This is a genomic window from Pseudomonas sp. WS 5078 (genome assembly GCF_012985745.1).
In the GTDB taxonomy this organism is placed as follows: domain Bacteria; phylum Pseudomonadota; class Gammaproteobacteria; order Pseudomonadales; family Pseudomonadaceae; genus Aquipseudomonas; species Aquipseudomonas lundensis_A.
On sequence record NZ_JAAQWX010000003.1, the window covers coordinates 1 to 115,343 of the forward strand.

101 protein-coding genes, 3 tRNA genes and 1 pseudogene (1 of these 105 running past the window's edge) are annotated in these 115,343 nt (G+C 57.2%); 60 read left to right on the forward strand and 45 right to left on the reverse strand.

Features of this window, described 5'->3' with window-relative positions:
* The 6 genes from HBN68_RS05405 to HBN68_RS05430 form a co-directional block, all read right to left on the reverse strand.
* Window positions 1-1,284: DUF6531 domain-containing protein (locus tag HBN68_RS05405; RefSeq protein ID WP_222932967.1), on the reverse strand; the 1,284-nt coding region annotated here is incomplete at its 3' end.
* Window positions 1,281-1,433: a hypothetical protein gene (locus HBN68_RS05410; RefSeq protein WP_169963335.1), complete on the reverse strand. Its 153-nt coding sequence runs from the start codon at window positions 1,431-1,433 to the stop codon at window positions 1,281-1,283. The genes HBN68_RS05410 and HBN68_RS05405, both read right to left, overlap by 4 nt.
* Window positions 1,434-1,558: 125 nt before the next feature.
* Window positions 1,559-2,077, reverse strand: coding sequence for an Hcp family type VI secretion system effector (locus HBN68_RS05415; RefSeq protein ID WP_169892590.1), 519 nt, complete (start codon window positions 2,075-2,077; stop codon window positions 1,559-1,561).
* A 779-nt stretch (window positions 2,078-2,856) separates the two neighbouring features.
* Window positions 2,857-4,191, reverse strand: coding sequence for a dicarboxylate/amino acid:cation symporter (locus tag HBN68_RS05420; protein ID WP_094994821.1), 1,335 nt, complete (start codon window positions 4,189-4,191; stop codon window positions 2,857-2,859).
* 286 nt (window positions 4,192-4,477) lie between these two features.
* The gene (locus HBN68_RS05425) at window positions 4,478-5,824 is read right to left on the reverse strand and encodes an ATP-binding protein (protein ID WP_094994822.1); all 1,347 of its coding nucleotides are present in this window, start codon (window positions 5,822-5,824) and stop codon (window positions 4,478-4,480) included.
* Entirely contained in the window at window positions 5,821-6,498 is a 678-nt protein-coding gene (locus HBN68_RS05430) for a response regulator (RefSeq protein ID WP_094994823.1), read from the reverse strand. The genes HBN68_RS05425 and HBN68_RS05430 overlap by 4 nt, the downstream gene beginning before the upstream one ends.
* Before the next feature lie 144 nt (window positions 6,499-6,642).
* Here HBN68_RS05430 and HBN68_RS05435 point away from each other — a divergent pair, with 144 nt between their 5' ends.
* Complete coding sequence (locus HBN68_RS05435; protein WP_094994853.1) at window positions 6,643-7,368, forward strand: 4'-phosphopantetheinyl transferase superfamily protein; 726 nt, start codon at window positions 6,643-6,645, stop codon at window positions 7,366-7,368.
* A gap of 75 nt (window positions 7,369-7,443) precedes the next feature.
* Here the strand turns inward: HBN68_RS05435 and HBN68_RS05440 are convergent, their stop codons facing one another.
* Window positions 7,444-14,004, reverse strand: coding sequence for an NEL-type E3 ubiquitin ligase domain-containing protein (locus tag HBN68_RS05440; RefSeq protein WP_169963333.1), 6,561 nt, complete (start codon window positions 14,002-14,004; stop codon window positions 7,444-7,446).
* A gap of 227 nt (window positions 14,005-14,231) precedes the next feature.
* Here HBN68_RS05440 and HBN68_RS05445 point away from each other — a divergent pair, with 227 nt between their 5' ends.
* The 3 genes from HBN68_RS05445 (at window position 14,232) to HBN68_RS05455 (ending at window position 18,863) form a co-directional block, all read left to right on the forward strand.
* Complete coding sequence (locus HBN68_RS05445; protein WP_094994825.1) at window positions 14,232-15,986, forward strand: ATP-binding protein; 1,755 nt, start codon at window positions 14,232-14,234, stop codon at window positions 15,984-15,986.
* Between the two features lie 3 nt (window positions 15,987-15,989).
* Entirely contained in the window at window positions 15,990-17,324 is a 1,335-nt protein-coding gene (locus tag HBN68_RS05450; protein ID WP_169963331.1) for a sigma-54 dependent transcriptional regulator, read from the forward strand.
* A gap of 216 nt (window positions 17,325-17,540) precedes the next feature.
* On the forward strand, window positions 17,541-18,863 hold the full coding sequence (locus tag HBN68_RS05455; protein WP_047274233.1) for an MFS transporter: 1,323 nt from the start codon (window positions 17,541-17,543) through the stop codon (window positions 18,861-18,863).
* Between the two features lie 51 nt (window positions 18,864-18,914).
* On the opposite strand, the gene HBN68_RS05460 is transcribed toward HBN68_RS05455, so the two are convergent.
* Complete coding sequence (locus HBN68_RS05460) at window positions 18,915-19,670, reverse strand: hypothetical protein (RefSeq protein ID WP_094994827.1); 756 nt, start codon at window positions 19,668-19,670, stop codon at window positions 18,915-18,917.
* 372 nt (window positions 19,671-20,042) lie between these two features.
* On the opposite strand from HBN68_RS05460, the gene HBN68_RS05465 reads away from it, so the two are divergent.
* On the forward strand, window positions 20,043-20,339 hold the full coding sequence (locus tag HBN68_RS05465) for a hypothetical protein (RefSeq protein WP_094994828.1): 297 nt from the start codon (window positions 20,043-20,045) through the stop codon (window positions 20,337-20,339).
* 136 nt (window positions 20,340-20,475) lie between these two features.
* The gene (locus HBN68_RS05470) at window positions 20,476-21,096 is read left to right on the forward strand and encodes a flavin reductase family protein (RefSeq protein ID WP_094994829.1); all 621 of its coding nucleotides are present in this window, start codon (window positions 20,476-20,478) and stop codon (window positions 21,094-21,096) included.
* Here the strand turns inward: HBN68_RS05470 and HBN68_RS05475 are convergent, their stop codons facing one another.
* Both HBN68_RS05475 and HBN68_RS05480 read right to left on the reverse strand, forming a co-directional pair.
* A complete protein-coding gene (locus tag HBN68_RS05475; protein WP_094994830.1) occupies window positions 21,097-21,330 on the reverse strand; it encodes a hypothetical protein in 234 nt (77 codons plus the stop codon).
* Window positions 21,331-21,371: 41 nt separating this feature from the next.
* Window positions 21,372-21,701: an antibiotic biosynthesis monooxygenase family protein gene (locus HBN68_RS05480; RefSeq protein WP_094994831.1), complete on the reverse strand. Its 330-nt coding sequence runs from the start codon at window positions 21,699-21,701 to the stop codon at window positions 21,372-21,374.
* A 319-nt stretch (window positions 21,702-22,020) separates the two neighbouring features.
* Between HBN68_RS05480 and HBN68_RS05485 the strand changes: the two genes are divergently transcribed.
* Window positions 22,021-22,950, forward strand: coding sequence for an AraC family transcriptional regulator (locus HBN68_RS05485; RefSeq protein WP_094994832.1), 930 nt, complete (start codon window positions 22,021-22,023; stop codon window positions 22,948-22,950).
* 64 nt (window positions 22,951-23,014) lie between these two features.
* Here HBN68_RS05485 and HBN68_RS05490 read toward each other — a convergent pair whose 3' ends face one another.
* The gene (locus tag HBN68_RS05490; RefSeq protein ID WP_169963329.1) at window positions 23,015-23,629 is read right to left on the reverse strand and encodes an NAD(P)-dependent oxidoreductase; all 615 of its coding nucleotides are present in this window, start codon (window positions 23,627-23,629) and stop codon (window positions 23,015-23,017) included.
* 43 nt (window positions 23,630-23,672) lie between these two features.
* Window positions 23,673-24,557 carry an MBL fold metallo-hydrolase gene (locus HBN68_RS05495; protein ID WP_169963327.1) on the reverse strand — a complete coding sequence of 295 codons (885 nt, stop codon included), beginning with the start codon at window positions 24,555-24,557 and terminating at the stop codon, window positions 23,673-23,675.
* 113 nt (window positions 24,558-24,670) lie between these two features.
* Here HBN68_RS05495 and HBN68_RS05500 point away from each other — a divergent pair, with 113 nt between their 5' ends.
* The 3 genes from HBN68_RS05500 to HBN68_RS05510 all read left to right on the forward strand — a co-directional run bounded on the left by HBN68_RS05500 (window position 24,671) and on the right by HBN68_RS05510 (window position 27,524).
* Complete coding sequence (locus HBN68_RS05500) at window positions 24,671-25,576, forward strand: LysR family transcriptional regulator (protein WP_169963325.1); 906 nt, start codon at window positions 24,671-24,673, stop codon at window positions 25,574-25,576.
* Window positions 25,577-25,694: 118 nt separating this feature from the next.
* Complete coding sequence (locus HBN68_RS05505; RefSeq protein WP_156425770.1) at window positions 25,695-25,871, forward strand: hypothetical protein; 177 nt, start codon at window positions 25,695-25,697, stop codon at window positions 25,869-25,871.
* Between the two features lie 135 nt (window positions 25,872-26,006).
* Window positions 26,007-27,524 (forward strand): MDR family MFS transporter, encoded by a 1,518-nt coding sequence (locus tag HBN68_RS05510; protein WP_169963323.1) that lies wholly within the window; start codon window positions 26,007-26,009, stop codon window positions 27,522-27,524.
* Between the two features lie 17 nt (window positions 27,525-27,541).
* On the opposite strand, the gene HBN68_RS05515 is transcribed toward HBN68_RS05510, so the two are convergent.
* The 3 genes from HBN68_RS05515 to HBN68_RS05525 all read right to left on the reverse strand — a co-directional run bounded on the left by HBN68_RS05515 (window position 27,542) and on the right by HBN68_RS05525 (window position 30,449).
* Complete coding sequence (locus HBN68_RS05515; RefSeq protein WP_094994837.1) at window positions 27,542-28,393, reverse strand: ATPase; 852 nt, start codon at window positions 28,391-28,393, stop codon at window positions 27,542-27,544.
* Between the two features lie 111 nt (window positions 28,394-28,504).
* Complete coding sequence (locus HBN68_RS05520) at window positions 28,505-29,503, reverse strand: NAD(P)-dependent oxidoreductase (RefSeq protein WP_169963321.1); 999 nt, start codon at window positions 29,501-29,503, stop codon at window positions 28,505-28,507.
* A 52-nt stretch (window positions 29,504-29,555) separates the two neighbouring features.
* The gene (locus HBN68_RS05525) at window positions 29,556-30,449 is read right to left on the reverse strand and encodes a LysR family transcriptional regulator ArgP (protein ID WP_094994839.1); all 894 of its coding nucleotides are present in this window, start codon (window positions 30,447-30,449) and stop codon (window positions 29,556-29,558) included.
* A 110-nt stretch (window positions 30,450-30,559) separates the two neighbouring features.
* Between HBN68_RS05525 and HBN68_RS05530 the strand changes: the two genes are divergently transcribed.
* From HBN68_RS05530 to HBN68_RS05560, 7 genes are all read left to right on the forward strand, one after another.
* Window positions 30,560-31,162, forward strand: coding sequence for a LysE/ArgO family amino acid transporter (locus tag HBN68_RS05530; RefSeq protein ID WP_169963319.1), 603 nt, complete (start codon window positions 30,560-30,562; stop codon window positions 31,160-31,162).
* 218 nt (window positions 31,163-31,380) lie between these two features.
* On the forward strand, window positions 31,381-31,977 hold the full coding sequence (locus tag HBN68_RS05535; protein ID WP_047274206.1) for a Fe-Mn family superoxide dismutase: 597 nt from the start codon (window positions 31,381-31,383) through the stop codon (window positions 31,975-31,977).
* 264 nt (window positions 31,978-32,241) lie between these two features.
* The gene (locus tag HBN68_RS05540; RefSeq protein WP_169963317.1) at window positions 32,242-34,293 is read left to right on the forward strand and encodes a bifunctional diguanylate cyclase/phosphodiesterase; all 2,052 of its coding nucleotides are present in this window, start codon (window positions 32,242-32,244) and stop codon (window positions 34,291-34,293) included.
* Window positions 34,294-34,454: 161 nt separating this feature from the next.
* Complete coding sequence (locus tag HBN68_RS05545; RefSeq protein ID WP_094994843.1) at window positions 34,455-35,801, forward strand: imelysin family protein; 1,347 nt, start codon at window positions 34,455-34,457, stop codon at window positions 35,799-35,801.
* Window positions 35,802-36,011: 210 nt separating this feature from the next.
* On the forward strand, window positions 36,012-37,433 hold the full coding sequence (locus HBN68_RS05550) for a di-heme oxidoredictase family protein (RefSeq protein ID WP_169963315.1): 1,422 nt from the start codon (window positions 36,012-36,014) through the stop codon (window positions 37,431-37,433).
* 26 nt (window positions 37,434-37,459) lie between these two features.
* Window positions 37,460-38,524 carry an imelysin family protein gene (locus tag HBN68_RS05555; RefSeq protein WP_094994845.1) on the forward strand — a complete coding sequence of 355 codons (1,065 nt, stop codon included), beginning with the start codon at window positions 37,460-37,462 and terminating at the stop codon, window positions 38,522-38,524.
* A 14-nt stretch (window positions 38,525-38,538) separates the two neighbouring features.
* Window positions 38,539-39,636, forward strand: a complete 1,098-nt coding sequence (locus tag HBN68_RS05560; RefSeq protein ID WP_169963313.1) for a DUF1513 domain-containing protein — start codon at window positions 38,539-38,541, stop codon at window positions 39,634-39,636.
* A gap of 82 nt (window positions 39,637-39,718) precedes the next feature.
* On the opposite strand, the gene HBN68_RS05565 is transcribed toward HBN68_RS05560, so the two are convergent.
* The 5 genes from HBN68_RS05565 to colR form a co-directional block, all read right to left on the reverse strand.
* Window positions 39,719-39,946 carry a hypothetical protein gene (locus HBN68_RS05565; protein ID WP_094994847.1) on the reverse strand — a complete coding sequence of 76 codons (228 nt, stop codon included), beginning with the start codon at window positions 39,944-39,946 and terminating at the stop codon, window positions 39,719-39,721.
* Entirely contained in the window at window positions 39,946-40,659 is a 714-nt protein-coding gene (locus tag HBN68_RS05570) for a lipopolysaccharide kinase InaA family protein (RefSeq protein ID WP_094994848.1), read from the reverse strand. Before HBN68_RS05570 ends, HBN68_RS05565 begins: the two co-directional genes overlap by 1 nt.
* Before the next feature lie 3 nt (window positions 40,660-40,662).
* A complete protein-coding gene (locus HBN68_RS05575; RefSeq protein WP_169963311.1) occupies window positions 40,663-41,343 on the reverse strand; it encodes a class I SAM-dependent methyltransferase in 681 nt (226 codons plus the stop codon).
* Window positions 41,344-41,546: 203 nt separating this feature from the next.
* Window positions 41,547-42,824 (reverse strand): HAMP domain-containing sensor histidine kinase, encoded by a 1,278-nt coding sequence (locus HBN68_RS05580; RefSeq protein ID WP_169963309.1) that lies wholly within the window; start codon window positions 42,822-42,824, stop codon window positions 41,547-41,549.
* The gene (gene colR, locus HBN68_RS05585) at window positions 42,814-43,497 is read right to left on the reverse strand and encodes a two-component system response regulator ColR (protein WP_048362807.1); all 684 of its coding nucleotides are present in this window, start codon (window positions 43,495-43,497) and stop codon (window positions 42,814-42,816) included. Before colR ends, HBN68_RS05580 begins: the two co-directional genes overlap by 11 nt.
* A 203-nt stretch (window positions 43,498-43,700) precedes the next feature.
* Between colR and HBN68_RS05590 the strand changes: the two genes are divergently transcribed.
* Window positions 43,701-45,650, forward strand: coding sequence for an LTA synthase family protein (locus HBN68_RS05590; RefSeq protein ID WP_169963307.1), 1,950 nt, complete (start codon window positions 43,701-43,703; stop codon window positions 45,648-45,650).
* A 177-nt stretch (window positions 45,651-45,827) separates the two neighbouring features.
* Here HBN68_RS05590 and groL read toward each other — a convergent pair whose 3' ends face one another.
* The 4 genes from groL to HBN68_RS05610 form a co-directional block, all read right to left on the reverse strand.
* Window positions 45,828-47,471 carry a chaperonin GroEL gene (gene groL / locus HBN68_RS05595; protein ID WP_047274181.1) on the reverse strand — a complete coding sequence of 548 codons (1,644 nt, stop codon included), beginning with the start codon at window positions 47,469-47,471 and terminating at the stop codon, window positions 45,828-45,830.
* A 49-nt stretch (window positions 47,472-47,520) separates the two neighbouring features.
* Window positions 47,521-47,814, reverse strand: coding sequence for a co-chaperone GroES (locus HBN68_RS05600; RefSeq protein ID WP_016779794.1), 294 nt, complete (start codon window positions 47,812-47,814; stop codon window positions 47,521-47,523).
* 243 nt (window positions 47,815-48,057) lie between these two features.
* On the reverse strand, window positions 48,058-48,531 hold the full coding sequence (locus HBN68_RS05605) for an FxsA family protein (protein ID WP_169963305.1): 474 nt from the start codon (window positions 48,529-48,531) through the stop codon (window positions 48,058-48,060).
* 71 nt (window positions 48,532-48,602) lie between these two features.
* Entirely contained in the window at window positions 48,603-49,328 is a 726-nt protein-coding gene (locus HBN68_RS05610; RefSeq protein ID WP_169963303.1) for a HugZ family protein, read from the reverse strand.
* A gap of 155 nt (window positions 49,329-49,483) precedes the next feature.
* Between HBN68_RS05610 and HBN68_RS05615 the strand changes: the two genes are divergently transcribed.
* Complete coding sequence (locus HBN68_RS05615) at window positions 49,484-50,242, forward strand: SDR family oxidoreductase (protein WP_094995275.1); 759 nt, start codon at window positions 49,484-49,486, stop codon at window positions 50,240-50,242.
* Between the two features lie 136 nt (window positions 50,243-50,378).
* On the opposite strand, the gene HBN68_RS05620 is transcribed toward HBN68_RS05615, so the two are convergent.
* Complete coding sequence (locus tag HBN68_RS05620) at window positions 50,379-51,392, reverse strand: DUF481 domain-containing protein (protein WP_169963301.1); 1,014 nt, start codon at window positions 51,390-51,392, stop codon at window positions 50,379-50,381.
* A 165-nt stretch (window positions 51,393-51,557) separates the two neighbouring features.
* On the opposite strand from HBN68_RS05620, the gene HBN68_RS05625 reads away from it, so the two are divergent.
* The 4 genes from HBN68_RS05625 to HBN68_RS05640 all read left to right on the forward strand — a co-directional run bounded on the left by HBN68_RS05625 (window position 51,558) and on the right by HBN68_RS05640 (window position 56,290).
* A complete protein-coding gene (locus HBN68_RS05625; RefSeq protein WP_169963299.1) occupies window positions 51,558-51,911 on the forward strand; it encodes an MGMT family protein in 354 nt (117 codons plus the stop codon).
* 42 nt (window positions 51,912-51,953) lie between these two features.
* The gene (locus HBN68_RS05630) at window positions 51,954-53,498 is read left to right on the forward strand and encodes an AmpG family muropeptide MFS transporter (protein ID WP_094995278.1); all 1,545 of its coding nucleotides are present in this window, start codon (window positions 51,954-51,956) and stop codon (window positions 53,496-53,498) included.
* Between the two features lie 103 nt (window positions 53,499-53,601).
* A complete protein-coding gene (locus HBN68_RS05635; RefSeq protein ID WP_169963297.1) occupies window positions 53,602-55,317 on the forward strand; it encodes a proline--tRNA ligase in 1,716 nt (571 codons plus the stop codon).
* A gap of 19 nt (window positions 55,318-55,336) precedes the next feature.
* Window positions 55,337-56,290 carry a hypothetical protein gene (locus tag HBN68_RS05640; RefSeq protein WP_094995280.1) on the forward strand — a complete coding sequence of 318 codons (954 nt, stop codon included), beginning with the start codon at window positions 55,337-55,339 and terminating at the stop codon, window positions 56,288-56,290.
* An 8-nt stretch (window positions 56,291-56,298) separates the two neighbouring features.
* Here the strand turns inward: HBN68_RS05640 and dinB are convergent, their stop codons facing one another.
* Entirely contained in the window at window positions 56,299-57,366 is a 1,068-nt protein-coding gene (dinB, locus tag HBN68_RS05645) for a DNA polymerase IV (protein WP_094995281.1), read from the reverse strand.
* Window positions 57,367-57,649: 283 nt separating this feature from the next.
* Between dinB and HBN68_RS05650 the strand changes: the two genes are divergently transcribed.
* From HBN68_RS05650 to HBN68_RS05670, 5 genes are all read left to right on the forward strand, one after another.
* Window positions 57,650-57,726: transfer RNA gene (locus HBN68_RS05650), tRNA-Met, on the forward strand.
* Between the two features lie 197 nt (window positions 57,727-57,923).
* Window positions 57,924-58,000 (forward strand) — tRNA-Met (locus HBN68_RS05655).
* A 147-nt stretch (window positions 58,001-58,147) separates the two neighbouring features.
* Window positions 58,148-58,224: transfer RNA gene (locus HBN68_RS05660), tRNA-Met, on the forward strand.
* A gap of 260 nt (window positions 58,225-58,484) precedes the next feature.
* On the forward strand, window positions 58,485-61,127 hold the full coding sequence (mprF, locus tag HBN68_RS05665; protein ID WP_169963295.1) for a bifunctional lysylphosphatidylglycerol flippase/synthetase MprF: 2,643 nt from the start codon (window positions 58,485-58,487) through the stop codon (window positions 61,125-61,127).
* Complete coding sequence (locus tag HBN68_RS05670; RefSeq protein ID WP_169963293.1) at window positions 61,127-62,407, forward strand: virulence factor family protein; 1,281 nt, start codon at window positions 61,127-61,129, stop codon at window positions 62,405-62,407. The genes mprF and HBN68_RS05670 overlap by 1 nt, the downstream gene beginning before the upstream one ends.
* A gap of 69 nt (window positions 62,408-62,476) precedes the next feature.
* On the opposite strand, the gene HBN68_RS05675 is transcribed toward HBN68_RS05670, so the two are convergent.
* Window positions 62,477-64,378, reverse strand: a complete 1,902-nt coding sequence (locus HBN68_RS05675; RefSeq protein WP_169963291.1) for a potassium transporter Kup — start codon at window positions 64,376-64,378, stop codon at window positions 62,477-62,479.
* A gap of 290 nt (window positions 64,379-64,668) precedes the next feature.
* Between HBN68_RS05675 and rimO the strand changes: the two genes are divergently transcribed.
* The 5 genes from rimO to tsaA all read left to right on the forward strand — a co-directional run bounded on the left by rimO (window position 64,669) and on the right by tsaA (window position 68,640).
* Window positions 64,669-66,006 (forward strand): 30S ribosomal protein S12 methylthiotransferase RimO, encoded by a 1,338-nt coding sequence (rimO, locus tag HBN68_RS05680; protein WP_169963289.1) that lies wholly within the window; start codon window positions 64,669-64,671, stop codon window positions 66,004-66,006.
* Window positions 66,007-66,109: 103 nt separating this feature from the next.
* Window positions 66,110-66,595, forward strand: a complete 486-nt coding sequence (locus HBN68_RS05685; protein WP_094995217.1) for a GNAT family N-acetyltransferase — start codon at window positions 66,110-66,112, stop codon at window positions 66,593-66,595.
* 50 nt (window positions 66,596-66,645) lie between these two features.
* Window positions 66,646-67,356 (forward strand): rRNA pseudouridine synthase, encoded by a 711-nt coding sequence (locus HBN68_RS05690; protein WP_047274154.1) that lies wholly within the window; start codon window positions 66,646-66,648, stop codon window positions 67,354-67,356.
* Window positions 67,357-67,430: 74 nt separating this feature from the next.
* Complete coding sequence (locus HBN68_RS05695) at window positions 67,431-67,892, forward strand: DUF1456 family protein (RefSeq protein ID WP_169963286.1); 462 nt, start codon at window positions 67,431-67,433, stop codon at window positions 67,890-67,892.
* Between the two features lie 52 nt (window positions 67,893-67,944).
* Window positions 67,945-68,640, forward strand: coding sequence for a tRNA (N6-threonylcarbamoyladenosine(37)-N6)-methyltransferase TrmO (tsaA, locus tag HBN68_RS05700; protein WP_094995215.1), 696 nt, complete (start codon window positions 67,945-67,947; stop codon window positions 68,638-68,640).
* Between the two features lie 66 nt (window positions 68,641-68,706).
* Here tsaA and fpr read toward each other — a convergent pair whose 3' ends face one another.
* A complete protein-coding gene (gene fpr, locus HBN68_RS05705) occupies window positions 68,707-69,486 on the reverse strand; it encodes a ferredoxin-NADP reductase (RefSeq protein WP_169963284.1) in 780 nt (259 codons plus the stop codon).
* A 117-nt stretch (window positions 69,487-69,603) separates the two neighbouring features.
* On the opposite strand from fpr, the gene HBN68_RS05710 reads away from it, so the two are divergent.
* Window positions 69,604-70,530, forward strand: a complete 927-nt coding sequence (locus HBN68_RS05710; protein WP_094995213.1) for a LysR family transcriptional regulator — start codon at window positions 69,604-69,606, stop codon at window positions 70,528-70,530.
* Here HBN68_RS05710 and HBN68_RS05715 read toward each other — a convergent pair.
* The 3 genes from HBN68_RS05715 to HBN68_RS05725 all read right to left on the reverse strand — a co-directional run bounded on the left by HBN68_RS05715 (window position 70,527) and on the right by HBN68_RS05725 (window position 72,663).
* Window positions 70,527-70,889: a diacylglycerol kinase gene (locus tag HBN68_RS05715; RefSeq protein WP_047274143.1), complete on the reverse strand. Its 363-nt coding sequence runs from the start codon at window positions 70,887-70,889 to the stop codon at window positions 70,527-70,529. The two genes, HBN68_RS05710 and HBN68_RS05715, sit on opposite strands and share 4 nt — an antisense overlap.
* 75 nt (window positions 70,890-70,964) lie before the next feature.
* Complete coding sequence (gene erdR, locus HBN68_RS05720; RefSeq protein WP_094995212.1) at window positions 70,965-71,615, reverse strand: response regulator transcription factor ErdR; 651 nt, start codon at window positions 71,613-71,615, stop codon at window positions 70,965-70,967.
* A 295-nt stretch (window positions 71,616-71,910) separates the two neighbouring features.
* The gene (locus tag HBN68_RS05725; protein WP_094995223.1) at window positions 71,911-72,663 is read right to left on the reverse strand and encodes a tRNA-uridine aminocarboxypropyltransferase; all 753 of its coding nucleotides are present in this window, start codon (window positions 72,661-72,663) and stop codon (window positions 71,911-71,913) included.
* A gap of 227 nt (window positions 72,664-72,890) precedes the next feature.
* Here HBN68_RS05725 and HBN68_RS05730 point away from each other — a divergent pair, with 227 nt between their 5' ends.
* Both HBN68_RS05730 and HBN68_RS05735 read left to right on the forward strand, forming a co-directional pair.
* Window positions 72,891-73,301 (forward strand): PA3611 family quorum-sensing-regulated virulence factor, encoded by a 411-nt coding sequence (locus HBN68_RS05730; protein ID WP_094995211.1) that lies wholly within the window; start codon window positions 72,891-72,893, stop codon window positions 73,299-73,301.
* A gap of 206 nt (window positions 73,302-73,507) precedes the next feature.
* Entirely contained in the window at window positions 73,508-74,608 is a 1,101-nt protein-coding gene (locus HBN68_RS05735) for a TIGR00730 family Rossman fold protein (RefSeq protein ID WP_094995210.1), read from the forward strand.
* Window positions 74,609-74,703: 95 nt separating this feature from the next.
* Here HBN68_RS05735 and recX read toward each other — a convergent pair whose 3' ends face one another.
* The 5 genes from recX to HBN68_RS05760 all read right to left on the reverse strand — a co-directional run bounded on the left by recX (window position 74,704) and on the right by HBN68_RS05760 (window position 78,307).
* A complete protein-coding gene (gene recX / locus HBN68_RS05740) occupies window positions 74,704-75,171 on the reverse strand; it encodes a recombination regulator RecX (protein ID WP_094995209.1) in 468 nt (155 codons plus the stop codon).
* A gap of 7 nt (window positions 75,172-75,178) precedes the next feature.
* Window positions 75,179-76,297, reverse strand: coding sequence for a recombinase RecA (gene recA / locus HBN68_RS05745; RefSeq protein WP_047292548.1), 1,119 nt, complete (start codon window positions 76,295-76,297; stop codon window positions 75,179-75,181).
* A gap of 83 nt (window positions 76,298-76,380) precedes the next feature.
* Window positions 76,381-76,881 carry a CinA family protein gene (locus HBN68_RS05750; RefSeq protein ID WP_094995208.1) on the reverse strand — a complete coding sequence of 167 codons (501 nt, stop codon included), beginning with the start codon at window positions 76,879-76,881 and terminating at the stop codon, window positions 76,381-76,383.
* Between the two features lie 111 nt (window positions 76,882-76,992).
* Window positions 76,993-77,307 (reverse strand): phage holin family protein, encoded by a 315-nt coding sequence (locus HBN68_RS05755; RefSeq protein ID WP_094995207.1) that lies wholly within the window; start codon window positions 77,305-77,307, stop codon window positions 76,993-76,995.
* A 268-nt stretch (window positions 77,308-77,575) separates the two neighbouring features.
* Complete coding sequence (locus tag HBN68_RS05760; protein WP_249275409.1) at window positions 77,576-78,307, reverse strand: XRE family transcriptional regulator; 732 nt, start codon at window positions 78,305-78,307, stop codon at window positions 77,576-77,578.
* A 182-nt stretch (window positions 78,308-78,489) separates the two neighbouring features.
* Between HBN68_RS05760 and mutS the strand changes: the two genes are divergently transcribed.
* Together mutS and fdxA are read left to right on the forward strand one after the other, a co-directional pair.
* Window positions 78,490-81,069: a DNA mismatch repair protein MutS gene (gene mutS / locus HBN68_RS05765; protein ID WP_169963282.1), complete on the forward strand. Its 2,580-nt coding sequence runs from the start codon at window positions 78,490-78,492 to the stop codon at window positions 81,067-81,069.
* Window positions 81,070-81,199: 130 nt separating this feature from the next.
* Entirely contained in the window at window positions 81,200-81,523 is a 324-nt protein-coding gene (gene fdxA / locus HBN68_RS05770; RefSeq protein WP_169963280.1) for a ferredoxin FdxA, read from the forward strand.
* Between the two features lie 156 nt (window positions 81,524-81,679).
* Here the strand turns inward: fdxA and HBN68_RS05775 are convergent, their stop codons facing one another.
* From HBN68_RS05775 to HBN68_RS05785, 3 genes are all read right to left on the reverse strand, one after another.
* Window positions 81,680-82,309: a CoA transferase subunit B gene (locus HBN68_RS05775; RefSeq protein ID WP_094993592.1), complete on the reverse strand. Its 630-nt coding sequence runs from the start codon at window positions 82,307-82,309 to the stop codon at window positions 81,680-81,682.
* A gap of 2 nt (window positions 82,310-82,311) precedes the next feature.
* Window positions 82,312-83,010 (reverse strand): CoA transferase subunit A, encoded by a 699-nt coding sequence (locus HBN68_RS05780; protein WP_094993593.1) that lies wholly within the window; start codon window positions 83,008-83,010, stop codon window positions 82,312-82,314.
* 380 nt (window positions 83,011-83,390) lie between these two features.
* The gene (locus HBN68_RS05785; protein ID WP_094993594.1) at window positions 83,391-84,062 is read right to left on the reverse strand and encodes a TetR family transcriptional regulator; all 672 of its coding nucleotides are present in this window, start codon (window positions 84,060-84,062) and stop codon (window positions 83,391-83,393) included.
* Window positions 84,063-84,329: 267 nt separating this feature from the next.
* Between HBN68_RS05785 and HBN68_RS05790 the strand changes: the two genes are divergently transcribed.
* From HBN68_RS05790 to HBN68_RS05825, 8 genes are all read left to right on the forward strand, one after another.
* Window positions 84,330-85,481, forward strand: a complete 1,152-nt coding sequence (locus tag HBN68_RS05790) for an efflux RND transporter periplasmic adaptor subunit (protein ID WP_169963278.1) — start codon at window positions 84,330-84,332, stop codon at window positions 85,479-85,481.
* Between the two features lie 3 nt (window positions 85,482-85,484).
* A complete protein-coding gene (locus tag HBN68_RS05795) occupies window positions 85,485-88,646 on the forward strand; it encodes an efflux RND transporter permease subunit (RefSeq protein ID WP_094993596.1) in 3,162 nt (1,053 codons plus the stop codon).
* The gene (adeC, locus tag HBN68_RS05800; RefSeq protein WP_169963276.1) at window positions 88,643-90,094 is read left to right on the forward strand and encodes an AdeC/AdeK/OprM family multidrug efflux complex outer membrane factor; all 1,452 of its coding nucleotides are present in this window, start codon (window positions 88,643-88,645) and stop codon (window positions 90,092-90,094) included. Before HBN68_RS05795 ends, adeC begins: the two co-directional genes overlap by 4 nt.
* 414 nt (window positions 90,095-90,508) lie before the next feature.
* Window positions 90,509-91,699: an FAD/NAD(P)-binding oxidoreductase gene (locus HBN68_RS05805; RefSeq protein WP_169963274.1), complete on the forward strand. Its 1,191-nt coding sequence runs from the start codon at window positions 90,509-90,511 to the stop codon at window positions 91,697-91,699.
* A gap of 24 nt (window positions 91,700-91,723) precedes the next feature.
* A complete protein-coding gene (locus tag HBN68_RS05810) occupies window positions 91,724-92,119 on the forward strand; it encodes a hypothetical protein (RefSeq protein WP_262373472.1) in 396 nt (131 codons plus the stop codon).
* A gap of 21 nt (window positions 92,120-92,140) precedes the next feature.
* Window positions 92,141-92,965 carry a methyltransferase domain-containing protein gene (locus tag HBN68_RS05815; protein ID WP_169963272.1) on the forward strand — a complete coding sequence of 275 codons (825 nt, stop codon included), beginning with the start codon at window positions 92,141-92,143 and terminating at the stop codon, window positions 92,963-92,965.
* Between the two features lie 493 nt (window positions 92,966-93,458).
* Entirely contained in the window at window positions 93,459-93,659 is a 201-nt protein-coding gene (locus tag HBN68_RS05820) for a hypothetical protein (RefSeq protein WP_047274113.1), read from the forward strand.
* 423 nt (window positions 93,660-94,082) lie between these two features.
* Entirely contained in the window at window positions 94,083-95,555 is a 1,473-nt protein-coding gene (locus HBN68_RS05825) for an inorganic phosphate transporter (protein ID WP_169963270.1), read from the forward strand.
* A gap of 193 nt (window positions 95,556-95,748) precedes the next feature.
* Here HBN68_RS05825 and ccoM read toward each other — a convergent pair whose 3' ends face one another.
* The 3 genes from ccoM to HBN68_RS05835 form a co-directional block, all read right to left on the reverse strand.
* Entirely contained in the window at window positions 95,749-95,862 is a 114-nt protein-coding gene (gene ccoM / locus HBN68_RS22380) for a cytochrome c oxidase subunit CcoM (RefSeq protein ID WP_019411060.1), read from the reverse strand.
* 142 nt (window positions 95,863-96,004) lie between these two features.
* A complete protein-coding gene (locus tag HBN68_RS05830; RefSeq protein WP_094993601.1) occupies window positions 96,005-96,166 on the reverse strand; it encodes a hypothetical protein in 162 nt (53 codons plus the stop codon).
* 75 nt (window positions 96,167-96,241) lie between these two features.
* Complete coding sequence (locus HBN68_RS05835) at window positions 96,242-96,577, reverse strand: aspartate-semialdehyde dehydrogenase (RefSeq protein WP_094993602.1); 336 nt, start codon at window positions 96,575-96,577, stop codon at window positions 96,242-96,244.
* Window positions 96,578-96,749: 172 nt separating this feature from the next.
* Between HBN68_RS05835 and rapA the strand changes: the two genes are divergently transcribed.
* The 3 genes from rapA (at window position 96,750) to HBN68_RS05850 (ending at window position 104,475) form a co-directional block, all read left to right on the forward strand.
* Window positions 96,750-99,596 carry an RNA polymerase-associated protein RapA gene (gene rapA / locus HBN68_RS05840; protein WP_094993603.1) on the forward strand — a complete coding sequence of 949 codons (2,847 nt, stop codon included), beginning with the start codon at window positions 96,750-96,752 and terminating at the stop codon, window positions 99,594-99,596.
* A gap of 277 nt (window positions 99,597-99,873) precedes the next feature.
* Window positions 99,874-102,078 (forward strand): EAL domain-containing protein, encoded by a 2,205-nt coding sequence (locus HBN68_RS05845; protein ID WP_169963268.1) that lies wholly within the window; start codon window positions 99,874-99,876, stop codon window positions 102,076-102,078.
* A 213-nt stretch (window positions 102,079-102,291) separates the two neighbouring features.
* Window positions 102,292-104,475 carry a hypothetical protein gene (locus tag HBN68_RS05850; protein WP_094993605.1) on the forward strand — a complete coding sequence of 728 codons (2,184 nt, stop codon included), beginning with the start codon at window positions 102,292-102,294 and terminating at the stop codon, window positions 104,473-104,475.
* Between the two features lie 145 nt (window positions 104,476-104,620).
* Here the strand turns inward: HBN68_RS05850 and HBN68_RS05855 are convergent, their stop codons facing one another.
* Window positions 104,621-104,926 carry a DUF2288 domain-containing protein gene (locus HBN68_RS05855; RefSeq protein WP_094993606.1) on the reverse strand — a complete coding sequence of 102 codons (306 nt, stop codon included), beginning with the start codon at window positions 104,924-104,926 and terminating at the stop codon, window positions 104,621-104,623.
* Between the two features lie 363 nt (window positions 104,927-105,289).
* On the opposite strand from HBN68_RS05855, the gene HBN68_RS05860 reads away from it, so the two are divergent.
* The 9 genes from HBN68_RS05860 (at window position 105,290) to HBN68_RS05900 (ending at window position 113,027) form a co-directional block, all read left to right on the forward strand.
* Window positions 105,290-106,411, forward strand: a complete 1,122-nt coding sequence (locus tag HBN68_RS05860) for a branched-chain amino acid ABC transporter substrate-binding protein (RefSeq protein ID WP_169963266.1) — start codon at window positions 105,290-105,292, stop codon at window positions 106,409-106,411.
* Window positions 106,412-106,659: 248 nt separating this feature from the next.
* Window positions 106,660-107,583 (forward strand): high-affinity branched-chain amino acid ABC transporter permease LivH, encoded by a 924-nt coding sequence (livH, locus tag HBN68_RS05865; RefSeq protein WP_047274097.1) that lies wholly within the window; start codon window positions 106,660-106,662, stop codon window positions 107,581-107,583.
* Complete coding sequence (locus HBN68_RS05870; RefSeq protein WP_094993608.1) at window positions 107,580-108,836, forward strand: high-affinity branched-chain amino acid ABC transporter permease LivM; 1,257 nt, start codon at window positions 107,580-107,582, stop codon at window positions 108,834-108,836. The genes livH and HBN68_RS05870 overlap by 4 nt, the downstream gene beginning before the upstream one ends.
* The gene (livG, locus tag HBN68_RS05875) at window positions 108,833-109,600 is read left to right on the forward strand and encodes a high-affinity branched-chain amino acid ABC transporter ATP-binding protein LivG (protein ID WP_169963264.1); all 768 of its coding nucleotides are present in this window, start codon (window positions 108,833-108,835) and stop codon (window positions 109,598-109,600) included. Before HBN68_RS05870 ends, livG begins: the two co-directional genes overlap by 4 nt.
* The gene (locus HBN68_RS05880) at window positions 109,601-110,302 is read left to right on the forward strand and encodes an ABC transporter ATP-binding protein (protein WP_169963262.1); all 702 of its coding nucleotides are present in this window, start codon (window positions 109,601-109,603) and stop codon (window positions 110,300-110,302) included. It abuts the gene before it with no gap.
* 236 nt (window positions 110,303-110,538) lie between these two features.
* On the forward strand, window positions 110,539-110,847 hold the full coding sequence (locus HBN68_RS05885) for a DUF2282 domain-containing protein (RefSeq protein WP_169963260.1): 309 nt from the start codon (window positions 110,539-110,541) through the stop codon (window positions 110,845-110,847).
* A gap of 22 nt (window positions 110,848-110,869) precedes the next feature.
* Window positions 110,870-111,748: a DUF692 domain-containing protein gene (locus tag HBN68_RS05890; RefSeq protein ID WP_169963258.1), complete on the forward strand. Its 879-nt coding sequence runs from the start codon at window positions 110,870-110,872 to the stop codon at window positions 111,746-111,748.
* Window positions 111,745-112,521, forward strand: coding sequence for a DNA-binding domain-containing protein (locus tag HBN68_RS05895; RefSeq protein WP_169963256.1), 777 nt, complete (start codon window positions 111,745-111,747; stop codon window positions 112,519-112,521). The genes HBN68_RS05890 and HBN68_RS05895 overlap by 4 nt, the downstream gene beginning before the upstream one ends.
* Window positions 112,518-113,027: a DoxX family protein gene (locus HBN68_RS05900; RefSeq protein WP_094993612.1), complete on the forward strand. Its 510-nt coding sequence runs from the start codon at window positions 112,518-112,520 to the stop codon at window positions 113,025-113,027. Before HBN68_RS05895 ends, HBN68_RS05900 begins: the two co-directional genes overlap by 4 nt.
* 574 nt (window positions 113,028-113,601) lie before the next feature.
* Here HBN68_RS05900 and HBN68_RS05905 read toward each other — a convergent pair.
* Window positions 113,602-114,324 carry a DUF4225 domain-containing protein gene (locus tag HBN68_RS05905; protein WP_169963254.1) on the reverse strand — a complete coding sequence of 241 codons (723 nt, stop codon included), beginning with the start codon at window positions 114,322-114,324 and terminating at the stop codon, window positions 113,602-113,604.
* Entirely contained in the window at window positions 114,325-114,807 is a 483-nt protein-coding gene (locus HBN68_RS05910) for an Hcp family type VI secretion system effector (protein WP_169963252.1), read from the reverse strand.
* 192 nt (window positions 114,808-114,999) lie between these two features.
* Between HBN68_RS05910 and HBN68_RS05915 the strand changes: the two are divergent.
* Both HBN68_RS05915 and HBN68_RS05920 read left to right on the forward strand, forming a co-directional pair.
* Window positions 115,000-115,158 (forward strand): annotated as a pseudogene (locus tag HBN68_RS05915) (short chain dehydrogenase); the annotation flags it as partial.
* A gap of 59 nt (window positions 115,159-115,217) precedes the next feature.
* Window positions 115,218-115,343: the start of a hypothetical protein gene (locus HBN68_RS05920; RefSeq protein WP_169963250.1), read on the forward strand. 546 nt of this gene lie beyond the right edge of the window; only the first 126 of its 672 coding nucleotides appear in the window; its start codon is at window positions 115,218-115,220; its stop codon lies beyond the right edge, outside the window.

The following is a 115,343-nucleotide window of genomic DNA, read 5'->3' on the forward strand; positions in this document are numbered from 1 at the left end:
GTAGCTGTGGTCACGGCCGTCCGCATCGTGGAACACCAGGCCCTTGCCGTGCAGGTCAAAGCGGGTGGTGAACTCGGTGATCCAGCGCGCACCCAGGGCGCCTTGGTCGTATGCGCTCAGGCGCGAGCAGTAGGTGCGTGTCCAGTCGATCGGGAACGGGCCGGGCAAGCTGAAGTCGGTGTGGCCGAGGGACTCAGTGCCCAGAGCAAAGTTGATGCTGTTACACGTGCCAACACACGGCCCATTTTTTTCCGGGTTGGCCGTCTTTTTGGCGGGCACCTCATTTTTCCGGACTTCCAGCTCACCTTGTCTGTGTATGTAGCGAGCTTTGTTAGTCGTACCGTTTTTGATGTTACTGCTCAGTGCGTGCGGGTTGCGCAAACCCCATAACTGAACAGCTTTATTGAGCACGACCACAAGCGATCCGATGGATCCCTTAAGGGCTGGATCGTTGAGTTTTCTGAGCTGGACGCGCAGCTCGGGCGCCATCGTTATCAAGTGCTCAGTCTGTTCGTACACCCGCTTTTTGGCCTGAGCGGGCATCAGAAGCTTGGCCGCCGAGTTGGCCATGCTGGTGCCCGCAGCGACCTGAACATCCCGCAAGGCGCTGTAGACATTCGTGAAGATGTGAAACGGGTTGCGCTTAAGCTGCTCAGTGTTGATGGACGTGATGTGTTGCTGCGCACTGGCAAGACGCCCCTTCACGTCCATGTCACCGTCTACCAGCGCCCTCATGCCTTTGGCAAGGTCCAGCACAAGCTCTTCGCCCAATGCACCCGCCTGCTCCAGCAAACCCGGTAGCTGGCTTTGGGCAATAGTCAAAAAGTGTTCAAGCTGGCCAACAATCGTTGCACTCAGGTGCCCAACCATGACTTCAATCAATGCATCGCCGAGCACTATCTTGCCGGTATGGGCAAGCTCACCACGGACCAAAGACAAGATTGAACGCAAGCTCACTCGCGCAGCGGTAGTGCCTGGAAAAGGGGCAATACATACCAGGTTTATGCCCAGACTGACCCAGTCGAGCGGGTCGCTGCCATCGTTTTTAATCAGACTCACAATGTCGCCAATGGCATCAGCAAGCGCCATGACATTGCCAACAACCGGAATCAAGCCTGCAACGTTTTGCAGTCGATCAAGGGTAACCGCCCCGCCGCTGACGTCTTGCAGCCAAGTATCAATCGCGCAAACGTCGCGCCCGACATCTTCGATCTGGATTTCATTTAGCGGAACAATGGCAACTTGGGGCTCACGGGTATGAGCAACGGCATTTCCAGTGGTCATGAAAGCCTCTCGTCCGCCAGCAGGCTGACCAGCCCCAGATCAAAAACGAATGGCCTGTTCAAGGCTGCGCGGCCCTTGAAGGCCAGTACGTGAACGTCCACCCCCGCAAGGGTTAGCGTGAAATGGGGCTGATGCGCCGGTGAAAACATCCCTGATTCCTCATGCAGTGCTGCTGATGTCGTCATCTACAAACAGGCGACGAGCACATAAAATTCTGGGGTCAATACTGCGTACCGACTTTCAAGGGTCGGTACGCAGAAACACTCAGCCAGCCTTAGCCAGCGATCGGCGTGCGCCAGTCATCGGAACCGGAAGTGCCCGACACTTCGTGAGTCCAGGTGATTTTGCGGTAGGTGAACTCCACGTCTTCCAGGTGCGTGAAGTGCGAATTCGACGGGTCCTGGCAGTTGTGCATGTAGTCTTTGATGTCGACGATGATTGCGTCTTCAAGTTTGGTGGTGAAGTAATGCTCTTGCGTACCGGCAGCCGAGGTGCGGAACCACTGGATTTCGATCTCCGTCAGGCGCTCGCCTGAAGTCAGTGCTGCCAACAGCAATGGCGACGATTTGTCGAAAACCTTGGTGATTTTTACCGGTTTGTGAACGCGCTGACCGGTCGGTTGGCCTGATTGCGGGTCACGAGGAATAATCACTTCGTGACTAAAACCCTGAACCATGACTTGGTCTTCATGACCTTCCTGGTAGGTATTACCTACCGAATCCGCGGTGAATGCACCGGCAGTAATCAGGCCCTGTTTGGTGCCGGTGATGGACATGTACGCTGGCGTCGCCATTGATGCTCTCCTTGCTGAAAAATAAGGACTTGAAAGGCCTAAATGCCGGTCAAGTGCTGAATGGAGTAACCAAAGTTCATGCCAACTTTTATCAAGCCATTTAAAAACAAGGAGTTACATCAAGTAAGGAATTTAGCTGGTTATTTTTTAAACAAAAACCCCTGAAAAGTGCGCAAGAAGTTGCGCAGTACTGTGCAACTTCTTGCGCACTCGTCTACAGATCACGGTTTATATGTCATATGGCAATGTATCCACACGGTTATCCACATTTGAGTGCGCAACTTCTTGCGCAGTTGGTGTTTTTCTTGAAGTTGGATTTGAGGCTATTTCGAACGTCAGTCAGGGCGCAAAATTGCCCTCTTTTAACAGGTTTTTACCCTCGCAAATTCTTACTACCCCGTTGCTAACTTAAGGCGCAAAAACGCGAGCAAAAATCAAGCAAATAGCACTGGACCTCAGCCTTCGCGCAATCATGGAACAACAACTTCAGATCAGCTGAGGTGAGGTGAGGCGAGGTAAATGCGTACGAACCTATTGCGAATGGCGAGCGTTCGGTCTTTCCGACATCTGCGTTTTGGCGGGCATGGCTGTACGAACAGCTAAGTTTCCCGCAGCAATACATCCAGGCGCTGATGGACCACGCGTACTTGAAGATGAACAAACACTATCAGGATGGACACGCTGAGAAAGGTAGCGAGTACCTTGAGGTGGGGGTTTAGCAAATCGCAGACAACCATAAAAAAACCCATCCGAAGATGGGTTTTTCAGTGCGTCGCGGATTACTTCATCAACGAGGGCGTTGGGCCTTCAGCCACACCCAGGTCGTCTTCCGGACGGGTTTCTTCCAGCGGACGACCGCCGGAAGCCAGTTCAACTTGCAGTTTGTCTTCGTCCAGCTCTTTGACCCACTTGGCAACCACCAGGGTCGCCACAGCGTTACCTACGAGGTTGGTCAAGGCCCGGGCTTCGGACATGAAGCGGTCAATACCCAGAATCAGCGCCAGACCGGCAACCGGCAGGTGGCCTACCGCCGACAAGGTCGCGGCCAGTACGATAAAACCACTACCGGTCACGCCCGCAGCGCCCTTGGACGACAGCAGCAGCACCAACAACAGGGTGATCTGGTGCGTGATGTCCATGTGCGTGTCGGTGGCTTGCGCGATGAACACGGCAGCCATGGTCAGGTAGATCGAGGTACCGTCGAGGTTAAACGAGTAACCGGTCGGGATCACCAGGCCAACCACTGACTTCTTGGCGCCCAGACGCTCCATTTTCACCAGCATGCGTGGCAGCGCGGACTCGGACGAAGACGTGCCCAGTACGATCAGCAGCTCTTCACGGATGTAGCGAATCAGCTTGATCACGCTGAAACCGTGAGCGCGCGCGATACCGCCCAGCACCACCAGCACGAACAGCACGCAGGTGATGTAGAAACAGATCATCAACTGGCCCAACTGCACCAGCGAACCCACGCCATAGGCGCCGATGGTGAAGGCCATGGCACCCAGTGCACCCAACGGGGCCAGCTTCATGATCATGTTGATGATGTTGAACATCACGTGGGCGAAACGGTCGATGAAGTCCAGCACCGGCTTGCCGTAGGCGCCCAGGCGATGCAGGGCGAATCCGAACAGCACCGAGAACATCAGCACTTGCAGGATGTCACCGTTGGCGAAGGCGCCGACGATGGTGGAAGGGATCACGTTGAGGATGAAGCCGACGATGCTTTGGTCTGCGCCTGCGGTCACATAAGCCGCGACTTTCGAGGCGTCCAGCGTAGACGCGTCGATGTGCATGCCAGCGCCCGGCTGCACCACGTTGACCACGACCAGGCCGATCAACAGGGCAATGGTCGATACGATTTCGAAGTAGAGCAGCGCATAACCGCCGGTCTTGCCGACCGACTTCATGCTCTGCATACCGGCGATACCGCTCACCACCGTACAGAAAATGATCGGCGCAATGACCATCTTGATCAGTTTGATAAAGCCGTCACCCAAAGGTTTGAGTGCTACACCGGTTTCCGGGTAGTAGTGGCCCAACAAGATACCGATAGCGATCGCTAAGATCACTTGCACATACAGGGATTTGTACAGTGGCTGACGAGTCGTCATTGCAAAGTTCCTCAAGTGCATCACTCGGCCATCATTCCATCTGAGACCGGCAACGCCTAAAGCGCGAACCCTCCTGTACTTGGAGGGATTTGTTGTGTCGAGCTGCTCTATCGGCAGACCTCTCGCACTTATTGCAAGCCACGGGCCAACGTTGTCAAAACACGCTCAAAGCCCGATAGCACATAGCCTTGTAGGAAATTAAAGTCAGTTTTTTGTAGGACAACTTTGGCGGGTTTCCGCCCATTTGCCGGGAACGATGGGAAGAGATGGCGGATTTCCGCCTGCTTCACGTGACTGGAAAACGTATACGGAATGCCGCGCCGCCCAAAGGCGAATCATCGAGGGTCAGCTGCGCGTCGTAGCTTTCGATGATGTCCTTGACCACCGCCAGGCCAATCCCCTGCCCCGGATGCTGGCGATCCAGGCGTTCGCCGCGTTGCAGGATGCGCGCCCGTTGATCGGCAGGCACGCCAGGGCCGTCGTCTTCCACGCACACGTCAATCCCGGCCGCCGTGCGGTGCAGGCTGATGCGTACTTGGCTCAAACACAGGCGGTAGGCGTTTTCGAGCAGGTTGCCGAGCAATTCCAGCAATGCGTTTTGCTCGATCGGTACATGGCTGAGGGGGGCAATGTCGAAACTGACTTTGACCCGTTTGTCGCGGTAGACCTTGTCCAGGGTGTTGCACAGGCTTTCAACCACCGGAATCAGTTCCACCTGATGGCGTACCAGGCCACTTTTGCGCAGGCTGGCACGCTGCAACTGGTAGCTGATTTGCTGGTTCATGCGTTCGATCTGGGTTTGTAGCACCCACGCCTGCTCGCGGTCTTGCGGGCGCTGGGCCATGCTTTCACTGACGCCCTGCAACACCGCCAGCGGGGTTTTCAGGCTGTGCGCCAGATCATCCAGCGAGTCGCGGTAGCGGGTGCGCTGTTCACGCTCACTTTGCAGCAAGCGGTTCAAGGAGCCGGTCAAGCGCAGCAACTCACGGGGGTGCTGCTCGCTGAGGCTGTCACGCTCGCCAGCTTCGATCTGGTCCAGTTCCTGACTTAAACGTCGCAAGGCACGCAACCCCCACGTCAATCCAATCCATAGCAGCGCCAGCAACACGACTAACGCCGCGCCAAATCCCAGGTAAAGATTTTCACGCAACCCGGCGAGGGTGATGTTGTATTCGCGCATGGGCTGCAACGCCACGAAGCTGAAGGCCGCGCTTTTGCCGCCGAGCAGCTTGACCTCCACGTCATAGACGAAGAATTCTTCGCCGCTGTCCTCACGAATACTTGCGAACTCGTTACCGCGCCCGTCGTAGCGCGGCTTGTAGTTGATGGATTCTTCTTGAGTGGCCCGCGAGCGCCACACCAGGCGGCCCTCTCTGTCATAGATGTAGCCGAGCAGGCGACTGTCCGGCAGGTTGAATTGTTCATCCGGCAGCAAGGCCGGCATTTTTAGGTGATTTTTTTCGACCCGTGCCGCCGAAATCAAGGTGTTTACATCCGATGCCAAACGCTGCTCGATGGCGCCCTTGAGCGCCAGACTGAATGCACCTTGCATGGCCGGTAACAGCGCCAGCATGAACAGCACGGCCAGCAAGGTGGCCGCGAGCATCAGTCGAACGCGCAGCGAACGAATCATCGGCAGCGCTCAGTAAACAGATACCCCATGCCGCGCACCGTATCGATTGGCTTAAAGCCGTTTGCCCCCTCCAACTTGCGTCGCAAGCGCCCGACCAGCACCTCGATCACATTCGGATCACGCTCCTCGTCATCCGGGTACAGCTGCTCCATCAGTCGGTCCTTGGCCACCACCTGCTGGTGATGGCGCATCAGGTATTCCAGAATCCGGTATTCATAGGCCGTGAGCGCCAGTGGTTCGCCCTCCAGCACCGCCTGCTTGCGATTGATGTCGAGCACCAGTTCGCCCGCCACGATGGTGGACTGGGTAAAACCGCTGGAACGGCGCAACAAGGCATTCAAGCGTGCTTCCAGCTCTTCGAACTGGAACGGCTTGACCACATAGTCGTCAGCGCCTGCGGCCAGCCCTTCGACCTTGTCTTGCCAATTGCCGCGGGCCGTCAGAATCAGGATCGGGAACGTCTTGCCACGCTGGCGCAACTCGCGAATCAGCTCAAGCCCGCCGAGCCCCGGCAGCCCCAGGTCAATCATCGCCAGGTCGTAGTTGAACTGCCCGGCCTGGTACAGCGCTTCCTCGGCGTTGGCCACTGCCTCGACCACATGCCCCCCTTCCCTGAGGCGGGTTTGCAAGTGATGACGCAACAGCGCCTCATCTTCAACCACCAGCAATTTCATCGCGCTCTCCCAAGCCTGATCGCGCCTCCAAAGGCGTTAAACACGTGGCCACTCTATCGTTGCGGCCCTGAACACACTCTGAACAATAGCCCAACCGTTTCAAGCGACTACCCAGCACGGCGCGGACCCGGCAAAATGCGCGGCATGACTCGACTCCCCGCCCTGCCCGCCTGCTGCACCCCGTTGCGTGCCGACTGGCCCTTGCCTCACGCGCTGCCCGGCAGTGCATGGTGCAGTACCGATTTCACGCCTGCTCAACTGTCGATTGACGACTTTGGGTGCAGTGCAATCGAAATGCCCGCCAGTATTCAACGCTCTGTTGCCAAACGCCAAACCGAATTTCTCGCCGGACGCCTGTGTGCGCGTGCGGCCGTGCTGCAGCTGGATGGCACCCTCGCTACGCCCGGCATCGGTGAAGACCGCGCCCCGGTGTGGCCCGACCACATCGCGGGGACCATCACCCACAGCAACGGCCGGGCCGCCGCGCTGGTGGCACTCAAAAGTGAATGGCAAGGGTTAGGCATCGACCTTGAGAACCTGCTCAGTGACGAGCGCGCCCGGCGTCTGGCCAAAGAAATCCTGACCCCGGATGAGCTGCAGCGCATGGCCGCAGGCTGCGCCGAGGATCTCGCGCTCCTCGTCACGTTGACGTTTTCACTCAAGGAAAGCCTGTTCAAGGCGCTGTTTCCGCTGGTGCAAAAACGCTTTTACTTTGAGCATGCCGAGCTCCTCAGTTGGAGCAAAGACGGCCATGCACGCCTGCGCCTGCTCACTGAACTGTCGGCGCAGTGGCACCACGGGAAAGAAATCGAAGGGCAATTTGCAGTGTGGGAAGGTCAGTTGTTGAGTGCAATTGCCATCAAGGCCTGATCGGCGGCTCTGCCACACCACCGTCCTGACAGGACGGCGCCAGGGCGGTGGTGATCATCACGTGCGCGGTAACGGTCAGAAGGTCGTGCTTTCCAGTTCGCGGTTGGCTGCCGCTTGCTCAAAGCGCGTCAACTCATCAAACAATGCTTCTCGGGCCTGTTTGTGCTCAGCCGCCGCCGCCTCCCCCAGCCTGATGTATTCCTGTTCGCCCAGGCGTTCGCTTTGGCTGGACAAGGCATCGCATTTTTTATCGTACTCGTCGCGAATGGCAGTAAAGCGCTGCGCATATTGCCGCTTGAGAAACCTGCGCCAAAATTTTTCACGGGTGATGGAATATTGCAGCGCAGGCGTGGCCTCCAGGCTCAAGATGTAGTGCTTGGCATCGTCCAGTTTGGACGGCGTGACCCCGGCAATTTGTTCATGGTGCATGCCACGGGTTTGTGTCGGCAGATCGAGCTCTTCGGCCAGGTGAACACGATAAAACAGCTGGATTTCTGCATCATCCGGGTGGCCACCTGCCTGGTAGCGTTCCCTGATGTCCTGGTTCGCAAGCTGGTCCACCTGACGCATCCGGAACATGCCTTTGGCCAGTTTTAACAAGTTCGCGGCAATGGTTTGCTCATTGCTGGTGCGCTCGACCTTGTGGACCCGGGTCAACACTTCGAGGTTGCCGAAGATGACCATGACGCCGTCGGCACAGGTCACTTCCATGTTTATTTCGTTAAAAACGTCCCGGCGCAGTGCCGTGGATTCGAGCATCAGGTCGATCATCTCCCATACCCGGTCTTGAATCTGCTGCCGGGTAGATGACGTCATATAGTCCTTGGACCCGGTCATGTCGCGGATCAGGCGGAAAAAGTCCTCCGCCACCCGGCCTTCGCGTTGAAGCAAGTTCCATTGCCGCGTTCGGCGGGTTCGTTCGCTGCGTGGCAGGTCACGCGATAACCAGGCTGCCACGTCCTGCACCGGGTCATCGCGCACCTCGACCGGCCTGCGACGCAGGAGCACGCCAAAATTCAAGCCTGAACGCCTCTGATACTCAGCCATGCGCTCACGGGTTTCGCCGTTTAACGGATTGCCGTGCAAGTGAGTATTGCGGTTGACCGGGCTGGCGTCCGGCACATCGAACACCGCTTGCGGGATGACGGTGATCATATTGAAGTCCAGGCGCACCGTTTCAATGTTTGTCAGGCCGAGCAACCCCGTTGGCCACACCATCATTTGATTGCCGCGCAGGTGCAATTGGCGCAGTTCTCTCATGTGCGTGACGTCGGGCACCGGCGCGAACCCCGGCAGCGGTAAAGCGCTTTGTCCGATGAGGTTGAAATTAAGATTCAACACCCTGAGCGAGGTCAGTGCGCTGAGTTTTTGCACACTCTCAGGCGTCAATTCGATGCGATTTCCACTCAGGTTAAGTTTCGTCAGCCCGGTCAGGTCCAATGCAGCGGCGGGAAGGGTTCGCAAGAGGTTGTTGGCCATCGAAAGCCAACGCAGCCCGGTAAAACGACTCAAAAACTCATTCGAGCCATTGAACAGCCGCATGCCGTCCATGGACAACGCCCCGATGTGACTGAAATCTCCGCTCAGCGCAGGCAAGTCACCGACGGGAAGGTTGGAAAGGTCCAGGCTGTAGCCCAGGAACTGGCCATCGTCTGAATACGCCCTGTCGGTTTCTTTGCGCCATGCACTTAAAATCCGCTGCATGATGTCGCGGCGTTCGGGGTTGGGCACAGCATGGTCGGCACCTTGGGCGACCACTGACTGGGCTGCCCAGGCCTCCAGCTGCTCACGGGTGGTCTGATACTCAACCCGCAAGCGCTCAAGTTCCCGGTGCCGAGCGGCCTCGTTTTCGCCCAATCCATTCAGAAATCCATTGATCTCTTCGCCACTTAGCCTGGGATAAAGAAGGACGGTCTTGCGGATCAAATCGTTGGAATGCGCCCCTTGCCCGGAAGGCGGGTACACGGGATAAGCCATAAACGAGGCATCGACCTTGATCGCGGGTTCCATCCACGGCTTGTCAGTGTCCAGCCCCAACAAGGTTTTGACACTTGCGCGGTGGGCAAAAGCCCGTTCGCTGATTTTTGCCGCCAGCGTCCGGTTGTCGTGAACCCCCTCAAGCCCGAGCGCACTGCGTTCCTCGTCGCTCAGCACATGCAGGATGGAAGACAACAGGTTATTGCCCGTTTCAGGCACGCTGTTTAAAGGCTGGCCCTCGGGCGAATATGCCCGGTAGCCGTGTTCCTCTTTAACCAGCAAGCGATAACGACCGGGCTCGGCCGTACCGATACTGTCCAGCCTCTCTCCGTCGACTGTCTGGCTGCGCACTTCGATTGCCACGTTCGCAGGCCAGCCAGGCAAAGCTTGCAGCATATGCAACGTGAGCTTTTCACTGTCCGGAGTGGCCGTGGCCTCCAGGTACAGGCCTTCATAGGCGCGGGTCAGGCGCACCTCACGTGCGGACGCGAGCATATGTTCCGAGAGTCGCGGGGCGATATCGCCTTTGTCCAGGTATTCGGTCTTCTCATGGCCGGTGGCGTGGCTGAGCAGGTGTTTGATAACACTGAGGGGCAGTTGATCGGCGCCTTTGTGCAACACGTGCACATGTGGGTCAGCGCTTTTCTCCTCTTTTTCGTAGAGCGACTTGAACAGTTCCGGCATACGCGCCTGGGCATGGGCGCCAATTTTTTTGGCCAGGGCCAGCATGCGCTGCTCAATGATCGGGTCGTACTCGCCGAGCAACTGTTGAGTCTGCGACCGGTCCAGTCGCATCAGCAACGCTCGCAGCAAGCTGCCATTACTGGCCTCTTCACGCGAAAGCCTGACCCGGGGAAGCTCGCTGCTCAGATCAGCCCCGTACTCGGCCAGGGTATTGCCCTGCGCATCCACCACTTGCAGGACTTTATCGCGAGGCCAGCCCGGCAGGCTTTGCAGCAATAACAGCTGAATGTCAGCACGGGCCGTGCGCAGGGAATAGTGCTCTTGCATGGAATTGACGAAGCGCTGAATCTCGGCCTCGATTTCAAAGCGTTTCCAGGTGTCCATCAACAACGGCGGAGCTACCCGATTATTCATGTGCACCTGACGCAATACCCCTTCGTCCGTATGACTGACCTGCAGGATCTGTTTGCCCACCGCGTCTTCAAACGACACAGGGGCGGCGCGCAAGCGGCGCAAAAGCGTCAGCCCCTGCCATTGCAAGGGATTTTCCGTGCTGGCCCGCCATGCCCCGTCATAGTTGTGCTCCAGAACCGGGGCATCGACCCCGACCTTGGAGGGGTGTTTCATTCGCCACTTAGGCCGCACCGGGTCGCGTTCGACGTGAAACACCGAGCCGTAAAGCGGCAGGTACTTTTTACCGTTCAGGTCGTACAGCCCCAAGCTGTCAGCCTTCAGGTCGCGGGGCAGCCGCACGTCCTGCACAAATTGACTGGCCGAGTTGTCCCACAGGCGGACTTCACCCGCCGGTTGTCGCATGGCAGACATCGCATCCCCCAGGGTCTTGCGCAGCCCCTCGGCATCTGTCGCATGGCTCATACCCAGAATCGTGCGCTCATGGGGCTGTAAAACCGACGCCAGCGCCAGGTAAAAGCTGTCACGGGTAGCAGGCACCGGGATGACACCGCCGTTACGAAAGTCATACGCCTCGTAGACACCGTTTCCGTAATGACGCAATTCCACCGCCGTATCGTCTGGCCCCAGAGGGATAAACGGTTTGATGTTCTGCGGGTCGCCATACTCGGTAATCGCCAGATGGCGGTCCAGTTTGTCGTTGAGCAAGCCTCTGGCAAATTCACGGGTCCATTGATCTATATCGGGGTTAAAGGCGCGGGCGTGATAAATCCCGTCGAGCGCCTGATCGATGCGCAGCTGTACTTTGAGGCGATCGGCTGCCTCGGAAAACGGAATGGGCTGAAGATTGCTCTGCAGCGCTTGAGCGGCCTGACTGGCAGTGAACGGGTGCTGCGTCAGCAATTGTTCAATGCACTCAACGGACAGCGCGGGATTGAGGCCATGTAATTTGGCCACCAGCGCCGAAGCCCTCGTCGTAAAGGGTGGGCACACGCGCGGCAGGAACTGATTGGCCGGGTTGCGGCTGGCCACCGGGTCTGAACGCTGATGGCCTTCAAGCACGGTTAACGCCTGAAATAACAAGGCGTGTTCCGTTTTGGCCAATTGGGCGATCTGTTCACGGATAGTGGCAATGCGGCTGATTTTGCCGGCTGCGGGGTTGTGCTCGCGGCCCAGCACGGAATCATCTGGCAACTGATCCACTATCAATGTGAACAGGTGCTCGGCACTGGCCGCCCCTTGCGTCACATCATCGCGGGCAACGTAACGGCCCGTGTCCAGCCGTTTGATTTCAATGGTGTGCACGTCCTGGCCGGGGCGCACGTCCGGCCCGTAAGACGTCATGTTTTCACCGTGCTGATCAAACACATTGAGCACGGTATCCGCGGGCCAGTGTGGCAGCCGGGTGAGCAGGGCGAACACGGCGGGTTCGGCATGGGCGGGCATTTCTGCGCGCAAGGGCAGCACCTCGATAATGTGGTTGATCTGCTGTTCAACCCGTAACCGGCGCACCCCGTCCGCCAAAGGCCCCGGCATGGGGTGCCCCTGCCAGACGGCTTCCAGTTGCAAACGCGTGGTGGCGGTAATGCGCAGCATCAGCTCGATTTCCGGGAGCGGGACGCGCGTCGCGTCAAAGGGCAGCATGCGTTGCACCATTTGCGCGTCACTGAGGGTATCGACATCGTCCAATACCAGCCGCCACATCTGCTTGGCCGGATCGAACTTCACCGCTGGCCGGTACGCGTGGGCATCCGCGGTATTGAGCACGTAATGCTTGCCAACCGGGTCGTAGACGATTTCGGCAGCGCGGTGCAGGTCGCCCTCGTAGACCTTGACGTACAGCCTGTCGTTGATCTCGTAAATCCCTTCAATTGTGGGCGTCAGGCTATCCAGCGTACTGGCTTGCACCTGCGTATAGGGCTCCAGACCGGGGCGCCACAGTTCAGTTTTGCCGTCAGCAAACGTGACTTTTCGCGGTTCCCCTAACTGTTGCCACAACGTATTCATGCGCTGGCGATGAAGGTTACCGCCCAGTCCGATCAGCCATCCGCTAAGTAACAGATCAGCCGTGTCGGCCAAAGCACTGGCGAATTCGCTGGACTCTCCTTGGCTCGCGTCGATCACACCTTTGACGACGCTGTAGCCAAGCGAGCCAAACACCACCCCTTGCATCACCCGATTCAGCCCTGTCACCCCGCCTGGCACCGGGGTCGTCAGCAAGCTCAATACTTCTTGGCCTATAGCCAGCATGGCCTCCTTCAGCGCCTGCCAATCGGCCTCGGAGCGAGTGGTAGCCAGCAGGTTGAGGTTGGTGGTGTAACGGTTGACCTGATACCGGCTCAACACCTCGACCAGCTTCTGGCGGGGATACGCCACCGGCTCAACGTCAAAGACCAGGGAGTCCAGCGTGGGCTCCGGGAACGCTAAATGGAAACCGTCATATAACGCCCCGGCTAACCAGCTCAAGTCCGCAGGACGAGGTTCATCACTCAACAGCTTCTGAAAGCTGCCCAAGGCAGGCAACGGCAGTTGACCGGCGAACCACCCGAGGTTCTTTGCCTTATGGCTTTGTTTGAGTTGCTGCCGAAAATGCGCTTTGAAATCGGTCCCTGACGGATGGTAGAGCAGCGCCCCGCCCGGCCGGTTCGGGAAATAGCTGTACACGCCGGTTTCGCCTTCGAAATGCAACACCAGCAGGGGCATGGTCATGCGATGTTCAAACAGCCCTCGTGCCGAGCGCGCCATGGAAACCGGGTGAATTTCACACGCTATTTCATCATTGAACACGTTGAGCAACCGGTGGTAAGCCACGCGTGTGACCCCACTGACCGCCATATTTCGATAGGCCTCGAGCACCTCAAACTCAAAACGGGCCCTGACACTTTGAACCAACAACGTATTCAATACGCCTTCAGGCCCCGCAGCGTCTAAAAGGCTGTGGGCTAACGCCGAGCCCATGTCGAGGTTACGCACAATGGCGATAAAGCCCCTGACATCCATGGCCTTGCGGGCGGGTCCATAACGGATAAAGCTGGCCTCGACGAAGCTGAACGGCTTGAGAAAGATCGAGTCGGTAGTGAAACCGAAATTGGCACAAGCGGCTTCCCACAACGTCATTGAACGCACGTGTTCAACGAACTTGGACTCGTCCAGGGCACGGCGCCACCTGCGCGGGTTCTCCTGCTGTTTCGGCGCGGGTTCAAGCCACTCACTCAGCAGGTCCAGGGGGGTGCGGCCTTCTTTGGTTTCCAGGTAGCGGGTGTAGATTCTGGCCTGTTCCGGGTCGACATCATCACCGGTCAGGGTTTTCAGTGCGTCTTTCAACCGGGCCATCTGAGCGGATTTGAACGCCTCCCTGAAGCGGGCATTTTCGGTTTCGGCTGCCTTGATCGATGCTTGGGCCTCACGCTGCAAGGCGATGTAGTGTTTGATCTGCGCCTTGTCGAACCCGGCGAAGTGGGTCTGCATGTTAGCCGCCATAAAGGCCAGCGCTTGCTGCTGCGCCCATTGCTTGCCCGACAGCAATGTGGGTGCGCGCTCAGGCACTTTCGATAAAAAACGCATGTCTGGTATTTCCGTGAATGAAAAGCGCACCCTAAACAGGATCAAAGCGTGGCATGCGGTAGTTATTTAATGCCGCGCAGGCGCTGACGAATGCAACCACGCGTGGGTATTACCCCGGCCGGACATAGACCTGCGTCATGCTTTGTGCGCCTTTGCACAAACGCCATTACTGACCCGACAGCCCCGCATGCTATGGTTTGCGCCCCATAATCGAGCGTATTGCCACTATGCCCGTGACGTCCCGTTATCTGCGTTTGGCGCTGTATACCGTATTGATTCTGGCCGGGGCGGTGGTTGCCGGCGGCTGGGCCATGCAGCAGGCCAGGCAACATGCATTGGAAGAAAGCGCCCGGCGCGGGCCCGAGCAACTGAGCTTGTATGCCAATTCGCTGCACACCCTGATCGAACGTTACCGCGCCCTGCCCGCCGTGCTGGCGCAAGACCCGGAGCTGATTGCTGCGCTGGCAGGGCACGTCACCCCAGACGTGCAAGACCTGCTCAATCGCAAGCTGGAACGCATCAACGGTGCCGCGCAATCGTCCACGCTGGAACTGCTCGACAGCACCGGGCTGGCGGTGGCTGCCAGCAACTGGAACACATCCAACAGTTACGTGGGCCATAACTACGGATTCCGCCCCTATTTCAGCCAGACCCGCAGTCAGGGTACCGGCCGGTTTTATGCCGTGGGCGTGACCAGCGGAATCCCGGGCTACTTTTTGTCCAGCGCCGTCACGGATGCCGACGGACGCTTTCTGGGCGCCATTGTGGTCAAACTTGAGTTTCCCGAACTGGAGCGCGAATGGAGCCAGGGCAACGACACCCTGCTGGTCAGCGATGCACGCGGCATCGTGTTTATCGCCAATCAACCCGGCTGGCGTTATCGCCACCTGCGCACGCTCAATGACAGTGACCGTGACAGCATCACCGTGACCCGACAGTACGATAAACAGCCCCTGACCCTGATGCCGACCCGCACCCTGCGCAGCTTTGAAGACAACAGCTTCTTGACCCGCGTGGAAGGTCCCGACGGCCCGGCTGATTATCTGTGGGGGACATTGCCTCTGAAAGCCGAAGGCTGGACCCTGCATTTGTTACGCAAACCACCCACCGCCACTGACGACGAACGCAATGCAGCACTGGCGGCCGTCGGCTTATGGCTGACGCTGGTGTTTCTGGGGTTGTTCCTGTTCCAGCGCTGGCGCATTGGCCGTTTGCGCCAACGCAATCGTGAAGAACTTGAGCAACTGGTCGAAGCCCGCACGCGGGACTTGCGCACCGCCCAAGATGGCCTGGTGCAGTCGGCCAAACTCGCGGCGCTGGGGCAAATGTCGGCGGCGCTGGCCCATGAGATCAATCAACCGCTTACTGCCCAGCGCATGCAGTTGGCGACCTTGCGTCTTTTGCTCGACCATGGCCGCATCGAAGACGCGTATAAAGCCCTTACGCCTCTGGAGCACATGCTGACACGCATGGCTGCGCTCACCGGGCACCTTAAAACCTACGCCCGACAAAGCCCCAGCGGCCTGCGCGAGCGCCTGGATCTGGCCAGCGTGGTGGATCAGGCTTTGCAGTTGGTGGAGCCGCGTCTGAAAGACGAAGGGGTTGAGCTGCAGACCCGGCTGAGTCGTCCGGCCTGGGTGCGCGGCGATGCAATTCGTCTGGAGCAGGTCATGATCAACCTGCTGCGCAATGCGCTGGACGCCATGCGCGACAAACCGCGCAAGCACCTGGAGATCCGTATCGAAGCCGATCAGCAGTTATGGCATTTAACCGTCAGCGACAGCGGTGGCGGGATCGACGACGAACATCTGGGTAAAATTTTCGACCCTTTTTTCACCACTAAACCCGTGGGCGACGGTTTGGGGTTGGGGCTGGCAGTGTCATACGCAATCGTTCACGAACTCGGCGGTCGACTGACAGCGTGTAACCACGCCGATGGCGCACTGTTCACACTGACGTTGCCCATCGCACAGGACACTTGAGACATGCTTGATTCGGTCATCGTGGTCGATGATGAGGCCAGTATTCGAACCGCAGTTGAGCAATGGCTGAGCCTCAGCGGCTTTGACGTGCAACTCTACAGTTGTGCCGAAGATTGCCTGCATCACTTGCCCGCGCAGTTTGCCGGGGTAATTGTGAGCGACGTGCGCATGCCCGGCATGGGAGGGCTGGCCCTGCTCAAACGCTTGCAACAACTGGATGCCGACTTGCCGGTGATCCTGCTGACCGGGCATGGCGATGTGCCCATGGCGGTCGAGGCCATGCGTGAAGGCGCGTATGACTTCCTCGAAAAACCATTTAGCCCCGAAGCCCTGCTCAGCAGCTTGCGCCGCGCGCTGGAGAAACGTCGTCTGGTACTGGAAAACCGCCGCCTGCATGAACAGGTCGATGTGCGCGAACAGCTCGACCGCCGTTTGCTGGGCGTGTCCCGCAGCCTGCAGACCTTGCGCAGGCAGGTGATGGAGTTGGCCCCGTTGCCGGTCAACGTCCTGATCCGCGGCGAAACCGGCAGCGGTAAAGAGCTAGTGGCCCGCTGCCTGCACGATTGCGGGCCGCGTGCCGCCCAGCCCTTTGTGGCACTCAACTGTGCAGCCATCCCCGAGCAACTGTTCGAAGCCGAACTGTTTGGCCACGAAAGCGGCGCTTTTACCGGCGCCCAGGGCAAACGCATCGGCAAGCTGGAATACGCCGACGGCGGCACGTTGTTCCTCGATGAAATCGAAAGCATGCCACTGGCCCAACAAGCGAAACTGCTGCGGGTGTTGCAAGAGCAAAAACTTGAACGCCTGGGCTCCAACCAAAGCATTGAGGTGGATTTACGGATCATCGCTGCCACCAAACCCGACCTGCTCGAAGAAGCTCGGGCCGGACGCTTTCGCGAAGATTTGGCTTACCGCCTGACCGTGGCCGAGTTGCGGCTGCCGCCCTTGCGCGAACGCCGCGAAGACATTCCCTTGTTGTATGCGTTTTTCTCCCACAGTGCAGGCGAGCGCCTGGGCCGCAGCGTGCAACCCCTCAGTGGCGCGCAGTTAACCCGCTTGCTCAGCCACGACTGGCCGGGGAACGTGCGCGAGCTGGCCAACGTAGCGGAACGGCGGGTATTGGGGCTGGGCGAACCGCAATGGGATGCCCCCGATATCGGCCACTCGTTAGTGGCCCAACAGGAAGCCTTTGAAGCGCAATGCCTGCGCGCCGCGCTGAGTCGACACAAAGGCGATATCAAAGCGGTGATGGCCGAGTTGCAACTGCCGCGCCGCACCCTAAACGAAAAAATGCAGCGTCATGGGCTGGTGCGCGAAGCATTCTTAAACACCGACTAACCCGCTGCACATGCTTCGAACAGCGCGGCGCCAAGGCGTCCACCGATAGGCAGATTTCCGCTTATCGCGTTTGGGTTTTGAGCGAGATTCCGCTCACCCGCTTGGGTTTCGCCCTTGTAAACCGGGTCTTTACATCTTGGCACAACTCCTGCTACGTCCCGGTAAGCACGCGTTTTGACGCGCTATAACAAAACCAAAAAAAGAAGGATCCAGTTAATGGATAACTCCAGCACCTTGCCTGCCGGGTCGGTTCCTGCGACCCCGAAAGAAAAGACCACTTCCAGCCGTATCAAATCCATTTTCAGCGGTTCCGTCGGCAACATGGTCGAGTGGTACGACTGGTACGTGTACGCCGCCTTTTCGCTGTACTTCGCCAAGGCGTTTTTCCCGAAAGGTGACACCACCGCTCAATTGCTCAACACCGCCGCGATTTTTGCCGTGGGCTTCCTGATGCGCCCGATCGGCGGCTGGCTGATGGGCCTGTACGCGGACCGCAAAGGCCGTAAAGCCGCGTTGATGGCCTCGGTGCTGCTGATGTGTTTCGGCTCGCTGATCATCGCCCTGTCCCCGGGTTATGAAACCATTGGCGTCGGCGCGCCGATCCTGCTGGTGTTCGCCCGCTTGCTGCAAGGGTTGTCGGTGGGTGGTGAATACGGCACCTCGGCCACTTACCTCAGCGAGATGGCCACCAAGGAACGTCGCGGCTTCTTCTCCAGCTTCCAGTACGTGACCCTGATCTCGGGCCAGCTCATCGCGCTGGGCGTTTTGATCGTGCTGCAACAAACCCTGACTGAAGAGCAACTGTACAGCTGGGGCTGGCGCATCCCGTTCGTGATCGGCGCTCTGTGTGCGGTGGTTGCGTTGTTCTTGCGTCGCGGCATGGAAGAGACCGAGTCGTTCAACAAGGTCAAGGTCAAGCCCAAAGAAAGCGCCATGCGCACCTTACTGCGTCACCCAAAAGAGCTGATGACCGTGGTTGGCCTGACCATGGGCGGCACACTGGCGTTCTACACCTACACCACGTACATGCAGAAATACCTGGTGAACACGGTGGGCATGAGCATCTCCGACTCCACCACTATTTCAGCCGCTACGCTGTTCCTGTTCATGTGCCTGCAACCACTGGTAGGCGGGCTCTCGGATAAAGTCGGGCGCCGTCCGATCCTGATCGCATTCGGTGTATTGGGCACCCTGTTTACTGTGCCGATCCTGACCACGCTGCACACCATCACCACCTGGTGGGGCGCGTTCTTCCTGATCATGGCCGCGCTGATCATCGTCAGTGGCTACACCTCGATCAACGCCGTGGTGAAAGCGGAACTGTTCCCGACTGAAATTCGCGCATTAGGCGTCGGCCTGCCGTACGCACTGACCGTGTCGATCTTCGGCGGCACCGCTGAATACATCGCGCTGTGGTTCAAAAGCGCGGGCATGGAGACCGGCTATTACTGGTACGTCACCGCCTGTATCGCTTGCTCGCTGTTCGTTTACGCCACCATGAAAGACACGCGTAAACACTCGCGGATCGAGACCGACTAAAAGCTGTTCCCCCTTGCAGGCGCACGTGCGCGCCTGCAAGGGGAGTTCAGGTCAAGACAACTCGGCCACCGCAGGCCGGGTTTGTCGGTTTTTCGCGTAGGCAGCACCGGCAATCATTGCCACCAAAATCCCCGCCAACACCAACGATGATCCGACTGTACCGAAATCGAGACCGCCCTTTTCATGGGGTTTGGTCAGGAAGTCGCCCAACGTCGCGCCGAACGGCCGCGTCAACACGAACGCCACCCAAAACAGCACCACCGAAGAGATACGGGTGAAGTAGCGTGCCAGTACCACCAGCCCGATGGTTGCACCGATAAACAGCGCTCCGCCCGCAAATCCCAGCCCGGAATCGTCTGCCAAGTAATCGCCCAATGCAGTGCCCAACGTGTTGGAGAGCAAAATCGCCATCCAGTAGAACAACTCACCCCGTGGCGTCTGCACGTTGTTGACGTTGAGGGACTCACCACTCCATTTCCACAACGCAAAAATCGCCACCAGGATCGACACCAGGATCAATGACCCCGAGGCGTAGCCCAGGCCCAATGTGCGGTCCATGAAGTCGGACAGGGTGGTGCCTGCCGTGCTGGTGGACAGAATCACCAGCCAATACAGCACAGGGTTGTAGGTTTTGGAGAACAACTGAGTCAGCAAGGTCAGGACAAACACACTGAGCAACAGCATTGAACTGACGGCATACCCCACATTCAAGGTCATCGACAGCAAGTCACCGGCGGTTTCGCCCAACGTGGTGGCGCAGATTTTCATCACCCAGAACGCGAGGGTGATCTGTGGAAGTTTATTCATTCGGGTCAACGCTCCAGGGGGACAAAGCAATTATTGAGTCTGCTTTTTATGCCCGGAGAAGCCTGAGCGGCAGCACGTGAAAAATAGGTAATGCGCAAATGAAAAAGGCATCCACAAATAAGAATTAAACGTATTAATTGTCAGTTAATTCCCACGCGACACACTCCTTCCTACATTCAGCTCTGCTCCGATGATTGAGGCGCCTTGGGTTAATCGACCCTGAAGCCGCGCTCGACATTCTCGAGGAACGCCCAAATACATCTAACAAATAGATATTTAAGCGCTATTTTTTGCGCTTTTTAATCTATTTGATGGGAGTAATCTGAACCTATCGAAACACAACAACCCAGACACGCAACAAGGAGCACAACCATGAAAACCCGAATGATCCTCGCCACCACCCTCTCTGTACTGGCTTTGAATGCGTTTGCAGCAGACGGTTACGACCGTACCCACTCTTCGAGCTTTGCTGAAGACGGCTACAGCCGCACCGGCTCGGCCGCTGTTGCAGCAGATGGCTACGACCGCACCCACTCCTCAAGCTTTGCTGAGGACGGTTACAGCCGCACCGGTTCGGCCACGTTTGCCGCAGATGGCTATGACCGTACCCACTCCGCCAGCTTTGCCGAAGATGGTTATGACCGCACTCAAGGCGCGCGCTTTAGTTGATCAGCGCTCGCCGATGACGAGCGCACGAGGCGCGTCCCTGAAAAGGGACGCCCGAGAATGGATTCAAGCTTTGTCATTGAGGCCAATGCCTAGCACTATAGGGGCTCTCTAACTCAGCCGTTTGCGGATGCTTGTGATGCCTGACGATATCCATTTCTACGAACCCTCCAAAGGCCACGGCCTGCCCCACGATCCGTTCAATGCCATTGTCGGGCCGCGTCCGATTGGCTGGATTTCATCGCAGGACGCCGAAGGTCGTCTCAATCTGGCGCCCTACAGCTTCTTCAACGCCTTTAATTACATTCCTCCGATCATCGGGTTTTGCAGCGTGGGGCGCAAAGACAGCCTCAACAACATTGAGCAAACCGGTGAATTCGTCTGGAACCTGGCCACGCGCCCACTGGCCGAAGCCATGAACCAGAGCTGTGCGATGGTCGGGCCCGACGTCAATGAGTTTGAATTGGCAGGCCTGAGCACCGCTGCTTCACGGGTGGTGAGCGTGCCGCGCGTGGCGCAAACGCCGGTGTCGTTTGAATGCAAAGTGACGCAGATCGTGCAACTGCAACGCGCCGACCAGCAATTGGTCCCGAGCTGGCTGATTCTCGGCGAGGTGGTGGCGGTGCATATCGCCAAACACCTGCTCAAAGACGGGATCTATGACACCGCCGCCGCCGAACCGATTTTGCGTGGTGGCGGCCCGGCAGATTACTTCCAGTTAGGCGCCGAAGCCCTGTTCAAAATGCACCGCCCAACCTGATTACCAAACCAGCTCGGCGTCTTCATTGACGCCCTGCAGGGCTGCAAGTTGTTGCTCGGCGGCGGCATCGGCCGCGGTCGCGGTGGTAAAGGTCTGCTCGAGCAAGATTTTGTGAAAGCGAGGGGCTCCACCTTCATACAAGGCTTTGACCGCAATCGCTGCGTGGTAAACCCCCGGTTCTACAGGCACCACCGCCGATACCGCCTCAAATTTTTCAAATGCTTTACGCGCCATGTGTGTAATTCCGGCCTGTGAAAAGGCGGCATTCTACCCGCTTACCCGGCGCGTTTCTGCACACGGCTCCAGACCTCGTCACAGCCGCTCTGGAAATCGAGACGGTCGATCACCCGGGTGTGCACCAGCACGCTGTAGACCTCCATCAGCGGGGACTTAAAGTACGCCAACATCGACGCCTCATCCTGCCAATACCCTGCGACATGCCAAAGCAACGGTTCGCTGCGCGATTGCTGCAACGCAACGTGCAGGCAGCCAGGCATCTGCAGCGTGGGCTCAATCAGTTGGCTCAGGCAGGCCTCGACGCGGGCCGAACAACCCGCGTGGGCACGAACCCAGGTCGTGTGACTGGCAACAGTGGACTGGGGCATGGTGACCTCCAAAAATCTGAGGGGCGTGAGGGGAGGCTCAAAGCTTACGGTGGGTCTGTGCCGCACGGTTAGTCGATTCCTGCCCCGGCCTTGCACGATTCTGCATAACCTTTGCGTTCCAACCGCCTCACGCCATCCTGCGCAACCGCGTCAGGTATACCGGTTTCAAGCAAACCCGCGCCTTGTTTACAACGCTTTCGTCGCCCGCCGTGAAGGCTGCGACAGGATCAGGCAAGGCTGCGGCAGAAATCAGCTACCCCTTGGGCTTGCACAAATCTAAGCTATGGCCCCATCGCCGCCGCCACGAGGACACGCCCCCATGTCAACGCTGCAACCGCCCATGGCCGCACTCGATGCCGCGCTGGAAGAAAAACGCGTAGAACTGGCTGACCTCATTTATCGCCACACCCGCGAAGACGGCACCTGCGCCACGGGGGTCGACGCGCTGTTCATGTCGCGTTACAGCGAGTCCAGCGACTTCTCCCCGAGCTTGCCGCAACCGGCCCTGTGCATCCTCGCCCAAGGGCGCAAGGAGGTGCGCCTGGCAGATGAATATTTCGCCTACGATCCGCTTCATTATCTGGTGGTGTCGGTGTCAATGCCGATCAGTGGCCGTGTGGTGGAAATATCCCCGGAACGTCCGGTGCTGGCGTTGCGCCTGGATATTGATCCGATGGAAATCTCCACCCTGATCAGCGAGGCCGGGCCGATTGGCGTGCCGTCGCGGCCTGCCGGGCGCGGGGTGTATGTCGAACCCATCGATCAAGTCATGCTCGATGCCCTGCTGCGCCTGACCCGATTACTGGACTCGCCCCGCGATATCGCCATGCTCGCGCCGCTGATTCGACGCGAGATCTTGTACCGCTTGCTGCGCAGTCCTTTGGGCTACCGACTGTACGAAATTGCTACCGAAAACAGTCAAACCCACCGGGTGAGCCGTGCGATCTCATGGCTCAACGGCAATTTCCAGCAACCGTTGCGCATTGACGACCTGGCCCGTGAAGCCAACCTGAGCGTGTCGACCCTGCACCACCGTTTCAAAGCCATGACCGCCATGAGCCCGCTGCAATACCAGAAGCAGCTGCGCCTCAACGAGGCCCGGCGCCTGATGCTCTGCGAAGGGCTCGACGCGTCGGCGGCAGGATATCGCGTGGGGTATGAAAGCCCGTCGCAGTTCAGTCGCGAGTACAGCCGTCAATTTGGCGCGCCGCCGGTGCGGGATCTGGCGCGCTTGCGCATGAGCCTATAGGGCCATCGTTCGCTGCCACTGATTCGCGTCGATGCCGATCACCGTCGGCCCAGTACCCTCGGCTTCAATAGCCGACGGTGAAACGTTGACGGGAATGGGCGGGATGCTCGACTTCATCGAGCATGGCGATGGCGAAGTCCGCGAAACTAATCCAGCTTTTGCCGTCATCGCCGATCAGCAGGTGGTCGTTGCCCAAGCGGAATGTTCCGGTGCGCGGACCCTCTACAAATTCGGCCGATGGCGACAGGAAGGTCCAGTCCAGGTCCTGTTCCTTGCGCAAGGTTTCCAGATACACACCCCCCGCACTGGCCTCTGGCTTGTAGGCCTCCGGGAAGTCCTTGCTGTCGATGACCCGGGTGTTATCCGGCAGTAACAGCGAACCCGCGCCCCCCACAAACAACAAGCGCTTCACGCCTGCCTTTTTCACCGGTTCGATGATGGCCTGAGCGGGCAAGGTCGAAAAATGCGCGGCGCTTAACACCCCATCACTGCCTGCAACCGCTTCTTGCAGGGCATGGGCATCATTGACATCCACATCCAGGGTGACCACGTTTGCACGGTGGCCGATTTTTGAGGCGTGACGCGCAATGGCGATCACGCTATGACCACGGCGCAGGGCTTCTTCCAGCAGTTGGCTGCCTGCACGTCCGGTGGCACCGATAATTGCAATTTTGCTCATGAGGTTCTCCTGTGGAATGGACAGATTTCACTAAAGGCTTCAATCACCACTTCATTTCGCCTTTGGCCACTTTGGCGCTCAGTTCCAGCGAAGACTCTTCAGCCAGATCCGGGTAACGCTTTTTCATTGCTGCGATCAGTTCAGCCGAGTCCTTGGCTTTGAGGGTCTCTTCATCAAACGCCTTGATGTAATCGCGGGTGAAGTGCACGGCATCGATCGAACGATCGTTCTCGCCCAGGTAATGGCCAGGCACCACAACGCCGGGTTGCAGGCTGTCGATGCGCTTGAGGGTGGACAACCACTGTTTGTGGGACTGAGGCGTTTGCGTGTCAGCCATCCACACGTGAATGTTGTCAGCCACTACCACCCCGCCCACCACGGCCTTGAGCGACGGAATCCACACAAAGCTGCGGTCCGGCTGCTTGCCGTTCAGCCCGATCACCTCCAGATCGCGGCCTTCCAGTTGCAAGCTATTGCCGTTGAGCACCTGCGGCACAATCAATTTTACGGGGGCATCAACGCCCATTTGCGGGCCCCAGAATGCCAGTTTGGCATCCTTGGTTTTGTTGATGTGTTCCACCGTAGGGGCGGAGGCCAGCACGGTGGCGTCGGGGAAGGCATCTGTCAGTGTTTGCAGACCGAAGTAGTAGTCCGGGTCGCCGTGGCTGATGTAGATGGTGGTCAGGTGCTTGCCGCTGGCGCGGATCTTGTCCACCACGTGCTGCGCCTGAGCTTTGCCGAATTGCGCATCGATCAGAATGGCGTCTTTGTCGCCGCTCACCAGCACCGACGACACCGGGAAAATCGCCGCGGCGCCCGGGTTGTACACGTCCAGCGTGAGGGGTGCAGGCGCTGCAGCGGCTTGCGCAGCAAAGCCCAGCGCAACGACGCCAAGGAACAGGCGACGCAAGGTTGAAAATCCATTCATAGGCTGTTTCCTGAATAAGAGGCCGTTATAGGCGATGAACACAGCTTAGTAGCCCGATCAGCGTTAAAAAATGCGATGCTGCGACATAGTTTGTTTCAGAAACCGGGCAGATCATGGACCGTCTTAATGCAATGCGCGTGTTTGTCACCGTGGTCGACCTCGGCAGTCAGTCAGCCGCCGCTGATCACCTGGACCTGTCGCGGCCGGTGGTGTCGCGCTATTTGGCCGAGCTTGAAGCGTGGGTGGGCGCACGTCTGCTGCATCGCACCACGCGCAAACTGAGCCTCACTGCCGCCGGTAATGAAACGCTGCCGCGCTGTCGACAGATGCTGACACTGTCCGAGGATTTGCAGGCCGCCGTGACCACGGCCGGGGATGCGCCTCGGGGCCTGTTGCGCATCAGCGTCAGTACGTCATTCGGGCAAGCGCAACTGGCAGCCGCCGTGACCGACTATGTGCGCCTCAACCCCGGCGTGACCATTGACCTGCAAATGCTTGACCGCACGGTAAACTTGGTGGACGAGCGCATTGACCTCGCCATTCGCACCAGCAGGGAGCTGGACCCCAGCCTGATTGCCCGCAAGTTGACCGTTTGTCGCTCGCTGCTGTGTGCTTCGCCCGCGTATCTGCGCGAGCATCCAGCGCCCGTACAGGTGGATGACTTGAGCCAGCACAATTGCCTGACCCATACCTATTTCGGCAAAAGCCTGTGGCATTTCACCTGTGATGGCGATGAGGTGTCGGTGCCGGTGCAAGGCAACATCAGCGCCAACGAAGCCAGCACCCTGCTCAGCGCCACACTGTCTGGCGCAGGGGTTTCACTGCTGCCCAGCTATCAGGCCGGGGAGCACGTGCTTCGCGGGGATCTGGTGCGCTTGTTGCCCGACGCCGAACCCCGGGTGATGACTATTTACGCGGTCTACGCCTCGCGCAAACACATGCCCAGCGCGTTGCGCAGCATGCTGGACTTTCTGGCGGCGCGCTTTACCCCCGAGCCATCGTGGGACAAAGGACTGTAAGAAGTAGTCCGTTTGAGGGATGAAGGCTTACAGGTGCAGTCGTACAACTGGTGTGGCAAGTCCGAGGGTCTGAACTAGCCTGAAAAGTGTGACGTCTAGGTATCAGGAGATGACTGCCATGACCACGAAAACAAAAACCAGATGCATGACCGCGTTTGTTGTATTTGCTGCCGCTGTACTGTTTGCCAGTGCTTGTTACCGCGCTGAGCAAACCCGCCTCTCCCCTCGATTTACCGCCAGTTGCCAGGGCGAGCATTGCAATTCGTTGAATGCAGCATTCAGCGCGTTGAGATAAAAAATCGGTGCAGCCGTTCATGAACTGACGACTGCGCCTTTTTTTGCGCCTGTTCGTTAGCGAGCTATCCAGTACACTGGGCGGCATTCCGCCACAGGCCGCTGCGCCTGTGCCTTTGCGCCCACAGGTGTATTGATGACCAGCCTCAACCAACCCGCCACGTCCAAACCCGCCATTCGCAGCATCCTTGTGGCCTTGATGCTGGCCATTTTCCTTGGCGCGTTGGATCAAACCATCGTTGCCGTGTCCATGCCTGCCATCTCGGCCCAGTTCAAGGATGTCAGCCAACTGGCGTGGGTGATTTCCGGCTATATGGTGGCCATGACCGTGGCCGTGCCGATTTACGGCAAGCTCGGGGACTTGTACGGCAGACGCCGCCTGATGCTGTTCGGCATGGGGCTCTTCACCCTGGCGTCGTTGTTTTGCGCAGTGGCGCAGAACATGGAGCAACTGGTACTGGCGCGGATCATTCAGGGCATTGGTGCGGGCGGCATGATCTCGGTGAGTCAGGCAATCATCGGTGACATCGTGCCACCGCGCGAACGCGGCCGTTATCAGGGTTACTTCAGCGGCATGTACGCCTTAGCCAGTGTCGCCGGGCCCGTGCTGGGCGGCTTCATGACGCAATACCTGTCGTGGCGCTGGGTGTTTTGGATCAACCTGCCGCTGGGGCTGGTGTCGTGGTGGATTGCCTATCGCACCCTCGTGGGCCTACCCATTGGGCAGCGCAAGCCAATTATTGATTACCTGGGCACGGTGTTGATGATTGTCGGCCTGACCTCACTGCTGCTGGGCATTACGTTTATCGGTCAGGGGCACAGCTGGCGCGGCGACCACGTGTTGATGTTGCTGGGCGTGGCCGTGTTTGCCCTGCTGTTGTTTGTCTGGCACGAACGCCGTGCGCGCGAGCCGTTGCTACCGATGCATTTGTTTGCCAATCGCACTGCCGTGTTGTGCTGGTGCACGGTGTTTTTCACGAGCTTTCAGGCCATCTCGCTGGTGGTGTTGATGCCGTTGCGTTACCAAAGCATCACCGGCGCCGGGGCAGACAGTGCGGCACTGCACTTGTTGCCGCTGGCAATGGGTTTGCCCATTGGCGCGTATGTTGCCGGGCGCATGACCTCCGTGACCGGGTATTACAAACCGATGATTCTCGGCGGCGCAGCGCTGATGCCGCTCGCCATTTTGGGCATGGCTTACAGCCCGCCGGGCGCAGAAACCGTGAGCGGGGTGTTCATGCTATTGAGCGGGATCGCTTCAGGCATGCAATTTCCTACCTCATTGGTGGGCGCGCAAAATTCCGTGACGCAACAGGATATCGGCGTGGCCACCAGTACCACCAACCTGTTTCGTTCGCTGGGGGGCGCCGTGGGAGTGGCCTTGATGTCAGCACTGCTGCTGGCGTTGCTGCATGGCTCGCTAAGCACCCCGATCATGGGACGCCCGCTACTGGGGGAAGGCAGTTCGGGGAATGTGCTGCTCGATGGCCTGAACGCGGTGCAAGGCCCGGCGCTGGACAACCTGCGTGCCGAGCTGCAAATCACTTTTCGCCATCTGCTAAGCATCAGCGCCGCGTTTTCGCTGCTGGGCCTGGGCGCGGCGCTGGCAATGCCCAATCAGGTGCTGCGCGGGCGCGAAGACAAAGCAACGTAGCACCCGCAGCCCTTGCGTTATTTAGCGCTGATTTGCTTTTGCAGGTTCTGGATCTGGCTTTGCAACGTGTTGATGTTGCGCGTCACTTGCCCGCGGAACAGGTCAAACTCGGCAGTGCTGCCTTGAGCCGGGGCGGCGGCCGGGCGGGTTTCCAACTCACTTTTAAGGACTAGCAAATCCTGCTCCAGGCGCTGGATGGCAGCAGCCGGATTGCCCTGCTTTTTCAGTGTGGCCACGTCGGCGCTCACGCTTTTGAGCTGCGCGTCCAGCTTGCCCTGCTCGGCCACGGTGGCTTTAAGGGTCGCCAGTTCCGTGCCCAGTGCCTTCACCTCGGTACTTAACTGGGTGTTGCTCGCCTGCTGGGCCGAGACCTGCGCCAACAGGGCCGCATTGATCTGTTCAAAGCGTTTGTCCAGTTCCCCTTGCTGACCGGCCACCGCGCCTTGCTGTTGCTGGTGCTGTTCAAGGAGTTTGTCTTCGAGTTGCTTGATCTGCAATTTCAGGGCTTCGCTGCCGCTGTTGATCGTGGACTCACTGGCCACCACTTTGCCCGATATGTCCTGCAAACGGCCTGCGGCTTCTTCGCTGATGCGGGCAAAACTCTCCTGAGTCGCCACCAGCTGTTGCTCCATCATCGACAACTGCTGAAAGCTCCACCACGCCAGCCCGGCGAACGCCAGCAGAACGGCTCCGAGCAGTGCCCATAGCGGGGCGGTTGTGGGGGCTTTGACTTGGATCACGGGCGTGTCGCGCGAATACACCGTGGTGCGTTCACGGGCGGCTGCGGTCGGGGGCAGTTGATCGTGGTCGTCGACCGTGGCTCGCAGGGTCGGGACATCATCGAAGTCGTCGCGGGCATCGTTACGCATGGCAAACCTTATTTAAAACCTGAGTGAAAGCTGAATGGCGCGAGTATAAACCTCAGACTCGCGCCCTGATCGTCCTTGAACCTTCGTCAGGTTCATCGGTATTACGGGTAGTTAACGGTAAGGCGATTCCTGGGCCTTCCACCAGCCACAGAATTCATCGAGTGCCGCCCACAGCGAGACTTTGGGGTCGTAGTCCAGGTAATGCCGGGCGCGGCTGATATCGAGGGTGAAATCTTTGTTCATTTCCTGGGTGCGCAGGCGCGTGCGCGTTGGCTCGGGCTGGCCGGGCCACAGTTTACAGGCGACTTCACTGAGCGCACTCATGCTGTAGGCCGCCGCGTAGCCCCGATACCGCGTCACCTGAGCCACGTTCATTTGCCGCATCACGTAATTGACCACGTCCCAGAAGGGAATCGGCGCGCCATTACTGATGTTGTACGCCTTGCCCAAGGCAGATCCGGCGGCCAGCAGGCTGCTGAGCAACGCTTCATTGAGATTTTGCACGCTGGTGAAATCCACTTTGTTCAGGCCGTTGCCAATGATCGCCAGACGCCCTTTGCGCTGCTGTTGCAGCAAACGCGGGAACAGGCTCATGTCGCCAGCACCCGTGACCATGCGCGCGCGCAAGGCAATCACTTCCAGTCCGAACTCCTGGGCGCCAAAGACTTTTTGCTCGGCCAGGTGTTTGGTCGCGGCATAGGTATGACTGAAGCGCTTGGGCACCTGCTCTTCCGTCAGGCCCACATGCGAGCGACCGTCGAAATACAGCGACCCCGAAGACAAGTGCACCAGCCGCCGCACACGTTGTTTCAAACAGGCTTCGACCACGTTTTCGGTGACCAGCACATTGTCACGCTGCAAGTCTTGCGTGCGCCCCCAGGCACTGACGGCGCCCGCGCAGTGCACCACGGCGTCAATGTCGACGCACAGGTCACGCACCAGCAAGCCATCGGTCAAATCACCCGGGATAAATTCAGCCCCACGCCGCACCAGGTGTTCAACACCGTCGGCACGACGCCCGCTGACCCGTACGTCAAAGCCCTGCTCCAGGGCAAAACGCGCAAAGCGTCCGCCAATGAAGCCGCTTGCGCCGGTGACCAGAATCTTCATGAATCGCTCCAAATGCTCTAATGCGTGCTGCCTGCTGTTTGAACGCCTGGTGTCAGGCCAAAGGCACTAACCAGCGTGACGCCGACCGCGATAAATGTTCGGTCAGTTGCCCCAGCAGTTGTCCACCATTACGCCAATGATGCCAGTACAGTGGCACGTCGATCGGTTTATCTGGCAAAAGCTCTACCAGTGTTCCGCTTTCAAGTTGTTCACGCACCTGTAATTCAGGCACCAATCCCCACCCGAGCCCAGCTTCGGCCAGGCGGATAAAGCCTTCGGAGGACGGGCACAAGTGGTGTTCGAAACCGCCGTCTACGCCCAATAAAGCCAGATAACGGTGTTGCAGGAAATCGTCCGGGCCAAACACCAAGGCCGGGGTCTTGGGCAGCAATGCGGCACGTACGCCATCGACAAAATGCCGGGCAATGAATGCAGGGCTGGCCAGCGCGCGGTAACGCATGGCCCCCAATAACACACTTCGGGCCCCTGCCACTGGCCGTTCGCTGGCACACAAACAGGCGGCCACTTCACCTGCGCGCATGCGTTTGAGGCCCACGGTCTGATCCTCGACCACCAAATCCAGCAGCAGATGGTGCTCCGCGCAAAAATCCCCCACCGCCGGCGCCCACCAGGTCGCCAGGCTGTCAGCATTCAAGGCGATGCGTAGACGCTCCGGCAGCCCTTCGTCGTCCAGCGCCGGCACACTGCTTTGCAGGTCGCGCTCCAGCAAGCGCACTTGCTGGACATGGTTAAGCAAACGGCGGCCGATTTCAGTCGGACTGGGCGGTGTGGCACGCACTAGTACGGGCTGACCAATACGCGCCTCAAGCAGTTTGATGCGCTGGGAGATGGCCGATTGTGACAGCCCCAACACCTGTGCAGCCCGTTCAAATCCCGCCTGCTCCACCACCGCTGCCAGGGCGGAGAGTAATTTATAGTCGAACATCAGTTTTCCTAATGAGCGATCAGCAATATTGGTTTTTCTTATACAGCTAACACCCCGAGAATAGCCAGCAGCACACCTCTTCTCCCGCTGTAGTTCGATGAGTAATTCTTATGTGGCAAAGCTACCTCAACGGCCTGCTGGTCGCGTTCGGCCTGATTATGGCCATCGGCACTCAAAATGCATTTGTACTGGCGCAAAGCCTGCGCCGTGAACACCACTTGCCCGTCGCCGCCTTCTGTGTGATCTGCGACGCCCTGCTCGTCGCCGCCGGGGTGTTTGGGCTGGCCACGATTCTGGCGCAAAACCCGCTGCTGCTCAGCGTCGCCCGCTGGGGGGGCGCGGTGTTCCTATTGTGGTACGGCAACCAGGCATTGCGTCGCGCTTTTTCGAGTTCCAGCCTTGAACACTCGGCCAACCAGACCGCCCGTTCGCTCAAAGCCGTGATGCTCAGTGCTTTGGCGGTCACATTGCTCAACCCGCACGTGTACCTCGACACCGTGCTGCTGATCGGCTCGCTTGGCGCACAACAAAGCGTGCCCGGTGCCTATGTGATTGGCGCCGCCAGTGCCTCGTTGTTGTGGTTTTTCACCCTGGCCCTTGGCGCGGCCTGGCTGGCACCGTGGCTGGCACGTCCCGGAACCTGGCGTCTTCTCGACCTGCTGGTGGCGGTAATGATGTACGCCGTGGCCGTGCAATTGATCGTGGTCGGGTGATCAAATGCCCGGCAAACAAGGCCGGGCAAGAACCATCGAGTTTTTTCATCAATCGCGCCGGAACCTCTATTCCACACAGTTGTTGCGTGGTTAAGCCGCCACCCCGGTGCTATGATCCTGCCCCTGCGCCGCAAAGAGTAAAAAACTCATCGGCGCGTGTTTGGCCGCCCGTGATCGGCCTTGCGCTCATCGCAACTGACCTGATTAGGAGAATCACCATGGCTTTCGAATTGCCGCCACTGCCGTACGCACACGATGCCCTGCAGCCGCACATCTCCAAAGAAACCCTGGAATATCACCACGACAAGCACCACAACACCTACGTCGTGAACCTGAACAACCTGGTACCAGGTACAGAATTCGAAGGTAAAACCCTGGAAGAGATCGTCAAGACCTCTTCGGGCGGCATCTTCAACAACGCAGCTCAAGTGTGGAACCACACGTTCTACTGGAACTGCATGACGCCAAACGGTGGCGGCCAGCCAACCGGCGCACTGGCTGACGCGATCAACGCTTCGTTTGGCTCGTTCGACAAGTTCAAAGAAGAGTTCAGCAAAACCTCCATCGGCACCTTCGGTTCCGGCTGGGGCTGGCTGGTGAAAAAAGCTGACGGTTCCCTGGCCCTGGCCAGCACCATCGGCGCCGGCAACCCGCTGACCAGCGGCGACACCCCGCTGCTGACCTGCGACGTTTGGGAACACGCTTACTACATCGACTACCGCAACGTACGTCCTAAGTATGTTGAAGCGTTCTGGAACCTCGTTAACTGGACGTTCGTGGCCGAGCAGTTCGAAGGCAAAACCTTCACTGCGTAACCACGTCGCCAGACAAAAAAACCCGGCATTGCCGGGTTTTTTTTCGCCACGCGAAAGTTGCGACGTCGCTGGCCCCAAAGCGCACGCCAGCTAGACTCACACCACAGAAATTATCTTCGCTCCGTGCTCAAGTTCCGCACCGGCAAGACCGACACAGTGTGCACAGCGTTACCGATTAACGTTTTAAAGGCGAAGAGTGTCCGCGAGGGATTACCCACAGTCATGGCTACTTGATATCATCCGCCAGAAACAAGGAAGCGCTCTTTGAAGCTGGAACTCAAAAACAGCTTGTCAGTCAAGTTGCTCCGGATCGTGTTGCTCTCGGCACTGATCGTCGGGGTGGTATTGAGCTGCGCGCAAATTGTGTTCGACGCCTACAAGACCCGGCAGTCGATCAACAACGACGCCGAGCGCATCCTCGACATGTTTCGCGCCCCCTCCACCCAGGCCGTCTACAGCCTGGACCGGGAGATGGCGATGCAGGTCATCGAAGGTTTGTTTCAGGACGACGCGGTACGGCAGGCCTCCATCGGCCACCCCAAAGAAACCACGCTGGCCGAGAAAACCCGGCCCTTGCGAGAAGCAACCAGTCGTTGGCTGACGGACGTGTTCCTGGACAAGGAGCGCACATTTGTCACACCACTGGTGGGTCGCGGGCAGTACAGCGAGTACTACGGCGACCTGACCATCACCCTCGACACCGCCAACTATGGCGACGGGTTTCTGATCAATTCGGGCATTATTTTCATTTCGGGCGTCCTGCGCGCCTTGTTGATGGGGCTGGTGCTGTACCTGATCTATCACTGGCTGCTGACCAAGCCCTTGTCTCGCATGATCGAGCACCTGAGTACCATCAACCCGGACCGCCCCAGCCAGCATTTGCTGCCGTTGCTCAAAGGCCATGAGAAAAACGAATTGGGCATCTGGATCAACACTGCCAACCAGTTACTGACGTCGATAGAACGCAATACCCACCTGCGCCACGAAGCCGAAAACACGTTGCTGCGCATGTCGCAGTACGACTTTCTCACCGGGCTGCCCAATCGCCAGCAATTGCAAACCCAGCTCGCCAAGATCCTGTTCGATGCCGGTCGCCTGCAACGCCGGGTGGCGGTGTTGTGCGTGGGGCTGGATGACTTCAAAAGCATCAACGAACAACACGGGTATCAAACCGGCGACCAACTGCTGATGGCTGTGGCTGACCGGCTGCGTGCACACAGCGGTCGGCTGGGCGCGCTCGCCCGCCTTGGCGGTGACCAATTTGCCCTGGTGCAGGCCGATATCGATCAGCCCTATCAGGTCGCGGAGCTGGCGCAGAGTATTCTCGACGACCTCGAAACCCCGTTCCTGCTGGCAGAGCAATCGATCCGGCTGAGGGCAACCATCGGTATCACGCTCTTCCCTGAAGACGGCGACTCCAGCGAAAAACTGCTGCAAAAAGCCGAACAAACCATGACCCTGGCCAAGTCGCGTTCGCGCAGCCGCTATCAGTTCTACATCGCCAGTGTCGACACTGAGATGCGCCGTCGACGCGAGCTGGAAAAAGACCTGCGTGACGCCTTGCAAAGTAACCAGTTGTACCTGGTTTACCAGCCGCAGATCCGCTACAGCGACCATGAGGTCGTGGGTGTTGAAGCGCTCTTGCGCTGGCAGCACCCCATTCACGGCATGGTGCCGCCGGATTTGTTTATCCCGCTGGCCGAGCAAAACGGCAGCATTATCGCTATTGGTGAATGGGTACTGGATCAAGCCTGTCGCCAATTGCGCGAATGGCACGATCAGGGGTTCACCGAGCTGCGCATGGCGGTCAATCTGTCGACCGTGCAGCTGCACCACGCTGACCTGCCGCGAATGGTCAACAACCTGCTGCAAATCTATCGTTTGCCACCCCGCAGCCTTGAACTGGAAGTCACTGAAACCGGCCTGATGGAAGACATCAGCACGGCCGCGCAACACCTGCTCAGCCTGCGTCGCTCCGGCGCCCTGATCGCCATTGATGACTTCGGTACCGGGTATTCATCGCTCAGTTACCTCAAAAGCTTGCCACTGGACAAAATCAAGATCGACAAGAGTTTCGTGCAGGACCTGATTGACGACGACGACGATGCCACCATCGTGCGGGCCATCATCCAGCTCGGCAGAAGCCTGGGCATGCAGGTAATTGCCGAAGGTGTCGAAACCGTTGAGCAGGAAATGTATGTCATCAACGAAGGCTGTCACGAGGGCCAGGGCTACCTGTACAGCAAACCTCTGCCAGCGCGGGAGTTGAGCATTTTTCTGAAGCAGGGCCAGCGCAACAATGCCGCCATTATGTAAATCCATATTTCAGGATTCGCGGTGTAACCGGGTTAGATAGACGTAAATAGGAAATATTTACAACGCTAACCCTTTACACAAAATGCAAATCTTTCGCATCATGTCGCCATTGTTTTGTGCACTCGCACACGTGTCCCACCTCTCGAAGCAGGATGTTCGCCATGATTCGTTTGCCTCTGGCCTCCGCCAGTTTGCTGGCCATTGCTATTTCACTCGCCGGTTGTGGCGACAAAGACCAAGAAAAAAACACAGCAGCCCCAGCCCCTGCCGCGGCGACGACTCAGGCAACTCCCGCGGCTGACATCAGCGCTGTGAAAATCGACGAAGCGGCCGCCAAGGCCGTGGTTGCCCATTACGCCGACATGGTTCACGCCGTGTACAGCGACGCTCAAAGCACCGCAAAAAAACTGCAAACCGCCATTGATGCCTTCCTCGCCAACCCTAACGACGACACCCTGAAAGCCGCCAAGGCCGCGTGGGTAGAATCGCGCGTGCCTTACTTGCAGAGTGAAGTCTTCCGTTTCGGTAATACCATCATTGACGACTGGGAAGGTCAGGTGAACGCCTGGCCGTTGGACGAAGGCCTGATCGACTACGTTGACGCCAGCTACGCACACGCACTGGGCAACCCGGGCGCCAACGCCAACATCATCGCCAACACCCAAATTCAGGTTGGCGAAGACAAGGTCGACGTCACCGAAATCACCCCTGAAGTATTGGCCAGCCTGAATGAACTGGGCGGCTCGGAAGCCAACGTGGCCACCGGCTACCACGCCATTGAGTTCCTGCTGTGGGGCCAGGACCTGAACGGCACCGGCCCTGGTGCTGGCAACCGTCCTGCCTCTGACTACCTGGAAGGCGAAGGCGCCACCGGCGGCCACAACGACCGTCGTCGCGCTTACCTCAAAGCCGTGACCCAACTGCTGGTTAACGACCTGGACGAAATGGTCGGCAACTGGGCACCCAACGTGCCCGACAACTACCGCGCCTCGCTGGAAGCCGAGCCAGTACAGAACGGCTTGCGCAAGATGCTGTTCGGTATGGGCAGCCTGTCGTTGGGCGAATTGGCGGGCGAGCGCATGAAAGTGTCGCTGGAAGCCAACTCCCCTGAAGACGAGCAAGACTGCTTCAGCGACAACACCCACAACTCGCACTTCTACGATGCCAAAGGCATTCGTAACGTCTACTTGGGTGAGTACGTGCGCGCCGACGGCACTAAAATGACCGGCCCAAGCCTGTCGTCACTGGTGGTCGTGGTTGACCCTGCGGCTGACGCGACACTGAAATCAGACCTGGCTGACACTGAAGCCAAAATTCAGGTCATGGTGGATCGTGCTGCCAAGGGCGAGCACTACGACCAGTTGATCGCGGCAGGCAATGAGTCCGGCAATCAGGTGGTGCGTGATGCCATCGCCGCTCTGGTCAAGCAGACCGGTGCCATCGAACAGGCAGCAGGCAAACTGGGCATCAGCGACCTGAACCCGGACAACGCCGATCACGACTTCTGATCCGAAGGCTTTGCGCGCAAGACATAAGGCGACCTTCGGGTCGCCTTTTTACTGTCCGCCAGACCTTTGAAACGCTTTATGCCGCTCCCTTTTCCAGCTAGAAGACGCATTGACTGCCGCACGTCAAACCAAACGCTAATTCCTCTTATTTCAATTCTCCTTCCCTGCTAAACTTTGCGCCCTCGATTTTGCTCGTAGAACTGGACGCTGATGCCTTCGTTGCCTCTTCGCCTGTCACTGCTGCTCGTGGCCCTGAGCCTGGGCGGTTGTGATGATGCCCCGCGCTTTACCAAACCCGAGCCTGGCGAAGCCCGCTCCGGCGGGACCACGACAGTGCGCAAAACCGACCACAACGCCTTCTCCATGCCATCCGCCAATCTGGCGCCCAGTCGGCGTCTGGATTTTAGTGTCGGCAACAGCTTCTTCCGCAGCCCGTGGGTAATCGCCCCGTCTACCACCACGGCGCGCGACGGGCTTGGGCCGCTGTTCAACACCAATGCCTGCCAAAACTGCCACATCAAGGACGGTCGCGGCCATCCGCCAGCTCCCGGCGCCAAAAACTCAGTGTCGATGCTGGTTCGCCTGTCGATCCCGAATGAGCCGACGTTTGCCACGATGATCGAGCAAGCCGGGATCGTGCCCGAGCCCACTTACGGCGGCCAGTTGCAAGACATGTCGGTTCCGGGCGTCGTACCGGAAGGCAAAGTACGGGTCGAATACACGACAGTACCCGTCCGGTTCAAGGACGGCACCCACGTCGAGCTGCGCAAGCCCACCCTGCAGATCACCCAGTTGGGTTATGGCCCGATGCACCCCGACACACGCTTTTCTGCACGGATTGCCCCGCCCATGATCGGCCTCGGACTGCTCGAGGCCATTCCCGAAGCGGCGATCCTGGCCAATGTCAAAGACGACACGGCGGGCGGAGTGTCCGGGCGTCCCAATTGGGTCTGGGATGACGCGCAACAAAAAACGGTGTTGGGCCGATTCGGCTGGAAAGCCGGCCAACCGAACCTCAATCAACAAAATGTTCACGCCTTTTCGGGTGATATGGGGCTCACCACCTCGTTGAGACCCTTCGATGATTGCACCCGGTCGCAAACGGCATGCCTTGAAGCGCCCAACGGCAACGGCCCGGATGGCGAGCCCGAAGTCAGCGACAACATACTGCGTCTGGTCGAGTTCTATACCCGCAACCTCGCCGTGCCTGCGCGGCGCGATGTCGGTGCGCCCCAGGTGCTGGCCGGGAAGAACCTGTTCTACAAAGCTGGCTGTGTGGCGTGCCATACCCCAACATTCACCACCGCACACGACGCCGCCGAGCCTGAACTGGCCAATCAGGTCATTCACCCCTACAGCGACCTGCTGCTTCACGACATGGGCGAAGGCCTGGCCGACCACCGGACCGAGTTCACAGCCAGTGGTCGCGAGTGGCGCACACCGCCCCTGTGGGGGATTGGTTTGACGCAAAAAGTCAGTGGCCATACACAGTTTTTGCATGACGGTCGTGCCCGCAATCTGCTCGAGGCCGTGCTGTGGCATGGCGGCGAGGCCGAACCGGCGCGCCAGCAGGTTTTACAGTTCAATGCCGAGCAGCGCGCTGCGTTGCTGGCGTTCCTGAATTCTCTTTAAACGCCTACACGATCGGGGACCCCGACATGTTTCGACCCAAGTTGTTGTTCACCAGCCTTGCCGCCCTTGCCTTGGGTGCGTGTGCGCCCCAAGACCCGCAGGCTGTCACCTCGGCTGCGATCGCCAAACAGGTGATCCTGCCCACGTATAGCCGTTGGGTAGACGCTGACCGTCAACTGGCCGTCAGTGCTCTGGCTTATTGCCAAGGCAAGGAAAGCCTGGACACCGCGCGTGCCGACTTCCTGCACGCTCAGAAAGCCTGGGCCGAACTGCAACCCTTGCTGATCGGGCCGCTGGCTGAAGGCAACCGCTCGTGGCAAGTGCAGTTCTGGCCCGATAAAAAGAACCTGGTTGGCCGTCAGGTCGAGCAGTTGGTGATCGCCCAGCCGCAGATCGATGCGGCTGCGCTGGCCAAGTCGAGCGTTGTGGTGCAAGGGTTGTCCGCTTATGAGTACATCCTGTTCGACAGCAAGATCGACCTCGCAGACGAGACCACCAAAGCCCGTTACTGCCCCCTGTTGACCGCCATTGGCGAACGTCAGAAGCAACTGGCCGAAGAGATTCTCGCGAGCTGGAACAGCACCGACGGCATGCTGGCGCAAATGAGCAAGTTCCCGAACCAGCGCTATGCCGACTCCCACGAGGCCATCGCTGACCTGTTGCGGGTTCAGGTCACGGCACTCGACACCTTGAAGAAAAAACTCGGCACCCCGATGGGCCGTCAGAGCAAAGGCATCCCGCAGCCCTTCCAGGCAGACGCATGGCGCAGCGAGTCGTCGCTCAAGAGCCTGGCCGCCAGCCTCGCTGCGGCGCAGACGGTGTGGGTCGGTGTCGATAACAAGGGCCTGCGCGGCCTGCTGCCTGCCGATCAAAAGCCGCTGGCTGACAAGATCGACGCCGCCTACGCCGCCTCGCTCAAACTGTTCAATGACAACACCCGGTCGCTCAATGAGCTGCTCGCTGACGACGCCGGTCGCGCTCAACTGGATGCGATCTACGACAGCTTGAACGTGGTTCACCGCTTGCATGAAGGTGAGCTGGCCAAAGCACTGGGCATCCAATTGGGCTTTAACGCCAACGACGGCGATTAATGAAGGAAGGTTCGATGATGCGCAGGCAAGCTCTGAAACTTGGCGGGTTACTGCTCAGCGCCGTCACGCTGGGCGGTTGGTCGCTGTTCAAACAGAAAGGCCAAAGCCCGCTGTTGCTCAGCGCCCGGGACGATGTGGACGGCAATCACTTCGCTGTCGGCTACATGCTCGACGGCACGCAGGTGTTCAATACCCAGGTCAAGCAACGCTGTCACGACATCATCAACCACCCGACGTTACCCATTGCGCTGTTCGTCGCCCGTCGGCCCGGCACCGAAAGCTACCTGATCAGCCTCAAGGACGGGGCACTGCTGCAAACCGTCACGTCGCTGCCCAACCGCCACTTTTATGGCCACGCCGTGATTCACAAGGACGGTGAATGGCTCTACGCCACTGAAAACGACACAACCGATCCGGGCCGCGGGTTGCTGGGGGTTTACCGCTTTGCAGGCGACCGCCTGATTCACAGCGGCGAGATCCCGACCCATGGCGTCGGCCCGCATCAAGTGTCGTGGATGCCTGACGGCGAAACCCTGGTAGTGGCCAACGGCGGAATTCGTACCGAAGCCGAAAGCCGTGTCGAAATGAACCTCAACGCCATGGAACCCAGCCTGGTGCTGATGCACCGCGACGGCACCCTCCTAAGCAAAGAGACTTTGAGCCAGCAGATGAACAGTGTGCGGCACTTGGGTATTGCCAGCGATGGCACCGTGGTGGCCTGCCAGCAGTTCATGGGTGATGCCCACGAGTTGTCGGAGTTACTGGCAATCAAGCGCCCGGGCCAGCCATTTGAGCCTTTCCCTGTGGCTGAGCAACAGCTACGCGCGATGGGCCATTACACGGCCAGTGTGGCGGTGCACAGTGATCTGCGGCTGGTGGCATTGACGGCGCCGAGGGGCAATAGATTCTTTGTCTGGGATCTGGACAGTGGCACGGTGCGGCTGGATGCACCGTTAGCGGATTGCGCGGGTGTAGCGGCTGTGAAGGACGGGTTTGTAGTGACCTCGGGGCAAGGACGGTGCCGGTTCTATGATTGCCGACAACCCCAATTGACTGCCAAACCGCTGGATCTACCGGCCGGGCTTTGGGACAACCACCTGCACGTGATGTAACGCAGGCCCGGTGTAGCAACTGTCGGAGAGAGCGTCGCCGAAGGCCGGTCCGGCGACTGCTATCAAGCCCTCTGACATGTTTTCAACCCTGTGGACGTAAACCCTGGGACATACCAAACATGAACAACAGCAGGTCATGATCGGGCGTGGCCACGTTTTGAACCTTGGCCACCCTCGGCAACGGGCAATGATTGCCACTGAGGGTAGCGCTCAATACCTGTGGCCTGGGCTGCTCCCAGGCGGCCAGCGCCACTGACGCAATGGCCAGTGCCGCCAGCAAAAACAAACCTCGTGCAATTTCTCGCTTCATCACCGTAACCCTTTGATGGCGCTGCCAAACACCGTTTCGTAAAAGTAGATGAGTTTGCGCCAGTCGGTATCGCTCCACGACGAATGGCGTCGTAACTGTTTCAGATCGTGTGAGGCAGCTTTATAAGGTGTCAGACGTTGCCTGCATTTCTCCAGATCAAGCAGAGCGACATCTACCTGTGCAGCCTGGGCGGTGCCAGTGACCCGCACAAAAACGTGTTTGATATACAGACAGCCATGCTGCCAGCGCCCCAGGTGCATACGCGCAAGGTTCTGTGCGACTGCTTCCAGTACACGCTCATGTACGGCTTCACCGAACCGTTCACGACCGCCCGCGGCGTACCATTTTTCAATTTCGATATAGCCGTCCAATGACGCCGTGACCAACAAGGCACGCCATTGTTTGTCGCCCGCCTGTTTCGCGCCGCAAAACACCAACTCGGGCACGTTTACATTAAGTTCGCGCAGCCCGAGCAATGCATCACGTTCTCGCAGCACTGTCGGCCGTCCCTGCGGGTACCGCCAGCTGCGGTAAATATGACCCACTTGACGCTTGGCATAGAGCAACTTGCCGCCTTCATAAATCCTTTGTACGCCACTTTCCCCGCCCCGCCGCTGGTTGGGCTCTTCAACCCATTCACCTTCCTGGCGCCAGTAATGTTCAAAACAATCTTCAGTGGACATCGGGGGTTGCTGTACAAAATCAACAGTCATGAGTTATCTCTTGCGTAGTACGTAAACCCGCCACATCGCGTACAGCGGAATAAAATCCAGATGTTTCTGAATGGTGAAACCAGCCTTTTTAAACTCTTGCTCAACCGTAACAACGGGTAACACAAACCGATTTTGGTAACCCTCCTGCACAGTTGAAGCGCCGCGCCGATGCTCAAGGCGCTTACGTTTCCACGCCTTGAAATTGCCATCGACCCACAGGGAAATAATCACACTGTCGCGGCTGACACGATGAAACTCCCGCAATAGAGCCATCCGGTGACTTGCGTCATCGATATGGTGGAGCAGGCGCATGCAAAAAATGCTGTCGACTGCGTTATCGGGCAGGTCGATATCAAAAGCAGAGGTCTGCAAACGGCGTACCCGTTTTACCACCGAGGCGGGCTGCGCATTTGAAGCCACATCAAGCATAGACGCCGAATTGTCCGCGCCAATGATTTCGCGATTATGTCTTTGTGCCAGCAGCGGCCAGAAACGCCCCGCACCGCACGGCAAATCCAGCACCACAGCAGGCTCACCGGCCAACGCCAGCGCATGGCGAGCCAGTTGCTCATCCCGGGCATGGGACAAGCGGCGTGCCAAACCGTTCTGGTGCTTTAACAGATAATCCGAGGCGTGCTGCTGGTCGTACTTTTCAGAAAACTTGAGTTTGATCGCGGGGCTCATGATGGCTCTCCTGAAGCGTGTAGCCATCACCTTAATCAGGCAGCTGTGAGCTTCAGGTCATCAACGAGTGAAAAAAATGTGGTGTAAACCCGGCAATGTTTGCGAGGTTTTACAGGCTAGAAATGGTGGCGCAGGGCCACTTCACGACTAAAAACGCTCGTTTTACGACAACCTGCCGGGCGCAGGCTGTCGTAAAAGAAGGATTAGTCTGAAGGATTAAGTTCTACGCGGAAGCGGCATCCATTGGGCTCCATGGTCGTCAGCGTCACGCGCCAGCCCTGGCTGTCACAGATTCGCTGCACCAGGGATAGCCCCAGGCCGAGCCCTTCTCCGCGTTTTTCACTGCCGCGCACGAAAGGCTGGAACATCGCCTGACGTTTCTCTTCCGGGATGCCTACGCCACTGTCTTCCACCACAAACCCGGCGGGTTCCAGGGTGAGGCGAATGAAACCCGTGTCGGTGTAGTGCAAGGCATTGCGCAGCAGGTTGCCCATCACCGCATGCAGAAAAGTCGCGTTGTAGAGCGTATCGAGTGGTTCGCCCGGCTGATAGATCAATTCCAGCCCTTTGGCTTCGATTGGCCCGCGCCACAGACTGATCAAGCCTTCAGCCACCGTCGAGAGGTTGACCTTTGGCGACATGCTGGCGTCCTCATGCTGCGCACGCGCCAGCATCAGGAAGGTTTGCACCAGTTCACGCATTTCTTCACAGGCACGGGAAATTCGCTCAACCTGCGAGCGGCTGCGCTGATCCAGGCCCGGACTTTCGAGCAACAGCTCGCAGGAACTGGCCAGCACCATCAATGGCGTACGCAACTCATGGCTGACGTCACTGGTAAACAACCGCTCACGCGTCAGGGTGGCACGCAGTCGGCCCAACGTGGCGTCAAAGGCCACGGCCAGCTCACCCACTTCGTCAGCCGCGTAATCGGGCGCCAGCGGCGGCGCCAGCCCAAGGAGCTGGTCGCGATGACGCACCTGCCGCGCCAGCCTCACCACGGGAGCCATCACCCGCCGAGCCAGCACCCACCCCAGAAACACTGCCAGCGCCAGTGCCAGCACAAAGCCCACCAGCACCACGGCAAACAGCACCCGTTCGCGCTCTTCAAAGTCACTCTGGTCTTGCAGCAACACGTAGCGACGACCGTCCACCACTTCCACCATGGCGTGATACGACAGCTGATCGCGGAATACCTCGTGGAAGCCGGGTTCCAGATGGCGCAAGTCCTTGGGCAAGGCAAAGTCGCCGCGACCGCCACTGTAATAAAACAGCTGATCGGGTTCGGGGCGGTGGTTCCAGTCCGCGACGTTGTCCATCAGCAACAGGCGCTGCAAGTCGCCGCCAAGGCCGGCCGAGATGAGCTTCTCTTCCACCAAATGCACAGTGGCCACGATGCCCATGGCGAAGGTACCCGCCACCAGCGCGCTCATCAGCGCAAAAGCAATGATGATTCGCTGGGCGAGGCTTTGCTTAAACTCCATCGCGCGCCTCGGCGAGGCGGTAGCCCACGCCATGCACGGTTTGCAGCAGCGGCTTGTCGAACGGTTTGTCGATCACTTGGCGCAATTGATGAACATGGCTGCGCAAGCTGTCGCTGTCCGGGCAATCATCGCCCCACAACGCTTCTTCCAGCACTTCACGGCGCAACACATGGGGGCTTTTCTGCATCAGCACGGCCAACAACTTCAGGCCCACAGGGTTGAGCTTAAGCAAACGCCCGTCACGGGTGACTTCCAGGGTGTCGAGGTCGTATTTCAAATCCGCTACTTGCAACTCGCGGCGCCCTCCGCCCTGCGCACGGCGCAGCACCGCTTCAATGCGGGCCGCCAACTCAGACAGTGCGAACGGCTTGAGCAGGTAATCGTCGGCTCCCGACTTGAAACCTTGCAAACGGTCGTCCAGTTGATCGCGCGCGGTAAGCATGATCACCGGCGTATCACGACGGGCATCTTCACGTAGGCGTTTGCACAAAGTGTAGCCGTCGATACCGGGCAACATGATGTCGAGCACGATCAGGTCGTAATGCTCGGTGGCCGCCAGGTGCAACCCCGACAAGCCGTCTTGCGCACAATCGACGGTATAGCCCTTAAGGCCCAGATAATCGGCCAGATTGGCGAGGATATCGCGGTTGTCTTCAACCAATAGAATTCGCATGGGCACTATCTCCGTACGCAGTTACGGCCGTCTTGGCCCGCGCAGCTTAGTGCGAACAACGCCGCAGGGCTAGCGCCACAAGGCGTTCGAAGGATTTAGTTGGACGGCTGACGCCCTTAACATTTTTTTCACTTACGGTTCACAAGTGGCCGACAGCCCTCTGAGCAGACTTGCGCACCCCACGGGTTTAAGGAAAACCGACCATGCGTCTGCTGCACACTGCGCCAATGCGCTATCTCCTTCTGTTGACTGGCTGTTGGCTGGCGACCTTTCTCATCACTCGTGGCGTTTTACTGGCCACTCACGTGGGTGAGGCGGGCAATCACTGGCTGCCCGTATTCGGCATCGGACTGCTCTACGACCTGGGCTTTTTAGCTTATGCCGCGTTGCCGCTGGGCCTTTACCTGTTGCTCTGCCCGCCTGCGCTGTGGCGCCGACGCGGACATCGCTGGTTCCTGCAAGGGCTGTTGAGTGTCAGTTTATTCGCCATGCTGTTCACCGCCGTGGCGGAGTGGTTGTTCTGGGATGAGTTCGGCGTGCGCTTCAATTTCATCGCCGTCGACTATCTGGTTTATTCGGACGAAGTGCTTAATAACGTGCTGGAGTCCTACCCGATTGGCGCCCTGCTCAGCACCATCGCAGCCGTGGCCATCGCCCTGAGCGTTGCCCTGCGCAAGCCCTTCAAGGCAGCCATGAATGCGCCATTACCTGCTTTACGCGATCGCGCGGTTAGCCTGGCCGGTTTGTTGTTAATCGCAGGGCTAAGCCTGCAACTGCTCAATCAGGACAGCCCCCGCGGCCAAGGTGGCAATGCTTACCAGCATGAACTGGCAAGCAACGGGCCGTATCAATTCTTCGCGGCATTTCGCAACAACGAACTCGATTACCAGCAGTTCTATGCCAGCCTGCCTACCGAGGTCGTGGCCAAACAGATACGCGCCGAGTTGACGGAGCCCAACGCAACTTTCGTGGGCCAGGACCCGTTGGATATCCGCCGCACTATCGACAACCCCGGTTCGCCCATCCAGCCCAATATCGTGCTGGTGACCATTGAAAGCTTGAGTGCCAAATACCTGGGCAGCAACGGTGATGATCGCAATCTCACGCCGAACCTTGATCAATTGCGCAAAGAGAGCCTGTACTTCAACAACTTTTACGCCACCGGCACCCGCACCGATCGCGGCCTGGAAGCCATTACCTTGGCCATTCCCCCTACCCCAGGACGTTCCATCGTCAAGCGCATAGGACGGGAAAGCGGCTTCGCCAGCCTGGGCCGGCAACTCAACGCCGTCGGTTATGACAGTGTGTTTGTGTATGGCGGCCGTGGTTACTTTGACAACATGAACGCGTTTTTCAGCGGTAACGGCTACCGCGTGGTGGACCAAAGCAGTGTGAACGAAGCTGACATTCACTTCAAAAATGCTTGGGGCATGGCCGATGAAGATCTGTACCGTGAAACCCTGAAACTGGCAGACGCCGACTTCGCCAAGAACAAGCCGTTCTTGCTGCAATTGATGACGACGTCAAACCATCGTCCCTACACCTACCCTGACAACCGCATCGATATCAAGTCAGGCAATGGCCGTGACGGTGCGGTGAAATACACCGACTACGCTATCGGCCAATTCCTGAACGATGCTCGGAAGAAACCATGGTTCGACAACACGATCTTTGTCTTTGTGGCCGATCACACTGCCGGCAGCGCAGGTAAAGAAGATCTGCCAATCAGCAATTACCAGATTCCCTTGTTCATCTATGCCCCAAAGCTGATCCAGGCACGGGAAAGCGCACAATTGGCCAGCCAGATTGACTTGGCTCCGACGTTGCTGGGCCTGTTGAACCTGGATTATCAGTCCACCTTTTTTGGCCGCAACTTGCTGCAAGACAACCCGCTGCCGCCACGGGTGGTGGTGGGCAACTACCAGCATTTAGGTTTATTCGATGGCAAAGATCTGGCCATTCTGAGCCCGCGTCAGGGCCTGCGTCGCCACGATCAGGCGCTGACCGACAGTATTGAATCCCGCGCTCCGGCAACCGATGCGTTAATTGAGCGGGCGATCACCTACTACCAAACTGCCAGTTATGGCTACAAACAGCAGTTATTGAGCTGGAAACCCGTGCAGGCAGTGCCTGAGCAGATCACGAAACGCTGAACTCGACGGATAACTGCGGTCTTGGTGAAGGACCGCAGCGGTGGGCTTGAGTGGCACGACATCGTTTGCCACTCACCCGCTTGGCCAACGTGGTGTGCCACATGCCCAAACGCGAGGCAATAAAAAGCCCCGCCTGATTACTCAGGCGGGGCTTTTGCGTATCGGGGTAAGGCTGGCTTACATCATGCCGCCCATACCACCCATGCCGCCCATGTCTGGCATGCCGCCGCCAGCTGGTTTGTCTTCCTGGATCTCGGCGATCATCGCTTCAGTGGTGATCATCAGGCTGGCAATCGACGAAGCCGCTTGCAGAGCCGAACGAGTCACTTTAGCCGGGTCAAGGATACCCATTTCGATCATGTCGCCGTATTCGCCAGTGGCAGCGTTGTAACCGTAGTTACCCGAACCCTGCTTCACTTTGTCGACCACTACGCTTGGCTCGTCACCGGAGTTGGCAACGATCTGACGCAGAGGCGCTTCAACTGCACGACGCAGCAGCGCGATACCGACGTTTTGATCAGCGTTGTCGCCTTTCAATTCAGAGATAGCTTGCAGAGCGCGAACCAGTGCCACGCCACCGCCAGGTACCACGCCTTCTTCAACGGCTGCACGGGTAGCGTGCAGGGCGTCTTCAACGCGGGCTTTCTTCTCTTTCATTTCAACTTCAGAACCGGCGCCAACCTTGATCACAGCAACACCGCCGGACAGTTTGGCCAGACGCTCTTGCAGTTTTTCACGGTCGTAATCAGAGGTGGTATCAGCCACTTGTGCACGGATCTGAGTCACACGTGCCTGGATGTCCGCATCGTTGCCAGCACCATCGATGATGGTGGTGTTTTCTTTGGACAGGATCACGCGCTTGGCGTTACCCAGGTGCTCCAGGGTTGTGCTTTCCAGGCTCAGGCCGATCTCTTCGGAGATCACAGTACCGCCAGTCAGAACAGCGATGTCCTGCAGCATGGCTTTGCGACGGTCGCCGAAGCCAGGTGCTTTAACAGCAGCCACTTTCACGATACCGCGCATGTTGTTCACAACCAGCGTCGCCAAGGCTTCGCCTTCAACGTCTTCGGCCACGATCAGCAGTGGACGGCCGGCTTTGGCTACGGCTTCCAGTACTGGCAGCATTTCGCGGATGTTGGAGATCTTTTTGTCAACCAACAGGATCAGCGGACCGTCCAGCTCAGCCACCATGGTGTCTGGCTTGTTCACGAAGTAAGGGGACAGGTAGCCGCGGTCAAACTGCATGCCTTCAACCACAGACAGTTCGTTTTCCAGGCCCGAGCCTTCTTCAACGGTGATCACGCCTTCTTTACCGACTTTTTCCATGGCTTCGGCAATGATGTCGCCGATGGAGTTGTCGGAGTTGGCAGAGATAGTACCTACCTGAGCGATCGCCTTGCTGTCAGCGCATGGCTTGGCCAGTTCACGCAGCTCTTTGACGATAGCGATGGTCGCTTTGTCGATACCGCGCTTGAGGTCCATCGGGTTCATGCCGGCAGCGACGGCTTTCAGGCCTTCGTTGACGATCGATTGAGCCAGTACGGTTGCAGTCGTAGTACCGTCACCGGCGTCATCGTTGGCACGGGAAGCAACGTCTTTAACCAGTTGCGCGCCCATGTTTTCGAAGCGGTCTTTCAGCTCGATTTCTTTGGCAACGGACACGCCGTCCTTGGTGATGGTCGGAGCGCCGAAGCTCTTCTCGATGATCACGTTACGGCCTTTAGGGCCCAGGGTCGCTTTTACTGCGTCAGCCAGGACGTTTACACCGGCGAGCATTTTTTTACGGGCGGAATCGCCGAATTTAACTTCTTTAGCAGCCATGATCGTTCTTCCTTAAATACTGTGTAGTAACGGGAAAATGAGCGGGAAATCAGCCTTCGATAACAGCGAGAATCTCGTTCTCAGCCATTACCAACAGGTCTTCGCCGTCTACCTTCACGGTGTTGCTGCCGGAGTAAGGGCCGAACACAACTTTGTCACCCACTTTCACGGCCAGCGCACGCACTTCACCGTTGTCCAGAACGCGACCCGTGCCCACAGCGATCACTTCACCGCTGTTGGCTTTTTCAGCAGCCGAACCAGGCAGAACGATACCGCCAGCGGTTTTCTTTTCTTCTTCGCTGCGACGGATTACGACGCGGTCATGCAGAGGACGAAGCTTCATTGTCGATCTCTCCTAATTGTGGTGTTCATCGGCCGGTTTCATACCGGCTGGGTTTACAAGTCCGGAATTGCCGGGGGTGTTTCGCGGATAAGTGCTTGCTGTTGCCAGCAAAACCCTGCGGTGTCCGTTACATGAGGGCGGCCGTAGTGATTACAAGGGCCGACCCATGATTTTTTTTGCGAAGATCAGCCACTCAAAAACGAACACGGCACCGAAGTGCCGTGCTTTAAACGCTGAATCGCTTTACTTGTCGCGGTGCTCAAACTCACCCTCGATCACGTTCGGTTCGCGGCCCAGGGGCTGATGAGTGCCCGGACGCACAGGCGCATCGAATTCATCGGCAAAGGCACGCTGGCGCATGGCCTGTTCTTCAGCGCGTTTGCGCAGGCGCTTGACCAGCAGCCCCCGCACGGGAGGCAATAGCAACAGCAAACCTGCGATGTCGCTGATGAAACCGGGAAGCACCAGCAAGCCACCGCCCAACGCCATCATCAAACCGTGGAGCATTTGCTCGGCAGGCAACTCGCCGCGATTCAAGCTTTCGCGCGCGCTGAGTGCCGTCGCCAACCCGGCGACCCGCACCACAAGAATCCCCAGCATGGAGCCGGCAATGATCAGCAGCAACGCGGGGAAAAAACCGATCGCGGTGCTGACCTTGAAAAAGACGTACAGCTCTAGCACGGGAAACAACAGAAAGAGCAATAGAAAAGCGCGCATCAAATGATTCCTCTCCGGAAGAATATCTTCCAACCCAGCTTAGATGACGGCGCTTGGCGCTGAATTCAAGGTCAGGCTGGCTGTTTTTTCGGCCACTCACTGGCGCGGGCCAGAAAAACCAAGGCTTCGCGCGCTTGTATCGGAGTGTTACAAACCTGCGGAAAGCCTAGCCAATAAAGGCCCGCTCCGATGCGTAAATGCATACCTTCACTGTCTATTGCGACCAGCACGGCAGGTGCGGTTTGTGACAATCGCGCTAATTGCACGTAATGCTGTATCGCATTGGCGTGATCATCATTCATGTGTTCGACCATGCGCCGCTCGGCTTGCCCGGCAAACGGGTTAGCCAAGGTCACCTGATCCAGCCAGTGAATGGCGCCAAACCCGCCGATATAACGATGCCGCACAGGTTTAAGCACCCAAAAGTCAAAATCGTGAGCCGTGTGGTAGCTCCGAGACTCGGGGAAGTAGCGGTAATAACGCTCGGCAGCCGCTTCAATGGCCGTGGCATCGCTCAATTGTTCGGCTTCAGCCATCACCGTTAAACGCCCTACAGCCTGTACATCCTCCGCCCCGCGCTCGCCGACCATCAAAGAGCATTTGGGATCTTGACGCAGGTTATGGGTGTGTTGGGCAATGCGACTGATGAGAATCAAGGGGCGGCCTTGATCATCCAGGCAATAGGGTACAACCGACCCGAACGGGAAACCCGGCATCGCTTTGGACTGCGTCGCCAGTGCTCCACGGTATTCCTTGAGCAGTAATTCTCGGGCATGCTTGGCAGCTTCAACGCTCAACGTGTGACTCCTTATAAAAAATCCGTCGAAAACGGACGAGTTCAGGGCATGCAGTACACCCGCACTCAGGGCTGTATTTGATAGACGACCGCTCCCCCGGCGTAGATCAAGGCTGTGTAAGGAATCACTCCGATAAATTGCTGCCGAGGGCTGTCATGCAACTTAAAGACAAAGTAATCATTATCACTGGCGGTTGCCAAGGACTAGGGCGTGCCATGGCCGAGTATCTGGCTGCCAAGGGCGCCAAACTGGCGCTGGTTGACCTCAATCCGGAAAAACTCGAGCTGGCTGTGACAGCCTGTCAGGCACACGGCGTCGAGGCACGCGCGTATTTATGCAATGTGGCGGATGAAGAGCAGGTCACACAAACGGTGTCACAGATTGCCGATGACTTTGGAGCGATCCACGGCCTGATCAATAACGCCGGTATTCTGCGCGATGGCATGTTGCTCAAGGTTAAAGACGGCGAGATCACCAAGATGAGCCTGGCGCAGTGGCAGGCAGTGATTGATGTGAACCTGACCGGCGTGTTCCTGTGCACCCGTGAAGTGGCAGCCAAAATGGTTGAGCTGAACAATCAGGGCGCGATTATTAATATCTCGTCTATTTCGCGGGCCGGTAACGTGGGCCAGACCAACTACTCGGCGGCCAAGGCGGGCGTAGCCGCTGCGACCGTAACCTGGGCCAAGGAGCTGGCACGCTATGGTATTCGGGTCGCGGGGATTGCGCCGGGCTTCATCGAAACTGAAATGACCCTGGGCATGAAACCTGAAGCGCTGGAGAAAATGACCTCGTTTATCCCGCTTAAGCGCATGGGCAAAGTCGAAGAAATTGCTCATTCGGCGGCTTATATCCTTGAGAACGACTACTACAGCGGACGAATCCTGGAGCTCGATGGCGGGCTGCGGATCTAACCCGGCGTAGCGCAACCAACACTGGGGCAGTCGTTTCAGGCAATGCCTTTTAAGCGGCAATCATTAGCCCTGAAACCACTGCCATTGGCGCCGAGACTGCATGCATATGCGGCTTTCGGCAGCCGATTCGCATCGGTTACCAGGTCACACCAAACCCTGCGGTGTAGCGGGTTTTGTTGAGGGTGTTGTCAGTACCGCTGCCACTGCCTACCAAGTCTTTCTCCGCCTTAAGATTGAGCGAAGCCCACTCAGTGACTTTGTAACGCAGGCCAATTTCGGCCTCAAGGCTGTAATCCGAGGCACTGGCCAACGGCTTGCCGACTTCGCCATTGGTGAAAAGCGACACCGTCTTGCCCAGCAAATAACGGTTGTAGTCCCAACGCATGGCCAAGGAGTAGAAGTTGTCCTTCTTGCCGTCCGAGTATTCGTAATCCGTGCGGTTCACCAGTGAACCGAGCGAGAACGCGCCAAGTTCGTCATCCCAAAACTGATAACCAGGCCCCGTACCCACGGTGCGCTGACGGGAGATGTCTTCGACCCTGTCACGCTTGTAAGTCAGGCGACCTTGCCAGTACCACTTTTCATCAAGGAAGTGGTCGAGGGCATATTCAGCACTCCAGTTGTCAGTGGTGACCACATCGTTCTGGAACTCGCGGTTGTACTCGCCTTCGGCATGATGACGCCACGCACCGTGACGGGCAGTGGTTTTAAAGTCGATGTCGTAATCGTCGGTGTCTTTGTCGGCGCGTTTGTAGTCGAGCGCTACATCTATATTGCCCTTCCAGACCAGATCTTCAATCACAGGCTTGGGTTTGATGATCTGTTGAATACTTGCCAGATCGACCGTCTTGGGTTCGTCGCCATTGGCCAGCGTGACCTTCCCGTCCTCGGCTGCTTTTAGCGATTTGGCTTTTTCGCCAGCATACGCATCCTGTTTGACCAATAATTCCTGATCGCTCTCAAGGGTTTTGACCTCTTTCCAATCAATTGGAATGGCCCCCGCGTACTTGGTTTGAATGAGTAACTTGCCGCCATCGAACACTTTAATTTTGCCGCTCAGGCGGTCGCCGTTTTTTAACCAGACCGTATCAGCAAGCAAAGGCGTGGACACATTCAACACAGCGAGGCATAACAGGGTTCTGGACAACATAAGCAGATGCGAAACTCAGGTTTGCGAAAGAATGCCGGCATTATCCAGATGGACACGCCCCAGGCAAAGAAAGACCGGCTGAAAAGGATGTAGTTCCTTCATTAGTCCAATTGACAGAAACGCCTTCAGCCCTCCACCCAAGCCATCTACCTGTAGAAACGTGCCGTGAATTGCGACCCATCTCCTGTTCAAACGCCCGCCGATATTCGCCGCGAAGCGCTCTATTCAACGCTGATGCAGGTGCCCGCCGGGTATGTGGTCACTTATGGCCAGCTCGCCGAGCTGGCGGGCCTGGGCCGGGCGGCACGGTGGGTCGGGCGCACGCTCAGCCAGCTACCGGAAGGCTCACGCTTGCCGTGGCATCGCGTGATTGCAGCGGGCGGGCGTATCAGTTTGCCAGCAGGGTCGCCATCGGGAGATGAGCAGCGCGCGCGACTTCGCAGCGAAGGGCTGAGTATTTTGAATAATCGCGTGGATATACAACGCCATAGCTGGCGCCCGATAGAGCACTGCGGTTAGAGTGCGGCCTTTGTTTCCGTAACCTGAGGCAGACTCCAGCCCATGCCCCGTAAAACCTGGCGCGCCGCGCTCGCTGCCTATGCCAGCCCCTCGACTCTAGTGCTGTTGCTGCTCGGTTTTGCCGCCGGCTTGCCGTACATGCTGATGGTCTCAACGCTTTCCGTCTGGTTGCGCGAGGCCGGTGTGGCCCTCCAAACCATTGGCTACGCCAGCCTGATCGGTCTGGCCTACGCGTTTAAATGGGTGTGGTCACCACTGCTCGACCAATGGCGCCTGCCTTTGCTGGGTAGACTCGGCCGCCGTCGCTCCTGGCTGGTGCTCGCGCAGTCCCTGGTCATTCTGGGCCTGATCGGCATGGGGTTCTGTGACCCGCAAAAGCATCTTTCCTGGCTGATTGCCATTGCCGTCATCGTGTCTTTTGCCTCGGCCACCCAAGACATTGCTGTCGACGCTTACCGCTTGGAGATTGCAGAAGACAGCCGTCAGGCCGCACTCGCCGCCAGCTACATGTCCGGTTATCGGGTAGCCGCTTTGCTGGCCACGGCCGGAGCCCTGTTTTTCGCGGAAGGTTTCGGCTCCACCGGATTCAACTACAAACACTCGGCCTGGACCGGTACCTTCGTGCTGTTCGGGTTACTGATGGTTCCGGCCCTGCTGACCACCTTTTTCATGCGCGAACCGCCCGTGCCCCTGCGCACTCAGTTGTCAGCCGGGCGATACACCTTCGGCCATCAACTGGCATCGGTGTTTGTGCTGATTGTGCTGCTGGTCTCTGTCCCCGCGATGTTTACCCAGCTCTACGACACCGATTTCGCAAGTGTGCTCTTTGGTGACCAGACACTTCTGAATTTGCTGCTGGAAGACCGGGCGTTCCTGCGTGCGATCTTGTACACCTTGCTCACCGTACTGTGCCTGTCTTCAATTGGACGACGCGGGCTGGCGCCCGTTCTCACACCCGTGAACGACTTTATCGTGCGCTACCGGTGGCAAGCCCTGTTGCTGCTCGGCCTGATCGCCACCTACCGGATGTCTGACACTGTCATGGGCGTCATGGCCAATGTGTTCTACATCGACCAAGGCTTCACCAAAGACCAGATTGCCGGTGTCAGCAAGATTTTCGGCCTGATCATGACCTTGGTCGGTGCAGGCATGGGCGGCCTGCTGATCGTGCGCTTCGGCATCCTGCCGATCCTGCTCATTGGCGGTGCTGCTTCGGCCGGGACCAACCTGCTGTTCATGCTGCTGGCCGACATGGGCCCGAACGTGCAGATGCTGATTGTCACGATTTCACTCGACAACTTCAGCTCCGGCCTCGCCACGTCGGCCTTCGTGGCCTACCTGTCGAGCCTGACCAACCTCAAGTTTTCCGCCACTCAATACGCCCTGCTCAGTTCCATCATGCTGCTGCTGCCGCGCCTGATGGGTGGGTACTCCGGCGTACTGGTCGAGAAGTTCGGCTATCACAACTTCTTCATCATTACAGCGGTGATGGGTATTCCCACGCTGCTGTTGATCAGCCTGCACTGGTATCAAGAGAGCCGCCGCGCACGACAAAAGCCCCCTGTCGATCTCGAAAAAGCGCCGTAAACACACGGGGGACCCAACCTCCCCCGCCTGGCCTGTACGCAAGCACATCTCGCCCGTACAATGCCCAGTCATTTCTAGTCATCAGCAACGGCACCGGCTAACCATGCGCACCAGTCAATATTTGCTCGCCACACAAAAAGAAACGCCATCGGACGCGGTCGTTATCAGCCATCAGCTGATGCTGCGCGCAGGCATGATTCGCAAACTTGCTTCCGGCCTGTACACCTGGCTGCCCATGGGCCTGCGCATCATGCGCAAGGCCGAAGCCATTGTTCGTGAAGAAATGAACGCTGCAGGCGCTCTGGAAGTGCTGATGCCGAGCATCCAGCCGGCCGAGCTGTGGCAGGAATCCGGGCGCTGGGAAGAATACGGCCCTGAACTGCTGCGCCTTAAAGACCGTCATGGTCGTGAATTCTGCGTGGGCCCGACCCATGAAGAAGTGATCACCGACCTGTGCCGCAACGAGTTGAACAGCTACAAGCAGCTGCCTATCAACCTGTATCAGATCCAGACCAAGTTCCGTGACGAGATCCGTCCCCGTTTCGGTTTGATGCGCGGCCGTGAATTCATCATGAAGGACGCGTATTCCTTCCACGCCGACGAAGCCTCGCTGCAGGTCACTTACGACCGCATGCACCAGGCATACTGCAACGTGTTCACCCGTCTTGGCCTGAACTTCCGCCCGGTCGAAGCCGACAACGGCTCAATTGGCGGCGCTGGCTCCCACGAATTCCACGTGCTGGCAGAATCGGGCGAAGACGACATCGTTTTCAGCAACGGTTCCGACTACGCGGCCAACATTGAAAAAGCCGAAGCCGTACCGACTGAAACCTCACGTCCTGCGGCCACCGAAGCGCTACGCCTGGTCGACACCCCGGACGCCAAAACCATTCAGCAGTTGGTAGAAGGTCACAGCCTGCCAATCGAAAAAACCGTCAAGACCCTGATCGTTCACGCCGCCGAAGAAGGCAAGCTGATCGCGCTGGTGATTCGTGGTGACCACGAGCTGAACGAAATCAAAGCCGCCAACCACCCGTTGGTCGCCAGCCCGCTGGTCATGGCCGGCGATGCCGAGCTGCGCGATGCCATCGGTGCCGGCGCAGGCTCGCTGGGCCCGTTGAACCTGCCATTGCCTTGCATCATTGATCGCTCGGTCGAGATGATGAGCGACTTCGCCGTGGGTGCGAACATCGACGACAAGCATTACTTCGGTGTGAACTGGGAGCGTGACCTGCCCGTACCAACCGTTGCCGATCTACGTAATGTCGTCGCTGGCGACCCTAGCCCGGACGGCAAAGGCACACTGGAAATCAAGCGCGGCATCGAAGTGGGCCACATTTTCCAACTGGGCACCAAGTACAGCGAAGCCATGAAGTGCCAGGTACTGGGCGAGAACGGCAAGCCGGTCACGTTGAGCATGGGCTGCTACGGCATTGGTGTTTCCCGCGTGGTTGCTGCTGCCATCGAACAGAACAACGACGAGCGCGGCATTATCTGGAGCGATGCGTTGGCGCCGTTCCAGGTGGCACTGGTGCCACTGCGTTATGAAACCGAAGCAGTGCGCGAAGCCACGGACGCCTTGTACGCCCAGCTGACAGCCGCAGGCTTTGAAGTACTGCTGGACGATCGCGATAAGAAAACCAGCCCCGGCATCAAGTTCGCTGACATGGAGCTGATCGGCATCCCGCACCGCATCGTGGTCAGTGACCGAGGCCTGGCCGAAGGTAACCTGGAGTACAAGAGTCGCACCGAAGCAGAGCCGCAAGCACTGCCCGTGGCTGACGTCCTGGCATTCCTTCAGGCACGCATCCGTCGCTGAACCCGAATATAGAGACGCCATGTTCAATCGACGTACCTTAACCCTCGGGGGCGCCGCCATGTGCGGCGCCCTGCTGTTGAGTGGCTGTGCCAACCACATGTCGCAACGCAGCGAGCACGAGGAGCGCATCGAGCGCAAACTGCTTTCCCACAGCCTGCTAATCGATGTGGGGTCGCCAGCTGTGCTGGAGTTACCGCAACGCCGTGTGCGCATCAATGAGCAAAAGACTTTCGAAGTCACCGAGTTCGATGTCACCCGTCGTTACGACCGCTACACCCCCTATCAACCCTGGAGAGAAATCTACGAGGTGCCATTGGGGGCCGTGGCAGTGGTTGCCGGGGTTGGCGCCAATGTGCTGAACATCTTCATGTTCGGGCAATTACCGGACAGCGTGACCCGAGATTGGCTGAGCTATGGCGTTGACGGGCTGAATCCGGCCATGAACGTGCAATCCAATGGCCGTGCCCAACAGAGCCTGGCCGGGATTGAAGACGTCCAGCGCGATTCGCGCCTGGAGTATTCGAGCCTGCCGTGGGCTGAACGCCCCGTGGCGGTGACGGCTGGTAAACAGACCCATGAATTGACCACGGACCGCAACGGCGTGTTACGCCTCAACCTGCTGGACGGCCCTTTTGCCGGACAGGATCTCAACCATGTCGGCAAGTTGACGATCACGGTCGAGGACGCACAGGACGAGACCCACTCCGACTCGACCCTCTCAATCAGCAGCAACTTGCGCGGCAAATTGCTGGAAGCGCATAACCTGATCTTCGACGACCTTGAGGGTGACGACGTCAACCAATGGGTTCATCGGGTTAAACGCTTGTCTGAACTGGGCCTTGAAGAGGAAGCCAGCGAACTCGAACAGAGCCTGATCGAACTCACCCGCAACGATCCCGAGTTGCAACGTGAATTCCTTCAGTCCCTGACCAAAAATGCGGGCCGACTGGTCGCAGACCCCGGCGTAAGTTGAGGGGCGCGCTACGAGCGCCCGCCAAACAGCTCCAACTGCTCAAACCCGGTACTCAAATCCTGCAAGCGCACGCCAAGCCCGAGCAATCGAACGGGCTTGGCGCCGCGTGCAAAGGCCTGACTCAACAGGCCCTGATAACTTTCCAGATCCCTCCCGGCCCCTGACTGCTCCAATGTGGTTTGGGTGAAATCGTGAAACTTCACTTTGACGAACGGCTTGCCGGGACGGTAACTCGCATCCAGCCGCCCGATACGCCCATTCAGGGTGTCGAGAAGTTCGGGGAGTTTTTCAAGACAGGTCGCCAGATCCGGCAAGTCGACGTCGTAGGTATTTTCAACACTCACGGACTGACGGCGACTGTCGCTGTGTACCAAACGCTCATCAATGCCCCGCGCCAGCCCCCACAACCGCTCACCAAAGCTGCCGAACTCACGAACCAGCGCCAGCTTGCTCCAGTCGCGCAATTGCAGGCAGGTCTCGATCCCCAGCCGTGCCAGCTTGTCGGCGGTCACCTTACCCACACCATGCAGTTTGTTGACCGTAAGCGCAGAAACAAAATCGTCTACTTGGTCCGGCGTAATCACGAACAGCCCGTTGGGCTTGCGCCAGTCACTGGCGATTTTTGCCAGAAATTTGTTGGGCGCTACCCCAGCCGATACCGTGATGTGCAACTGATTGGATACCCGACGCCGAATGTCCTGGGCAATGCGCGTGGCGCTGCCGGCAAAGTGCGGGCTGTCCGAAACATCCAGATAAGCCTCGTCCAGCGATAACGGCTCAATCAACTCGGTGTAATCGCGCAGAATGCCGTGAATCTCACGGGAGGCTTCTTTATAAGCGTCCATCCGCCCATGCACGATTACCAGGTCCGGGCACAACTTCAGCGCATGCCGCGATGACATGGCCGATCGCACCCCATACGCCCGCGCTTCATAGTTGCACGTAGAGATCACTCCCCGCCGATCCGCTGAGCCTCCGACCGCCATGGGCTTGTTTGCCAGGCTCGGATCATCACGCATCTCAATGGCGGCGTAGAAGCAGTCACAGTCGACATGAATGATTTTTCGCTGCGTCATGTAGGGCGGCGTTCTATCTAAGGTTGAAAGCGGGTCGCCAGTATGTCATCCGCAACTGTATATAGCACCAGTAGTCTTCTGCATCCCCGACCAGCGTGGCTAGAGAGCCCTGCCTATTTGTTTTTCCAATCGAACCACCCTCTTTAATAGCGCATCGCCCATTCCACGCGGCCTACACTGCCTCGCACCACCTCCCTACCAGGCTAACCAATTGAACCAGAACACTTTTTTCTAAATTAACATTTGACACACTCGCGTATCACTGTAGAATCCGCCACACAGACGCGGGATGGAGCAGTCTGGTAGCTCGTCGGGCTCATAACCCGAAGGTCGTCGGTTCAAATCCGGCTCCCGCAACCAAACATCGAAGAAGGCCACTTGAAAAAGTGGCCTTTTTTGTGCGCGTCAGTTTTGTGTACGCTGCCGCGCTCTGGCACCGCACGTTTCATTGCCGCCTTTCATTCACGCAGAAAACCTGCCGCATTTCAGCTAATTGCCTGCATTTATGCATTAAAGGTTGACTCCTCAGCTCATCACTGTAGAGTGCGCCCCACAGACGCGGGATGGAGCAGTCTGGTAGCTCGTCGGGCTCATAACCCGAAGGTCGTCGGTTCAAATCCGGCTCCCGCAACCAAATATCGAAGAAGGCCACTTGGAAAAGTGGCCTTTTTTGTGCGCGTATGTTTTTACCCCTTTTTTCACGCAAACCCGGCTATTTCGACCGCCGAGTCAATTAGGCGTTGACACATTTGAGTTCCTCTGTAGAATGCGCCCACACAGACGCGGGATGGAGCAGTCTGGTAGCTCGTCGGGCTCATAACCCGAAGGTCGTCGGTTCAAATCCGGCTCCCGCAACCAAACATCGAAGAAGGCCACTTGAAAGAGTGGCCTTTTTTGTGTGCGCTCAAAAAGTGAGCAACAGACGTTCATTGACATGAAACGACATATTTCTGAAAGTTCGGCCGCCTATACTCGGCACCAACAACTCCTCCTCTTTTCAACCTCTCAACCTGAACCTCAGGCAAACGGCTGAAAGTATTTCAAAATATTTTAACCAAAAGGATTGGTAACTTGAGTCGATGCATCCATCCTGTCGCGCACGATCCACGAGGTGATTGATGCTCGATAACTCGCCACTCCCAAAAGACTCCGTTACTGCAGCCCAGCCCATTGCTGCGGCACGTTTGCGCTGGCTGGATTTGCTGAGCAAATACCGCCAGCCCATTGGACTTGCGCTCACCCTGCTGTTATTCGCAATCGCCCTGATCGCGTGTCGACACTTGCTCAGTGAGCTTGACCTGAACGCATTGCACGACTCGATTCTGGAAGTCCCCAAACCCGCCCTGTTTGGCGCCGTGACCGCGACAGCCGTCGGCTTTTTTATCCTGCTGGGGTACGAGTGGTCAGCCAGCCGCTACGCAGGTGTCAAACTGCCACCCAAGACCTTGGCGCTAGGCGGGTTCACGGCCTTTGCAATCGGCAATGCCATCGGGCTGTCGCTACTCTCCGGCGGATCGGTTCGCTACCGTTTATATGCCCGCGAAGGCGTGGGCGCTTCAGAAGTCGCGCACATGACACTGTTCGCCAGCTTGTCACTGGGGTGCGCGTTGCCGCCGCTGGCAGCGTTGGCAACATTGAGCAACTTGCCCGCCGCCTCTGCCGCCTTGCACCTTCCTGCCTCTGTGCTAGGGGCGATTGCCGCAGCAGTGCTGGCGTTGTTCGGCTTGCTGGCGCTGGGTATTTATCGCCGGCGCCTGCCCGAGCAACCAATCCCGGACAATCTGCTGGTCAAAGCCGGCCGACGCACCCTGCGCCTGCCCAGCCCGCGCCTGACGCTGCTTCAACTGGTGATCACCGCACTGGACGTAGTTACCGCCGCCACGGTGCTTTATCTGTTATTGCCAGAAGCACCGCCCTTCGGCGCCTTCCTGCTGGTTTACCTGCTGGCCCTCGCGGCAGGCGTGCTCAGCCACGTGCCGGGCGGTGTCGGCGTATTCGAAGCGATTCTGCTCGCTGCCTTTGCCAATCAACTCGGTGCTGCCCCACTGGCGGCGGCCTTGCTGCTGTATCGCATGATCTATGTGATTTTGCCGCTGTTGATTGCCTGCTTGCTGCTGTTGATCAATGAAGCCCAACGCCTGATCCAGACCCGTCAAAGCCTGCGTGTAGCCTCTGGACTTGCAGCACCCATTCTGGCGATTCTGGTGTTTATGTCCGGCGTGGTGCTGCTCTTCTCTGGCGCCACACCTGAAATCGACACGCGTCTGGAGCATATCGGTTTTCTGATTCCCCATCGCCTGATTGACGCCTCGCACTTTGGTGCCAGCCTGATTGGCGTGCTTTGTTTATTGCTGGCTCAGGGCCTGCGCCGACGCCTGTCGGCGGCCTGGATGCTGACCACCATTTTGCTGCTGGTCGGTGCCGTGCTGTCACTGCTTAAAGGCTTCGACTGGGAAGAAGCCTGCATCCTGACCCTGACTGCCAGTTTGCTGGCCCTGTTTCGCCGCTCGTTCTACCGCCCGAGCCGTTTGACCGAATTGCCCTTCTCACCGCTTTATCTGGTCGCCAGCGTCTGCGTATTGGCGGCTTCGATCTGGTTGCTGCTGTTTGCTTATCAAGACGTGCCCTATAGCCATCAACTGTGGTGGCAGTTCACGCTGGACGCCGATGCGCCTCGCGGGTTGCGCTCGCTGTTGGGCGCCGCTGTGGTGCTGGTCATTGTGTCGCTGACCTGGTTGTTGCGCACGGCCCGGCCGGTGATCCACCTGCCGGATGCCAGCGAGCTGGAACGCGCAGAGAAAATCCTCCTCGCCTCCGACCAGCCAGACGGCGGCCTGGCCCTGACCGGCGATAAAGCGCTGCTGTTCCACCCGGACAACAATGCTTTCCTGATGTATGCCCGACGCGGTCGCAGCCTTGTTGCCCTGTATGACCCTATCGGTCCCAATCAGCAACGCGCCGAGTTGATCTGGCAGTTCCGCGACCTGTGCGACACCTTCCACGCCCGACCGGTGTTTTATCAGGTGCGCGCTGAAAACCTGCCCTTCTACATGGACATCGGCCTGACGGCGATCAAGCTCGGCGAAGAAGCCCGGGTCGACCTGCATCGCTTCGATCTCGAGGCTAAAGGCAAAGAGATGAAGGACCTGCGCTACACCTGGAACCGCGGCACCCGCGACGGGCTGTCACTGGAGATCCACGAGCCAGGAGAGGCGCCAATGGCCGAGCTGAAGGTGATTTCTGATGCTTGGCTCACCGGCAAAAATGTGCGCGAGAAAGGCTTCTCGCTGGGGCGTTTCAGCGAGGACTACATCCGCCACTTTCGGGTGGCGATCATTCGTTTCGAAGGCAAACCGGTGGCCTTCGCCAACCTGCTCGAAACCCACAGCCATGAGCTGTCGAGCCTTGACCTGATGCGCGCGCACCCGGACGCACCGAAGCTGACCATGGAATTCATGATGGTCGGCCTGATTCAGCACTATAAGAAGCACGGATACGCCCGCTTCAGCCTGGGCATGGTGCCGTTGTCCGGCCTGCAGCCCCGGCGCGGCGCGCCCTTGACCCAACGCCTGGGCTCAATGCTGTTTCAGCGCGGCGAGCACCTGTACAACTTCCAGGGATTGCGCCGCTTTAAAGACAAATTCCAGCCCGACTGGGAACCTCGATATATGGCCGTGCCTGCCGGGCTTGATCCGCTGGTGGCACTGGCTGATACCGCCGCCCTGATTGCGGGCGGCTTGACTGGATTGGTGAAACGTTAATGAAACATCGTTCCTGGCGGTTTTTGCTGGTAACTCTAGTGGTCGTTGTAGCACTGGCTGCAAGCGGTTATGCGTGGTGGAACCGCCCTGCGCCTGAACCGACAATCGAGCACGTCAGTCAAACGGATGGATCCACACTAACGAACGTCATGCCGGGCGAAAAGGCCAAGGCGCACGTCGTTATCGCCACGCCCGCTGACGAAGCACTGAATGACAAACAACTGCTGGCATTGAGCCGTGGTGGTGCCGCACAGCTGGTTCAGGTGATCCTGCCCAAGGATGACTGCACACTGCAACAGCAAGCCCTGCAACGCGCGCTGAGCCAACTCAAAGGGCCTGCCACGCTGGTCAGCGGCATTGGTCCCGGTGCCAGCCTGGCGTGGCGTTGGTTGGCCGGGCAAACCAGTGACAATGCCCGGGCGGTGTCAGTGGACTTCAAATTGGAGCAGCCGGGATGCCCTCAGCCATTACCCACCTCAGCGGCCCATGGCAACTGGCTGGTCGCCTGGAACGATAATCCCGATGACCCGAGCGCTGCGTTTGTACGCGATCAACCGAACGCCCAGACCAGCATCAGCGATTACGACATCCACTTCCCGCAGGTATTGAGCAACGAACTGCGCAAGCTTCTCGTCGGCAACCAAAATGGCGGCCTGAACATGCCCGTGGTTGAGGTGCCTGCAGGTCAACAAAACAACACCGTGACCCTGTTTCTGTCCGGTGACGGCGGTTGGCGTGACCTGGACCGCGACGTGGCGGGCGAAATGGCCAAAATCGGTTACCCGGTGGTGGGCATCGACATGCTGCGCTACTACTGGCAGCACAAAACTCCGGAGCAAAGCGCCACCGATCTGACAGAACTGATGCAGCACTATCGTCAGAAATGGGGCACACAACGCTTTGTATTGGTCGGCTACTCCTTCGGCGCTGACGTACTGCCCGCCACTTACAACCGTTTACCGCAAGCCGAGCAGAATCGTGTCGATGCCATTATGTTGCTGGCTTTCGCGCGCAGCGGCAGTTTCGAAATCCATGTCGATGGCTGGCTAGGTAAAGCAGGCGCAGAAGCCGATACCGGCCCGGAGATGGCCAAACTGCCCGCGGCCAAAGTGGTGTGCATCTATGGCGAAGAGGAAGTAGACGAAAGCGGCTGTACGGCCAAAACGACCGTGGGCGAGGGCCTGAAGCTGCCCGGCGGGCATCACTTTGATGAAAACTACCCGGCTCTGGCCCAACGCCTGGTGAACCTGATCAAGAAACATCAGACCGCCGCGCAATAACGTTAATAACGCCGACAGCCGCACACAAAAAAGCCCGACCGCTTACGAGGTCGGGCTTTTTTTGTCAGGCTAGATCTCGACCTGGGTGCCCAGTTCGATCACCCGGTTAACCGGCAGCTTGAAAAACCTCAGATTTCCGTTGGCGTTTTTCAACATGAACGCAAACAACCCTTCGCGCCAGCGCGCCATGCCCACCAGTTTGGAGGGAATAACGGTCTCGCGACTGAGGAAGTAAGTGGTGCGCATCGGGCTGAAATCCAGCTCATCGAGATGACACAGCTTCAATGCTTGCGGCACATCGGGCTCGTCCATGAACCCAAAATGCAGGATCACCCGAAAAAAACCATCGCCATACGCGTCCACTTCAAAACGCCGTTCTGCTGGCACTCGCGGCGAGTCTTCGTTGACCACCGTCAGCAGCACCACTTGCTCATGCAATACCTGGTTATGCAGCAGGTTGTGCAGTAGCGCGTGGGGCACTGCGTCCGGCCGGGCAGTCAGGAACACTGCCGTGCCTTGCACGCGGTGCGGCGGCTGCACGCGAATGCTGCTGATGAACAGCGGCAACGGCAACGCGTTTTCGTCCAGCCGGTCCACCAGCAATTGTTTGCCGCGCCGCCACGTGGTCATGAGCACGAACAATACGATACCGGCCAACACCGGAAAGGCCCCGCCCTGTACGATTTTCGGCACGTTGGCAGCGAAAAACAGGCCGTCCACCAACAGAAAACCGACCAGAATCGGCACCGTGAGGATCGGTGACCACTTCCACAGCAACAGCATCACTGCCGACACCAGAATGCTGGTAATCAGCATGGTGCCGGTCACCGCCACGCCATAAGCTGACGCCAGCGCGCCCGAGGACTCAAAGCCCAGCACCAGCAGAATCACACCGACCATCAACGACCAGTTCACGGCGCCAATGTAAATTTGGCCCTGTTCGTCACTCGACGTGTGCTGGATATGCATGCGCGGGATGTAACCCAACTGAATGGCCTGCCGGGTCAAGGAGAACGCCCCGGAAATCACCGCTTGCGACGCGATCACCGTGGCCAGCGTGGACAGCACCACCAAAGGAATCAGCGCCCAACTCGGGGCCAGCAGATAAAACGGGTTACGCGCAGCTTCCGGGTTTTCCAACAGTAGCGCTCCCTGACCGAAGTAGTTCAGCGCCAGCGCGGGCAACACCAGAATGAACCAGGCCCGGGCAATCGGCTTGCGCCCGAAGTGCCCCATGTCGGCATACAGTGCTTCGGCACCGGTCAAGGCCAGTACCACCGCGCCCAGAATGGCCACGCCCATGCCCGGGTGCGACACAAAGAAACGCACGCCCCATATCGGGTTAAGCGCGTGGAGTACTTCAGGGTGTTGCGCGATTCCGTGGATGCCCAGCCCGCCCAGCACCACAAACCACACCACCATCACCGGACCAAACAGCTTGCCGATACTGGCCGTGCCATGGCGCTGAATCAAAAACAGTAACACCAGCACAATCAAGGCCAGCGGCACCACCCAGTGCTCCAGCCCGTCAAATGCCAATTCAAGGCCCTCGACCGCCGACAATACGGAAATGGCCGGGGTGATCATGCTGTCGCCGTAAAACAGCGACGCACCGATCAGCCCAAGGATCACCAGCATCGTGCGCAGTTTCGGATAGGGCGATGCGGCCCGACGCGCCAGTGCTGTCAGGGCCATGATGCCGCCCTCGCCCTGGTTGTCGGCGCGCAAAATGAACAGCACGTACTTGATCGACACCACCCAGATCAGCGACCAGAGGATCAGCGCCAAAATTCCGAATACGCCGTCGTGGTTGACTTGAACCCCGTAAGCACCCGAAAACACCTCTTTGAGGGTATACAACGGGCTGGTACCGATGTCGCCGTACACCACCCCGACTGCCGCAACCAGCATCCCAATCGGCCGGGCAGCTGAGTGCCCGCCTTCTGCCGCCTGACTACTTGCCTGCCCCATCAACCACTCCTACAACTCTGGTCTACGTTTCTTAATGGCGAGCGCTACGCTTGATCGGCAGCATGCGCTGATTGTCTGACTGTTATCTACGAAAAATCGCAGGTTAAAAACCCTACTTTCGCAACGGCGCGCAGCATAGCGCAGCACTCGTCGTAAATCCCCGTATAACGCTGGTCAACTGCGTAGACCATAGCTAAAATTGCGCACTTTTTTCACTAGAGGCGCATCAAGCGTCCGTTCGTCGTGCAGCCTTTACGGGCATGTAACGTCACTACATACCGAGGTTCGCCATGTCCACCGTTACCACGCCAGCCAACCCCAAGGTTGGCTTCGTCTCTCTGGGTTGCCCGAAAGCGCTGGTCGACTCCGAGCGCATCCTGACGCAGCTGCGTATGGAAGGCTACGATGTCGTTTCAACTTACCAAGACGCCGACGTCGTGGTGGTCAACACCTGCGGCTTCATCGACAGCGCGAAGGCTGAATCGCTGGAAGTCATCGGCGAAGCCATCAAGGAAAACGGCAAGGTCATCGTGACCGGCTGCATGGGCGTCGAAGAAGGCAACATCCGTAACGTGCACCCAAGCGTGCTGGCCGTAACGGGCCCTCAACAGTACGAGCAAGTGGTCAACGCCGTGCACGAAGTCGTGCCACCGCGTCAGGATCACAACCCGCTGATCGATCTGGTGCCGCCACAAGGCATCAAGCTGACCCCGCGTCATTATGCGTACCTGAAGATTTCCGAAGGCTGCAACCATAGCTGCAGCTTCTGCATCATTCCCTCGATGCGCGGCAAACTGGTCAGCCGTCCGGTCGGCGACGTACTGGACGAAGCTCAGCGCCTGGTCAAGTCCGGGGTTAAAGAGTTGCTGGTCATCTCCCAAGACACCAGCGCATACGGCGTGGACGTGAAATACCGCACCGGCTTCTGGAATGGCGCTCCCGTCAAAACCCGCATGACCGAGCTGTGCGAGGCCTTGAGCACGCTGGGTGTCTGGGTGCGCTTGCACTACGTCTACCCGTACCCGCACGTGGACGAGCTGATTCCTTTAATGGCGGCGGGCAAAATCCTGCCGTATCTGGACATTCCGTTTCAGCACGCCAGCCCTAAAGTGCTCAAGTCGATGAAGCGCCCGGCGTTCGAAGACAAGACCCTGGCACGCATCAAGAACTGGCGCGAAATCTGCCCGGACCTCATTATCCGCTCTACCTTTATTGTCGGCTTCCCAGGCGAGACCGAAGAAGACTTCCAGTACTTGCTGAACTGGCTGACTGAAGCACAACTGGACCGCGTAGGTTGCTTCCAGTACTCGCCGGTAGAAGGCGCACCGGCCAATGATCTGGACCTGGACGTCGTGCCGGACGAGATCAAGCAGGATCGATGGGATCGTTTCATGGCGCACCAGCAAGCCATTAGCGCTGCACGCCTGCAGATGAAAATCGGCAAGGACATTGAAGTCCTGATCGACGAAGTGGATGAGCAAGGCGCGGTTGGCCGCTGCTTCTTCGATGCACCGGAAATCGACGGCAATGTGTTTATTGCCACCGAAAAAGACATCAAGCCGGGTGACAAGATCATGTGCCGCGTCACGGATGCGGACGAATATGACTTGTGGGCTGAAGCGCTGTAACACGCAATCAGCCCTCAAAAAGCCCTGCCGCGCTCGCGTCAGGGCTTTTTTTACGACTATTGTTTAGTGATCAACTTCATCATGGATGGGAGACACGCGCAGAATGAAGCCGACTTGGGTCGTTCAAACACCGGGGCTTAAAGATTTCAACGAACTTGCCACTGTATGGGAAGCATCCGTTCGCGCTACCCATGACTTTTTGCCCCGCAGCTACATTCAAGAACTCAGAGAACTGGTGGAGCATCGTTACCTGGATGCGGTGATGCTCATTTGCTGCCGCGACCCAGTGCATAAACGCATTGCGGGGTTTGCCGGGGTAGCTGCACGCAAGGTCGAAATGCTGTTTATTCACCCGGATTATCGGGGGCTCGGCGTGGGAAAAAGCCTGTTGATGTATGCCATCAATGAACTGAACGCGTCCGAACTCGACGTGAATGAGCAAAATCCGCAGGCCCTCGGTTTTTACCTGAATCAGGGCTTTGAAATCATCGGCCGCAGTGAAACGGACGGTCTGGGCGAACCTTATCCACTGCTGCACCTGCGATATAAGCGCGCAACCCGGACCCAGAACAAATGTTGCCGGGCTTAACCGGCCCGAGGCGGGTACAATAGTCGCCCAATTACATTACGGCCCTTGTCATGTCTGAACCGATACGTCTCTCCAAACGCCTCATCGAACTCGTCGGCTGCTCCCGCCGTGAGGCCGAACTGTTCATTGAAGGTGGCTGGGTCACGGTAGATGGCGAAGTCATCGACGAACCGCAGTTCAAAGTCGACAACCAAAAAGTCGAGCTGGATCCGCAAGCCAAGGCGACCGCGCCGGAGCCCGTAACCATCCTGCTGAATGCCCCCGCCGGTCTCGACACTGACAGTGCCATGGCCCTGATTGGCCCGGACTCACTGAGCGAAGAACACCGGTATGGCAAGCGCCCGCTCAAGGGGCACTTCCTGCGCCTGAGCGTTGGCAATGAGCTACAGGCCAATGCCAGTGGTCTTCTGGTGTTCACTCAGGACTGGAAAATCGTCCGCAAACTGACTGCCGACGCGAGCAAGATCGAGCAGGAATACGTGGTCGAAGTCTCGGGTGAAATGGCGCCTCATGGCTTGAATCGTCTCAACCATGGCATGACCTACAAGGGTCGCGAGCTGCCTGCCGTCAAAGCCAGCTGGCAAAGTGAAAACCGCCTGCGCTTTGCGATGAAAAACCCGCAGCCGGGGGTGATCGCCCTGTTTTGCCAGGCCGTGGGCCTGACCGTGATTTCAATGCGGCGCATCCGTATTGGTGGAGTGTCCATGGGCAAGCTGCCCGTCGGGCAATGGCGCTACATGACAGCCAAAGAAAAGTTTTAAATACTGCTAAAGCCCCACATTTCGACACCGCAGCACGCCTGCGGTGCTCACTGCTGAATATCAGGATTGCCCACATGATTCATAACGACGTACTGCGCAGCGTGCGCTACATGCTCGACATCAGCGACAACAAGGTGGTCGACATCATCAAGTTGGGTGGTCTGGACGTCACCAAAGAAGACGTGCTGACTTACCTGAAGAAAGACGAAGAAGAAGGTTTTGTGCGTTGCCCGGACAACGTCATGGCGCATTTTCTGGATGGCTTGGTGATCTTCAAGCGCGGTAAGGATGAAAGCCGCCCGCCAGTACCGGTGGAACTGCCCGTGACCAACAACACGATTTTGAAAAAGCTGCGCGTGGCCTTCGAACTGAAAGAAGACGACATGCACGCTATCTTGAAGTCAGCCGGTTTCCCGGTGTCCAAACCAGAACTGAGCGCGCTGTTCCGCAAGTTTGGTCACACCAATTACCGCACCTGTGGCGATCAGTTGCTGCGCAACTTCCTCAAGGGCCTGACCTTGCGTGTGCGCGGCTAAACACTGACGTGTTGAAACAGCCCATGTCATCGTTGCCCAGGGTTTCAACTTCATGACCTACAGCGTTTCCCCCATCGGCTATGTGCGCTCCTGCTTCAAGGAGAAATTCGCCATCCCGCGCCAGCCGCAACTGGCGCCTGCTGCGCGCGGCGTACTGGAGCTGGTCGCCCCGTTCAATCAGGGTGAGGCTGTACAAGGTCTCGAACAGGTCAGCCACGTCTGGTTACTGTTCGTGTTCCATCAGGCCCTGGAGGATAAGCCACGACTCAAGGTGCGCCCGCCGCGCCTGGGGGGCAACACCTCGATGGGGGTCTTCGCGACCCGCGCTACGCATCGTCCGAATGGTATTGGCCAGTCCGTGGTCAAGCTGGACAAGGTCGAGGCTGACCGGCTGCATATCTCGGGCATCGACCTGCTTGATGGCACACCGATTCTCGATATCAAACCCTATGTCCCATACGCAGACATCATCGCCAGCGCCAGTAACTGCATGGCCAGTGCTGCGCCGGTGCTGATTCCTGTGATCTGGACCGACACCGCGCTGCAGCAGGCGCATACCCATGGTCTACGTCTTCAGGAACCGCTGGTGGAACTGATTGAACAGTGCCTGGCCCAAGACCCGCGTCCGGCTTACCAGACGCCAACAGCGCAACGTGAATACGGTGCACAGTTTTGGGACCTGGATGTGCGCTGGCACTATCCCGAGCCCGGCAAAATATGTGTGCTAGAGGTCATTGCCGCCGGTTAAGCGCCAGACAGCAAAAAGCCCGCGCAGTCTTTTGGACCCCGCGGGCTTTTTGTTGAACGAAACGGGTTACTTCTCGACGAAGGCACGCTCGATCAGGTAATCACCCGGCTCGCGCATGCGCGGCGAGACTGTCAGGCCGAAGCTGTTCAGCACTTCACTGGTTTCGTCCAGCATGCTCGGGCTGCCGCACAGCATGGCGCGGTCGTCCTGCGGATTGATTGGCGGCAGGCCGATGTCACTGAACAGTTTGCCACTGCGCATTAGGTCAGTCAGACGGCCCTGGTTTTCAAACGGCTCGCGAGTAACCGTCGGGTAGTAGATCAACTTTTCGCGTACTGCCTCACCGAAAAACTCGTTCTGTGGCAAGTGCTCGGTGATGAATTCGCGGTAAGCGACTTCGTTCACATAGCGCACACCGTGGCACAGAATGACCTTTTCAAAACGCTCGTAGGTTTCCGGGTCTTGAATCACACTCATGAAGGGCGCAAGGCCGGTGCCGGTGCTCAGCAGGTAAAGATGCTTGCCCGGCTTCAAATCGTCCAGCACCAGCGTACCGGTAGGCTTTTTGCTGATGATGATCTCATCGCCTTCCTTCAAGTGCTGCAACTGGGAGGTCAGCGGGCCATCCGGCACCTTGATGCTGAAGAATTCCAGATGCTCTTCCCAATTGGGGCTGGCGATCGAATAGGCGCGCATCAGCGGACGGCCGTTGGGTTGCATCAGGCCGATCATCACGAACTGACCGTTCTCAAAGCGCAGGCCCGGGTCGCGGGTGCACTTAAAGCTGAACAGGGTGTCGTTCCAGTGGTGAACACTGAGGACACGTTCGTGGTTCATGTTGCTCATCTACGGGGCTCCTAATTTCGCCTGCGCTGATTATGGGCGCGATTGCATAGCATTCTAATGGCGAGGACAATATCTGTTAACTGAATTATCAAGATAAGGGTTATCGGTTATATCGATATGCGATTTACTCTCAGACAACTCCAAGTGTTCGTCACAGTCGCCCAACAAGAGAGCGTGTCGCGCGCTGCTGGCTTGTTGGCCCTTTCACAATCGGCTGCCAGTACCTCGATTACCGAACTGGAGCGCCAGACCAGTTGCCAACTGTTCGACCGCGCCGGCAAGCGCTTGAGCCTCAACGCATTGGGGCGCCAGTTGCTGCCCCAAGCGGTCGCGCTGCTGGATCAGGCCAAAGAAATCGAAGACTTGCTCAACGGCAAATCCGGTTTTGGCTCACTGACTGTGGGCGCAACCCTGACCATTGGTAACTATTTGGCCACGTTGCTGATCGGCAGCTTCATGCAGGCCCATCCCGAGAGCCAAGTGAAACTGATCGTACAAAACACGGCGCATATCGTGCAGCAAGTAACCCACTATGAAATTGATCTGGGTCTAATTGAAGGCGACTGTAGCCATCCGGACATCGAAGTACAGAGCTGGGTGGAAGATGAACTGGTGGTGTTTTGTGCACCGCAGCATCCGTTGGCTACCCGGGGTCATGCCACCCTGCAGGAGCTGACCCGCGAAGCATGGATCCTGCGTGAGCAAGGGTCCGGCACGCGCCTCACCTTCGATCAGGCGATGCGCCATCACCAAAGTGCGCTCAACATTCGCCTTGAGCTGGAGCACACCGAAGCGATCAAGCGCGCCGTCGAATCGGGGCTAGGCATTGGTTGCATCTCCCGCCTGGCACTGCGCGACGCCTTTCGACGTGGCAGTTTGGTTGCGGTTGAAACCCCCGAACTGGACCTTGCGCGGCAGTTTTACTTCATCTGGCATAAAAAGAAGTACCAGACCTCTGCCATGCGCGAGTTTTTGGACCTGTGCCGCGCATTCACCGCCGGCGTACACCGCAGCGACGAGATCGTACTGCCTAATATTGCTTAAAGCAGGATCACCGCCCACACCACTGCAATCAGGGTCAGCACCACAAACTGCGCGGCGCTGCCCATGTCTTTGGCGTTTTTCGACAGCGGGTGCAAGTCGAGGGAGATACGGTCGATCGCCGCTTCGATGGCCGAGTTAATCAACTCAACAATCAGGGCCAACAAGCAAACCGCAATTAATAACGCGCGCTCTACCCGACTGACACTTAGGAAAAACGTCAACGGGATCAGCACCACGTTGAGCAACACCAACTGACGAAACGCTGCTTCGCCGGTAAAGGCCGCACGCAGGCCGTCCAACGAATAGCCGCCAGCGTTCAAAATCCGTTTAAAACCGGTTTTCCCTTTAAAAGGCGACATAGATAAGTAACTGCGTAAGAAATGAGAAAAGGACGCTAGATCACGCATCGTCAAAAAAGCGTGAAGAGCGGCCGATTAATGGCTCGAAATTGACTCCAGTTGTTGCAAAAGCAACGCCGCCTGGGTGCGAGTTCGTACCCCCAGTTTGCGGAAAATCGCCGTCACGTGAGCCTTGATGGTCGCTTCCGACACGCTCAGCTCATAAGCAATCTGCTTGTTCAACAAACCTTCACAGACCATGGTCAGCACTCGAAACTGCTGCGGTGTCAAACTGGCTAACCCTTCGCTGGCCGCTTTGGCTTCAGCAGACACTTGAACCTCTTCAAATGCCTGGGGCGGCCACGACACATCGCCATCCAGCACCACGCGCACGGCTTGTTGAATCTGTTCCAGAGAGCTGGACTTCGGAATAAATCCGCTGGCACCGAACTCTCGGGAGCGTACCATCACCGACGCATCTTCCTGGGCAGAAACCATGACCACAGGGATTTGCGGGTATTGCCCGCGCAACAGTACCAACCCGGAAAACCCGTAGGCACCCGGCATGTTCAAATCGAGTAGCACCAGATCCCAATCCGCCTTGATGGCCAGCTGTTTTTCCAGCTCGGCAATACTGGCGACCTCTACCAGACGAACATCCGGTCCCAGCCCCAATGTCACCGCCTGATGCAAGGCGCTGCGGAACAAGGGATGGTCGTCGGCAATCAGGATTTCGTATGTGGCCATTTTTTAAATGATCCCGTTTCAGGCGAGTACTGAGTCATTCCAGTATCCGCTAAGGCAACTTGAGCAACAGTGTCAACACAGTGCGTCAAAGGGCGCGTTTTACGCTAAACGTCGCGAAATATAAGGGTTTGAACAGCAACAGCGCCCGAATCGGCGCCAAGCATGCCCAGCGAATGCAAGAGGGTCAAGGATAAAACCGATGTCGTCTTTGAGCCCTGTCAGACATTCAGCACACCTGCAAGGCCGCGACTCTTTGACACACCCTGTCATTGCCGAAAATTGTAGCGCTACTTCTTTAGTCTATTGAGAGCGATTCTGACGAAGGTCTTTTACAGAAAACGTCCAGCTCACGATGCGCTGCGCTGCTTTCGTTGATCGGCAACTGATTGCGGGCATCGAGATAGTGCTGACTGAACACATCGAAGTAAGCGTCAAGCGCAGTGGAGGCCTGGGTGTCGCCGGCCAGATCAAGGCACAGACTCGCGACTTCGGCGGTGCATAAATGCTCGCTGCGGGTAGAGCGGCGCAGCCGATAGCGCGACAAACGTTCGGGCAACAGGCTCAGGATCGGCAACCGATCAAAGTAAGGGCTTTTGCGAAAGATCTTGCGCGCTTCCGTCCAGGTAGCATCCAGCAGGATAAACAACGGACGCTTGGCAGTGTCGAGTTTAACGCTGTGGGTCACGCGTTCAGGCTCTACATATTCCCCAGGAAACACCAGATAAGGTTGCCATTGCGGGTCGGACAGTAATGCCAGCAAGCCTGGATCGGTGTCAGTGCGCGACCAAATGAAGGCATAGTTATCGCTCACCACATCCGCAATCAACCACCCGGTATTACTCGGCTTGAACACTTCCTTTTTGGTCATGATCAGGCACACGCCCGCCCGCGTGCTGACCTGCGGTCGCCAACGGCACAAGCAATGACTCGCGATCACGCGGCAGGTAGGGCAACGGGGCGCGCGAGAGCCGCGTGACAAGTAGGGTTTGGTGCTTTCCTCTTCTCGCTCGTCTCGTAAACGGGCGACTGCATTCGGGGAAAAAGTCATCAGGGTCATGTTTTTTACTTAGGGGGGCAGATCGTCCGTCGCCTCGGGTGAGCGCAGGAACCGATTCGCTGAACAAAGGCGCGCAGTCTAACAGAGGCCATGCCCTGACGGAGCCGCCCATGACGTGAGGCATTTCCTGACAGCGCAGGCTGACCTATACTCCCGCGCCACTGAACGCATAGACCTGTGGCGGGTCAAAGCCTGCGTCACTGAATCAGGAGAGTTTCATGCTGCGCTATATCATTCCGACCGTTGCTCTATTGCTCGCACTGCCTTTAGGCGCACAAGCGGCCTCTCTTGCAGAATTCAACCTGAACAAAAACCTGCTCAAAGTTGCCGAAAAAAATAACGAAGGCAAACCACGGGCGATCAACGCCGACTTGCTGGACAAAGGTTTCACCGTTGAAGGCAAGGTACTGATCAACAACCTTGAAGCAAGTCCGAACCTCGCAGCCCAGATGCGCTCCGCACCTGAAGCGGCCATCCCCCAACTGGGCCGCAGTGTTTGCAGCAATCCAGGCTTCCGCAAGCTGATGGCCAAGGGGGCAATCATGCGTTTCAACATCAGGGAATATAAAACCAACAAGCCCGTGTTGGTTCAGGACATCGGCGCCGACAACTGTCAGCGCAAGAAATAACGGTTTAGCACTGTATCCCCGCACGCCGTACTCCGATACGGCGTGATCACTCCCTGCGTTTTTAACGATTCTTCATGCGCTTCAAGTAATTAGCGGTTGCCAGCCTCAGCGGTGCAAGACCATCATCAGGCCATCACTTTTGACACTGTGTGTCTGCGCTGTCTCATTCGCAGCGCCCAAAGGATGTTGTGCTGAAGGAGTCGTACATGCCTGATCAATCCCATGAGCCCCTGCCTTTCGAATCTGAGCACTTGAGCCTTGAAATTGCGGCGCAAGTAGACGCTCAACTGCAGTTGATAGCCCCTGAGAGCCCAAACCGCGCGCTCTATCGCGAAATGCTGATGACCGTGTTGCGCATGGCACACGACGACCTTGATCGCTGGAATGCCAAAATCACACTGCAAGCCATACGCGAACTGGAAAAGACTTTCCGGGTACTGGAGCAGTTCCGGGGCCGACGCAAAGTGACAGTCTTTGGTTCTGCGCGAACCCCCATTGAAGATCCGCTGTATGCATTAGCCCGAGAAGTAGGGGCCACGCTTGCCCGATCAGACTTCATGGTCATCACCGGCGGCGGTGCTGGCATCATGGCAGCCGCCCATGAAGGCGCAGGCGCTGATCACAGCCTGGGCTTCAACATCACCCTGCCCTTCGAACAGCGCGCCAACCCCACCATTCTCGGCACGCCCAATCTGCTGGCGTTTCACTTCTTCTTCACGCGCAAACTGTTCTTCATCAAAGAGGCAGACGGGCTGGTAATGTGCCCCGGAGGTTTCGGCACGCTGGATGAAGTGCTGGAAGTGCTGACGCTGATTCAAACGGGAAAGACGCCGCTTGTACCTGTGGTGCTGCTGGACATACCAGGCGGAACCTTCTGGCAAAGCGCGCTGGACTTCGTTCGCGACCATCTCGAAGCCAATCATTACATCTTGCCCAACGATCTCAAACTGATGCGACTGGTTCACACCCCTGAAGAAGCCGTGGCGGAGATCAATCAGTTCTATAACAACTTCCACTCCACCCGCTGGCTGAACAAAATATTTGCCGTGCGCATGAAACGTCCGCTTACAGAAGAGGCGTTGCATGAAGTTCAACAAGCGTTTGCAGACATTTGCCTGAGCGATGGTTTCCACCAGCAGATTGACGATGAGCCGGACTTCAACCATTTGACTCGTTTAAGTTTTGCGTTCAGTGGCCGCAATCAAGGCCGCCTGCGTGAATTGGTTGATTTTATAAACCTGTCACGCAACTGGGCTGAACAACGGAATGCTGACTGTAGCCAAGGGATGGGAACAACCTGCATTTAACGCAATGCAGTGGAACCGGGGGACTTACCGCTCAACACTGCCTTTGCCAGCGACAGCAGCTGTTATCTGTCGCTGGCAAGGGGGGGGGACGCGTGCTAATCATCACACTCCCGACCGCTAAGCAGTCGGCTAATCATTTCAAGCGAATAGCCGCGATAGCTCAAGAAACGCCCCTGACGAGCGCGCTCCTTGAGGTCTTCGGGCATGCACCCTGAAAACTTTCGCTGCCACGTATCCTTTAGCTGCTCCTGCCAGTTGATTTCAGACTCACGTAATGCTTCTTCCACATCCCCACGCGATAACCCCCGCTGGTTAAGCTCTTCACGAATACGTAAAGGGCCGTAACCGGAACGGGCGCGATAGCGGATATAGCTTTCGAGGTAACGCGACTCTGACAACAGCCCCTCTTCCGTTAAACGGTCGAGGGCGATGTCGATCATCTCAGGACAAGCGCCGCGCTGACGCAACTTGCGCGTCAGCTCAACTCGACCGTGCTCGCGGCGGGCGAGCAGGTCCATTGCGGATCGCCGAATGGCGGTGAGGTCTTCCAGAACAGCTGTCATGGCTCAATCAGTTGCTGTCGTCGTCCGAACCGGTGTTTTCAAGCTCCATCTCGGCCGCTTCCTGCTCCGCAGCCGCTTGCTTGGCCGCCTTGCTCATTTTTGGCATGACTTTCATTTCAGCCAGTTCGCTTTCAGTCTTAGGGCCAAGCAGCTTGTCCCGCAGTTGTTTCTCAAGAGTGGCCTTGATGTCCGGGTTCTCATCGAGGAACTTGGCCGAGTTGGCCTTGCCCTGACCGATTTTGCTGCCCTGGTAGCTGTACCAGGCACCGGCTTTTTCAACGAAACCGTGCAATACGCCCAGCTCGATCATCTCGCCATTGAGGTAGATACCCTTGCCATACAGAATCTGGAATTCTGCCTGGCGGAAGGGTGGCGCCACTTTGTTCTTGACCACTTTGACCCGGGTTTCGCTACCGACTACCACGTCGCCTTCTTTCACCGCACCAGTACGACGGATGTCCAGTCGAACCGAAGCGTAGAACTTCAGGGCGTTACCACCGGTAGTGGTTTCCGGGCTACCAAACATCACACCGATTTTCATACGGATCTGGTTGATGAAGATCACCAGGCAGTTGGCGTTTTTGATGTTGCCGGTAATTTTGCGCAGGGCTTGCGACATCAAGCGGGCTTGCAGACCCACGTGGGTATCGCCCATGTCGCCTTCAATTTCTGCTTTAGGTGTCAGTGCCGCCACGGAGTCGATAATGATCACGTCAACCGCATTGGAGCGCACCAGCATGTCGGTGATTTCCAGTGCCTGTTCGCCGGTATCAGGCTGCGAAACCAGCAGATCGTCAACGTTCACACCAAGCTTGGCGGCATACTCAGGGTCCAGTGCATGCTCGGCATCGACGAATGCGCAGGTGGCGCCCGCTTTTTGAGCTTGTGCGATAACGGACAGGGTCAAGGTCGTTTTACCGGAAGACTCCGGACCGTAGATCTCAACAATACGGCCCTTTGGCAGACCGCCAATGCCCAGCGCGATGTCTAGACCCAGCGAACCGGTAGAGATAGCCGGAATGGCCTGGCGGTCCTGATCGCCCATCAGCATCACGGCGCCTTTGCCGAATTGACGTTCGATCTGACCCAAGGCCGCAGCCAAGGCTTTCTTCTTGTTGTCGTCCATTAAAGTCCTCTCGTAATCAATAAGGCCTAGCGGCCGATAACTGTATAAGTAGCCAGTATTATTCCACAGGGTTTCAGGATCGCCTACCCCTGATTTTTTATTTCGCTTACCGTTCGGCGTATTAACCCTTCCAGAGCCGCTTTAACAGTTTGTCGGCGGACGTCGTCGCGATCTCCCGGGAAGTGCCTGCACTCGGCAGAAACTTCACTGCCAACCCCCCACGCCAACCAGACGGTGCCTACCGGTTTGTCCGGAGAACCGCCGCCCGGCCCGGCAACACCGCTGACCGCAACGGAAAAACGCGCGCCACTCTGCGCTTGTGCGCCACGTGCCATGGCCTCTACCACTTCACGGCTGACAGCGCCGACTTGGCCGAATAATGGCTCGGGCACTTGCAATTGCCTGGTTTTCTGCTGATTGGAATAGGTCACAAACCCGGCTTCAAACCAGGCCGAACTGCCTGCGATACGGGTAATGGCTTCTGCAATTGCACCACCGGTGCATGATTCGGCCGTCGTGACCTGCGCATTAAGAACCTGCAACTGACGCCCAAGTTCAGCCGCAAGCTGAGTTAATTCGTCCACGATCGCCTCCTTTTAAGCGCTCACTCGGGCCACTAAGCTACACGACCCACATTCGGCTCGCCACGGGCCGGGCATGACCTCAGGAAGTGAATGTCACACAGCTCGCCAAGGCTAGCCGTCAACCCCCAAACGCTTTGCGGCCCAACGCTGATACAGGCTGATGGCAGCATCTGCACCCGCCAACGCGGTCAAACATCCCAAGGCGCCTGCCGCCCACACCGACATGCCTGCCGAATAAAGCAGCATGAACGTCGAGACACCGCACACCATGCAAGCTCCAGAGCGCAACGCCAGGCGGCGCACCAGCGGCCAACCGCTGGCGCCTTCTTTGTCTGCGCGCCACATTTCTCCAAAAATACCGCCTACCAGTGCCAGAAGAATGACCAGCAACACCGGCATATCCAACAAAACTTGCGGATCATTCATCGCTTCATCACTCCTGAGTCCTTATCGAAAAGCGTCAATGTCTGACTTTTAGGCTGAACACTTGACGCTCCTCTCGCACCACATCCTTGCGTAAGGTCGACCTCTGCAGCCAGAAACCAAGACTATGCCTGTATGAATATACAGTCAATGCACTGATGCATATTTCTTGTTTTCACTTATCTGAGTCAGCACGAATCGCTGGACGGGCAGGAAATATCCTTAGGATAGAAAAGGCCTATTGACAGTAGGCCTTGGCGGGGAAACAGGTCTAACGGGCGTACATGCCCCACCAAAACACATGACCGAGAATCACCAGTTGCTCGTCCTCAAGGTCGGCATAGTGATAATCCTCATCCGGATACTCGTCGCGGTTAAAGCTGCGCAAACGCAGACCTGATGCCAGGCGGTACAGCTGTTTTACTCGAAGCTCGCCATTGTGGTTGATTGCATAAAGATCGCCATCCACGACATCGTCCATTGAACGTTTCCCGGCGTTGACCCCAACTGTTGCGCCGTCACGCAGGACCGGCAGCATACTGTCGCCGCGAACCGTTACACATTTCGCTTGATCGAACTGCACGCCATTGTGGCGCAGGCTGCGCTTCCCAAAACGCAATTTGGCCCGCTCACTTTCCTCGATGGCAAAACGCCCCGAGCCTGCCGCGAGCTCAACTTGGCGCAAGAACGGAATCGACACCTCATCGTCAGCCACGGGGGTATCGTCATCCCACAGGCAAATATCACGCAGCTCCGGATGCAGCGGCTCGGCGTAAGGCGCAGGGTCCTCACGACCGCGCAGACGGTCGGTGCTGATATTGAAATAAGCGGCTATTTTTGAAAGATGACGGTCAGACGGTTCGGCAATCTTGCCACTCAAAATTCTGGACAACGTGGATTGCGGGACACCCGTGATGCGGTGCAACGCCATGGCACTGATGTGGTGCCGCGCGAGCAACTCTTTAAGGACGATTGAAACAGTACGTTTAGGCATGCGCGGAATATTGCTGGGCAAGCACCCGGTTGGCAAATCCTAATTCTTCTCTTTATAGCAACACGCCGGACTGACCCCAGCATGCCTGTAGATGCAAGGCGCTGGCATGTTAACCTTGCGCCCATTGCCATAAAGCTGTGCCTGGCACCCGCTTTTCACTCCTCTCTATAAATGAATCCGCCTAAGCCCTGATGAGTAAAAATACTTCCGACCTGTCCTCTCACACACCGATGATGCAGCAGTACTGGCGCCTGAAAAACCAGCACCCTGATCAGCTGATGTTCTATCGCATGGGCGACTTTTACGAGATCTTCTACGAAGATGCGAAGAAGGCCGCCAAGCTACTGGACATCACCCTCACGGCACGTGGGCAGTCGGCGGGGCAGGCGATTCCGATGTGCGGCATTCCTTACCACGCGGCTGAAGGTTATCTGGCCAAACTGGTCAAGCTTGGCGAGTCAGTGGTGATTTGCGAACAGGTTGGCGACCCAGCCACCAGCAAAGGGCCGGTCGAGCGTCAAGTGGTGCGGATCATCACGCCGGGAACTGTCAGCGATGAGGCGCTGCTAGACGAGCGCCGTGACAATTTGATTGCCGCAGTGCTAGGCGATGAACGTTTGTTTGGACTGGCCGTCCTGGATATCACCAGCGGCAATTTTTCGGTGGTGGAAATCAAGGGCTGGGAAAACCTGCTGGCTGAGCTGGAGCGCATCAATCCGGTGGAGCTGATGATCCCGGATGACTGGCCTCAAGGCCTGCCTGCCGAGAAGCGCCGCGGTGTTCGTCGTCGTGCACCGTGGGATTTTGAACGCGATTCGGCACTCAAAAGCCTGTGTCAGCAGTTCTCCACCCAAGATCTCAAGGGTTTTGGCTGCGAAAACCTGACCTTGGCCATCGGCGCGGCCGGTTGCTTGCTCAGCTACGCCAAGGAGACCCAACGCACTGCCCTGCCCCATTTACGCAGTCTGCGTCATGAGCGCCTGGACGACACCGTGGTGCTGGATGGCGCCAGCCGCCGTAATCTTGAGCTGGACACCAACCTTGCGGGCGGCCGCGACAATACACTGCAATCGGTAGTCGATCGTTGTCAGACGTCCATGGGCAGCCGCTTGCTGACGCGCTGGCTGAATCGTCCATTGCGCGATTTGCCGGTGTTGCTGGCACGCCAGACCTCGATTACTTGCCTGCTGGACGGCTATCGCTTCGAGCGCCTGCAGCCTCAGCTCAAGGAGATAGGCGATCTGGAGCGCATTCTGGCGCGTATCGGCCTGCGTAACGCTAGGCCCCGCGATTTGGCGCGTCTGCGTGACGCGCTGGCCGCACTGCCTGAACTGCAAGACGCCTTGCTCGATCTGCACGCGCCGCACTTGCAGCAACTGGCTGTTACCACCAGCACGTACCCCGAATTGGCAGCGCTGCTCGACAAAGCGATTATTGATAATCCGCCTGCGGTCATTCGCGACGGCGGCGTGCTGAAAACCGGCTACGATGCCGAGCTGGATGAACTCCAAGCCCTCAGTGAAAACGCCGGTCAATTCCTGATTGATCTGGAAGCCCGTGAAAAAGCCCGCACCGGGTTGGCCAACCTCAAGGTCGGCTACAACCGCGTGCACGGTTATTTCATCGAACTACCTAGCAAACAGGCGGAACAGGCGCCTGCGGATTACATCCGCCGTCAGACCCTCAAAGGTGCCGAGCGGTTTATCACCCCCGAACTGAAAGCCTTCGAAGACAAGGCCCTGTCAGCCAAAAGCCGGGCGCTGGCTCGCGAAAAAATGCTCTACGAAGCACTTCTCGAGACTTTGATCGGGGAGCTGCCGCCGCTGCAAGACACCGCCGCCGCACTGGCCGAACTGGACGTGCTGAGCAACTTGGCCGAGCGAGCACTGAACCTCGACCTCAATTGCCCGCGGTTTGTTGAAGAACCGTGCATGCGTATTCAACAAGGCCGTCATCCGGTGGTGGAGCAAGTATTGACCACCCCTTTTGTGGCCAACGACTTGGCGCTGGATGACATCACACGCATGCTGGTCATTACCGGGCCGAACATGGGTGGTAAATCCACTTACATGCGGCAAACCGCATTGATCGTGCTGCTGGCGCACATTGGCAGTTTTGTGCCCGCCGCCAGCTGCGAACTGTCGCTGGTCGACAGGATTTTCACGCGCATTGGTTCCAGCGACGACCTGGCCGGTGGCCGTTCTACCTTTATGGTGGAAATGAGCGAAACTGCCAATATTCTGCACAACGCCACTGAGCGCAGTTTGGTGCTGATGGATGAAGTGGGACGAGGCACAAGCACCTTCGACGGTTTGTCGCTGGCTTGGGCTGCGGCAGAACGTCTCGCTCAATTACGCGCCTATACGCTATTCGCCACGCACTATTTCGAACTGACAGTACTGCCAGAAAGCGAGCCGCTGGTGGCCAACGTGCATTTGAGTGCCACCGAGCACAACGAACGCATTGTTTTCTTGCACCACGTATTACCCGGCCCCGCGAGTCAAAGCTACGGCCTGGCGGTCGCCCAGCTGGCGGGGGTTCCGGCGAATGTCATCACCCGCGCCCGCGAGCATTTGAGCCGCCTGGAGACCACCAGCCTGCCCCATGAAGTGCCTGCCCCGACTCCTGGCAAACAATCAGCGCCCCAGCAAAGCGATATGTTTGCTAGCCTTGCGCATCCGGTGCTGGACGACCTTGCCAAGCTTGATCTTGACGAGATGACGCCACGCAAAGCCCTTGATTTGCTCTACACATTAAAGACACGCATCTAACCATGCGATAGAATCGCGCGCGGTTTGGGTTGCTACTGGCCTTTTAGCCTGGTCAATAGATACCACTCCCGAACCTGGCGAACCCGACCTGGAAGGGCTTCGCTGCCGCCGCCTGAGGAGAAAATTAGAAATGACCTTCGTCGTCACCGACAACTGCATCAAGTGCAAGTACACCGACTGCGTAGAAGTCTGTCCGGTGGACTGCTTTTACGAAGGCCCGAACTTCCTGGTGATTCACCCGGACGAGTGCATTGACTGCGCGCTTTGTGAGCCTGAATGCCCGGCGCAAGCCATCTTCTCGGAAGATGAAGTGCCAGCGGGTATGGAAAATTTCATTCAGTTGAATGTCGAGCTGGCGGAAATCTGGCCAAACATCACTGAGCGTAAAGACCCTCTGCCTGACGCTGCCGAGTGGGATGGCAAAAAAGGCAAGATCGCTGATCTAGAGCGCTGATTCACGCTGCACTAAAAAGCCCCGACTCATATGAGCCGGGGCTTTTTACGTTTCAGCGTTTCTTGCAGTTTTCTCGCTATCCCAGGTTGCAGCTTCGTGTCTCATCAGCGACTGCAGCGCATGCCTGGCTTGTCGCTGACGAACAGGCCAAAGGGTTTAGCCTGCGATGTCGCACCCCGTGGCTTCTTGCAATTGCTCACGGGTAACGCCCGACGCAAGCTCTACCAGCTTAAGACCTTGGTCGGTGACATCCAGAACCCCCAAATCGGTGATGATACGATCCACTACACCCACACCGGTCAGCGGTAAATCGCACTGTTTGAGCAATTTATGGGCCCCGCCTTTGGCAGTGTGCTCCATCAGCACCACCACGCGCTTTACCCCAGCCACCAGATCCATGGCACCTCCCATGCCCTTGACCATCTTGCCGGGAATCATCCAGTTGGCCAGATCACCGTTCTCGGACACTTGCATCGCACCCAGGATCGACAGATTGATGTGGCCACCGCGAATCATCGCGAAAGAGTCGGCACTGTTAAAGAAGCTGCTACCGGGTAGCGTAGTGATGGTTTGCTTGCCGGCGTTGATCAAGTCGGCATCGACTTCATCTTCAGTGGGAAACGGGCCGATACCTAACAAACCGTTCTCACTTTGTAGCCACACATCCATGCCTTGCGGAATATAGTTGGCAACCAGTGTCGGCAAACCGATTCCCAGGTTGACGTAAAAACCATCCTGCAATTCTTGGGCGGCGCGGTGCGCCATTTCTTCACGAGTCCAGGCCATGATCAGGCGCTCCGCACAGTGCGTTGTTCGATGCGTTTCTCCGGGGCGGCATTGAGAATCAACCGCTGCACGTAGATCCCGGGCAAATGAACCTGATCGGGGTCGATTTCGCCAATTTCAACGATTTCTTCCACCTCGACCACGCACACTTTGGCCGCCATCGCGGCCAGCGGATTGAAATTGCGCGCGGTCTTATTGAACAGCAGATTGCCTGATTTATCGGCTTTCCAGGCTTTAACCAGCGCAACGTCTGCCCGCAATGAGCGTTCCATAACGTACCACTCGCCATCGAACTCGCGGGTTTCCTTGCCTTCGGCCACCAGGGTTCCGTAGCCGGTTTTAGTGAAGAACGCCGGAATGCCTGCACCACCGGCACGGAGTTTTTCAGCCAGCGTGCCTTGCGGGGTGAACTCAAGTTCCAATTCGCCCGCCAGGTACTGACGCTCGAACTCCTTGTTTTCGCCTACGTAAGAAGAAATCATTTTGCGGATTTGCCGCGTGGTCAACAGCTGGCCCAAGCCAAACCCGTCAACACCGGCGTTGTTGCTGATGACAGTCAGTTCGCGCTTGCCGGTGTCACGCAATGCAGCGATCAACGCCTCTGGAATCCCGCACAGTCCAAACCCCCCCACGGCCAGGGTCATGCCGTCTTCGACGAGCCCCTGCAAGGCGGATTCAGCACTCGAGTAAATCTTATTCACTTGTTATTCCTCGAATTCACCACGGCGCGCCTGGCGCCGATGGCCTGCTTGCTTTAGTCGAGGGCGGGCACCGCTGAAAACGGCTGTTGCCGACCCTCCGATCTTGGCTGCTCCGGCCTTTGGCCAGAGCGTTGCCCGAGTGTAGGGGAAGGCGACGCGGGAACTCTAGCCATGAGTGACCATGGCATCGAAATAAATGCAGGGCGTGTCGCGCTGGTACAACTCTTTGACGGACTAATCCGCTCAGGACTACAGCCGTTAACCAACTGGTAACAATTGACCTACAAAATACGTAGCTCGCTAACTTTAAACCCACGGCCTAGACGTATATAAAGACCGCCGCGGTTCTAAAAGTCTTACAGACAAAATCTTCTCTCACCTTATGGCTGTAGAGAACTAGACTCAGATTCGGTTTTGTCTGATGTTCGCAAGCCAGGGTTCAGACGCAACATATCCAGACCCACGTCGACCCAGGACTCTGCCTCTTTATGAAGCTCAAAACTGTCGGGAACCAGCAGCCATTGCCCGAGAAGACCGTCGATATAGGCGTGAAAACAAATGGCAGCACGGCGCACGTCGAGTGTTTTGGGGAGTTGCTGTCGATGAATCGCATTGCTCAAGGTCAGCTCGATCCGAGTATTGCAGTCGATCATCGCCACTTGGCGCTGACGGCGCAAATCGCACATTTCGTCAGTGAATTCGCACTTATGAAACAAAATCTCATTAATCCGCCGAGTTTTTGGATCAATTGCCACTTGGTGAAACAAATGGATCAACAGCTTGCGCATGCAGCCAAGCGGGTCGACTTCGTCCTGATTCTCACAGGCCTCGGCCAGCGCATCCAAAGGCTCGTGCAAGCTGTCCAGCATGGCTTGAACCACATCAGCCTTATTGCTGAAGTGCCAGTAAATCGCGCCTCGGGTCACCCCGGCCAACGTTGCGATATCCGCCAGCGTGGTGCGCGCAACGCCTCGCTCATAAAAAGCCCTTTCGGCCGCTTCGAGGATCGCACTGCGGGTTTCCTGAGCTTCTTCTTTGGTACGACGCACCATGGCAATAAAAACCTCAATCAGGGTGGTCTTGACGACTCTGAAAAGCCCTCAAAACCTATATCGGGTGGCGTTTGTTGTGCCTTATCCCGGCCTACACTTCACGCATTGAAAGGGGTTGCGGCATGCCTTTAACGACACAACCCCGCTATTTACAAACAGACACGAATGTAAGTATATTCCTTAGCAAGCTACTTATCCACCCGGAACAGCTTTCTTTACCCTTCCACTATTCTTGTGCGCTTTCGCGTGCCTGACCCGAGGATTTTCATGCAATTCAAGCCAGCTGTTACCGCTCTGGTTGCCGCCGTCGCCCTTGCATCGCTGCTCAGCGGATGCAAAAAGGAAGAAGCGGCACCTGCCCCACAAATCCCTCAGGTCGGTGTTGTCACGCTGAAAGCTCAGCCCTTTACCTTGACCACCGATCTTCCAGGCCGAACGACGTCTTACCGTTCTGCGGAGGTTCGCCCACAGGTAAACGGGATTATTCTCAAGCGTTTGTTCAAGGAAGGCTCTGACGTCAAAGTCGGTCAACAGCTGTATCAAATTGACCCGGCCATCTATGAAAGTGCCGTTTTGAGCGCACGCGCGACGTTACAATCGGCCAAATCCCTGGCTGACCGCTACAAGCAATTGGTCGCAGAACAAGCCGTCAGCCGTCAGGAATACGACAACGCTGAAGCTGCGCGCCTTGAAGCGGAGGCCACGCTGAACACAGCCCAGGTCAACCTGCGTTACACCAAGGTATTGGCACCTCTGACGGGGCGCATCGGCCGCTCGCTGTATACCGAAGGTGCATTGGTCACCAGCGGTCAGGCGAATGCGCTGGCAGTGATCACCCAACTTGACCCGATCTATGTCGACGTGACTCAGTCTTCGGTTGAAATGCTGGAGCTGCGCAAAGATTTGGCCGATGGCCGCCTCAAGAAAGCCGGCGAAAACGCCGCCAAGGTCAAGCTGACACTGCCGGACGGCAGTGAATATGGTCGTGAAGGTCGCCTTGAATTCAGCGAAGTCTCGGTCGATGAAACCACTGGTTCCGTGACCTTGCGCGCGGTGTTCCCGAACCCTGATGAAATCCTGTTGCCGGGCATGTTCGTGCACGCACAATTGGAAGCCGGTATCGACAGCAATGCGATCCTGGCGCCTCAAGTGGGCGTGACCCATAACCTTAAAGGCCAACCGACAGCATTGATCGTCGGCCCGGACAACAAGGTTGAGTTGCGCGTGCTTGAAGCATCCCGCACCGTGGGCAGCGACTGGTTGGTCGAGAAAGGCCTGAACCCGGGCGACCGCCTGATTACTGACGGCCTGCAATTCATCAAGCCTGGCGTTGAAGTCAAAATCTTGGAAAAACCACAAGGCACAACCCCGGCATCTGCCCCGGCAACAGAAAAAGCTGCAGGCAGTAAAGGGGAGTAAACCATGTCGAAATTTTTTATCGACCGTCCGATTTTCGCTTGGGTAATCGCCCTGGTGATCATGTTGGTCGGGGCACTTTCGATACTGAAACTGCCAATTAACCAGTACCCGAGCATTGCGCCACCGGCCATCTCGATCTCCGTGACCTATCCGGGTGCTTCGGCACAAACCGTACAGGACACCGTGGTTCAGGTGATTGAGCAGCAGCTCAACGGTATTGACCACCTGCGTTATGTGTCGTCTGAAAGCAACTCCGACGGCAGCATGACCATCACCGCGACCTTCGAGCAAGGCACTGACCCTGACACCGCTCAGGTGCAGGTGCAGAACAAGCTCAACCTGGCGACCCCGCTGCTGCCTCAAGAAGTTCAGCAGCAAGGTATCCGTGTGACCAAGGCAGTGAAAAACTTCCTGATGGTTATCGGTGTGGTGTCTGAAGACGGCAGCATGAACAAGGATGACTTGTCCAACTACATTGTCTCCAACATGCAGGACCCGATCTCCCGTACCGAAGGTGTGGGTGACTTTCAGGTGTTTGGTGCCCAGTACGCCATGCGTATCTGGCTCGACCCGGCCAAGCTGAATAAGTACAACCTGACCCCGGTGGATGTTAAGTCCGCCATTTCCTCGCAGAACGTACAGGTGTCTTCCGGACAACTGGGCGGCCTGCCAGCGGTCAAAGGTCAGGAGCTGAACGCCACCATCATCGGCAAAACGCGCCTGCAAACAGCCGAAGAGTTCAAAAAGATCCTGCTCAAGGTCAACACCGACGGCTCGCAAGTGCGCCTGCACGATGTTGCCGAAGTCGGTCTGGGCGGCGAAAACTACAGCATCAGCGCACAGTACAACGGCAAGCCATCTTCTGGCCTTGCAATTAAGCTGGCGACCGGTGCCAACGCCCTGGACACCGCCAAGGCACTGCACAAAACCATCGACGACCTGGCTCCGTTTTTCCCGCCTGGCATGAAAGTGGTTTACCCGTACGACACTACACCCGTGGTATCGGCCTCGATCAAAGGTGTGGTTGAAACGCTGGTTGAAGCAGTTGCGCTGGTGTTCCTGGTAATGTTCCTGTTCCTGCAAAACTTCCGCGCCACCATCATCACCACGATGACAGTGCCGGTGGTATTGCTCGGTACATTCGGGATCCTGGCTGCGGCCGGCTTCAGTATCAACACATTGACCATGTTCGGCATGGTACTGGCCATCGGCTTGCTGGTGGACGACGCCATCGTGGTGGTGGAAAACGTCGAACGGGTCATGAGCGAAGAAGGGCTGCCGCCCAAAGAAGCCACCAAAAAGTCCATGGAGCAAATCCAGGGTGCACTGGTCGGTATTGCGTTGGTGCTGTCGGCGGTACTGCTGCCTATGGCGTTCTTCAGCGGCTCTACCGGTGTGATTTACAAACAGTTCTCGATCACTATTGTTTCGGCGATGGCGCTGTCGGTACTGGTTGCCCTGATCTTCACCCCGGCCTTGTGCGCCACCATGCTCAAGCCGGTCAAGAAAGGCGATCATGGCGAAAACAAGCGCGGCTTCTTCGGCTGGTTCAACCGCACTTTCGACAGCGGCGTAAAACGCTACGAGAAAGGCGTGGGCAGCATCTTGCGTCACAAGGCGCCGTATTTGCTGGCGTACGTGTTGATCGTCGTAGGCATGGTGTTCCTGTTTACGCGCATTCCGACTTCGTTCCTGCCGGAAGAAGACCAGGGCGTGCTCTTCGCCCAGGTGCAAACCCCGGCCGGCACGACTGCAGAACGCACTCAACTGGTCATTGACCGTATGCGTGAGTACTTACTGACCGATGAATCGGCGGCGGTATCCTCTGTCTTTACCGTAAACGGCTTTAACTTTGCGGGCCGCGGTCAAAGCTCCGGTCTGGCGTTCATCATGCTCAAACCGTGGGGCGAGCGTGATGCCGACAACAGCGTGTTTGCCCTGGCTGCACGTGCTCAGGCGCACTTCTCCACCTTCCGCGATGCGATGGTGTTCGCTTTTGCCCCGCCCGCGGTGATGGAGCTGGGTAACGCCACCGGTTTTGACGTTTACCTGCAAGACCGCGCCGGTATCGGCCACGAAAAACTGATGCAAGCCCGTAACCAGTTTTTGGGTATGGCTTCGCAGAGCAAAATCCTGGCAGGCGTGCGCCCTAACGGCTTGAACGATGAGCCTCAGTACCAACTGGAAATCGATGATGAAGCGGCCCGCGCCCTGGGTGTAGGCCTGAGCGACATCAACAACACCTTGTCCATCGGTCTGGGTGCCAGCTACGTCAACGACTTCATCGACCGTGGTCGTGTGAAGAAGGTCTATCTGCAAGGCGAAGCTGACTCGCGGATGAACCCGGAAGACTTGAAAAAATGGTACGTGCGCAACGATGAAGGGACCATGGTGCCGTTCTCGGCATTCGCCAAGGGCAAGTGGATCTACGGTGCGCCGAAACTCTCGCGTTACAACGGCGTAGAGGCGATGGAAATTCTCGGTGCTCCGGCACCCGGCTACAGCAGTGGTGAAGCCATGGCTGAAGTCGAAGCGCTGGCCAAGAAGTTGCCAGCTGGCGTGGGCATCTCCTGGACCGGCTTGTCTTACGAGGAACGTCTGTCAGGTTCGCAAGCACCTGCCTTGTACGCCATTTCCTTGTTGATGGTCTTCCTGTGCCTTGCGGCGCTGTACGAAAGTTGGTCGATTCCGATTGCCGTGATGCTGGTTGTGCCTCTGGGGATCATCGGTGCATTGCTGGCCACCAGCCTGCGGGGCCTGTCCAACGACGTGTACTTCCAAGTGGGCTTGCTGACGACCATCGGTCTGGCTTCAAAAAACGCCATTCTGATCGTCGAGTTCGCCAAAGAGCTTCACGAACAAGGGCGAACACTGACTGAAGCCGCCATTGAAGCCTGCCGTATGCGTCTGCGTCCGATCATCATGACGTCGCTGGCATTCGTACTGGGTGTTATCCCGCTGGCCATTTCCTCCGGCGCAGGGTCGGGCAGCCAGCACGCCATTGGTACAGGCGTGATCGGCGGCATGATCACTGCAACTGTGCTGGCTGTGTTCTGGGTGCCGCTCTTCTTCGTAGCCGTTTCGTCTTTCGGCAGCGGTAAGGACAAAGACGCGAAACAGAAAGTGGACCTGACTAAAACTCCAAATCAAGAGGCTGGCCAATGAGCAAGTCGCTTCTCGCAGTCGCCGTAGCAGCGTTTACGCTGGGCGGCTGCTCGCTGATCCCTGACTACCAGCGCCCTGACGCGCCGGTAGCAGCGCAGTACCCGCAAGGCCCGGCCTACAAGCCTAATGAAGCACCTGCTCAGGCCGCCGCGGAACAAGGCTGGCGTCAGTTCTTCCATGACCCGGCCCTGCAGCAGTTGATCCAGACAGCGCTGGTGAACAACCGCGACCTGCGTGTCGCGGCCCTGAACATCGATGCGTATGCCGCGCAGTACCGCATCCAGCGTGCGGATCTGTTTCCGGCAGTCACGGCAAATGCCAGTGGCAGCCGTCAGCGGACACCAGCGCGCCTGTCGCAAACCGGCGAGTCCGGCATCACCAGCCAATACTCGGCGACCCTTGCGGTCAGCGCATATGAGCTGGATCTGTTCGGCCGCATCCGCAGCCTGAGCGATCAGGCACTGCAAAATTACTTTGCAACCGAAGAAGCCCGTCGCACTACGCAGATCAGCCTGGTTGCCAGTGTCGCGAATGCCTACTTGACCTGGCAGGCCGACAACGAGCTGCTCAAGCTGACCGAAGACACACTCAGAGCGTTCGACGAGAGCTACAAGCTCACCCTGCGCAGCAATGAAGTCGGTGTGGCTTCAGCGCTGGAAGTCAGCCAGTCGCGCACCTCGGTGGAAAACGCCAAGGTGCAACTGGCGCGCTACACGCGTCAGGTGGCTCAGGATCAGAACAGCCTGGCACTGCTGCTCGGCACGAGCATTCCGCAGGACCTGCCAGCGAGCAAACCACTCGCGGCAGATCTGCTGACAGAAGTACCCGCTGGCCTGCCTTCTGACTTGCTGCAACGCCGTCCGGACATTCTGGAGGCCGAGCACAAGTTGTTGGCCGCCAATGCCAACATCGGCGCTGCCCGTGCAGCGTTCTTCCCAAGCATCAGCCTTACCGCCAATGCCGGGACCTTGAGCCCAGATCTGTCGGGGCTGTTTAAAGGAGGCTCGGGCACCTGGCTGTTCTCGCCGCAAATCAACCTGCCGATCTTCAACGCAGGGGCCTTGCGTGCCAGCCTGGACTACTCGAAAATCCAGAAGGACATTACCGTCTCGCAGTATGAGAAGGCGATCCAGACCGCTTTTCAGGAAGTGTCTGACGGTTTGGCAGCACGCCAGACCTACAGCCAGCAGCTGCAAGCTCAAACGGACTTCGTGAATGCCAACCAGGATTACTACCGGTTAGCCGAACGCCGTTACCGTATCGGGGTCGACAGCAACCTGACGTTCCTCGATGCCCAACGCTCGCTGTTCAGTGCGCAACAATCATTGATCAGCGACCGTCTTTCGCAGCTGACCAGCGAGGTCAATCTGTACAAGGCGCTGGGTGGTGGCTGGTACGAACAGACCGGGCAAAACCGCCCGATCTCGTCCGAGCCGCCAAAAGCCTGATCACGGCACCGTTAGATAACAAACCCGCCTGATGGCGGGTTTGTTCGTTTTAGGCAACAGAGCGCTTCAAGCACACGCACGGACACGCGAATCAAGCGCCCCACTCGTCCGAATGAAACCCATCATTTAAGGCCACAAGCCTCTCTCTATATACGCAGCCACTGCTGCAGCCGTTGTACTGTTCCCGCAAAAACTGCTTAGCCCGTAACGCGTTGGACACGCTAATTGGCAGCCACTGAGTACCAGTCAATTATCCATCTGTTTTTTTGCGCCCCGTCGGCACTGGCTAAAACAGCGGCAGCGCATACAGTCTTCATCGATAACCGGATTTTGTATGCGTGTTTATTACAACAGGCCAGCCAGCGATTCAGGTGATTCGAACCGCTTGGCTGACCCGACCACGGAGGTCATGCAATGGTTAAGAAGATCATCATCGTAGGCGGTGGTGTGGGAGGCACATTACTGGCCAATCAACTGGTCACAAAGCTCTACCCGGAAATACTCCGCGGCGATGTGCAATTGACGTTGCTCTCCAACTCGCCCGATCACTACTACAAGCCCGCCTTCATGTACGTCGCATTCCACCTGTTTTTCAATGACGAACTCAAACGCGCTGAGCGCTCCTTGTTAAGACCTGAAATTGATTTTCGGGTTGAAGAGGTCATCCGCTTCAACTTCAACGATCAAATGCTAGAAACTGCAAGTGGAAAGCGTTTTGGCTATGACTACCTGGTGATTGCTACCGGCTGCATTCCCGCTCCCGAACGGATTGAAGGACTCAAGGAAGCTGGCGATCATTTCTATCAATACGCGCCAGCCCGTCAGTTGGCAGAACGGTTGAGCACCCTCAAAAAAGGCCGGATTTTCATTACCGTGTCTTTCCCGCATACCCCCAATGTGCCTCACCAGTGCGGAATCGCACCGGTAGAGACAACCTTGATGCTCGACGACTTCCTGCGTCGGCGCGGGGTGCGCAATCAAGTCGAGATCGTCTACACCTATCCGACAACCGCGCAGCTGATGCGCAACTGTCTATTCCTGCAACGCCCCACCGCCGAGGTGCTGCCAAATCTCTTTGAGCAAAAGAACATTCATTTTCAGCGCGGTTTTACATTGAGCAAGGTCGATCCCGACGCCCGTATTGCCTATAGCGAGGAAGGCGACGAACAACCGTTCGACATCCTGATGGCCACGCCGCCTATTCGCGCCGTTGACGCCGTGCTCTACAGCGGCGCATCGCACGCGCAGAACAATGAAGGGTGGCTGCCGACCAACCATGAAACCCTCGAAGTGTACGGCCTCGACAACGTCTACGTGATCGGTGACACAGTCGATCTACCCATCAGCAAAGCGGGAGGCGCTTGCCACAACCAGGGGCCGGTCATCGCCAACAACATTACCGGCAAGATTCGTCTTGGCACCAACGTCAGCGTCTATGACGGCCGAGTGCAAGCTATTGCCCAGATGGGCCTCCATGCAGGGATGCCACTCTGGTACGACTACCAAACCGATGTCCTGCCCACCCCGCCGACCAAACTGGGAGGGTTACTTAGAAACGGATTTAACCGGGGAATTTATTGGGCTGTCGCCCGCGCAATGCTGTGACCCGACACCGGGAGGAGCACCTGTATGGACACCGTTGAACAGCCACCTTTAACCGACTCGGGCCACCCGGCGGGTTCGACTCATCAGCCTGCACTGGATCTGGAACACCTACTGGCCAAAATCACGCCACTGGTTCAAAGCGGTCGCCTGGACAATCTGGTAGATATCTTGAGTCTGGTGTCGGACGTCGTGGACCTGCTGGACCCGGCCATGGTGGAAAAACTGGCACTGCTGTTTGAGCAACTCACGTCGGTCAGTTGGTCATTAGGGAACGCTGTACGCATGGCGAGTGCCCAGACTGCCGCCGACTCCCAAGCACCCACCTTTAGCCAATTACTTTCACTGCTGCGTCATGAAGACACCCGACGCGGCTGCGCTGTGGCATTGCGCACCCTTAATGTCATCGGAAGACAACTCTGAAATGCACGGGAGGACCACCTCATGCTTACCAAGGTTCAGACTTCACTGGCACGGACTGCCAGCACCCAATGGGACGCCACGTCCTATCAACAATTTGCCCGCCTGCGAGAGCGCCCCGTGCTTGAGCTGCTGGATCATGTTGACCTGCAACACCCTCAACGGATCTACGACTTGGGTTGCGGAACCGGCATTGCGACGCAACTGCTGGCCAAACGTTGGCCGATGGCTGACCTGACTGGCGTCGATAGCTCTGCCGAGATGCTGGAAGAAGCCACTTACCTGCCCATCAAGGCGTTATGGCAAAAGTGTGATGTCCAGCAGTGGCGTGCTCACCGCCAAGCAGACTTATTATTTGCCGCTGCGGTGCTGCACTTTATCAGCGACCATGAAACCTTGATCCCGCAATTGTTAAGCCAGTTAAACCCTGGCGGTTGTCTGGCGGCGCACATGCCTAATTGGCGCGATGCGTTGTGGTACGAGCTAATGCTGGAAACCCTCAATACTGGCGGGCCGAATGGCCGACCGCTAGGCACTGTTCAACTGCGTCAATTCATGGCCGAACGCACAGTACTTCCACTTAAAAGCTATTACCAACTGTTGGCGCCACTGACCCAGGAGCTGGATATTTGGGAAACCGAACACTTGCAGGTGGTAGAAGGGAAATCCCCTATCTTTGACTGGGTCAAAGTGTCGGCCCTGCGTCCAGTTTTACTGGCTCTGGATCAGGCCGAAAACAAACACTTCATTGAAAACTATCTGCGTCTGGTGCATGAGCACTATCCACAAGAAGCCAATGGCCAGACATTGTTTCCGTTCAAGCGGGTGTTCATTCTTGCCACAGTTTGAGCCGCCCGGCATGAACGATCTGCACAATTAGCGCCGTGACTATTTGTTCAGATGTGCAACTTTCGACAGTGAATACAGAACGAGCGTTCTATATTCACTGCCACTTATAGCCACGTCATTAGGAGCGCACGCCATCAATTCGCTTGATTCTTTCGTCGGACATCCCTGTATTGACTATCACATGAGCGTTGACGCGGCCGAACAGCTTGGGCGATAGTAGCAGCCACTGTTCATGGGCATTACAGAACAGTCTAGATGCAGGCAAAAAGCCCCTCTTCAACCGCCTTTCCTGACCAACTCAGCGTTGCAAGGGTAGTCGGAGGGTGGATAATTGCCTTGCTTTTAAAGCACGCGAACCAACCAACTTTGATTCGATAGTTGAAGCGACCGCCTGCGGCGTGACATGGAAAATTTACATTCGCGCATATTTATTAGCGCCGTACTTGGCCATGCCATTGATCCCGATTCAAACTCTACTTAATTAGGTAACACTGTGACGAAAGACGAACTGCGCGCAGAACTTGAGCGTCAGGAGCAACGTTACAAGGACGTTTACGGTGGTGAAGTGACGACTTATGCAGCTCAACCCGAGCCCGAGCGTAAGCCATGGCGCAAGCGCGCCAGCCTGCTTGATCAGGCCTTCACGCAGGAAATCCAGAAAATTGAAAAAGAGCTGAAACCCGAGGCGCCCTGACAGGTCACGTGCAGTACCGGAGCAGGCTTGCTTCGTGAACACCTCAAACACGAGATGTACACCCAGTCAGTTTCTGGGCGTTATCGTTCAGAGCGTTCGCGAGGCAAGTGGCTCCTTCGATGAGGATATTCAGCGATCCGACGGGCTATTTTCCAGCCATCAGCAGGAGACGTTGCGGCAAAACATCCCGGAAAAGAAATTTCATACGTCCGATTCAGACACGCCCCTTGGCTCAATGTTTGCCCCGAAAACCGCGTATAGCCTTTGTTATCAGCGGCTTGGAGTGTATTTACTGCCAACGGAAACTGACCGGTCTGACAGGTTTTTTCATTTACAGATGTTACCAACGGGCAGCTAGTGCATCGATTACCAAGGTTTTCTGGCATAATCCGGCCCCCTTTATGACCGTGTCAGAAAACCTTCATGATCGATCTATTAAGCGGATTGGATGCCTGGGTTCTTGTCAGCCTCTTCTTCGCCCTAGCCTTTGTTCTCGCGTTTGAGTTCATCAACGGCTTTCATGACACCGCGAATGCGGTAGCGACTGTCATCTACACCAAAGCCATGCCGCCTCACCTGGCGGTGTTCTTTTCCGGTGTGTTCAATTTTCTCGGCGTTTTGCTGGGCGGTGTGGGCGTGGCGTACGCCATTGTTCACTTGCTGCCGGTCGAACTGCTGGTCAATGTGAATACCGGACATGGCCTGGCCATGGTGTTCTCACTGCTTGCTGCAGCCATTACCTGGAACCTGGGTACCTGGTACTTCGGCATCCCGGCCTCCAGCTCCCACACCCTGATCGGTTCGATCCTGGGCGTCGGCCTGGCCAACGCATTGATTACCGGTATCCCGGTGAGTGATGGCGTGAACTGGCAGAAGGCAATCGACATTGGTGCGTCATTGGTGTTCTCGCCGCTGGCAGGCTTTGTTGTGGCAGGTTTGCTGCTGGTAGGCCTCAAATGGTGGCGTCCGAACTCCAAGATGCACAAGACGCCCGAGCAGCGTCGCAAGCTGGATGACAAGAAGCACCCGCCGTTCTGGAACCGTCTGGTACTGGTGATCTCGGCCATGACCGTCAGCTTCGTGCACGGCTCCAACGATGGCCAGAAGGGAATCGGCCTGATCATGCTGGTATTGATCGGTATCGTGCCGAGTGCCTTCGTACTTGACCTCAACAGCACGACCTATCAGATCGAACGCACACGGGACGCGACCCTGCACTTGAGTCAGTTCTATCAGCGCAATCACACAAGCCTGAGCGAATTTCTGGCTTTGGGCAAAAGCGTGAAAGACGACCTGCCAGGTGAGTTCCGCTGCAACCCGCAACAAACCGAGCCGACCATCGCAGCCTTGCTCAGTTCGTTGAAAGGGGTCGAGAATTACCAGTCGTTGTCGGCCGAAAAACGTATCGAGATCCGCCGTTACCTGCTTTGCCTGGATGACACGGCAAAGAAAGTCAGCAAATTGCCGGTCCTGGAGCCGCGCGAGAAAGCAGACCTCGAAAAACTGCGTAAAGACCTGACAGCCACCACGGAATACGCTCCGTTCTGGGTCATTCTGGCTGTCGCGCTGGCCTTGGGCCTGGGCACCATGGTGGGCTGGAAACGCGTGGTCAAAACCATCGGTGAGAAGATCGGCAAACAAGGCATGACCTATGCACAGGGTATGGCGGCACAGATCACCACGACCTTTGCCATTGGCCTGGCCAACATCTTCGCCTTGCCTGTCTCCACGACCCACATTCTGTCGTCGGGTGTGGCGGGCACAATGGTTGCGAACAAAAGCGGCCTGCAAGGCAACACCATCAAGACCATCCTGATGGCCTGGGTCCTGACGTTGCCCGCAACGATTGCACTTTCTGCAGCGTTATTCTGGCTGGCTTCCAAAGCCCTCGCCTAAATAACAGACGCACTAAAAAGGTACGCTCCTGACGGGGCGTACCTTTTTTTTGTCTGATGCGGGCACTCACAGCGCACTTAATTCATTACCTGGCAACCACCTCACACACTTGCACAAAACACACACACAAAAAAATAGGCGACCGAAGTCGCCCAAAATGCCTTGCGTGCTCGTGTATCGAAAAGACCCGGCGCTACTTATTGCGCTTCTGGGAATCTTTCCAGATAAAAATCCCCAAACCCGCGAAAAACAGGACCATGAGGCCGACGGTAAGTACTCCAGCGATAACCACATTATCGAGAAACATGACGGCCTCCTGCGCGTGTTTGTTTGTGTGTAACCAGAATAACCAGACGCGCAGGCAGAGAACTTGACCGGGATCAATAGTGGCCACAGCTTCGAGGACGTTAGGGGTAATAGTTGACGCAGATCAGGGAAAACGCCGCAGTTCAGCGTTTTTTAGGCTTTTTTTTCGGTTTTTTCTTGGCACTTGTCAGGGGCATAGCCTGTTCAAACGCCTGACGCACTTCTTTAAGGCGCTTTTCATTAAGGTCATGCACGCGCTTGGCACGCTCGGCGCCGAGGTCTACCAGCTTGCTGTCTTGGCTCATACGGAATGGGATCACTGTCGATGTGTCGGCAAGGGCCAATAATGCGGCGCGCCAGCCGAGCTGGCCAGAAAAATTTCACACCTCTATGTCCACCCACTGCCCCTGGCGCGGCGCACCGTCGATCAGCGGTGAGACAGGCACAGTATTGTCCCCATTCAATTCGTCCCCCGGCACGATCACCACTTCGTGCGGCGCATCCTGTGCTTCACGACGCCGCTTTTCCTGCTGGCGTCGCTGCTCTTCACGCAACAACAGCGAGGCCTGATCGGGGTCCTGATTCTTCAAGTTGATCGTGCTGTCGCCTGAGCTAGCTTGCGCAGGCACTACAGGCGGAATATCCGGACGCGGGCGCACCGGATCCTGTTGGGAGGTGACCGGCACCACACTGATGGGAAGAATCGGCGGCAGCATATTTATTGTTCTCCTGTTTTCAGGCTGTCGGCCCGACGCAGATTGACTTGAGATGCCCGTTAAATCCGGCGGCAGCCTGAACGACGTCGATCAGGTTTTTATCAGAGACCTTTGGTCTCAGGCCCTCGTTCCGTTAATATACTCGGCTTTTTCAAAGCGGGAGTCAGGCAGCATGGCGCAGCAGTATCAACCGGGGCAACGCTGGATTAGTGACAGCGAAGCTGAGCTAGGTTTAGGCACCGTTCTGGCACAGGACGGTCGCTTGTTGACCGTGCTCTATCCGGCCACTGGCGAAACCCGTCAATATTCGCTGCGCAACGCACCGCTCACGCGCGTACGTTTCTCGCCGGGTGACACCATCATCCACTTCGAAGGCTGGAAAATGACCGTGCGCGAAGTCGAAGATGTCGACGGGCTCATGGTCTATCACGGTCTCAACGAGCAAAACGAAGTCGTGACCCTGCCAGAAACCCAACTGTCGAACTTCATTCAGTTCCGTTTGGCGAGCGACCGTCTGTTCGCCGGGCAAATTGACCCGCTTTCCTGGTTTTCGTTACGTTATCACACCCTCGAGCACACCAGCCGCCAGCTGCAATCGCCGCTGTGGGGGCTGGGTGGCGTGCGTGCGCAACCGATTGCTCACCAGTTGCACATCGCCCGTGAAGTCGCAGACCGCATTGCGCCACGCGTACTGCTGGCTGACGAAGTGGGCCTGGGCAAGACCATCGAAGCCGGCCTGGTGATTCATCGCCAACTGCTCAGTGGCCGTGCCAGCCGCGTGCTGATCGTGGTTCCCGAGAACCTGCAGCATCAGTGGCTGGTTGAGATGCGTCGTCGCTTCAACCTTGAAGTCGCGCTGTTTGATGAAGAACGCTTTATTGAAAGCGATGCCAGCAACCCGTTCGAAGACACCCAGCTCGCGCTGGTGGCGCTGGAATGGCTGGTGGACGACGAAAAAGCCCAGGACGCGCTGTTCGCCGCCGGTTGGGACCTGTTGGTGGTCGACGAAGCTCACCACCTGGTGTGGCACGAAGACAATGTCAGCCCCGAGTACGCGCTGGTTGAACAGCTGGCCGAAACTATCCCCGGCGTCCTGTTACTGACAGCAACCCCCGAACAGTTGGGCCAGGACAGCCACTTTGCCCGTCTGCGCCTGCTTGACCCAAACCGCTTCCACGATCTGGCGGCTTTCCGTGCTGAAAGCGAAAACTACCGCCCGGTAGCCCAGGCTGTGCAAGAGCTGCTGGATAAGGGCCGGCTGTCGCCAGAAGCCCAAAAAACCATCCACGGTTTCCTCGGCGCCGAAGGCGATGCCCTGTTGGCGGAAGTCAACGCCGGGGATGCTGAAGCCAGCGCCCGTCTGGTGCGCGAACTGTTGGACCGTCACGGCACCGGCCGCGTGCTGTTTCGTAATACCCGCGCCGCAGTACAAGGCTTTCCGGAGCGCAAGCTGCACGCGTATCCACTGCCCTGCCCGGACGAATACCTTGAACTACCGCTGGGTGATCACCCCGAGCTGTACCCCGAAGTCAGCTTCCAGTCGCAGCCGGACATCAGCGAAGAACAACGCTGGTGGAACTTTGACCCGCGCGTCGAGTGGCTGATCGACACGCTCAAAATGCTCAAGCGCACCAAAGTGCTGGTGATCTGCGCCCATGCCGAGACCGCAATGGATCTGGAAGACGCCCTGCGCGTTCGTTCCGGCATCCCGGCCACGGTGTTCCACGAAGGGATGAACATTCTGGAGCGCGACCGTGCAGCGGCGTACTTCGCTGACGAAGAGTTCGGCGCGCAAGTATTGATCTGCTCGGAAATCGGCAGTGAGGGCCGCAACTTCCAGTTTGCCCACCATCTGGTGCTGTTCGACCTGCCATCGCACCCCGACTTGCTCGAACAACGGATCGGCCGTCTGGACCGTATCGGCCAGAAGCACGTGATCGAACTGCACGTTCCCTACCTCGAAACCAGCCCGCAACAGCGCCTGTTCCAGTGGTACAACGAAGCGCTAAACGCGTTCCTCAACACTTGCCCGACCGGCAACGCATTGCAACATCAGTTTGGTCCGCGCCTGCTGCCGTTACTCGAAGCTGCTGACGATGACCAATGGCAAGCGCTGATCGACGAAGCCCGCACCGAGCGCGAGCGTCTTGAACAAGAGCTGCACACCGGCCGCGACCGCTTGCTGGAGCTGAACTCCGGCGGCGCAGGCGAAGGTGAAGCGCTGGTTGAAGCGATCCTTGAGCAAGACGATCAATTCGCTCTGCCGATCTACATGGAAACCCTGTTCAACGCGTTCGGTATCGACAGCGAAGACCATTCCGAAAACGCCCTGATCCTCAAGCCCAGCGAGAAAATGCTGGATGCGAGCTTCCCGCTGGGTGACGACGAAGGTGTGACCATCACCTACGATCGCAATCAGGCGCTGTCTCGCGAAGACATGCAGTTCATCACTTGGGAACACCCGATGGTGCAGGGCGGCATGGACTTGGTGCTGTCCGGCTCGATGGGTAACACTGCCGTCGCACTGATCAAAAACAAGGCCCTCAAGCCCGGCACGGTATTGCTTGAACTGATTTACGTCAGCGAAGTGGTTGCCCCGCGCGCTCTGCAACTTGGCCGCTACCTGCCTCCTGCTGCCTTGCGTTGCCTGCTCGACGCCAACGGCAATGACCTGTCATCGCGTGTTTCTTTCGACACCCTGAATGAACAACTGGAAAGCGTACCGCGGGCCAGCGCCAACAAGTTCGTACAGGCACAGCGTGACCAGCTCACGCCGAAGATCAACGCCGGTGAAGCCAAAATCGCACCGCGTCACGCCGAGCGTGTGGCTGAGGCCCAGCGTCGTCTGGCGGCTGACACAGAAGAAGAACTGGCACGCCTGACCGCGTTGCAGGCGGTCAACCCGAGTGTGCGTGATAGTGAACTCGTAGCGCTGCGCAAACAGCGTGAACAAGGCCTGGCCATGCTTGAAAAAGCAGCGTTGCGCCTCGAAGCCATTCGCGTACTGGTCGCTGGCTGACAGTGGGGAAGCAGCGGCGACAGCGGGTTGCAACCCTCGCTGTCCCGCCCCCCACATTCACAGGTTAAAAACGCCTCCCTTATTACAACGGCCAATTAAGTGCTGCAACGCAACGCGGCAGCCGTCTTGGCTGTCTGGTTATAAAAAAAAATCCTGTCATAGCAAAATGATAAGCATCATCTTGCCATCATTCTTTTTTCCTACATTCCACCTTCTACACTTCAGAGCAAGCTAGCGCCTGACGACTAGTACCCTGCACTCAGTGTTGAGGCATGCAATGGAATGGCTGGGATTGCAGTTTATTGGAGACAACACCGCTGGCGGGCAACTGCTGATGACGAGCAGCCATAACCCGTACCTGGTGGTCCTGGCCTTCCTGGTCGCCTGCGCGGCCTGCCTCGCTACGTTGCATATGTATGAGCGGGCGTGCAACGCAGAAAAACCTGCAGCCAAAACCGTATGGCGCTGGATAGGGGCCAGCTCGTTAGCAGGCGGTATTTGGGCCATGCACTTCATCTGCATGCTCGCTTTCGAATCCCCGCTCAACGTCCATTACGACTTGGGCATCACCATAGGCTCGCTGTTTATCGCCCTGCTCTCAGCCGCGATTGCCATGCTGGCTCTTCTTCAGACCCCTGTCACACGCCGCCGCCTGATACTTGCAGCGCTCGTTTTCGGCTTAGGCATTTGCACCATGCATTACGTGGGCATGTCGGCCATGCACTCCAGCCATTTGCAGCAGTACGACCCTGTGCTGTTCGCGCTGTCGCTGCTGATTGCCGTAGCAGCAAGTTATGCCACCTTGATGCTGGCCCGCTCACTGCGCGGCACCAGCGGTCTGGCCTATCAGTTCTTCAAATACTTCATCAGTCTGGCAGCCGGTCTGGCCATCCTCAGCGTTCACTTCATCGGCATGTGGGCCATGCACACCTATACCCCGCCAGAGGGCGCGTTTCAGGTGACGATTGAAAACAATCACTGGCAACTGGCATTGACGGTGGCACTGATTACCCTGCTGCTAATCGGCAGCAGTATCAGCGCCGCGTTGGTCGACAAAAAACTGCAACTCAAAGAGCATGACCTGAGACGAGTCAACGCGCTGCTTAGCCAGTTGGACCAGGCGCGCGCGTCATTGCAGCAAGTGGCGCATTACGATCCGCTGACCAACTTGATCAACCGTCGGGGCTTTAATCAACTGTTTGCCGAAAAGCTGATTGAGCGTGCCAGTAACAACAGCATGCTGGCCGTGATGTTTCTCGACATTGACCACTTCAAGCGTATTAACGACAGCCTGGGTCACGATGCGGGTGATGAGCTTCTCAAAGTGATTGCCGCGCAAATCAAAAGTGCGACGCGTAATCATGAAGACGTGGTGGCGCGTTTTGGCGGCGATGAGTTCTGCATTCTGTTCAGCCTGAACAGCCGCGAAGAAGCGCGAAACATGGCCCAGCGGATCATGCTCAAAATGAAAGAGCCGATTGAGCTGGCGGGCCGCAACATGGTGATGACGACCAGTATCGGGATCAGCGTATTCCCCGATGATGGCAACACAATTGATGAGCTTCTCAAGCATGCTGACCTTGCGCTGTATCAATCCAAGGACGCCGGGCGCAACAGCCTGCATTTCTTCAGCTCAAACCTTAAAGCCCGTGCTTCGCTTGAATTGCAGATAGAGGAGGAACTGCGCATGGCAATGCGCGGCGATCACGGATTGTTTCTGCACTATCAGCCTATTTTCGATCTGAAAACAGGCTTGGTCGCCAAGCTTGAAGCCTTGGTGCGCTGGCAACATCCCGAGCACGGGTTGCTGGGGCCGGAGCGTTTCATACACATTGCTGAAGCCAACGGCCTGATCGCCGAACTCGACAATTGGGTACTGCGCAAAGCTTGCCAGGACTTGGCAACCCTGACGGCACTGGGTTGGACGGATATCAGCGTCGCCGTTAACTGCTCGGCGCTGAATCTGGTACGCGTCGAGCTGGCTGACGAAGTTGAAAGCGCCCTGCGCTCAAGCGGCCTGAGTGCCAGTCGCCTGGAGCTTGAGGTCACTGAAAACGCGTTGATGGGCAATATCAACAACACTTCGCAATTACTGCGCCAGATCCGCGCGTTGGGCGTCTTACTGTCCATAGACGACTTTGGCACCGGCTACTCTTCCCTTGCCTACTTAAAGCGCCTGCCACTGAACACGTTGAAGATTGATCGGTCCTTCATTCAAGACATCCCCAACTCCAACCAGGACATGGAGATCGTTCAGGCCATCATCGTCATGGCCCATACCCTGCACCTGCAAGTGGTGACTGAGGGCGTTGAAACTCACCAGCAATTCGCCTTCCTCAATCAGTACAACTGTGACTTTATTCAGGGTTACCTGTTGAGTCGCCCCGTGCCGTTTGAAGAACTGCACGCGCTGCTGCAGCAGCTCAATAAAAACACGCTGGCGAGCCTGGATTTCAGTACGTTTCAGCTCTCAAGCCAGTAAATTGCCAGCATCCTTGCCATGGCTTGAAAACAGTCATTAAAGAACCTCCGGTTCAGGCCGATTCTTTTCTATCCGCGCCGTTTAAAACCCTTATACAAAATAGGGATGACGCGCCGCGAACGCCTGATCGCCCCGTAAATACGCGATTACCACCCCCGTATTGGCCTGTTGAATGTTCCTCAACAGTCGTCCAGCCCTGACAGATGGCAAACAATGACGTCGAACAATAATGCGACACCCTTGGTCTCTGACGTGTCTCTGAAAACAATAAACGAGCCCCAACGTTCATCGAACAGTTACTCAAGTCAGCAGCCACTGGCTACCCAGCAATACCTCTACTTCACCGAAACCAATACCGACCGGATCCTCGAAAACCTTGACGGCTTGCGGGATATCGTCTTCCCACAACCGGAACTGGTTGAGGGTGACAGCGAAAGCCGTGCCGACCAGCAATTCCCTTCGGTGTGCCTGATCGGGCTGGGCCGTTGCGGCTCCAACATTGCCCTGGATGTGGCCGAGTTGGTGTACAACGCACGCAAGTTCTATCTCAACGAATTCAACACGGTAGACCCGCGTCACGAAGACAAGCGCTACAGCCCCGGACAATGGATTCGCAATAACCTGCGCCTGGTGCACAACAAACCGGCCAAACCGGTATTTCTGGTGGAGCCGCTGGTGCTGTTGGGGGATCTGGACAAGGACATCGCCGGGCGTATCCGTTTTTCGCGCAAGAGCGAAAAAAGTAACTTCATCCGCGATTACAGCAAGATGAAGATCATGGATTTGTCGGAAGTTCACGCTGGCGGCGCGGGTAATGCACCTATTTTGGGTCAGTACTTGGCCAAGATCATTCTCAACAAAGATGCTCAGCGCTTTTCCAGCCCGGACTGGAAACTGATCCACTCCTACCTGATCGACTCCTGCGGTATCAAGGCTAACCAGTCACGCTTGTATTTCTCGATCTTCAGCGCCGGCGGCGGTACAGGCTCGGGCATGGCCTCGGAGTTCGGCCTGGCGCAACAGTTTTCGTACATGAACAAAACCTTCGACACTAAACCGGCCGACGAGCACGACAGCAAAAGCGGCCACGCCTTTGTCTTCGAGCCCATCTTCACCAGCGGCATTTGCGTGCTGCCGAACATCTCGGATCACCGCAGCGAAATGTCCGAGGCGCTGCACATCAACGCCGGTCGCCTGTTATGCAAGTACCTGTCCGAAGAATGGGACTTTTCATACAACTTCGATAACGAAGACTGCAGTGAAGCCAGTGTCATGGGGCGCATTCGCCCCTGGAACGCCATGATGCTGATTTCCAACGACATCATGCGTTATGCCGAACAAAGCGATGACGGCACGATTCAGAACATCGACGTCAACGCGATGGAAAAGCACGCCAACCAATATATCTCGCAACAGATCTTCAACATTCTGACTGCTCAGGCGGTCACTACTGACTACGACCAGAATTACTTCCGACGCGCCGGTATTGATATTGGTGAAACCATCCGCCTCGACGCTAACGACCTGTTCATGAGCCTCGCCGGGCCTGTGGCGATTGCCTACGCGGAATCGGTCGTGCCGGAGCAACCTGTGCCGGGCACGGACAAATTCAAAGTGTTCGAAAAAGAGCCGCCGCGGCTGGACATTGATGACCTGTTTTTCCGCTCCATCGATTTGCCGCACTTCAACAAGGACACCCAAGCCATCGAGGGCATCAGCCTGTTGCCCATCGAATCCCAGCGCTACCGGGCAGCGCTGGAGCAATACAAGCACTCGGGCTATGACGCTGCCGCCCTGCACGACCTGCACTTCTTCAAGAACTGCTCATCGGTGGTGTCCATCGTGTCCCTGCCCAAGGATTACAAGCTGTCATACATGGACTTGAACCGTCTCAAGACCCACCTCAACAGCCTGTTCCCCAACACCACCCTCAAGCGGTATGCGCTGGTGATCGGCGCCTCGGCCAACCTGTCGTTGACCACCCTGATCGCGAAAAGCCCATGCCTGTCGGATGATTTTCTGACGTTGATAGTGGCATTTATCAAACGCTGCTTTGCCCGTAATCCTTACCGGTTTGATGACACGCTGGACGACTCGGTGCTGGAGTTCATCACCGGGGAGCATTTCGATGAAAGCCGGATCGATGAGTTGCTCAACGAATTCGAAAACCCGGCGAAAATTCTCGACACCAACTGGTACGCCATCAAACCGATGTACGAGAAAAAGTACCGCGAGCTGATTAACGACAAAGACAAGTTTGTCTCGATCAATGACATCCGCCTTTCACGGGACTGCGTAAAAAAAGCCATCAAGTACCTGCGCGAGATCTATCGCCATCGCATCGGTAAAACACGGATTATTTCGCTCAACAGCCACACCGGGAAAACCGCGTACTGAGGCTGCGCGACAGAAAAAAAACGCCACAGCGGCAACTGTGGCGTTTCTCTACGGCAACTGGCCACTATCGAGCAACCGGTTACTGGCCTACACACTTCGGGGTGGTCATATTGGCACCAGGATCGCCCGATTTTGGTGCGGAAAATTAAATTGCTGCCCTTTCCTGGACCATGATCCAGGGCGAAACCACCACCGCCCATAGCACCGGATCACGCTTGGCAAAGTCTAACGCCTGCGTATCAGACAATTTGTCGAGGGCTCCCTCGGCCATCCACTGCGCCACTTTCCCTGCCTCATCCTGGCTCACAGCCTGCGCCGCTTCGATCAGGTCCAAATCATCGCTGACCCACAACAATTCGCCTTTGGCGAAAAACTTTTCCAAGGCTTTCCATTCGATTGTTGAGGTCTCGCCGAGCAGCTTGGCATAGAGGGTGCTAGGTTCTTCGATCATGGGGTCCACCAGGTAAAAAATGGGCGCAATGATAGCGCTGCTGACCTGGTAGAAAAACCCTGATTCAGGAGGGAGAACGAAGAAAGCGACGGGAACGAGGCGCGAAAGGGGGAGATAGCAACATTCTGTTAAAAAACCTCCCTGAATTTAGCCGCCATTCTGTCTCTTTCTTTCGTTAAGGCGACATTTCCCGGTTTTTCACGCTTCAGCCCGCTATTCAATCGCTGAAGGGCCGCTCTACACTGTACCGGTACAGTTGCAGGGGGGATTGGCCGGGATTTTCGCTCAGAAACAGACCCGGTCCGGCTGCCTTGGCTTCCAGGACTATAAAAATTACAACAGAAGAGTGGAGCAACAATAAAGATGGCTATTAAGCACATGACTAAACTGTTTGCCGCTATGGTGTTGGCCGGCGTTGCCAGCCATTCGTTTGCCGCAGACACCATCAAGATCGGTATTGCCGGCGCCAAGACCGGCCCTCTGACCCAGTATGGCGACATGCAGTTCTCGGGCGCCAAGATGGCCATTGAGCAGATCAACGCCAAAGGCGGAGTAGACGGCAAAAAGCTTGAAGCCGTTGAATACGATGACGCTTGCGATCCCAAGCAAGCCGTCGCGGTGGCAAACAAAGTGGTTAACGACGGCGTTAAATTAGTGGTTGGCCACCTGTGCTCCAGCTCCACTCAGCCTGCTTCGGACATCTACGAAGACGAAGGCATCCTCATGATTACCCCGGCCGCGACTGGCCCTGAAATCACTAACCGTGGTTACAAAATGGTGTTCCGCACCATCGGTCTGGACAGTGCCCAAGGTCCGGCTGCTGGTAACTACATTGCCGATCACGTCAAACCGAAAATCGTCGCGGTGGTGCATGACAAGCAGCAGTACGGTGAAGGCATTGCCAGCGCGGTGAAAAAAACACTCGAAGACAAAGGCGTGAAAGTAGCGGTCTTCGAAGGCATTAACCCTGGCGAAAAAGACTATTCCTCCCTGATTGGCAAGCTCAAGCAAGCCAATGTCGACTTCGTTTACTACGGTGGTTACCACCCGGAACTGGGATTAATCCTGCGTCAGGCTAAAGAAAAAGGCCTGAACGTCAAGTTCATGGGCCCTGAAGGCGTGGGCAATGACTCTATCTCGCAAATCGCTCAGGGCGCTTCCGAAGGGCTACTGGTAACCCTGCCGCAGGCTTTCGACAAGGACCCGGCAAACCAGCCACTGGTTGAAGCCTTTGCTGCCAAGAAAGAAGACCCCAGCGGCCCGTTCGTATTTCCGGCCTACGCGGCTGTAGAAGTAATTGCGCAAGGTATCGCGCAAGCCAAGAGCGAAGACCCGGCCAAAGTGGCAGAAGCCATCCACAAAGGTTCTTTCAAAACCCCTACCGGCGAGTTGACCTTTGACGAGAAAGGCGACGTGAAGAACTTCAAGTTCGTCGTCTACGAATGGCATTTCGGCAAACCTAAAACCGAAGTCAGCCCTCAATAAGGGCCGCGTGTTGATCTGACAACGAAGCCCACTGCACAGCGGTGGGCTTTGTTTTACGGACGTTCGTTGGACTGAATTGGGGCTGCGTTTTCGTGATCCGAAAGCCTGTCCACCTGAAAATCTTTAAAACCGTCACCAGCGGTTCGCTGGGAGAAGGCTTGTGCGCCAAGTGGATGCAAATCCACACCGCCAAGCCCGGAAAATGACTCCACCAGTGAAATGCGTCTCAGGTTTTTAGGAGCTTGGTAATGCCTGACATCTATCACTTTTTCCAAATGCTGGTTAACGGCCTCAACGTTGGCAGCACCTATGCCCTCATCGCCATCGGCTACACGATGGTGTACGGCATTATTGGAATGATCAACTTCGCCCACGGCGAGGTGTACATGATTGGTTCCTACATCGCGTTTATCGCCATTGCCGGACTGACCATGATGGGGCTGGACAGCGTGCCGTTGCTGATGACGGCAGCGTTCCTCGCCAGCATTGTGGTGACCAGTGCCTACGGCTACAGCATCGAACGGGTTGCCTACCGTCCGTTGCGCGGCAGCAACCGCCTGATCCCTTTGATCTCTGCCATTGGTATGTCGATCTTCCTGCAAAACATGGTGCTCTTGTCACAGGACTCAAAAGACAAATCCATCCCGAACCTGATTCCGGGAGGCTTCACCTTCGGGCCGGGTGGCGCGAGCGAAGTGGTTATTTCCTACATGCAGATTGTGGTCTTCATCGTCACCTTCCTTGCCATGCTGGGCCTGACGCTGTTCATCTCCCGTTCACGCTTGGGCCGCGCCTGCCGCGCCTGTGCCGAAGACATGAAGATGGCCAACCTGCTGGGCATTAATACCAACAACGTGATTGCGCTGACCTTTGTGATTGGTGCTGCTCTGGCCGCCGTCGCGGCGGTTCTGATCAGCGTGCAATACGGTGTGATCAACCCCAACGCCGGTTTTCTGGTGGGGCTAAAAGCCTTTACCGCCGCCGTGCTGGGGGGTATCGGCAGCATTCCTGGCGCCATGCTGGGCGGGCTGGTACTGGGTGTAGCTGAAGCCTTTGGCGCTGATATTTTCGGCGACCAATACAAAGACGTTGTGGCGTTTGGCCTGCTGGTATTGGTGCTGTTGTTCCGTCCGACCGGCATTCTGGGGCGTCCGGAGATCGAAAAAGTATGACTAGGCATCTTAAATCGGCGTTCTTTAGCGCCCTGTTGGTCTGGGCTGTGGCCTACCCGGTACTGGGTCTGAAACTGACCATCGTCGGCATCAACATTGAAGTTCACAACACCAGCACTTTCACGCTCAGCGTGATCGCCATCTGTTCGTTGCTGATGTTTGTGCGCGTGTTGTTCAACCAGCAATTGAGCGCTGCCTGGAAAGCTTCGCCCAACCTGCCAAAAGTCCCTGCAAAAGCCTCAAGCTTTTTGACATTGCCCAGCACCCAGCGCTGGATCATTCTCGGTCTGGTGGTGGTAGCACTGGTGTGGCCGTTCTACGGCTCTCGTGGCGCGGTGGACATTGCGACCCTGATCCTGATCTACGTGATGCTGGGCCTTGGCTTGAACATCGTGGTGGGGCTCGCGGGCTTGCTGGACCTGGGTTATGTCGGTTTTTATGCCGTCGGCGCCTACACCTACGCGTTGCTGTCGCACTTTTTCGGCTTCAGCTTCTGGGTGTGCCTGCCTCTGGCGGGTTTAATGGCCGCCACCTTCGGCTTTTTGCTGGGGTTCCCGGTCCTGCGTTTGCGGGGTGACTATCTGGCCATCGTGACGCTGGGGTTCGGCGAGATCATTCGCCTGTTCCTGCGTAACCTGACCGACATCACCGGCGGCCCCAACGGCATCAGCAATATCCCCAAGCCCACGCTGTTCGGATTGAGTTTCGACCGCACCGCTGCCGAGGGCATGCAAACGTTCCACGAATACTTCGGCATCCCCTACAACTCGATCAACAAAGTAATTTTCCTGTACCTGATCGCGTTACTGCTGGTGCTGCTGGTGCTGTTCGTGATCAACCGTTTGCTGCGCATGCCGATCGGCCGGGCTTGGGAAGCCCTACGTGAAGACGAAATCGCCTGCCGTGCATTGGGTTTGAACCCTACCGTAATCAAACTTTCGGCCTTCACCCTCGGTGCAACATTCGCCGGGTTTGCCGGTAGCTTCTTTGCCGCCCGCCAAGGGCTGGTGACACCAGAATCGTTCACCTTCCTTGAGTCGGCGATCATTCTGGCTATCGTCGTACTCGGCGGTATGGGCTCGCAGCTGGGCGTGATCTTGGCTGCGGTGGTGATGATCCTGCTCCCGGAAATGATGCGTGACTTCAGTGAATACCGGATGCTGCTGTTCGGCGCCTTGATGGTGCTGATGATGATCTGGCGTCCGCAAGGTCTGCTACCGATGCAACGTCCTCACCTGGAGCTGCGAAAATGAGCCGCGAGATTCTGAAAGTCAGCGGCCTGAGCATGCGCTTTGGCGGCTTGTTGGCGGTTAACGGCGTGGGCCTGACCGTCAAGGAAAAACAGGTGGTTTCCATGATCGGTCCTAACGGGGCCGGTAAAACCACTGTCTTCAACTGCCTGACCGGTTTCTACAAGCCCTCGGCGGGGAGCATTTTGCTCGACGGTCAGGCGATAGAAGGCCTGCCAGGTCACGAAATTGCCCGCAAGGGTGTGGTACGTACTTTCCAGAACGTGCGCCTGTTCAAGGACATGACGGCTGTTGAGAACTTGCTGATCGCTCAGCACCGTCACCTCAACACCAACTTCCTGGCAGGCCTGTTCAAAACGCCAGCCTTTCGCAAAAGCGAACATGAGGCCATGGAATACGCCGCGTACTGGCTGGACAAGGTCAACCTGACCGAGTTCGCCAACCGCCCGGCGGGCACCTTGGCCTACGGCCAGCAACGGCGTCTGGAAATCGCCCGCTGCATGATGACGCGCCCGCGCATCCTGATGCTCGACGAGCCCGCTGCCGGTTTGAACCCCAAGGAAACCGACGACCTTAAGGCGCTGATCGGTGTGCTGCGTGAAGAGCACAACGCCACCGTGTTGTTGATTGAGCACGACATGAAACTGGTGATGAGCATCTCTGACCACATCGTGGTCATCAATCAGGGCACACCGCTGGCGGACGGCACGCCGGAACAGATCCGCGACAACCCTGACGTGATCAAAGCCTATTTGGGGGAAGCGTAAATGCTGCAATTCGAAAACGTTTCAACCTTCTACGGCAAGATCCAGGCATTGCACAGCGTCAACGTCGACGTTCGTCAGGGGGAAATCGTGACCCTGATCGGCGCTAACGGTGCGGGTAAATCCACGTTGATGATGACCCTGTGCGGTTCGCCACAGGCTCACAGCGGCAGTATTCGTTACTTGGGCGAAGAACTGGTGGGGTTGAGTTCGGCGCAGATCATGCGCAAGAGCATCGCCGTGGTCCCTGAAGGACGTCGTGTTTTTGCTCGGCTGACCGTCGAAGAAAACCTCGCCATGGGCGGTTTTTTTACCGACAAGCACGAGTACCAGGAGCAAATGGACAAGGTGCTGCACCTTTTCCCGCGGCTCAAAGAGCGTTTCACCCAACGTGGCGGGACCATGTCCGGTGGCGAACAACAAATGCTTGCCATTGGCCGGGCGCTGATGAGCAAACCCAAGCTGTTGTTGCTCGATGAACCCTCACTGGGGCTGGCACCGATCATCATTCAGCAGATTTTCGACATCATCGAACAGCTGCGCAGAGAAGGTGTGACGGTGTTTCTGGTAGAGCAGAACGCCAACCAGGCCTTGAAAATTGCCGACCGCGCCTACGTGTTGGAGAACGGCCGGGTGGTGATGCAAGGCACTGGCGAGCAGTTGCTCTGCGATCCAAAAGTGCGCGACGCCTACCTCGGCGGCTAACCCTGCCCGTGACACAAGAACGGCCCTTCGGGGCCGTTTTCTTTTCCAGCGGTCATTTCACGCCCGTTGAACAGCCGCTGCTCTGCGCTTATGCATCGACTGCCAACCTGACTGTCAGGCACATTTCATTTTTTTCAACTGCTCTGTAATAAAACCCGAAGTCGCTTCTCTAGTGAAGTAAGCCGGCAGCCAACACGCGCTGGCCACACTAGAAAACTCAACCTCGGAGAATCACCATGTCCAACAAAACCACTCGCACTGTATCCGCCGCAGCCTTGGCGCTGGCCCTGGGTTCAGCCTTGAGCATGGCCGCCCTGCCCTCCACCGCGTTCGCGTCGGGCGACATGGAAAAATGCTTCGGCGTCGCCATGGCAGGCAAGAACGACTGCGCCGCGGGTGCTGGCACTACCTGCGCGGGCACAGCCAAAACCGACCATCAGGCCAACGCGTGGAAATTGGTCCCTAAAGGCACGTGCGAGCGCACTGTCAGCACCACCTCCCCGACCGGTTTCGGGCAGTTGACGGCTTATACCGCCAAATCCTGACAGTCGTCATTGAGCCATGATGATGCACAGCCCGACTGCTTCGCACATCGCGCCTCGTGCGCCCCAGCTTTCGCCACGTGCGGGGCTGGGGCTCAAGGCCGAGCACTTCAAAGACATTCTGGAGACCCGGCCCGATATCGGTTTCTTCGAAGTTCATGCCGAAAACTACATGGTCGCCGGAGGCCCCTTTCACCATTATTTGAGCTTGATTCGGGAGCACTATCCCCTGTCGATCCACGGGGTAGGTCTGTCCATTGGCTGCGAGGGGGTGCTGGATCAAGCCCATTTATTGCGATTGCGTACCCTGCTCGACCGCTATGAGCCTGAACAATTCTCTGAACACCTGGCGTGGTCCACCCATGGTCAGTGGTTTCTCAATGACCTGCTGCCATTGCGCTATGACGACGCGACGTTGACGCGGGTCTGTGAGCATATCGATCACGTACAAAACGTCCTGCGACGGCCCATGCTGCTGGAAAACCCGGCAACCTACGTCGAATTCGATCAGGCCGACTACGACGAAGCTGCATTTATTCATCACGTCATACAGCGCACCGGCTGTGGCCTGTTGCTGGATGTGAACAATGTGTACGTGTCCTGCATCAATCATCGCCGTGATCCGATTGCCTATATCGACGCCCTGCCATTACAGGCCGTCGGCGAACTTCATCTGGCAGGTTTTGCCGAAGACACCGACAGTCAGGGCCAGCGCCTGTTGATCGACAACCATGGTGCAGCCGTTGATAGCGCCGTCTGGGCCCTTTATGGGCAGGTATTGAAGCGTATCGGTCCCATGGCGACCCTGATTGAACGGGATAATCACCTACCTGCCCTGAACGAGCTGCTCATCGAAGCGCAACGCGCTGATCATATGATTCAGACCTCAAAGGTGCGTGTATGACCTTACAACAGGCCTTCAGCGCCGCCCTGTTCGATCCGCAGTCGAGTTGCCCGCACGGTGTGATTTGCCCTGTTGGCAGTGATGCGTCGAGCCGTTTTTCCGTGTACCGAAACAACGTACTCAGCGGTTTGATCAACGCCTTGGGCGCCAGTTTTCCGGTGGTTGCCCGCTTGGTGGGAGACGCGTTCTTCCATGGCATGGCGCACGTGTTCGTGCACAAAAACCCGCCGGACAATCCGGTCATGAGTACCTACGGGCATTGCTTTGCGGAGTTCATTCAAGATTTTGCCCCGGCCAATAGCCTGCCGTATCTCGCTGATGTCGCACGCTTGGAATGGCTCTGTGTTCAGGCATATCACGCCGCCGATGCCCTGCCTTTGAACCCGCAGGCCCTTGCGCGGGCATTGGCCAATCCCGCTACCCTGGAACAACTGCGCATGACGTTGCACCCGAGTGTGGCCACCCTGCATTCCCCGTATACCGTGGCCTCCCTGTGGATTGCGCACCAGAACAGCGGACACCTTCAGGGACTGGACCCCAGCCAGCCGCAAAGTGCGCTGGTGCTGCGTCATGGTTTGAACGTAGAAGTGTTTGCGGTCAGCTCAGGGAGCGTAGCGTTTATTCGACTTTTGAAAACCCACTGCCCTCTTGGTCAAGCTGCTGACAATGCCCTGCACGCCGATCCCGGATTTGACTTGAGCCAGTGCCTGGCACTGCTCATCAGTATGGGCGCCATCACCGAAGTGCAGCACGCCCATGAGGTAACGTTATGAACACGTTTACAGAATATTCCTGCAGAATCGGTCGTTTATGGGCACATACAACCCGTGCTCTGCAACGCATTCCCCACTCCCTGATAGCGTTAATTGCGCGCTTCTCCATCGCCGCTGTGTTCTGGAAGTCGGGGCAAACCAAGGTTGAAGGCTTTGCACTGGACGTGGTGTCCGGCACTGTCGAGTGGGGACAACCCCACTTGGCCGATTCAGCGCTGTACTTGTTCAGCCACGAGTACAAGGTGCCATTGCTGCCTGCGGAGTTCGCCGCTTACGCGGCGACCGTCTGCGAACACCTATTCCCCGTGCTGATTTTGGTGGGCCTGGCGACCCGCTTTTCAGCGTTGGCGCTGCTGGGCATGACCATGACCATTCAACTGTTCGTTTACCCCGATGCCTACGCCACGCACGGAACGTGGGCCACGATTTTGCTGTACCTGATGGCGCGGGGACCGGGCACCCTTTCCATCGACCACTGGCTGGCGCGGCGTTATCGTCAAGGCTGATCGCAGGTCGAGGCAGTGCGTTGAAACCAACTCACAAGGTAATCCACCCATATGTGCGTGCGCTTGAGGTCATGACGCAAACGCACTGCACAAGCGCATCAGACCGATCGGTATTGAGCATGCTGGCATAGGGGATGGTAATAAATTACAAGCGGCCACCGTATTAATGTTGGCGGCGACAAACACCGTCCACAGGGCAAATCAAGGGGCCATGATGTCAGCAAGACGTCGACATTCACGCACAACGCTTTAGGTACACGTCTATTTTTGAGACAGAAAACGCCGAGGTTTTTCTCGAGTTGGGATGCAAACGGCTTGAAGCACAGCACTTATAAATGCGACCCATCGGACGATATAGTTACCTTCAATAATGACGTTGGAAGAAGGAACGAAATAAATATAACCATGGCGCGCTACATTTAACTGAACCATCCCCCAAAGCATGACCCATACAAAAAACAACCAGAACCGGGCCACTTTAAACCTTCGCCCCGATATCGCTCTGGACGTCGCAAAAAAAACCAAAAAAACAACAACCGAAGCAAACAAATAGAGCATCGACACAAGGAGCGCGTTATTCATCATTATCTCTGGCATCCGAGTACATAGATTTTATTGTCACACCATTCGATAACACTTCAAATGACAACGCCGTTTTACTCGCATTTTCATACCCTCGCACATAATCGGTGCGCACATACCTGAACAAGCGCCATGCATCAGGCTTTAATACCAACCGACCGACGCCGTAGGCGGAAAGTCCCAACTCCAAAGTCCCGTAAGCCATATCACCCTCGAAAGCGCTGCCCCCCATTAGGTTAGCCAGCTTCTGATACCCCTTTCTAAGTGGCCCCTGTGTATCAGAGCGTCCTTCCCATAAATTTCGCCCGTTTTCATACACATTGTTGGCCCCATGAGCCATCAACGGTCCTCCAGCAAAGACACAGAGCGTACCAGCTGAGGCATAGCACATCCCGGCACCCGCTGCGATTTGAAGTGCACCTGCGATTGCAGCAACACCTTTTTGAGCGACTTCCAATGATTGACTAAGGAGGCTGCTCTGTTCATTTTTTATGTCCTGCAGCCCCTCCTCTGGGCTCTTATTTCCCAAAGCAACATCATTAACAATACCTCGTGCGTAATAGGAGACCTCACGATTGAATTGAATACGCAGTGTGCCATCTTGAATGTGCCGAGCGCCAAGTGTGCAGGCTTGTTTTGCCAAATTCGCAGCGGCCTGACTAACGATCCAGTAATCGCAACTGCTGGGAAAACAGCCATCCTCTGAAGGGCTCATTTACTCATCTCTCCATGAACTGTACCCACTGGTCCCTGCCAAATGGTGAGTCCAAGTAATGTAGCGGTATCGAATTGCAAGATGCTCTTGGGGTTCGAAGTCATTTTGTAAAACGGCATGGGGCATATCGAGTGTGAGATCGACAACAACACCGCCTTTGATCTCAACTGTGTAAAATTTTTCCTGCAATCCAAATGAAGAAATGCGATAAAAGTGAATAACGCCGTTTATCTCCTCTCTACTTGAGAGCGCTTGAGCGAGTAAAGGCGACGATTTATCAACGTTCTTTGTAATCAGAATGGGTTTATGTGTTGGCCTGTCAATATTCCCCAAATTGGCCATATTGTGATTGTAAGAAAGCACCATAATTTCATCGGCGTGTGCAGACTGGCATTTATTGCCAATCGATTCTTGGGTTGAACACCCCGCCGAAATAAGGCCTTGCGCCTTGCCGATAATGGTCATGTAACCTTGGTTAGCCATTCACGCCACTCCTTTAAATAAGCTGAACAGGCTAATTCAAGAGCTTAATGCGACTTGTAGGACTTCTCCGAAATATAAAAAGTGGTGTATTCAAGAGTAGTGCCACCCAATAAATCCCTGTTCAGAATGGGTGATCTGCCAAGCCCCCCCTCTACCGTGTCAAGGCGGTTTCGCAAAAGCCGCCGCTATCAACGTGTGAACTCGGTCAGTCCCACCGTACTGGAAGAAGCCATGGATCATTACGCTCCGTACTTTCGAGGGTTCAAGCCGGTGCCGGCAGCCGAGGTAGCATTAGCCTATGCAAAAAGTGTTGAAGGTCTGCACACCGGCCAGACGTATCAGGTCGGCTAAACACTTGTGATGGCAGGCGAGCCTGAGTAACGTGGCGGCACTTGTCAGGAGACCTGAAGATGCGTGTCGCCCGTTCCTTAGTTTTAGTCGCCCTGCTCCCCGTGTTCGCGGGCTGCCAATTGCTTAACAGCAAACCCATGGACAACCATGCGGGTTTGTCGCGCCTGCAAGGCGAGTTGATCTCG

Excerpts from the sequence above, each read along its gene's own strand:
- HBN68_RS05410 (WP_169963335.1), bottom strand. The coding sequence starts at position 1,433 with ATGTTTTCACCGGCGCATCAGCCCCATTTCACGCTAACCCTTGCGGGG.
- HBN68_RS05415 (WP_169892590.1), bottom strand. The coding sequence starts at position 2,077 with ATGGCGACGCCAGCGTACATGTCCATCACCGGCACCAAACAGGGCCTG.
- HBN68_RS05420 (WP_094994821.1), bottom strand. The coding sequence starts at position 4,191 with ATGACGACTCGTCAGCCACTGTACAAATCCCTGTATGTGCAAGTGATC.
- HBN68_RS05425 (WP_094994822.1), bottom strand. The coding sequence starts at position 5,824 with ATGATTCGTTCGCTGCGCGTTCGACTGATGCTCGCGGCCACCTTGCTG.
- HBN68_RS05430 (WP_094994823.1), bottom strand. The coding sequence starts at position 6,498 with ATGAAATTGCTGGTGGTTGAAGATGAGGCGCTGTTGCGTCATCACTTG.
- HBN68_RS05435 (WP_094994853.1), top strand. The coding sequence starts at position 6,643 with ATGACTCGACTCCCCGCCCTGCCCGCCTGCTGCACCCCGTTGCGTGCC.
- HBN68_RS05440 (WP_169963333.1), bottom strand. The coding sequence starts at position 14,004 with ATGCGTTTTTTATCGAAAGTGCCTGAGCGCGCACCCACATTGCTGTCG.
- HBN68_RS05445 (WP_094994825.1), top strand. The coding sequence starts at position 14,232 with ATGCCCGTGACGTCCCGTTATCTGCGTTTGGCGCTGTATACCGTATTG.
- HBN68_RS05450 (WP_169963331.1), top strand. The coding sequence starts at position 15,990 with ATGCTTGATTCGGTCATCGTGGTCGATGATGAGGCCAGTATTCGAACC.
- HBN68_RS05455 (WP_047274233.1), top strand. The coding sequence starts at position 17,541 with ATGGATAACTCCAGCACCTTGCCTGCCGGGTCGGTTCCTGCGACCCCG.
- HBN68_RS05460 (WP_094994827.1), bottom strand. The coding sequence starts at position 19,670 with ATGAATAAACTTCCACAGATCACCCTCGCGTTCTGGGTGATGAAAATC.
- HBN68_RS05465 (WP_094994828.1), top strand. The coding sequence starts at position 20,043 with ATGAAAACCCGAATGATCCTCGCCACCACCCTCTCTGTACTGGCTTTG.
- HBN68_RS05470 (WP_094994829.1), top strand. The coding sequence starts at position 20,476 with ATGCCTGACGATATCCATTTCTACGAACCCTCCAAAGGCCACGGCCTG.
- HBN68_RS05475 (WP_094994830.1), bottom strand. The coding sequence starts at position 21,330 with ATGGCGCGTAAAGCATTTGAAAAATTTGAGGCGGTATCGGCGGTGGTG.
- HBN68_RS05480 (WP_094994831.1), bottom strand. The coding sequence starts at position 21,701 with ATGCCCCAGTCCACTGTTGCCAGTCACACGACCTGGGTTCGTGCCCAC.
- HBN68_RS05485 (WP_094994832.1), top strand. The coding sequence starts at position 22,021 with ATGTCAACGCTGCAACCGCCCATGGCCGCACTCGATGCCGCGCTGGAA.
- HBN68_RS05490 (WP_169963329.1), bottom strand. The coding sequence starts at position 23,629 with ATGAGCAAAATTGCAATTATCGGTGCCACCGGACGTGCAGGCAGCCAA.
- HBN68_RS05495 (WP_169963327.1), bottom strand. The coding sequence starts at position 24,557 with ATGAATGGATTTTCAACCTTGCGTCGCCTGTTCCTTGGCGTCGTTGCG.
- HBN68_RS05500 (WP_169963325.1), top strand. The coding sequence starts at position 24,671 with ATGGACCGTCTTAATGCAATGCGCGTGTTTGTCACCGTGGTCGACCTC.
- HBN68_RS05505 (WP_156425770.1), top strand. The coding sequence starts at position 25,695 with ATGACCACGAAAACAAAAACCAGATGCATGACCGCGTTTGTTGTATTT.
- HBN68_RS05510 (WP_169963323.1), top strand. The coding sequence starts at position 26,007 with ATGACCAGCCTCAACCAACCCGCCACGTCCAAACCCGCCATTCGCAGC.
- HBN68_RS05515 (WP_094994837.1), bottom strand. The coding sequence starts at position 28,393 with ATGCGTAACGATGCCCGCGACGACTTCGATGATGTCCCGACCCTGCGA.
- HBN68_RS05520 (WP_169963321.1), bottom strand. The coding sequence starts at position 29,503 with ATGAAGATTCTGGTCACCGGCGCAAGCGGCTTCATTGGCGGACGCTTT.
- HBN68_RS05525 (WP_094994839.1), bottom strand. The coding sequence starts at position 30,449 with ATGTTCGACTATAAATTACTCTCCGCCCTGGCAGCGGTGGTGGAGCAG.
- HBN68_RS05530 (WP_169963319.1), top strand. The coding sequence starts at position 30,560 with ATGTGGCAAAGCTACCTCAACGGCCTGCTGGTCGCGTTCGGCCTGATT.
- HBN68_RS05535 (WP_047274206.1), top strand. The coding sequence starts at position 31,381 with ATGGCTTTCGAATTGCCGCCACTGCCGTACGCACACGATGCCCTGCAG.
- HBN68_RS05545 (WP_094994843.1), top strand. The coding sequence starts at position 34,455 with ATGATTCGTTTGCCTCTGGCCTCCGCCAGTTTGCTGGCCATTGCTATT.
- HBN68_RS05550 (WP_169963315.1), top strand. The coding sequence starts at position 36,012 with ATGCCTTCGTTGCCTCTTCGCCTGTCACTGCTGCTCGTGGCCCTGAGC.
- HBN68_RS05555 (WP_094994845.1), top strand. The coding sequence starts at position 37,460 with ATGTTTCGACCCAAGTTGTTGTTCACCAGCCTTGCCGCCCTTGCCTTG.
- HBN68_RS05560 (WP_169963313.1), top strand. The coding sequence starts at position 38,539 with ATGATGCGCAGGCAAGCTCTGAAACTTGGCGGGTTACTGCTCAGCGCC.
- HBN68_RS05565 (WP_094994847.1), bottom strand. The coding sequence starts at position 39,946 with ATGAAGCGAGAAATTGCACGAGGTTTGTTTTTGCTGGCGGCACTGGCC.
- HBN68_RS05570 (WP_094994848.1), bottom strand. The coding sequence starts at position 40,659 with ATGACTGTTGATTTTGTACAGCAACCCCCGATGTCCACTGAAGATTGT.
- HBN68_RS05575 (WP_169963311.1), bottom strand. The coding sequence starts at position 41,343 with ATGAGCCCCGCGATCAAACTCAAGTTTTCTGAAAAGTACGACCAGCAG.
- HBN68_RS05580 (WP_169963309.1), bottom strand. The coding sequence starts at position 42,824 with ATGGAGTTTAAGCAAAGCCTCGCCCAGCGAATCATCATTGCTTTTGCG.
- colR (WP_048362807.1), bottom strand. The coding sequence starts at position 43,497 with ATGCGAATTCTATTGGTTGAAGACAACCGCGATATCCTCGCCAATCTG.
- HBN68_RS05590 (WP_169963307.1), top strand. The coding sequence starts at position 43,701 with ATGCGTCTGCTGCACACTGCGCCAATGCGCTATCTCCTTCTGTTGACT.
- groL (WP_047274181.1), bottom strand. The coding sequence starts at position 47,471 with ATGGCTGCTAAAGAAGTTAAATTCGGCGATTCCGCCCGTAAAAAAATG.
- HBN68_RS05600 (WP_016779794.1), bottom strand. The coding sequence starts at position 47,814 with ATGAAGCTTCGTCCTCTGCATGACCGCGTCGTAATCCGTCGCAGCGAA.
- HBN68_RS05605 (WP_169963305.1), bottom strand. The coding sequence starts at position 48,531 with ATGCGCGCTTTTCTATTGCTCTTTCTGTTGTTTCCCGTGCTAGAGCTG.
- HBN68_RS05615 (WP_094995275.1), top strand. The coding sequence starts at position 49,484 with ATGCAACTTAAAGACAAAGTAATCATTATCACTGGCGGTTGCCAAGGA.
- HBN68_RS05620 (WP_169963301.1), bottom strand. The coding sequence starts at position 51,392 with ATGTTGTCCAGAACCCTGTTATGCCTCGCTGTGTTGAATGTGTCCACG.
- HBN68_RS05630 (WP_094995278.1), top strand. The coding sequence starts at position 51,954 with ATGCCCCGTAAAACCTGGCGCGCCGCGCTCGCTGCCTATGCCAGCCCC.
- HBN68_RS05635 (WP_169963297.1), top strand. The coding sequence starts at position 53,602 with ATGCGCACCAGTCAATATTTGCTCGCCACACAAAAAGAAACGCCATCG.
- HBN68_RS05640 (WP_094995280.1), top strand. The coding sequence starts at position 55,337 with ATGTTCAATCGACGTACCTTAACCCTCGGGGGCGCCGCCATGTGCGGC.
- dinB (WP_094995281.1), bottom strand. The coding sequence starts at position 57,366 with ATGACGCAGCGAAAAATCATTCATGTCGACTGTGACTGCTTCTACGCC.
- mprF (WP_169963295.1), top strand. The coding sequence starts at position 58,485 with ATGCTCGATAACTCGCCACTCCCAAAAGACTCCGTTACTGCAGCCCAG.
- HBN68_RS05670 (WP_169963293.1), top strand. The coding sequence starts at position 61,127 with ATGAAACATCGTTCCTGGCGGTTTTTGCTGGTAACTCTAGTGGTCGTT.
- HBN68_RS05675 (WP_169963291.1), bottom strand. The coding sequence starts at position 64,378 with ATGGGGCAGGCAAGTAGTCAGGCGGCAGAAGGCGGGCACTCAGCTGCC.
- rimO (WP_169963289.1), top strand. The coding sequence starts at position 64,669 with ATGTCCACCGTTACCACGCCAGCCAACCCCAAGGTTGGCTTCGTCTCT.
- HBN68_RS05685 (WP_094995217.1), top strand. The coding sequence starts at position 66,110 with ATGAAGCCGACTTGGGTCGTTCAAACACCGGGGCTTAAAGATTTCAAC.
- HBN68_RS05690 (WP_047274154.1), top strand. The coding sequence starts at position 66,646 with ATGTCTGAACCGATACGTCTCTCCAAACGCCTCATCGAACTCGTCGGC.
- HBN68_RS05695 (WP_169963286.1), top strand. The coding sequence starts at position 67,431 with ATGATTCATAACGACGTACTGCGCAGCGTGCGCTACATGCTCGACATC.
- tsaA (WP_094995215.1), top strand. The coding sequence starts at position 67,945 with ATGACCTACAGCGTTTCCCCCATCGGCTATGTGCGCTCCTGCTTCAAG.
- fpr (WP_169963284.1), bottom strand. The coding sequence starts at position 69,486 with ATGAGCAACATGAACCACGAACGTGTCCTCAGTGTTCACCACTGGAAC.
- HBN68_RS05710 (WP_094995213.1), top strand. The coding sequence starts at position 69,604 with ATGCGATTTACTCTCAGACAACTCCAAGTGTTCGTCACAGTCGCCCAA.
- HBN68_RS05715 (WP_047274143.1), bottom strand. The coding sequence starts at position 70,889 with ATGTCGCCTTTTAAAGGGAAAACCGGTTTTAAACGGATTTTGAACGCT.
- erdR (WP_094995212.1), bottom strand. The coding sequence starts at position 71,615 with ATGGCCACATACGAAATCCTGATTGCCGACGACCATCCCTTGTTCCGC.
- HBN68_RS05725 (WP_094995223.1), bottom strand. The coding sequence starts at position 72,663 with ATGACTTTTTCCCCGAATGCAGTCGCCCGTTTACGAGACGAGCGAGAA.
- HBN68_RS05730 (WP_094995211.1), top strand. The coding sequence starts at position 72,891 with ATGCTGCGCTATATCATTCCGACCGTTGCTCTATTGCTCGCACTGCCT.
- HBN68_RS05735 (WP_094995210.1), top strand. The coding sequence starts at position 73,508 with ATGCCTGATCAATCCCATGAGCCCCTGCCTTTCGAATCTGAGCACTTG.
- recX (WP_094995209.1), bottom strand. The coding sequence starts at position 75,171 with ATGACAGCTGTTCTGGAAGACCTCACCGCCATTCGGCGATCCGCAATG.
- recA (WP_047292548.1), bottom strand. The coding sequence starts at position 76,297 with ATGGACGACAACAAGAAGAAAGCCTTGGCTGCGGCCTTGGGTCAGATC.
- HBN68_RS05755 (WP_094995207.1), bottom strand. The coding sequence starts at position 77,307 with ATGAATGATCCGCAAGTTTTGTTGGATATGCCGGTGTTGCTGGTCATT.
- mutS (WP_169963282.1), top strand. The coding sequence starts at position 78,490 with ATGAGTAAAAATACTTCCGACCTGTCCTCTCACACACCGATGATGCAG.
- fdxA (WP_169963280.1), top strand. The coding sequence starts at position 81,200 with ATGACCTTCGTCGTCACCGACAACTGCATCAAGTGCAAGTACACCGAC.
- HBN68_RS05775 (WP_094993592.1), bottom strand. The coding sequence starts at position 82,309 with ATGGCCTGGACTCGTGAAGAAATGGCGCACCGCGCCGCCCAAGAATTG.
- HBN68_RS05785 (WP_094993594.1), bottom strand. The coding sequence starts at position 84,062 with ATGGTGCGTCGTACCAAAGAAGAAGCTCAGGAAACCCGCAGTGCGATC.
- HBN68_RS05790 (WP_169963278.1), top strand. The coding sequence starts at position 84,330 with ATGCAATTCAAGCCAGCTGTTACCGCTCTGGTTGCCGCCGTCGCCCTT.
- HBN68_RS05795 (WP_094993596.1), top strand. The coding sequence starts at position 85,485 with ATGTCGAAATTTTTTATCGACCGTCCGATTTTCGCTTGGGTAATCGCC.
- adeC (WP_169963276.1), top strand. The coding sequence starts at position 88,643 with ATGAGCAAGTCGCTTCTCGCAGTCGCCGTAGCAGCGTTTACGCTGGGC.
- HBN68_RS05805 (WP_169963274.1), top strand. The coding sequence starts at position 90,509 with ATGGTTAAGAAGATCATCATCGTAGGCGGTGGTGTGGGAGGCACATTA.
- HBN68_RS05810 (WP_262373472.1), top strand. The coding sequence starts at position 91,724 with ATGGACACCGTTGAACAGCCACCTTTAACCGACTCGGGCCACCCGGCG.
- HBN68_RS05815 (WP_169963272.1), top strand. The coding sequence starts at position 92,141 with ATGCTTACCAAGGTTCAGACTTCACTGGCACGGACTGCCAGCACCCAA.
- HBN68_RS05825 (WP_169963270.1), top strand. The coding sequence starts at position 94,083 with ATGATCGATCTATTAAGCGGATTGGATGCCTGGGTTCTTGTCAGCCTC.
- ccoM (WP_019411060.1), bottom strand. The coding sequence starts at position 95,862 with ATGTTTCTCGATAATGTGGTTATCGCTGGAGTACTTACCGTCGGCCTC.
- HBN68_RS05830 (WP_094993601.1), bottom strand. The coding sequence starts at position 96,166 with ATGAGCCAAGACAGCAAGCTGGTAGACCTCGGCGCCGAGCGTGCCAAG.
- HBN68_RS05835 (WP_094993602.1), bottom strand. The coding sequence starts at position 96,577 with ATGCTGCCGCCGATTCTTCCCATCAGTGTGGTGCCGGTCACCTCCCAA.
- rapA (WP_094993603.1), top strand. The coding sequence starts at position 96,750 with ATGGCGCAGCAGTATCAACCGGGGCAACGCTGGATTAGTGACAGCGAA.
- HBN68_RS05845 (WP_169963268.1), top strand. The coding sequence starts at position 99,874 with ATGGAATGGCTGGGATTGCAGTTTATTGGAGACAACACCGCTGGCGGG.
- HBN68_RS05850 (WP_094993605.1), top strand. The coding sequence starts at position 102,292 with ATGACGTCGAACAATAATGCGACACCCTTGGTCTCTGACGTGTCTCTG.
- HBN68_RS05855 (WP_094993606.1), bottom strand. The coding sequence starts at position 104,926 with ATGATCGAAGAACCTAGCACCCTCTATGCCAAGCTGCTCGGCGAGACC.
- HBN68_RS05860 (WP_169963266.1), top strand. The coding sequence starts at position 105,290 with ATGGCTATTAAGCACATGACTAAACTGTTTGCCGCTATGGTGTTGGCC.
- livH (WP_047274097.1), top strand. The coding sequence starts at position 106,660 with ATGCCTGACATCTATCACTTTTTCCAAATGCTGGTTAACGGCCTCAAC.
- HBN68_RS05870 (WP_094993608.1), top strand. The coding sequence starts at position 107,580 with ATGACTAGGCATCTTAAATCGGCGTTCTTTAGCGCCCTGTTGGTCTGG.
- livG (WP_169963264.1), top strand. The coding sequence starts at position 108,833 with ATGAGCCGCGAGATTCTGAAAGTCAGCGGCCTGAGCATGCGCTTTGGC.
- HBN68_RS05880 (WP_169963262.1), top strand. The coding sequence starts at position 109,601 with ATGCTGCAATTCGAAAACGTTTCAACCTTCTACGGCAAGATCCAGGCA.
- HBN68_RS05885 (WP_169963260.1), top strand. The coding sequence starts at position 110,539 with ATGTCCAACAAAACCACTCGCACTGTATCCGCCGCAGCCTTGGCGCTG.
- HBN68_RS05890 (WP_169963258.1), top strand. The coding sequence starts at position 110,870 with ATGCACAGCCCGACTGCTTCGCACATCGCGCCTCGTGCGCCCCAGCTT.
- HBN68_RS05895 (WP_169963256.1), top strand. The coding sequence starts at position 111,745 with ATGACCTTACAACAGGCCTTCAGCGCCGCCCTGTTCGATCCGCAGTCG.
- HBN68_RS05900 (WP_094993612.1), top strand. The coding sequence starts at position 112,518 with ATGAACACGTTTACAGAATATTCCTGCAGAATCGGTCGTTTATGGGCA.
- HBN68_RS05905 (WP_169963254.1), bottom strand. The coding sequence starts at position 114,324 with ATGAGCCCTTCAGAGGATGGCTGTTTTCCCAGCAGTTGCGATTACTGG.
- HBN68_RS05910 (WP_169963252.1), bottom strand. The coding sequence starts at position 114,807 with ATGGCTAACCAAGGTTACATGACCATTATCGGCAAGGCGCAAGGCCTT.